96 protein-coding genes and 1 riboswitch (1 of these 97 cut by a window edge) are annotated in these 113,462 nt (G+C 67.5%); of the genes, 50 read left to right on the plus strand and 46 right to left on the minus strand.

What is annotated here, in order from left to right; genetic code table 11:
• Positions 1-258: 258 nt before the first annotated feature.
• Both SSKA14_RS05555 and SSKA14_RS05560 read right to left on the minus strand, forming a co-directional pair.
• Positions 259-1,083: an AraC family transcriptional regulator gene (locus SSKA14_RS05555; RefSeq protein ID WP_008267090.1), complete on the minus strand. Its 825-nt coding sequence runs from the start codon at positions 1,081-1,083 to the stop codon at positions 259-261.
• Positions 1,080-1,784: a VIT family protein gene (locus SSKA14_RS05560; protein ID WP_008264940.1), complete on the minus strand. Its 705-nt coding sequence runs from the start codon at positions 1,782-1,784 to the stop codon at positions 1,080-1,082. Before SSKA14_RS05560 ends, SSKA14_RS05555 begins: the two co-directional genes overlap by 4 nt.
• A gap of 152 nt (positions 1,785-1,936) precedes the next feature.
• Between SSKA14_RS05560 and SSKA14_RS05565 the strand changes: the two genes are divergently transcribed.
• Positions 1,937-3,301, plus strand: a complete 1,365-nt coding sequence (locus SSKA14_RS05565) for a glutamate--cysteine ligase (protein ID WP_008265020.1) — start codon at positions 1,937-1,939, stop codon at positions 3,299-3,301.
• Between the two features lie 123 nt (positions 3,302-3,424).
• Here SSKA14_RS05565 and SSKA14_RS05570 read toward each other — a convergent pair whose 3' ends face one another.
• Positions 3,425-4,483: an NAD(P)-dependent alcohol dehydrogenase gene (locus SSKA14_RS05570; protein ID WP_008265888.1), complete on the minus strand. Its 1,059-nt coding sequence runs from the start codon at positions 4,481-4,483 to the stop codon at positions 3,425-3,427.
• Between the two features lie 107 nt (positions 4,484-4,590).
• Here SSKA14_RS05570 and SSKA14_RS05575 point away from each other — a divergent pair, with 107 nt between their 5' ends.
• Entirely contained in the window at positions 4,591-5,475 is an 885-nt protein-coding gene (locus SSKA14_RS05575) for a LysR family transcriptional regulator (protein WP_008267018.1), read from the plus strand.
• Between the two features lie 43 nt (positions 5,476-5,518).
• Here the strand turns inward: SSKA14_RS05575 and SSKA14_RS05580 are convergent, their stop codons facing one another.
• A complete protein-coding gene (locus tag SSKA14_RS05580) occupies positions 5,519-6,172 on the minus strand; it encodes a TetR/AcrR family transcriptional regulator (RefSeq protein ID WP_008266359.1) in 654 nt (217 codons plus the stop codon).
• A gap of 85 nt (positions 6,173-6,257) precedes the next feature.
• On the opposite strand from SSKA14_RS05580, the gene SSKA14_RS05585 reads away from it, so the two are divergent.
• A complete protein-coding gene (locus SSKA14_RS05585) occupies positions 6,258-6,953 on the plus strand; it encodes a hypothetical protein (RefSeq protein WP_008266216.1) in 696 nt (231 codons plus the stop codon).
• Between the two features lie 12 nt (positions 6,954-6,965).
• Here SSKA14_RS05585 and SSKA14_RS05590 read toward each other — a convergent pair whose 3' ends face one another.
• Positions 6,966-7,382: a VOC family protein gene (locus tag SSKA14_RS05590; protein ID WP_008265417.1), complete on the minus strand. Its 417-nt coding sequence runs from the start codon at positions 7,380-7,382 to the stop codon at positions 6,966-6,968.
• Between the two features lie 98 nt (positions 7,383-7,480).
• Positions 7,481-8,584 carry an alkene reductase gene (locus tag SSKA14_RS05595; RefSeq protein ID WP_008265760.1) on the minus strand — a complete coding sequence of 368 codons (1,104 nt, stop codon included), beginning with the start codon at positions 8,582-8,584 and terminating at the stop codon, positions 7,481-7,483.
• Between the two features lie 131 nt (positions 8,585-8,715).
• Here SSKA14_RS05595 and SSKA14_RS05600 point away from each other — a divergent pair, with 131 nt between their 5' ends.
• The 5 genes from SSKA14_RS05600 to SSKA14_RS05620 all read left to right on the plus strand — a co-directional run bounded on the left by SSKA14_RS05600 (position 8,716) and on the right by SSKA14_RS05620 (position 13,649).
• Complete coding sequence (locus SSKA14_RS05600; RefSeq protein ID WP_008265395.1) at positions 8,716-9,621, plus strand: LysR family transcriptional regulator; 906 nt, start codon at positions 8,716-8,718, stop codon at positions 9,619-9,621.
• Between the two features lie 71 nt (positions 9,622-9,692).
• Positions 9,693-9,968: a formaldehyde-responsive transcriptional repressor FrmR gene (gene frmR, locus SSKA14_RS05605; RefSeq protein WP_008266233.1), complete on the plus strand. Its 276-nt coding sequence runs from the start codon at positions 9,693-9,695 to the stop codon at positions 9,966-9,968.
• A gap of 58 nt (positions 9,969-10,026) precedes the next feature.
• On the plus strand, positions 10,027-11,136 hold the full coding sequence (locus SSKA14_RS05610; RefSeq protein ID WP_008268525.1) for an S-(hydroxymethyl)glutathione dehydrogenase/class III alcohol dehydrogenase: 1,110 nt from the start codon (positions 10,027-10,029) through the stop codon (positions 11,134-11,136).
• A 50-nt stretch (positions 11,137-11,186) separates the two neighbouring features.
• Positions 11,187-12,017 (plus strand): S-formylglutathione hydrolase, encoded by an 831-nt coding sequence (gene fghA, locus SSKA14_RS05615; RefSeq protein ID WP_008266568.1) that lies wholly within the window; start codon positions 11,187-11,189, stop codon positions 12,015-12,017.
• A gap of 186 nt (positions 12,018-12,203) precedes the next feature.
• Positions 12,204-13,649, plus strand: coding sequence for a GGDEF domain-containing protein (locus SSKA14_RS05620; RefSeq protein WP_008265886.1), 1,446 nt, complete (start codon positions 12,204-12,206; stop codon positions 13,647-13,649).
• 75 nt (positions 13,650-13,724) lie between these two features.
• Here the strand turns inward: SSKA14_RS05620 and SSKA14_RS05625 are convergent, their stop codons facing one another.
• Positions 13,725-14,165, minus strand: coding sequence for a universal stress protein (locus SSKA14_RS05625; protein ID WP_040007098.1), 441 nt, complete (start codon positions 14,163-14,165; stop codon positions 13,725-13,727).
• A gap of 141 nt (positions 14,166-14,306) precedes the next feature.
• On the opposite strand from SSKA14_RS05625, the gene SSKA14_RS05630 reads away from it, so the two are divergent.
• From SSKA14_RS05630 to SSKA14_RS05645, 4 genes are all read left to right on the plus strand, one after another.
• Positions 14,307-15,215 carry a LysR family transcriptional regulator gene (locus SSKA14_RS05630; RefSeq protein WP_008265221.1) on the plus strand — a complete coding sequence of 303 codons (909 nt, stop codon included), beginning with the start codon at positions 14,307-14,309 and terminating at the stop codon, positions 15,213-15,215.
• Between the two features lie 176 nt (positions 15,216-15,391).
• A complete protein-coding gene (locus tag SSKA14_RS05635; RefSeq protein ID WP_008266214.1) occupies positions 15,392-16,906 on the plus strand; it encodes an MFS transporter in 1,515 nt (504 codons plus the stop codon).
• A 23-nt stretch (positions 16,907-16,929) separates the two neighbouring features.
• On the plus strand, positions 16,930-18,012 hold the full coding sequence (locus SSKA14_RS05640) for an HlyD family secretion protein (protein WP_008264620.1): 1,083 nt from the start codon (positions 16,930-16,932) through the stop codon (positions 18,010-18,012).
• Positions 18,009-19,421: an efflux transporter outer membrane subunit gene (locus tag SSKA14_RS05645; RefSeq protein ID WP_008265312.1), complete on the plus strand. Its 1,413-nt coding sequence runs from the start codon at positions 18,009-18,011 to the stop codon at positions 19,419-19,421. The genes SSKA14_RS05640 and SSKA14_RS05645 overlap by 4 nt, the downstream gene beginning before the upstream one ends.
• Before the next feature lie 112 nt (positions 19,422-19,533).
• Here the strand turns inward: SSKA14_RS05645 and SSKA14_RS05650 are convergent, their stop codons facing one another.
• The 5 genes from SSKA14_RS05650 to SSKA14_RS05670 form a co-directional block, all read right to left on the minus strand.
• Positions 19,534-19,872, minus strand: a complete 339-nt coding sequence (locus tag SSKA14_RS05650) for a hypothetical protein (protein WP_040007100.1) — start codon at positions 19,870-19,872, stop codon at positions 19,534-19,536.
• Between the two features lie 77 nt (positions 19,873-19,949).
• Positions 19,950-20,891, minus strand: coding sequence for a DegV family protein (locus SSKA14_RS05655; protein WP_008265802.1), 942 nt, complete (start codon positions 20,889-20,891; stop codon positions 19,950-19,952).
• A gap of 95 nt (positions 20,892-20,986) precedes the next feature.
• The gene (locus tag SSKA14_RS05660; protein WP_008264668.1) at positions 20,987-21,619 is read right to left on the minus strand and encodes a 2-hydroxychromene-2-carboxylate isomerase; all 633 of its coding nucleotides are present in this window, start codon (positions 21,617-21,619) and stop codon (positions 20,987-20,989) included.
• A 20-nt stretch (positions 21,620-21,639) separates the two neighbouring features.
• A complete protein-coding gene (locus SSKA14_RS05665; protein WP_040007102.1) occupies positions 21,640-22,923 on the minus strand; it encodes an amidohydrolase family protein in 1,284 nt (427 codons plus the stop codon).
• Positions 22,923-24,332 carry an amidohydrolase gene (locus SSKA14_RS05670; protein WP_008266981.1) on the minus strand — a complete coding sequence of 470 codons (1,410 nt, stop codon included), beginning with the start codon at positions 24,330-24,332 and terminating at the stop codon, positions 22,923-22,925. Before SSKA14_RS05670 ends, SSKA14_RS05665 begins: the two co-directional genes overlap by 1 nt.
• 159 nt (positions 24,333-24,491) lie before the next feature.
• Between SSKA14_RS05670 and SSKA14_RS05675 the strand changes: the two genes are divergently transcribed.
• Together SSKA14_RS05675 and SSKA14_RS05680 are read left to right on the plus strand one after the other, a co-directional pair.
• Complete coding sequence (locus tag SSKA14_RS05675; RefSeq protein WP_005414446.1) at positions 24,492-25,268, plus strand: AMP nucleosidase; 777 nt, start codon at positions 24,492-24,494, stop codon at positions 25,266-25,268.
• Between the two features lie 43 nt (positions 25,269-25,311).
• Positions 25,312-25,851: a DUF924 family protein gene (locus tag SSKA14_RS05680; RefSeq protein WP_008264653.1), complete on the plus strand. Its 540-nt coding sequence runs from the start codon at positions 25,312-25,314 to the stop codon at positions 25,849-25,851.
• Positions 25,852-25,925: 74 nt separating this feature from the next.
• On the opposite strand, the gene grxD is transcribed toward SSKA14_RS05680, so the two are convergent.
• From grxD to SSKA14_RS05695, 3 genes are all read right to left on the minus strand, one after another.
• Positions 25,926-26,852, minus strand: a complete 927-nt coding sequence (grxD, locus tag SSKA14_RS05685; RefSeq protein ID WP_008265709.1) for a Grx4 family monothiol glutaredoxin — start codon at positions 26,850-26,852, stop codon at positions 25,926-25,928.
• 173 nt (positions 26,853-27,025) lie between these two features.
• A complete protein-coding gene (locus SSKA14_RS05690) occupies positions 27,026-27,643 on the minus strand; it encodes an SGNH/GDSL hydrolase family protein (RefSeq protein WP_008265727.1) in 618 nt (205 codons plus the stop codon).
• A gap of 3 nt (positions 27,644-27,646) precedes the next feature.
• Entirely contained in the window at positions 27,647-28,921 is a 1,275-nt protein-coding gene (locus tag SSKA14_RS05695; protein ID WP_008265967.1) for a pyridoxal phosphate-dependent aminotransferase, read from the minus strand.
• Between the two features lie 123 nt (positions 28,922-29,044).
• On the opposite strand from SSKA14_RS05695, the gene rsgA reads away from it, so the two are divergent.
• From rsgA to SSKA14_RS05710, 3 genes are all read left to right on the plus strand, one after another.
• Complete coding sequence (rsgA, locus tag SSKA14_RS05700) at positions 29,045-30,145, plus strand: ribosome small subunit-dependent GTPase A (RefSeq protein WP_230078922.1); 1,101 nt, start codon at positions 29,045-29,047, stop codon at positions 30,143-30,145.
• 144 nt (positions 30,146-30,289) lie between these two features.
• Entirely contained in the window at positions 30,290-31,543 is a 1,254-nt protein-coding gene (locus SSKA14_RS05705) for a flavohemoglobin expression-modulating QEGLA motif protein (protein ID WP_008266350.1), read from the plus strand.
• Positions 31,544-31,698: 155 nt separating this feature from the next.
• Complete coding sequence (locus SSKA14_RS05710; RefSeq protein ID WP_040007106.1) at positions 31,699-34,002, plus strand: TonB-dependent receptor; 2,304 nt, start codon at positions 31,699-31,701, stop codon at positions 34,000-34,002.
• A gap of 215 nt (positions 34,003-34,217) precedes the next feature.
• Here the strand turns inward: SSKA14_RS05710 and SSKA14_RS05715 are convergent, their stop codons facing one another.
• From SSKA14_RS05715 to SSKA14_RS05735, 5 genes are all read right to left on the minus strand, one after another.
• Positions 34,218-34,433, minus strand: a complete 216-nt coding sequence (locus SSKA14_RS05715) for a hypothetical protein (protein ID WP_040007108.1) — start codon at positions 34,431-34,433, stop codon at positions 34,218-34,220.
• Between the two features lie 112 nt (positions 34,434-34,545).
• Positions 34,546-35,082 (minus strand): hypothetical protein, encoded by a 537-nt coding sequence (locus SSKA14_RS05720; protein ID WP_008265481.1) that lies wholly within the window; start codon positions 35,080-35,082, stop codon positions 34,546-34,548.
• A 149-nt stretch (positions 35,083-35,231) separates the two neighbouring features.
• Positions 35,232-35,972, minus strand: a complete 741-nt coding sequence (phbB, locus tag SSKA14_RS05725; RefSeq protein WP_008268200.1) for an acetoacetyl-CoA reductase — start codon at positions 35,970-35,972, stop codon at positions 35,232-35,234.
• 24 nt (positions 35,973-35,996) lie between these two features.
• Complete coding sequence (locus tag SSKA14_RS05730) at positions 35,997-37,325, minus strand: CitMHS family transporter (protein ID WP_040009399.1); 1,329 nt, start codon at positions 37,323-37,325, stop codon at positions 35,997-35,999.
• Positions 37,326-37,400: 75 nt separating this feature from the next.
• Positions 37,401-38,537 carry a porin gene (locus SSKA14_RS05735; RefSeq protein WP_008268165.1) on the minus strand — a complete coding sequence of 379 codons (1,137 nt, stop codon included), beginning with the start codon at positions 38,535-38,537 and terminating at the stop codon, positions 37,401-37,403.
• Between the two features lie 232 nt (positions 38,538-38,769).
• On the opposite strand from SSKA14_RS05735, the gene SSKA14_RS05740 reads away from it, so the two are divergent.
• Genes SSKA14_RS05740 through SSKA14_RS05755 form a run of 4 tightly spaced genes read left to right on the plus strand, consistent with a single transcriptional unit; the run spans position 38,770 to position 42,574 of the window.
• Positions 38,770-39,459, plus strand: a complete 690-nt coding sequence (locus SSKA14_RS05740; protein ID WP_008267961.1) for a response regulator transcription factor — start codon at positions 38,770-38,772, stop codon at positions 39,457-39,459.
• Positions 39,452-40,843: a sensor histidine kinase gene (locus SSKA14_RS05745; RefSeq protein WP_008268360.1), complete on the plus strand. Its 1,392-nt coding sequence runs from the start codon at positions 39,452-39,454 to the stop codon at positions 40,841-40,843. The genes SSKA14_RS05740 and SSKA14_RS05745 overlap by 8 nt, the downstream gene beginning before the upstream one ends.
• Positions 40,840-41,895 carry an ABC transporter substrate-binding protein gene (locus SSKA14_RS05750; protein WP_008266369.1) on the plus strand — a complete coding sequence of 352 codons (1,056 nt, stop codon included), beginning with the start codon at positions 40,840-40,842 and terminating at the stop codon, positions 41,893-41,895. Before SSKA14_RS05745 ends, SSKA14_RS05750 begins: the two co-directional genes overlap by 4 nt.
• A 28-nt stretch (positions 41,896-41,923) precedes the next feature.
• Positions 41,924-42,574 carry a response regulator transcription factor gene (locus SSKA14_RS05755; protein ID WP_008268765.1) on the plus strand — a complete coding sequence of 217 codons (651 nt, stop codon included), beginning with the start codon at positions 41,924-41,926 and terminating at the stop codon, positions 42,572-42,574.
• A gap of 530 nt (positions 42,575-43,104) precedes the next feature.
• Here the strand turns inward: SSKA14_RS05755 and SSKA14_RS05760 are convergent.
• Both SSKA14_RS05760 and SSKA14_RS05765 read right to left on the minus strand, forming a co-directional pair.
• Positions 43,105-45,747: a PAS-domain containing protein gene (locus SSKA14_RS05760; RefSeq protein WP_008265358.1), complete on the minus strand. Its 2,643-nt coding sequence runs from the start codon at positions 45,745-45,747 to the stop codon at positions 43,105-43,107.
• 66 nt (positions 45,748-45,813) lie between these two features.
• On the minus strand, positions 45,814-46,980 hold the full coding sequence (locus tag SSKA14_RS05765; protein ID WP_008268245.1) for a porin: 1,167 nt from the start codon (positions 46,978-46,980) through the stop codon (positions 45,814-45,816).
• Positions 46,981-47,309: 329 nt separating this feature from the next.
• Here SSKA14_RS05765 and SSKA14_RS05770 point away from each other — a divergent pair, with 329 nt between their 5' ends.
• Both SSKA14_RS05770 and SSKA14_RS05775 read left to right on the plus strand, forming a co-directional pair.
• Positions 47,310-48,653, plus strand: coding sequence for a dicarboxylate/amino acid:cation symporter (locus tag SSKA14_RS05770; protein WP_008267073.1), 1,344 nt, complete (start codon positions 47,310-47,312; stop codon positions 48,651-48,653).
• Positions 48,654-48,883: 230 nt separating this feature from the next.
• Positions 48,884-51,175, plus strand: a complete 2,292-nt coding sequence (locus tag SSKA14_RS05775) for an NADP-dependent malic enzyme (RefSeq protein WP_008267111.1) — start codon at positions 48,884-48,886, stop codon at positions 51,173-51,175.
• A gap of 419 nt (positions 51,176-51,594) precedes the next feature.
• On the opposite strand, the gene SSKA14_RS05780 is transcribed toward SSKA14_RS05775, so the two are convergent.
• Positions 51,595-52,338, minus strand: a complete 744-nt coding sequence (locus SSKA14_RS05780) for a basic secretory protein-like protein (protein ID WP_040007111.1) — start codon at positions 52,336-52,338, stop codon at positions 51,595-51,597.
• Positions 52,335-55,679, minus strand: coding sequence for a GH92 family glycosyl hydrolase (locus tag SSKA14_RS05785; RefSeq protein ID WP_008267069.1), 3,345 nt, complete (start codon positions 55,677-55,679; stop codon positions 52,335-52,337). The genes SSKA14_RS05780 and SSKA14_RS05785 overlap by 4 nt, the downstream gene beginning before the upstream one ends.
• 376 nt (positions 55,680-56,055) lie before the next feature.
• Between SSKA14_RS05785 and SSKA14_RS05790 the strand changes: the two genes are divergently transcribed.
• From SSKA14_RS05790 to SSKA14_RS05805, 4 genes are all read left to right on the plus strand, one after another.
• The gene (locus SSKA14_RS05790; RefSeq protein ID WP_005410967.1) at positions 56,056-56,253 is read left to right on the plus strand and encodes a zinc-finger domain-containing protein; all 198 of its coding nucleotides are present in this window, start codon (positions 56,056-56,058) and stop codon (positions 56,251-56,253) included.
• 15 nt (positions 56,254-56,268) lie between these two features.
• A complete protein-coding gene (locus SSKA14_RS05795) occupies positions 56,269-57,384 on the plus strand; it encodes a glycosyltransferase (RefSeq protein WP_008266910.1) in 1,116 nt (371 codons plus the stop codon).
• Positions 57,365-58,696 carry an O-antigen ligase family protein gene (locus SSKA14_RS05800; protein ID WP_040007117.1) on the plus strand — a complete coding sequence of 444 codons (1,332 nt, stop codon included), beginning with the start codon at positions 57,365-57,367 and terminating at the stop codon, positions 58,694-58,696. The genes SSKA14_RS05795 and SSKA14_RS05800 overlap by 20 nt, the downstream gene beginning before the upstream one ends.
• Before the next feature lie 136 nt (positions 58,697-58,832).
• On the plus strand, positions 58,833-59,282 hold the full coding sequence (locus tag SSKA14_RS05805) for a transposase (RefSeq protein WP_040007119.1): 450 nt from the start codon (positions 58,833-58,835) through the stop codon (positions 59,280-59,282).
• A 42-nt stretch (positions 59,283-59,324) separates the two neighbouring features.
• On the opposite strand, the gene SSKA14_RS05810 is transcribed toward SSKA14_RS05805, so the two are convergent.
• Positions 59,325-60,242, minus strand: coding sequence for an LpxL/LpxP family Kdo(2)-lipid IV(A) lauroyl/palmitoleoyl acyltransferase (locus tag SSKA14_RS05810; protein WP_008264987.1), 918 nt, complete (start codon positions 60,240-60,242; stop codon positions 59,325-59,327).
• 60 nt (positions 60,243-60,302) lie between these two features.
• Between SSKA14_RS05810 and waaA the strand changes: the two genes are divergently transcribed.
• Positions 60,303-61,601 carry a lipid IV(A) 3-deoxy-D-manno-octulosonic acid transferase gene (gene waaA / locus SSKA14_RS05815; RefSeq protein WP_008266660.1) on the plus strand — a complete coding sequence of 433 codons (1,299 nt, stop codon included), beginning with the start codon at positions 60,303-60,305 and terminating at the stop codon, positions 61,599-61,601.
• A gap of 241 nt (positions 61,602-61,842) precedes the next feature.
• A complete protein-coding gene (locus SSKA14_RS05820) occupies positions 61,843-63,069 on the plus strand; it encodes a hypothetical protein (protein WP_008266482.1) in 1,227 nt (408 codons plus the stop codon).
• Positions 63,070-63,167: 98 nt separating this feature from the next.
• On the opposite strand, the gene SSKA14_RS05825 is transcribed toward SSKA14_RS05820, so the two are convergent.
• The 3 genes from SSKA14_RS05825 to SSKA14_RS05835 all read right to left on the minus strand — a co-directional run bounded on the left by SSKA14_RS05825 (position 63,168) and on the right by SSKA14_RS05835 (position 66,007).
• Positions 63,168-64,526 (minus strand): TolC family outer membrane protein, encoded by a 1,359-nt coding sequence (locus SSKA14_RS05825; protein WP_008266809.1) that lies wholly within the window; start codon positions 64,524-64,526, stop codon positions 63,168-63,170.
• 16 nt (positions 64,527-64,542) lie between these two features.
• A complete protein-coding gene (locus tag SSKA14_RS05830) occupies positions 64,543-65,190 on the minus strand; it encodes a protein-L-isoaspartate O-methyltransferase (protein WP_006468193.1) in 648 nt (215 codons plus the stop codon).
• A gap of 136 nt (positions 65,191-65,326) precedes the next feature.
• Complete coding sequence (locus tag SSKA14_RS05835) at positions 65,327-66,007, minus strand: TetR/AcrR family transcriptional regulator (RefSeq protein ID WP_008264859.1); 681 nt, start codon at positions 66,005-66,007, stop codon at positions 65,327-65,329.
• A 125-nt stretch (positions 66,008-66,132) separates the two neighbouring features.
• Between SSKA14_RS05835 and SSKA14_RS05840 the strand changes: the two genes are divergently transcribed.
• Positions 66,133-67,260 carry an efflux RND transporter periplasmic adaptor subunit gene (locus SSKA14_RS05840; RefSeq protein WP_040007124.1) on the plus strand — a complete coding sequence of 376 codons (1,128 nt, stop codon included), beginning with the start codon at positions 66,133-66,135 and terminating at the stop codon, positions 67,258-67,260.
• Between the two features lie 4 nt (positions 67,261-67,264).
• Positions 67,265-70,426, plus strand: a complete 3,162-nt coding sequence (locus SSKA14_RS05845) for an efflux RND transporter permease subunit (protein WP_008266241.1) — start codon at positions 67,265-67,267, stop codon at positions 70,424-70,426.
• Between the two features lie 237 nt (positions 70,427-70,663).
• Here SSKA14_RS05845 and SSKA14_RS05850 read toward each other — a convergent pair whose 3' ends face one another.
• Positions 70,664-71,569: a LysR family transcriptional regulator gene (locus SSKA14_RS05850; protein ID WP_008268571.1), complete on the minus strand. Its 906-nt coding sequence runs from the start codon at positions 71,567-71,569 to the stop codon at positions 70,664-70,666.
• A 117-nt stretch (positions 71,570-71,686) separates the two neighbouring features.
• Here SSKA14_RS05850 and SSKA14_RS05855 point away from each other — a divergent pair, with 117 nt between their 5' ends.
• Positions 71,687-72,460 (plus strand): SDR family oxidoreductase, encoded by a 774-nt coding sequence (locus tag SSKA14_RS05855; protein ID WP_008265828.1) that lies wholly within the window; start codon positions 71,687-71,689, stop codon positions 72,458-72,460.
• 245 nt (positions 72,461-72,705) lie between these two features.
• On the opposite strand, the gene leuB is transcribed toward SSKA14_RS05855, so the two are convergent.
• From leuB to ilvC, 9 genes are all read right to left on the minus strand, one after another.
• A complete protein-coding gene (gene leuB, locus SSKA14_RS05860; protein ID WP_008265533.1) occupies positions 72,706-73,767 on the minus strand; it encodes a 3-isopropylmalate dehydrogenase in 1,062 nt (353 codons plus the stop codon).
• Complete coding sequence (gene leuD, locus SSKA14_RS05865) at positions 73,757-74,335, minus strand: 3-isopropylmalate dehydratase small subunit (RefSeq protein WP_008265904.1); 579 nt, start codon at positions 74,333-74,335, stop codon at positions 73,757-73,759. Before leuD ends, leuB begins: the two co-directional genes overlap by 11 nt.
• A complete protein-coding gene (leuC, locus tag SSKA14_RS05870; RefSeq protein WP_008268278.1) occupies positions 74,335-75,753 on the minus strand; it encodes a 3-isopropylmalate dehydratase large subunit in 1,419 nt (472 codons plus the stop codon). The genes leuD and leuC overlap by 1 nt, the downstream gene beginning before the upstream one ends.
• A 60-nt stretch (positions 75,754-75,813) precedes the next feature.
• On the minus strand, positions 75,814-76,593 hold the full coding sequence (locus tag SSKA14_RS05875; RefSeq protein ID WP_008266082.1) for a class I SAM-dependent methyltransferase: 780 nt from the start codon (positions 76,591-76,593) through the stop codon (positions 75,814-75,816).
• A 10-nt stretch (positions 76,594-76,603) separates the two neighbouring features.
• Complete coding sequence (locus tag SSKA14_RS05880) at positions 76,604-78,190, minus strand: 2-isopropylmalate synthase (RefSeq protein ID WP_008268260.1); 1,587 nt, start codon at positions 78,188-78,190, stop codon at positions 76,604-76,606.
• The gene (locus SSKA14_RS05885; protein ID WP_008267685.1) at positions 78,187-79,290 is read right to left on the minus strand and encodes a threonine dehydratase; all 1,104 of its coding nucleotides are present in this window, start codon (positions 79,288-79,290) and stop codon (positions 78,187-78,189) included. Before SSKA14_RS05885 ends, SSKA14_RS05880 begins: the two co-directional genes overlap by 4 nt.
• Positions 79,291-79,386: 96 nt before the next feature.
• Positions 79,387-79,638: an ACT domain-containing protein gene (locus tag SSKA14_RS05890; RefSeq protein ID WP_040007127.1), complete on the minus strand. Its 252-nt coding sequence runs from the start codon at positions 79,636-79,638 to the stop codon at positions 79,387-79,389.
• Positions 79,622-81,358 (minus strand): acetolactate synthase 2 catalytic subunit, encoded by a 1,737-nt coding sequence (gene ilvG / locus SSKA14_RS05895; RefSeq protein WP_008265308.1) that lies wholly within the window; start codon positions 81,356-81,358, stop codon positions 79,622-79,624. Before ilvG ends, SSKA14_RS05890 begins: the two co-directional genes overlap by 17 nt.
• A 39-nt stretch (positions 81,359-81,397) precedes the next feature.
• Complete coding sequence (gene ilvC / locus SSKA14_RS05900; protein WP_008265163.1) at positions 81,398-82,372, minus strand: ketol-acid reductoisomerase; 975 nt, start codon at positions 82,370-82,372, stop codon at positions 81,398-81,400.
• 687 nt (positions 82,373-83,059) lie between these two features.
• On the opposite strand from ilvC, the gene ggt reads away from it, so the two are divergent.
• The gene (ggt, locus tag SSKA14_RS05905; RefSeq protein WP_008266572.1) at positions 83,060-84,778 is read left to right on the plus strand and encodes a gamma-glutamyltransferase; all 1,719 of its coding nucleotides are present in this window, start codon (positions 83,060-83,062) and stop codon (positions 84,776-84,778) included.
• Positions 84,779-85,331: 553 nt separating this feature from the next.
• Here ggt and SSKA14_RS05910 read toward each other — a convergent pair.
• Complete coding sequence (locus SSKA14_RS05910; protein ID WP_008267394.1) at positions 85,332-86,909, minus strand: BCCT family transporter; 1,578 nt, start codon at positions 86,907-86,909, stop codon at positions 85,332-85,334.
• A gap of 246 nt (positions 86,910-87,155) precedes the next feature.
• Positions 87,156-87,257, plus strand: a riboswitch (TPP riboswitch).
• A gap of 82 nt (positions 87,258-87,339) precedes the next feature.
• Here SSKA14_RS05910 and thiC point away from each other — a divergent pair.
• From thiC to SSKA14_RS05940, 6 genes are all read left to right on the plus strand, one after another.
• Complete coding sequence (gene thiC / locus SSKA14_RS05915) at positions 87,340-89,184, plus strand: phosphomethylpyrimidine synthase ThiC (protein ID WP_008267989.1); 1,845 nt, start codon at positions 87,340-87,342, stop codon at positions 89,182-89,184.
• Between the two features lie 94 nt (positions 89,185-89,278).
• Complete coding sequence (locus tag SSKA14_RS05920) at positions 89,279-89,950, plus strand: ion channel (RefSeq protein WP_050413344.1); 672 nt, start codon at positions 89,279-89,281, stop codon at positions 89,948-89,950.
• Between the two features lie 259 nt (positions 89,951-90,209).
• Positions 90,210-92,537 carry a winged helix-turn-helix domain-containing protein gene (locus SSKA14_RS05925; RefSeq protein ID WP_008268593.1) on the plus strand — a complete coding sequence of 776 codons (2,328 nt, stop codon included), beginning with the start codon at positions 90,210-90,212 and terminating at the stop codon, positions 92,535-92,537.
• A gap of 115 nt (positions 92,538-92,652) precedes the next feature.
• Positions 92,653-93,552 carry a helix-turn-helix transcriptional regulator gene (locus tag SSKA14_RS05930; protein WP_006467828.1) on the plus strand — a complete coding sequence of 300 codons (900 nt, stop codon included), beginning with the start codon at positions 92,653-92,655 and terminating at the stop codon, positions 93,550-93,552.
• 49 nt (positions 93,553-93,601) lie between these two features.
• Positions 93,602-96,460, plus strand: coding sequence for a TonB-dependent receptor (locus tag SSKA14_RS05935; RefSeq protein WP_040007131.1), 2,859 nt, complete (start codon positions 93,602-93,604; stop codon positions 96,458-96,460).
• 170 nt (positions 96,461-96,630) lie between these two features.
• On the plus strand, positions 96,631-96,840 hold the full coding sequence (locus SSKA14_RS05940; protein ID WP_010483987.1) for a hypothetical protein: 210 nt from the start codon (positions 96,631-96,633) through the stop codon (positions 96,838-96,840).
• Positions 96,841-96,900: 60 nt separating this feature from the next.
• Here the strand turns inward: SSKA14_RS05940 and SSKA14_RS05945 are convergent, their stop codons facing one another.
• Positions 96,901-98,022 carry an HDOD domain-containing protein gene (locus SSKA14_RS05945; protein WP_008265431.1) on the minus strand — a complete coding sequence of 374 codons (1,122 nt, stop codon included), beginning with the start codon at positions 98,020-98,022 and terminating at the stop codon, positions 96,901-96,903.
• Between the two features lie 151 nt (positions 98,023-98,173).
• Positions 98,174-98,710, minus strand: coding sequence for an inorganic diphosphatase (gene ppa / locus SSKA14_RS05950; protein ID WP_005410935.1), 537 nt, complete (start codon positions 98,708-98,710; stop codon positions 98,174-98,176).
• 184 nt (positions 98,711-98,894) lie between these two features.
• Here ppa and SSKA14_RS05955 point away from each other — a divergent pair, with 184 nt between their 5' ends.
• The 5 genes from SSKA14_RS05955 to SSKA14_RS05975 all read left to right on the plus strand — a co-directional run bounded on the left by SSKA14_RS05955 (position 98,895) and on the right by SSKA14_RS05975 (position 104,582).
• Positions 98,895-99,386: a hypothetical protein gene (locus tag SSKA14_RS05955; RefSeq protein WP_008266529.1), complete on the plus strand. Its 492-nt coding sequence runs from the start codon at positions 98,895-98,897 to the stop codon at positions 99,384-99,386.
• The gene (locus SSKA14_RS05960) at positions 99,386-99,862 is read left to right on the plus strand and encodes a hypothetical protein (protein ID WP_008268367.1); all 477 of its coding nucleotides are present in this window, start codon (positions 99,386-99,388) and stop codon (positions 99,860-99,862) included. Before SSKA14_RS05955 ends, SSKA14_RS05960 begins: the two co-directional genes overlap by 1 nt.
• 85 nt (positions 99,863-99,947) lie before the next feature.
• Positions 99,948-100,448: an RNA polymerase sigma factor gene (locus SSKA14_RS05965; RefSeq protein ID WP_040009402.1), complete on the plus strand. Its 501-nt coding sequence runs from the start codon at positions 99,948-99,950 to the stop codon at positions 100,446-100,448.
• Positions 100,449-100,552: 104 nt separating this feature from the next.
• The gene (locus SSKA14_RS05970; RefSeq protein ID WP_008266419.1) at positions 100,553-101,485 is read left to right on the plus strand and encodes a FecR domain-containing protein; all 933 of its coding nucleotides are present in this window, start codon (positions 100,553-100,555) and stop codon (positions 101,483-101,485) included.
• 178 nt (positions 101,486-101,663) lie between these two features.
• The gene (locus SSKA14_RS05975; RefSeq protein ID WP_008265307.1) at positions 101,664-104,582 is read left to right on the plus strand and encodes a TonB-dependent receptor; all 2,919 of its coding nucleotides are present in this window, start codon (positions 101,664-101,666) and stop codon (positions 104,580-104,582) included.
• Between the two features lie 103 nt (positions 104,583-104,685).
• On the opposite strand, the gene SSKA14_RS05980 is transcribed toward SSKA14_RS05975, so the two are convergent.
• Positions 104,686-104,943, minus strand: a complete 258-nt coding sequence (locus SSKA14_RS05980) for a DUF2789 domain-containing protein (RefSeq protein WP_040007137.1) — start codon at positions 104,941-104,943, stop codon at positions 104,686-104,688.
• A gap of 106 nt (positions 104,944-105,049) precedes the next feature.
• Between SSKA14_RS05980 and SSKA14_RS05985 the strand changes: the two genes are divergently transcribed.
• Genes SSKA14_RS05985 through SSKA14_RS06005 form a run of 5 tightly spaced genes read left to right on the plus strand, consistent with a single transcriptional unit; the run spans position 105,050 to position 108,002 of the window.
• Complete coding sequence (locus SSKA14_RS05985; RefSeq protein WP_008267425.1) at positions 105,050-105,637, plus strand: biliverdin-producing heme oxygenase; 588 nt, start codon at positions 105,050-105,052, stop codon at positions 105,635-105,637.
• Between the two features lie 31 nt (positions 105,638-105,668).
• The gene (locus SSKA14_RS05990; RefSeq protein WP_008264967.1) at positions 105,669-106,136 is read left to right on the plus strand and encodes a YbaN family protein; all 468 of its coding nucleotides are present in this window, start codon (positions 105,669-105,671) and stop codon (positions 106,134-106,136) included.
• Entirely contained in the window at positions 106,123-106,851 is a 729-nt protein-coding gene (gene exbB / locus SSKA14_RS05995; protein ID WP_050413345.1) for a tonB-system energizer ExbB, read from the plus strand. The genes SSKA14_RS05990 and exbB overlap by 14 nt, the downstream gene beginning before the upstream one ends.
• A 9-nt stretch (positions 106,852-106,860) precedes the next feature.
• On the plus strand, positions 106,861-107,286 hold the full coding sequence (exbD, locus tag SSKA14_RS06000; RefSeq protein WP_008265869.1) for a TonB system transport protein ExbD: 426 nt from the start codon (positions 106,861-106,863) through the stop codon (positions 107,284-107,286).
• Entirely contained in the window at positions 107,283-108,002 is a 720-nt protein-coding gene (locus SSKA14_RS06005; protein ID WP_008268723.1) for an energy transducer TonB, read from the plus strand. Before exbD ends, SSKA14_RS06005 begins: the two co-directional genes overlap by 4 nt.
• 40 nt (positions 108,003-108,042) lie before the next feature.
• On the opposite strand, the gene SSKA14_RS06010 is transcribed toward SSKA14_RS06005, so the two are convergent.
• A complete protein-coding gene (locus tag SSKA14_RS06010; RefSeq protein ID WP_008266593.1) occupies positions 108,043-110,070 on the minus strand; it encodes a sodium-translocating pyrophosphatase in 2,028 nt (675 codons plus the stop codon).
• Between the two features lie 279 nt (positions 110,071-110,349).
• Between SSKA14_RS06010 and SSKA14_RS06015 the strand changes: the two genes are divergently transcribed.
• Positions 110,350-110,853: a hypothetical protein gene (locus tag SSKA14_RS06015; RefSeq protein ID WP_008268030.1), complete on the plus strand. Its 504-nt coding sequence runs from the start codon at positions 110,350-110,352 to the stop codon at positions 110,851-110,853.
• A 72-nt stretch (positions 110,854-110,925) separates the two neighbouring features.
• On the opposite strand, the gene SSKA14_RS06020 is transcribed toward SSKA14_RS06015, so the two are convergent.
• From SSKA14_RS06020 to SSKA14_RS06035, 3 genes are all read right to left on the minus strand, one after another.
• Positions 110,926-111,315: a DUF488 family protein gene (locus SSKA14_RS06020; RefSeq protein ID WP_008265827.1), complete on the minus strand. Its 390-nt coding sequence runs from the start codon at positions 111,313-111,315 to the stop codon at positions 110,926-110,928.
• Between the two features lie 71 nt (positions 111,316-111,386).
• A complete protein-coding gene (locus SSKA14_RS06025) occupies positions 111,387-113,246 on the minus strand; it encodes a KUP/HAK/KT family potassium transporter (RefSeq protein WP_040007141.1) in 1,860 nt (619 codons plus the stop codon).
• A 202-nt stretch (positions 113,247-113,448) separates the two neighbouring features.
• Positions 113,449-113,462, minus strand: partial view of a 6-phosphofructokinase gene (locus SSKA14_RS06035; protein ID WP_008267687.1) — the 3' end only. The gene runs 1,243 nt beyond the window's last position; only the last 14 of its 1,257 coding nucleotides appear in the window; its start codon lies beyond the right edge, outside the window; its stop codon occupies positions 113,449-113,451.

The raw sequence follows: 113,462 nt of genomic DNA on the forward strand, positions 1-113,462 counted from the left end.
GGGTGGGCAGGACCGTTGGCGCCATGGATGGCGCCATCGAGCCCCCATGGGTGAGGGCGCTTTGCTTGCGAAGCACTGCTTCGCAAGCGCCCGAACGCCCAGCCGCCAGCGGCTGGGCCGGACCGCGGAGCGGGGTTTACGGCGTGTCCTGCCCACCCACACCGCCCCGCCATCCCACGGAATGCATGGCTTTTGCAGTTGCTTCGGCTGTTGCTTCAACGCTTCGGCAGGTGCAGGGCGCAGCCCTGCCGAACCCCCCTAAATGTCTGTGGGAGCCAAGCCATACTGCTCGGCGAAGCGCTTGCTGAAACTGGCCGCAGACCGGTAACCCGCACGTGCGGCGACGGTCTTCAGCGGCAGGTCGGTGGTGTAGAGCAGCTGCATGCCATGCGCCAACCGCGCCTCGGTCAGCAGCTGGCGCAGGCTGGTGTGCTCGGCGGCAAGGCGGCGACGCAGGGTCGCGCCGCTCAGCGCGAACTGTTCTTCCACATCCCGCGATTGCCAGTCGCGTGCCGGTTCGGCGGCAATGCGGTCGCGGATCTGTTCGCCCAGGCTCGGTGCCTGCGGCAGCAGCAGGTTGCCATGGCCCTGCCGGCACAGGGTCAGCACCAGCGAGGCCAGGGCCAGGCGTGCGTCGCTGTAACGGCCGTCCTGCAGTGATTGCCGCCACTGGCGCAGCACCGCACCGTGTTCGATCAACGGCAATCGGGCCATCGCCGGGCCCGCGCTGGGCAGTTCCTCGTTCCACAGCGTGCGCGCTGCGGCCAGCACTTCGGCGCACAACGGCACAATGGCACTGAGATAGCGGCCACTGCACGGATCGGGGCTGTTGACCACGTCGATGCGGCAGCGCTGGGTCAGCAGCAGGATGTCGCCGGGCACGAACTGCAGCGACTGATGCGCGGTGCGCACCTGCTTGCGGCCCTCCAGCAGGATCGCGAACTGCGGTTGCGGAATTTCCACCGAACTGGCGCCATGCTCGCGGCGTGCGGTGATGCAGGCATAGCCTTCGGCACGTTCGCAGCCGGCCAGGCCGGCCATTTCAGCCAGCAGCGCGGTGGCCGGCGGCAGCATGGCGGTCATGACACGTGGGCACCCAGCAGGCGACCGACAGCGGCGGCGGCGGCCATCGCCAACGCGCCCCAGAACATCACCCGGACAGCGCCGCGCACGGGCGGCGCACCACCGGCCTGCGCCGCCATCGCGCCGGTCAGGCACAGGCCGAGCAGGGTGCTGGCGGTGGTGATCATCGCGACCTTGTCGACCGGAGCGAGCAGGGCGGTCAGCACCGGCAGCGCGGCACCACAGGTGAATGCCCCGGCCGAGGCCAGCGCCGCCTGCAGTGGGCGGGCACGCAGGGTGTCGGTAATGCCCAGTTCGTCGCGGGCGTGCGCGCCCAGCGCGTCGTGGGCGGTGAGCTGCTCGGCGACCTGCCGCGCCAGCGTCGGGTCCAGACCGCGATGGCGGTAGATTGCGCTCAGCTCTTCCAGTTCACTGTGCGGGTCTTCGTGCAGTTCGCGTTTTTCCGCCGCCAGGTCGGCCGCTTCGGTATCGGCCTGGGTCTGTACCGAGACGTACTCGCCGGCGGCCATCGACATTGCGCCGGCTACCGTGCCAGCGACCCCGGTGGCCAGGATGGTGCTGGCCGAGGCGCCGCTTGCGGCCACGCCGACCACCAGGCCGGCCACCGAGACGATGCCGTCGTTGGCGCCCAGTACGGCGGCGCGCAGCCAGCCGACACGCTCGGAGCGGTGCAGTTCGGGGTGTCGTGAATGGCGACTCATGGCCGTGAGTGTACGAGGGTCAAGAGGGCGTCGGTAGGATGCTGAAACCCGTCACCGTCGCATGACGCGGCGGAGTGCCACGCTATAGTGCGCCCTTGCGATGGAAGGCCTCCAGCCCCACATCCCCCGCCACAGTCCAGCGAGTCCTCCCCTTGTCGAGCCCCAGCCACGTCGCCGATACGCCCATTACCGACCGCTCGCAGCTGGTTGCGGAGATCGCCTCCGGCGAGAAGCCCCGTGCGCAGTGGCGCATCGGTACCGAGCACGAGAAGTTCGGGTTCCGCCTGGATGACCTGCGTCCGCCGACCTTCGAAGGCGAGCGCGGCATCGAAGCGCTGCTCAAGGGCCTGGTCCGCTTCGGCTGGCAGCCGGTGCAGGAAAACGGCAACACCATTGCCCTGCTGCGTGACGGTGCCTCGGTGACGCTGGAGCCGGCCGGCCAGCTGGAGCTGTCCGGTGCGGCGCTGGAAACCATCCACCAGACCTGCGTGGAAACCGGCACCCATCTGAACGAAGTGGCGCAGGTGGCCGGCGAACTGCAGCTGGGCTTCCTCGGCATGGGCTTCCAGCCGAAGTGGAAGCGCGATGAAATGCCGTGGATGCCGAAGGGCCGCTACAAGATCATGCGTTCGTACATGCCCAAGGTCGGCTCGCTGGGCCTGGACATGATGACCCGCACCTGCACGGTGCAGGTGAACCTGGATTACGCCAGCGAAGCGGACATGGTGAAGAAGTTCCGCGTGTCGCTGGCGCTGCAGCCGATCGCCACCGCGCTGTTCGCCGATTCGCCGTTCACCGAAGGCCAGCCGAACGGCTACCTGAGCTATCGCTCGCATATCTGGACCGACACCGATGCCGACCGTACCGGCATGCTCGACTTCGTGTTCGAGGAGGGCTTCGGCTACGAGCGCTATGTCGATTACCTGCTCGACGTGCCGATGTACTTCTCCTACCGCGATGGCATCTACCACGACGCCAGCGGGCAGAGCTTCCGCGACTTCATGCAGGGCAAGCTGCCGGTGCTGCCGGGTGCGTTGCCGACCCTGCGCGACTGGTCGGACCACACCACCACCGCGTTCCCGGAGGTGCGCCTGAAGAAGTACCTGGAAATGCGCGGCGCCGACGGTGGCCCGTGGAGCCGCCTGTGTGCGTTGCCGGCGTTCTGGGTCGGCCTGCTGTATGACGACACCGCGCTGGATGCGGCCTGGGATCTGGTGCGTGACTTCAGCCTGGCTGAGCGTCATGCGCTGCGCGACGGCGTGCCGAAGCATGCGATGAACCTGCCGTTCCGCACGGGCACGGTGCGCGACCTGGCCCGCGAAGCAGTGAAGATTTCGGTGGAAGGCCTCAAGCGCCGCGCGGCGCGCAATGCCGACGGCCAGGACGAGAGCAAGTTCCTGGATGTGCTGCAGGAAATCGTTGAATCCGGGCTGACCCCGGCCGAGCGCAAGCTGGCGCTGTTCCATGGCCGCTGGCACGGCGATGTGGATCCGGTGTTCCGCGAGTTCGCTTATTGATCGCCTCGCGGTAGTGCCGGCCGCTGGCCGGCAGATGTACGGGGTTGCCGGCCAGCGGCCGACACTACCCAAACGAAAAACCCCGGAATTGCCGGGGTTTTTCATTCTTGCATCTGCCCTGGATCAGGCGGCGTTCGGCAGCGTCGCCATGTCGATCACGAAGCGGTAGCGCACATCGTTCTTCGCCATGCGCTCCCAGGCCTCGTTGACGTTCTTGATGTCGATCATCTCGACATCGCTGACGATGCCGTGTTCGGCACAGAAGTCCATCATCTCCTGGGTTTCGGCCATGCCGCCGATCGCCGAACCGGTCAGGTGCTTGCGGCCGAAGATCACGCTGCCACCGGTCAGCGGCGGGTCCAGTTCGGTCAGCACGCCGACCAGGCACATGGTCGCCTCGCGCTTGAGCAGGCCCATGTATGGGTTGGTGTCATGGCCGACCGGGATGGTGTTGAGCAGGAAGTCGAAGCTGCCGGCGTGCGCCTTCATCTGCGCAGCATCGCGCGAGACCAGCACTTCGTCGGCACCCAGGCGCTTGGCATCGGCACCCTTTTCCGGGGTGGTGGTGATCATCACCACGTGCGCGCCGAGGGCCTTGGCGAACTTCACGCCCATGTGGCCCAGACCACCGAGGCCGATCACGCCGACCTTCTGGCCCGGGCCGACCTTCCAGTGGCGCAGCGGCGACCAGGTGGTGATGCCGGCGCACAGCAGCGGCGCGGCGGCCTTCAGGTCGAGGCTGTCGGACACCTTCACCACGAAGCGCTGCTCGACCACCACGTGGTCGGAATAGCCGCCGTAGGTCGGTGCGCCGCTCTGGCGTTCACGGCCGTTGTAGGTCCAGGTCGCGCCTTCGGCGCAGTACTGCTCGAGGTCGTGCTCGCAGGCATCGCAGTGACGGCACGAGTCGACCATGCAGCCGACGCCGGCGTGGTCGCCGACCTTGAAGCGGGTGACGTTGCTGCCGACCTCGGTCACGCGGCCGATGATCTCGTGGCCCGGCACCATCGGGTAGATCGAGCCACCCCAGTCGTCGCGGGCCTGGTGCAGGTCGGAGTGGCAGATACCGCTGTAGAGGATCTCGATGCGCACGTCGTCCGGGCCGACCGCGCGGCGTTCGAACTCGTACGGGATCAGCGGGTCGGTATGTGAATGGGCGGCGTAACCACGGGCGAGGGACATGGGGAATCCTTGGCAGGGTTTGTCGAAAGGCGCTTTACAATACGCCCCGTACCCAGCGGCAGAAAGCCCGGATATCGGCATGATTCATCAAGTGAAACTGCACAATCATGGCCACTGACAATCTTTCCCACCTGGCCGCGTTCGCGGCGGTCGCCCGTCACCGCAGCTTTCGCCGTGCCGGCGCCGAGCTGGGGCTTTCGACCTCGGCGGTGAGCTATGCGATCCGCGCGCTGGAGGAAAGGCTGGGGGTGGGCCTGTTCCATCGCACCACTCGCAGCGTGGCCCTGACCGAGGCCGGGCAACGTCTACTGGAGCGATTACAGCCGGCCCTGGGGCAGGTGCATGACGCGCTGGAGGAGATGAACCAGTTCCGCGCCGCGCCGGCCGGCCTGTTGCGCATCAATGCGACCCGCGCGGCGGTGGCGACCCAGCTGGGGCCCCGGTTGGCGCGCTTCCTGCGCGCGCATCCGGACGTGCGGGTGGAGCTGACCGAGAACGACGGCCTGGTCGACATCGTCGCCGAGGGTTACGACGCCGGCGTGCGCCTGCATGAGTTCGTGCCCGAGGACATGGTGGCGGTGCCGATGGGGCCACCGCTGCGCGGGCTGATTGTCGGCTCGCCGGACTACCTGCGGCGGCACCCGGCGCCACAGCATCCGCGCGATCTTGCTGCACACGAATGCATCCGCTTCCGCTTCGCCAGCGGGCATCTGTACAAGTGGCAGTTCGAGCGCGCTGGGCAGGCGCTGGAGATCGACGTGCCCGGACGGCTGACGCTGGGCGAACAGGGCACCGTGGTTGGCGCGGTGCTCGATGGCATTGGCCTGGCTTACGTGCTGGAAGACACTGCGCGGCCGTACATCGACTCGGGGCAGATGGTGGCGGTGCTGAAAGACTGGAGCGAACCGTTCGCCGGCTTTGCGCTGTATTACCCGAAACAGCGGCAGATGCCAGGCGCGCTGCGAGCATTCGTGGACATGTTGCGCGAATGAATCGTGGTGGATCGCATCCACGCCATGCGTGGATGGCGCCAGGCTACGGGCGCTGCAACATCGGCGCCAGCAACACCAGGCAATCACGCAGATGCATCTCCACCGGTGCGTCCTCGGCCACCACGCCGATCACGCGCTCGCGCAGTGGCTCGGCCACGGCCATCGCCAGGATCAGCCTTGCCGTGCACGCGGGGTCTGCATCGCGCAGCAGCCCGCGCTGCTGCTGCCGCGTCAGCCAGTCGGCCAGCAGCGCGCGGCCGCGTTCGATGCCGTTGTGCAGATAGGCCTGCAGCAGCGCGTCCTTGCCGGGGAAGTCGGTGGCGAGCAGGCGGAACACCTGCACCGCCTGCGCCGACAGCGCCTGTGCGCAGACCGCCTGCAGGATCGCGTGCAGCAGCGGCAGCACTTCGTCGGCGTTGCGGGCATCACGCTGCAGCTGCGGCGCGAAGCCGTCGGTCCACTCGCGCACCGCCAACCCCACCAGTTCCTCGCGGTTGCTGGCATGGCGGTACACGGTCTTCTTCGCTACCCCGGCATGCGCTGCCACCGCTTCGATGGTGGTCGCTTCGTAACCCTGTGCCAGCAGCAGTTCCAGGGTGGCCTGCAGTACCGCATGGCGGACTTCGGCTTCCGGTCGCGCGGGGCGACCGCGGCGACGGGGCGGCGTTGTGGGCTCGGGCAGGGTGGTGCTGTTCATTGCGCCCCATCTTACCGCATTCGATTAATTGCGAAACGATAAACGTTTCCGTATTGTCGAGTCTCCCAACCCACAGGAAACGTCGATGGATACCGCTGTGAACGCTCGCGCCTGGCTGGACCACCACGATCTGCTCGATCCGGCGCCGATGCGCCTGGAGACCGGCATACAGCGCCGCGAAGACGGCACCCTGCGGGTGGCCGTCCGTATCGATCTACACGGCTGCAAGGGCCGCATGCTGGACTGGTGGTTCACCTTCTTCGAGACCACCCAGCACATCCGCTGGTGGCATCCGCTCGATCACGTCGAGCATCGCGGCTGGGACGCAGCCTGGCAGCGTGGCCGCAGCTACCATGGCGCCAGCATCCATGCGGTGGAATCGCTGGCCGACATTCCGCCGGTGGCGGCGCGCCTGAAGTTCCATGACCCGCGCACGTTGCTGGTGCCCGAGCGCCTGCAGGTGGCGCAGGATGCCGGTGATGTGTCGGCGGTGATCGCCGCACGCATCGGTTTTGGCGATCACGTGCGCCTGGATGCGCACGGCGACCCCTGCGATGGGCAGATGCTGCACGTCGCGCGCGATACACCGTTCGGCTGCGTGCTGCGCAGCCGCTTCGTGCTCGGCCTGGACAGTGCCGAGCCGCAGCGCGATGCCAGCGATGCGGTCGGACTGGGCCTGCTCAAGCACTGCTATACGGAGTTCAGTTTCCTCTCGCGCCTGCTGCCGTCGTTGTACTACGGCGAGCGCGCCAACGACGAGGCGGTGCCGTTGCCGTGGTGAAAACCGCGCCGGTCAGTCGAGCAGCGCGTCGTAGCCTTCGCCACTGAACTGGATCAGGCAGAAGCCGTGGCCGAACGGATCGGCCAGTACGGCGATGCAGCCCCAGCGACGCTCGCGTATCGCCTGCTCCAGCGTTGCTCCGGCCGCAACCGCACGCGCCAGCGCGGCCTCGATGTCATCCACCACCCAGTCCAGATGCAGCGGCGTCCAATGGCGCTCGTAGTCGCGCACGTCGCCGTCCCCGGTGGCGGCGCTGCCGGCCTCGTTGTGCAGCAGATACAACGCGGTTGGCCCGCCGAGCAGTTCCACGGCGCCCGGGCCGAGGCGGCGGCCGATGCGCAGGCCGAAGGCTGCGGTGTAGAAGGCTTCAGCCGCGGCCAGATCGGGGACGTCGAGATTGACGATGAACGCTGCGGTGGGCGTATCCATAAGCCGGCTCAGTGGATGCGGGCAGGCAGTGTACGCCCGTCATGCAATGCGGCGCACCGATGAGCGGCAGGTGCGCCGCATCCACGCATGGCGTGGATCTACTGGGCGCGCGGGTAATCGAGGTAGCCCGCTTCGCCGCCACCGTAATAGCTGCTGCGGTCGGGAGTGGCCAGTGCGATGTCGTGCTGCAGGCGCTCGACCAGATCCGGGTTGGCGATGAACGGCTGGCCGAACGCGGCCAGATCGATGGTGCCGGCCTCGACCAGCTGCAGCGCGCGTTCGCGGGTCATGCCGCCGGCCAGGATCAGCGTGCCGCCGTAGGCCTGCTTGAACTGCTGCAGGAATGCCTCACCCAGCACCGATGCACCCTGCTGCAGGTTGTCGTTGAGGTGAACATAGGCCAGCCCGCGCTTGCCCAGTTCTTCGGCCAGGTACAGATAAGTGGCTTCGTTGTCGGGGTAGAACGGCATGTCGAAGGTGAGGTTGTTCGGGGCCAGCCGCACGCCGATGCGATGCGCGCCGATGCGTTCGGCCATCGCATCCACCGTTTCCAGGATCAACCGCGCACGGTTCGGCAGCGAGCCACCGTAGCGGTCCTCGCGCTGGTTGATGAGCGGATTGAGGAACTGTTCGAACAGGTAGCCGTTGGCGGCATGCAGTTCGATGCCGTCGAAGCCGGCGGCGATCGCGTTGTCGGCACCGCGCACGAAGTCGTCGACGATGCCGGGAATCTCGGCCGTATCCAGTGCACGCGCCGGGGTGGGATCGGCATGGCCGCGGCTGCCGTCATCCAGGTACACGAACGAGGTGTTCTTCGGCGCACTGGCCACCGGGCGGGTACCGGCGCTGACCGGTTGGCCGCCATCGGGCTGCAGCGAGGCATGCGACATGCGGCCCACGTGCCAGAGCTGGGCGAAGATCGTGCCCTGCGCGGCATGCACCGCCTGGGTGACCTGCTTCCAACCCGCCACCTGTTCGGCCGACCAGATGCCCGGTACGTCGATGTAGCCCTGGCCCTGCGGTGAGACCGGCGTGCCTTCGCTGATGATCAGGCCGGCACTGGCACGCTGCCGGTAGTACCGCGCGGTGAGGTCGTTGGCGACCGATCCGGGGTTGCGGGCACGGGTCATCGGCGCCATCGCGATGCGGTTGCGCAGGGCAGTGCCGGCCAGGTCGAACGGGTGGAACAGGGCAGCGGTCATGTCGGTCATCTCGGTGCGGGGGGAGGGGCGCCAGCGGCGCCATGCACACAGGATGGAGTTGACATGTGGGCGCATAAAGCGCTTCGATTTCCCTTGGTGCGGGACTATCTGTCCCTAATGAGGGGTTGAAGATGTTGCCGCTGGAATCCTTGAATGGCCTGGTCACGTTCGTCACCACGGCCCGCTCGGGCAGCTTCACCGAGGCCGCCGATGCGCTGGGCATTTCGCGCTCGGCCGTGGGCAAGGCCATCGCCCGGCTGGAAGCGCGGCTGGGCGTGCGCCTGTTCCATCGCACCACGCGGCGCATCGCGCTGACCACCGATGGCGAGGCCTATTACGCTTCGTGTGCGGCAGCGCTGGAAGAGATCTCCGCGGCCGAGGCCTGCCTGGGCTCGGCCGGCCTGCCCAGCGGGCGGCTGCGCATCGACATGCCATCCTCGTTCGGGCGGCTGGTGGTGCTGCCGGTGCTGTTGCGCCTGTGCCGGCAATACCCGGACCTGCAGCTGACGATGACCTTCACCGATCACTTCGTCGATCCCGTCGAGGAAGGCATCGACCTGCTGATACGCTTTGGCGGCCTGCACCAGGCCGAGCATCTGGTGGCGCGCCGGCTCGGCCGCCAGCGCCTGGTCACCTGCGCCGCGCCGGCCTACCTGCGGGCGCACGGCACCCCGCAAACGGTGGAGGAACTGGCACAGCAACGCAGCATCGTCGGCTTCCGCCACGGGCAGCCGGTAGCGTGGCGCATCGGCAGTGATGATGCCGAAGGAACCTTCATCCCCAACGCGGCCTACCAGCTCAACGATGGCGATGCGGTGATCGACGGAGCCATTGCCGGGCTGGGCATCTGCCAGATGCCGGAGTCGCTGGTACGCCGTCACCTGCAATCCGGCGCGCTGCAATCGGTGCTGGACGCGCACATGCAGCGCCACATCGACATCCACGCGCTGTGGCCGCCGACCCGCCACCTGCGGCCGAAAGTGCGCTACGTGGTGGACGAACTGACCCGGTTGGCGGGCGAAGGGCTGTTCGATTGAGCGGGCGGGATTGAGCCGTCCGGGGCCCTGTGTATACTATCCCCCAGTATAGTTCCGAGGTGGCCCCCGCCATGCCGCACTCCCCCGAAGAGAAAAAGAAGGTGCTGGCCCGCGTGCGCCGCATCCGCGGCCAGTGCGATGCGCTCGATCGCGCGCTGGAAGCCGGTGCCGACTGCGCGCCGGTGCTGCAGCAGATCGCCGCCATCCGGGGTGCGGTCAACGGCCTGATGTCCGAGGTGATGGAGGCCCATCTGCGCGAGGAGTTCGGCCAGCCTGCGGCTTCCGATGAACAGCGCGCCGAACGTGTGCGCGACATGAGCGCGTTGATCCGCTCGTACCTGAAATAAACGACGGCGCAACAGTGCGCCGCCCATCCTGTCATTGCCTGTCTTTGGAGAAGCCACCATGAAGTCCCGTGCCGCCGTCGCCTTTGGTCCCGGCCAGCCGCTGCAGATCGTCGAAATCGACGTCGCCCCGCCGAAGAAGGGCGAAGTGCTGGTCAGGATCACCCATACCGGTGTCTGCCACACCGATGCGTTCACCCTGTCCGGCGATGATCCGGAAGGCCTGTTCCCGGTGGTGCTGGGCCATGAAGGCGCGGGCATTGTGGTGGAAGTGGGCGAGGGCGTGACCAGCGTCAAGCCGGGTGACCACGTGATTCCGCTGTACACCGCCGAGTGCGGCGAGTGCCTGTTCTGCAAGAGCGGCAAGACCAACCTGTGCGTGTCGGTGCGCGCCACCCAGGGCAAGGGCGTGATGCCCGACGGCACCAGCCGCTTCAGTTACAACGGTGAGCCGCTGTACCACTACATGGGCTGCTCGACCTTCAGCGAGTACACCGTGGTGGCCGAGGTGTCGCTGGCGAAGATCAATCCGGACGCGAACCCGGAACACGTCTGCCTGCTCGGCTGCGGCGTCACCACCGGCATCGGCGCGGTGCACAACACCGCCAAGGTGCAGGAAGGCGACAGCGTGGCGGTGTTCGGCCTCGGCGGCATCGGCCTGGCGGTGATCCAGGGTGCGCGCCAGGCCAAGGCCGGCCGCATCATCGCGGTGGACACCAATCCGTCCAAGTTCGAGCTGGCCCGCGAATTCGGTGCCACCGACTGCATCAACCCGAAAGACCACGACAAGCCCATCCAGCAGGTCATCGTCGAGATGACCACCTGGGGCGTGGACCACAGCTTCGAGTGCATCGGCAACGTCAATGTGATGCGCGCGGCGCTGGAATGCGCGCACCGTGGCTGGGGCCAGAGCGTGGTGATCGGCGTGGCCGGTTCTGGGCAGGAAATCTCCACCCGTCCGTTCCAGCTGGTGACCGGCCGCAAGTGGATGGGCACCGCCTTCGGTGGCGTGAAGGGCCGCAGCCAGCTGCCGGGCATGGTCGAGGATGCAATGAAGGGCGATATCGAACTGGCGCCGTTCGTCACCCACACCATGGACCTGGACAAGATCAACGACGCTTTCGACCTGATGCATGAAGGCAAGTCGATCCGTTCGGTGGTCCACTACTGAGCCGCGCCGGGTGGCAGGCTTGACGGCCTGCCGCCCCTCGGGAGGAACCCATGGAACGCATCGAACACCGCGCCTGCTTCGGTGGCTGGCAGGACGTCTACCGTCATCATTCGACCACGCTGGGCTGCGACATGCAGTTCGCCGTGTACCTGCCGCCACAGGTGGAGACACAGGCGCTGCCAGTGCTGTACTGGTTGAGCGGGCTGACCTGCACCGAGCAGAATTTCATCACCAAAGCCGGCGCACAGCGCTACGCAGCCGAGCACGGCGTGATCATCGTTGCGCCCGATACCAGCCCGCGCGGCGATGACGTGGCCGACGCCGAAGGCTACGACATCGGCAAGGGCGCAGGGTTCTACCTCAATGCCACCCGCACGCCGTGGGCCAAGCACTACCGCATGCACGACTATGTGGCGCAGGAACTGCCGGCGCTGATCGAGGCGAGCTTCCCCGCAACCGGCGCGCGTGCGATCAGTGGCCATTCGATGGGCGGCCACGGTGCGCTGGTGATCGCGCTGCGCAACCCCGGACGCTACCGCAGCGTGTCGGCGTTCTCGCCGATCGTCGCGCCCAGCCACGTGCCGTGGGGGCAGAAGGCCTTCCATGCCTACCTGGGCGACAACCCGGCCGACTGGGCGCAGTGGGATACCTGTGCACTGGTGGCGACGGCCAGCGAGCGCCTGCCCCTGCTGGTCGACCAGGGTGGGGCCGACGAATTCCTGCAGACCCAGCTGCAGCCACAGCGCCTGCAGCAGGCCTGCGATGCGGCCGGCCACCCGCTGACCCTGCGCCTGCAGCCCGGCTACGACCACAGCTACTACTTCATCGCCAGCTTCATCGGCGAGCACATCGCCCACCACGCCCAAGCGCTGCACGGCTGACGGCCTTTCGGTAGTGCCGGCCGCTGGCCGGCAATCCCGGCGAATCACTGCGCTGCAGGTTGCCGGCCAGCGGCCGGCACTACCATGGCGGGCACGCGGCGTGTCGTCTTGCCGCAGTGGATCACGCCATCGTGGCGCGACGCCGCGCTATCGTGCGCGCATACGGCCTTGCGGATCGGGGGAGGCATGCCGGTAGTGCTGGCGCTGCTGTACGTGCTGTGCCATGGCTTGGTCGTGACCCTGTGGCCGGGGGCGACCGGCGTGGGCTCCTTCGTTTTCCTGACCGCAGCACCGCTGTTGGCCGCGGCCGCCTGCCTGTGGCGGGCGCGTCGTGACGGTGCCGCGCTGGGCTGGCGCGCCACGGCGCTGGCGCTGCTGCTGTGGGCCGGCGGCATGGCCTTCAACATGATCGATGCACTCGGCGCCGGTCGCGCCGATATCACGCCGCAGGCCAGCCTGTTCCTGTACGTGCTGTACGGCGTCCCGCTGGTGTTCATCCTGGCCCGCGCGCGCCGTGAGCGCCTGAGCATCAGCCTGATCGACGCCGCGATGGCGGCGCTGCTGGGCGTGCTGTTCTTCGTGCATACGCAATCGTTCGCCGCCCGTATCGATATCGACGATTCGGCGATGGCCAGCATGCAGCGCATGTTCGATATCCAGAACCTGTGCATCGCCGGGTTCGCGGTGGTGCGCTGGCTGGCCGGCGATGTGCCCGAGCGGCGCGGCTTCTTCCGGGTGCTTGCGCTGTACGCGCTGGCGTACCTGCTGGTGGCCTACTACATCAACCACTACACCTCGGGCGATTCCTTCGGTGCCTACAACGATCTGCTGATCGACCTGCCGTTCCTGCTGCTGGCGTTGCTGGCGCTGAGCCGGGCGCCGGTACCAAGCTCGGCGCCGCATCCACGGCTGGCGCGCACCGTGCAGGCTGCGGGGCCGATGATCCTGCCGTTGCTGCTGCTGGTGCTGGGCACGCTGGTGGTCGACCACGCGCGACCGCTGGCGGTCAGTGGCTTCGTGGTGGCCACACTGGGCTTCGGCCTGCGCAGCATCCTGCTGCAGACCGACCTGATGGAACGCCAGGCCGGCCTGGACCAGCTGGCGCGGCAGGATGGCCTGACCGGGGTTGCCAACCGCCGCGAGTTCGACGCGCTGCTGCTGGCGGAGTGGAACCGCGCACGGCGCAGTGGCAGCCCGCTGGGCCTGCTGCTGGTGGACATCGACCACTTCAAGGCCTTCAACGACCAGCACGGCCATCCGGCTGGCGATCGCTGCCTGCAGGCCGTGGCCGCGGTATTGAAGGCCATCGCCGGCCGCGCCGGCGACAGTGTGGCGCGCTATGGCGGCGAGGAATTCGCAGTGATCGTGCCTGGAAGCGCGCTGTCGGGCGTGCTGGCGCTGGCCGAACGGCTGCGTGAGGCGGTGGAGGCCCTGCCGCTGCCGGAAGGGTCAGTCAGTATCAGCATCGGCGTGGGCTACCTGCATCCACCGGCCCTGGCCAGTGCCGACCAGCTGCTGGCCGATGCCGATGCCGGCCTGTATGCCGCCAAGCGGGCCGGTCGCAACCAGGTGGTGCTGCACGCGCATGTGCTGGATGACGAAGGCAACGAGCACGGCCGGATGGACTGTTGAGCGCAACGCGAAACGCGTCCCCGGCGCATCGGGTCAACGCTGCCGCAGCGGAACGGGACGCCATCGTTGCCAGGGCTATGGGTCGCGGGTTTCCACCAGCACGGGACAGGGCGCGTGGTCGATGGTCCATTGCCCGATCGAGGGTTCGAACAAGCGTTGCAGGCGGGACAGGTGGCGGTGACCGATCACGATCAGGTCGCACTTCAGGCGCTTGGCCTGTTCGCTGATGACTTCGCCGGGGTCGCCGGAGGGAATCTGCGCGATGGCATCGACGCCGCGTTCGCGCAGCTCGGCCAGCGCTTCGGCCAGCACCGCTTCGGCGCGTGAGCGCTGGCGCGCGGCTTCCGGGTATTCGATGCGGTCGGCCTCGCTGGCGTCGGCGGCCAGCGCGAACTCGGGGTCCAGCACGCACAGCAGATGCAGGCGGCTGCGAGGGCCGGCGAGGGCCGCCGCCAGATCCAGCACGCGCGCGTGCTGGGGGCCGCCGTCCAGGGCGACCAGCAGGGTAGTGAACATGGATGTCTCCTTGGCAGGCCGGGGATGGTCGCCGATGTCACCGCGCGCACCCATGCCGTGCGGCGCAGGAAATACATGCGTTGGGTGCAATCCAGGTTTCCATTGAGTGTCGTAGAGTCATTCCACCTGTTGGAGACTGCCATGCCCTTGCCCGATCTCAACCTGCTGCTGGCCCTGGATATCCTGCTGGACGAAGGCAGCGTCGCTGGAGCGGCTCGGCGCATGAATCTGAGCGCACCGGCCATGAGCCGCACCCTGGGGCGGATCCGCGACGCGTTGGGCGACCCGGTGCTGGTACGCGCCGGCCGCGGCCTGGCGCCGACCCCGCGCGCGCTGGAACTGCGCGAGCAGGTGCGCGACGTGATCGAGCAGGCCCATCGGGTGTTCAACGAAGGACGCGAGGTAAACATCCAGACCCTGGAACGTACCTTCAGCATCCGCGCCAACGACGTGTTCATCGGCAGCTACGGCGGCCGCCTGCGGGACGTGTTCCGCCAGCAGGCGCCAGGTTGCACGCTGCGGTTCATGCCCGAAGGCGATACCGACGATGACGCGATGGTGCAGGGCCGGATCGATCTGTATGTGAGCACCGCCGGCAAGCACACCCAGGAAACCAAGGTGCAGAACCTGTTCACCACGGCCCTGCTGGGCGCTGCGCGCAAGGATCACCCGCTGTTCGACGGCGATATCACCGCCGAACGGTTTGCCGCCTGCGACCACATCGCCGTCTCGCGGCGCGGCATCGCGCATGGGCCGATCGACGACGAACTGGCACAGCTGGGCCTGCAGCGGCGGGTGGCGATGGTCATCCCCACCTTCCATGGCGCGATCTTTGCTGCAGCCGCCTCGGACCTGGTGCTGCCGCAGATGCCCAGCGTGATGCTCGATCGCATCGCCTACATGGGGCTGCCACTGCGCATGTTCCCGTTGCCGGTGCCAGTACGCACGGTGGCACTGGTGCAGGCCTGGCACCCGCGCATGGACAACGACCCGGCGCACCGCTGGCTGCGCCGTGCGATCAAGAGCATGTGCGACGCCGACGCTGTGTAATCGTGTGCCGACCAACGGTTGGCACCCACCCAAACCCGTGCGTCCAGCGCACGCCTGGCATCGCATCCACGCCATTTTTCGCAGCAGTGGGCCTGCCTAGACTGCGCTCCCCACATTCACGGAGCGCACGCCATGTCGCTTCACCTGCCGTGCGCTGCACGGATCGGCCCGCGCCCATGAGCGCGATCACCCTGCCACAGGCCCCGGCCGCCCCGCTTGCCCCCGCGTTCGATCGCCGCATCGTGGTCGGATTGTGCGGCGTGCTGCTGGTGGTGCTGCTGTCGGGCTTCAACGAGAACGTCACCAAGGTCGCGCTGGCCGACATCCGCGGTGGGATGGGGTTCAGTGCCGATGACGGCAACTGGATCACCGGCATCTACAGTGCCATGTCGGTCAGCGCGATGGCCTTCGCGCCCTGGTGCGCGGCCACCTTCTCGCTGCGCCGCTTCGGCCTGGTGATGATCGCCGCCTTCATGGTGCTGGGGGTGCTGTGCCCGCTGGCGCCGAACCTGCCGACTTTCCTGCTGCTGCGCGCATTGCAGGGCCTGGCCGGCGGTGCGCTGCCGCCGCTGCTGATGAGCGTGGCGCTGCGCTTCCTGCCGCCGGGCATCAAGCTGTATGGCCTGGCGGGCTACGCGCTCACCGCAACGTTCGGGCCGAGCATGGGCACGCCGCTGGCCGCACTGTGGGTCGAGCACGCCGGTTGGCAGTTCGCGTTCTGGCAGATCGTGCCGTTCTGCGTGGCCGGCATGGTGATGGTCGGCTGGGGCCTGCCGCAGGACCCGATGCGCCTGGAGCGCTTTGCCCAGTTCAACGGCGTGGGCCTGGCGCTGGGGTTGCCGGCACTGGTGATGCTGGTGCTGGGCCTGACCCAGGGCGCGCGCCTGAACTGGTTCGATTCGCCGCTGATCACGGTGCTGCTTGGCGGCGGCACCGGCCTGCTGGTGTTGTTCTTCATCAACGAGTGGTTCCACCCGCTGCCGTTCTTCAAGCTGCAACTGCTGGCCCATCGCAATCTCAGCTATTCGCTGGTGACCTGCGTGGGCGTGCTGTTCGTACTGCTGGCGGTCATCTCCATCCCCTCCGGCTTCCTCGCCAGTGTGCAGGGCTACCGCCCGCTGCAGACCGCGCCGATGTTGTTGTGGGTGGCGCTGCCGCAGGCCATTGCGTTGCCGCTGGTGGCTGCGCTGATGAACCAGCGTGCGGTCGACTGCCGCTGGGTGCAGGCGGCCGGGCTGTTGCTGCTGGCGGCGGCGTGCTTCATGGGCGCACATCTGGATGTGCAGTGGAACCGCGACACCTTCCTGTGGGTGCAACTGCTGCAGGTGGTGGCACAGCCGATGGCGGTGCTGCCGTTGCTGCTGCTGGCGACCACCGGCCTGGCGCCGCAGGACGGTCCCTATGCCTCGGCCTGGTTCAACACCGTCAAAGGCTTTTCGGCGGTGTTTGCCGGTGGCGTGCTTGATGCGGTCGGACAGTCACGGCGCCACCTCCATTCCACCGCGCTGATCGATCACCTGGGCAACCAGCCGTGGTTGCCCGCCAGCGCCGATCTGCCCGCGCGCCTGCACGCCCAGGTGCAGGCGCTCACCTCGGCGGACCTGTACTGGCTGGTTGCGCTGGTGGCCCTGGGCTGCCTGCCGCTGCTGCCGTGGGCCACCCGTGTCCATCCGCCACGTGCCGTGGCCTGACCCTCACCCGCAAGGACTCCCCCATGAGCCTCAACAAGACAACCCTCAACACCGGCCTCGTGCTGGGCGTGCTGGCCCTGGCGATCGGCAGCTGGCTGCTGCTGCGCGACGGGCGTTACCAGCGCACCGACAACGCCTACGTCAATGCGGATTTCACCGTGGTCGCACCGAAGGTGGCCGGCTTCGTCAGCAGCGTCGAGGTGGACGACAACCAACCCGTGAAGGCCGGCGACGTGCTGGCCCGCATCGACGACCGCGACTACCAGGTGGCCTTGCAGGCAGCGCGTGCCGACCTGGCCAACGCCCGTGCACAGCTGGCCAATGCACAAGCCGCACTGGCCCAGCAGGGCTCGCTGATCGAACAGGCCAGGGCCAGTGTCGATGTCAGCCGCTCCGAACTGAGCCTGGCCAGCGCCGACCAGCAGCGCTACCGCGAACTGGCCCGCGATGGCGCCGGCACCGTGCAGAACGCGCAGCAGGCGCAGTCGAAGCAGGCGGTGGCCAGTGCCCACCTGCAGCAGGGCCAGGCCGCGCTGTCGACCGCACGCCAGCGCACCGACATCCTGACCGCCGGTGTGCAGGCCGCGCAGGCCGCGGTACAACGCGCCGAAGCTGCGCAGGCGCGCGCCGAACTGGATCTGTCGCACACCGTGCTGCGCGCACCGATCGACGGCATGGTCGGCCGCCGTGCGGTGCGCGCGGGTGCCTACCTGGCCCCGGGAACGCCGGTGGCCGCCGTGGTGCCGTTGAAGCGCGCATTCGTGGTCGCCAACTTCCAGGAAACGCAGATGACCCGCATGCAGGCCGGCCAGCAGGTGGAGCTGAAGGTGGACGTGTTCCCGGGCAAGTCGCTGCGCGGGCACATCGACAGCATCGCGCCGGCCACGGGCGTGACCTTCGCCGCCGTCGCACCGGAGAACGCCACCGGCAACTTCACCAAGGTGGTGCAGCGCATTCCGGTGAAAATCCTGCTGGAGCCGGGCCAGCCACTGCTGGAGCAGCTGCGTGCCGGCATGTCGGTGGAAGCCCGCGTTGACCTGGACAGCCGTGTGCGCGTGCAGAGCGCGCAGCGCGTGCAGGACCGCACGGGCGGGGAGGGCGCATGAGCGTTCGCAGCGTGTTCCAAACCTTCGTTGCGGCCACGCTGTGCACGGGCCTGGCTGCCTGCACGATGGGCCCGGACTTCGTGCGCCCGCAGGCAGAACTGCCCAGCCACTGGCAGGGTGAGGCCGTCGCGCGCAACGCGATCGATCAGGACGCCGCCTGGTGGGCCGGCTTCTACGATCCGCTGCTGGGCCAGCTGGCCAGCCAGGTGCTGGCGGCCAACCTGGACCTTCAGCTGGCCGCCAACCGGGTGCAGCAGAGTCGCGCCGCGCGCGGTGTCAGTGCGGCGGACCGTCTGCCCAGCGTCAGTGCCAGTGCCAGTGGCCTGCGCGCACGCAACAGCGAAGTGGGCTTGAGCGATCCGTCCGGCAACGGCGGTCGTGAAGACTACGGACTGTTCCAGGCCGGCATCGGCCTGAGCTGGGAACTGGACCTGTGGGGGCGTGTGCGCCGCCAGGTGGAAGCGGCCGATGCACGCGTGCAGATGGCCGAAGAGGATGCGCATGCGGTGCGCATCGCGCTGCTGGCGGAAACCGCGCGTGACTATCTGCAGCTGCGCGCGACGCGGCAGTTACGGGCGATCACCGAAGACAATCTGAGCATCGCCCACGACATCAAGCGCCTGACCGAGGCACGCCAGCGCCAGGGCGTGGCCAGCACGCTGCACGTGTCCAGCGCAGCGGCGCAGGTGGCCTCGCTGCAGGCGCGCATCGCGCCCCTGCAGCATCGCGAATCGCAGCTGCGCAATGCGCTGGCATTCCTGCTGGCACAACCGCCGCAGGCCCTCGACGCACAGCTGCAGGACGCGCGCCGTGACTGGCCGGCGTTGCCGGCGGTGGCGGTGGGCGTGCCCAGCGAACTGGCCGAACGTCGCCCGGACATCCGCCGTGCCGAAGCGGCATTGCACGCGGCGACGGCGGGCATCGGCGTGGCCCAGGCCAGTTTCCTGCCGCGTATCACCTTGAATGGCGATGCCGGTTTCCAGGCCAGGCAGCTGGATGACCTGGACGGCTGGAACGCGCACCGTTTCAGCATCGGGCCGTCGATCAGCCTGCCGATCTTCCAGGGCGGGCGGTTGAAGGCCAACCTCGCATTGAGCCGGCTGCAGCAGCAACAATCGGCGTTGCAGTTCCGCCGCACCGTGCTGCAGGCCTGGCATGAAGTGGACGATGCCATCGATGGCTACGCGGCCGAGCAGCAGCGTACCGTGCAGCTGCATGTGGCGGTGGAGGAAAGCGAGATGGCATTGGGTGCGGCGCGCCGGCAGTACCAGGCCGGCGTGGTCGACATGCTGGACGTGCTGACGACCCAGCGTATCGCGCTGGACAACCAGGCTGCGCTGGCCAACAGCCAGGCCACCGCGGCGATTGCACGAGTGGAGCTGTACCGCGCGCTGGGCGGTGGCTGGTAGTGCCGGCCGCTGGCCGGCACCTTCATCGATTCTGCAGTTGCCGGCCAGCGGCCGGCACTACCGTGTGACCCGGTAGTTGCCAACCTTGGTTGGCATCTACCCGAGCCAGGCTTCAACGCACGTCGCGCAGTTCCCAGTGGTGGCCGGCCAGCAGGCGCAGGCGCTGCTTGAACACGTCACTGTCGATGCGGGTGGTGGCGACCAGGTTGATGCGCAGGTCCTTCTGCTCACCGGTCACGGTGGCGTCCGGGTCGGTGACGCCCCACTGCGGTTCCACCGCATCCGGGTCGGGCTGCTTGGCCTTCCAGCGCTCGAACAGCGTGCCGTTGCGCAGGGCATCCTGCAGCTCTTCGGCGAAACCGGCGGCGCCCTGCGAATGGAAGGACAGGTCAGGGTCGTTGCCGCGGGCCTTGGACGGGTCGGGCAGGCTGATGTGGTACTGCGCAGGCATGGAGTTCTCCTTGAAGTGCGGCAAGGCTGGCACAGTCGCGGTGGAATCGATGTGCAGATTCCGGCCGTGGCCAACGCTCATTCGAACCGATGCGGCCCATCGGCAAAGCCCACGGTGACCGCGCCCTTGCCGACGTTGACCATGCCGGTCAGGCTCATCACCGATTCGTATACGGTCACGCCGTGGCTGGCGCAGACCTCTTTCAGCGGTGCATAACCGGGCAGGCTGCGCAGCTCGTCCAGTTCACCGCCGTAGCTGACACACACGGTCGGCGTCATCAGGCCGGCACGCACGCGCTGGCCGACCACCGCGAACAGCTTCTGCACCGCATTGTCGAAGCCCTTGATCTTGGCCACCGGCCCGGTCTCGCCGCGGTAGCCGTGCAGCACCGGCTTGATGTCCAGCGCGCTGCCCAGCGCGGCGCTGAGCAGGCCGACGCTGCGGTCGCCCTTGTGCCGCGCACGTGCACGCATGTAGTACAGGTCGCGGGTGACCATGTAGCCGTGCACGTTGCCGGCCAGTTCCTCCAGCCGCTCGCGGATCTGCTGCACGCTGGCGTTGCTGTCGCGCAGGCGCACCGCTTCCACCGCAGTCACCGCCTGCGCGGCGAACAGGTTCTGGGTATCGAGCACGCGCAGCGCGAACGGCGAGTTGTAGCCCGCGGCCTGCCGTACCGGCTTGTAGTCGTTGAGGATGGCGAAGCTGGCCTGCAGCGCGTTGTCGTGGATCGGGCTGCGGGTCTTGGTGATGGTCATGCAGAACACGTGGTCGTAATCGATCACCAGCTGCTGCAGGAACAGGTCACGGATCTGGTTGACGCTGAACGGGATGGTTTCCGCCTCCGCACCATGCTCGGCCACGTGCGCGTGCAGGAAGCTCAGCGTGGCCTGCTCATCGCGATGATCGGCCAACACGGCTTCGCCGATCCGTACGGTGATCGGCAGCAGCACGATGTTGTGCGCGGCAATGAAGTCCTGCGGCAGGTCGCAGGCCGAGTCGACGACGATTCCGATGCGCATCCGCGGCTCCCCCTCCAGGGCGGTTGTAGGTTCGGAAACGTGAAATCTATCTCAAAACCTGGCGCGGCGCGCGAGGGAAACGCGCCACGCCCTGTTCAGCGGTTGCGCTGCACCGCTATCGGCAGGCTGGCCAGGCGTTGCCATTCGGGCTGCAGCAGCAGGCCTGGGTCGGCCAGCACGGCGGCCATCAGCGGGTGCGCGTCGTTGCCCCAGAACAGCTCGTCGTCGATGGCCAGGGTGGGTACCCCGAACACGCCAGCGGCAATCGCGGCCTCGGTATTGCGCCGCAGCTGCTCCTTGACCGCCGGCTCGGCGATGGCACTGTCGGCATCCTCGATGCCCAGCCGCGCGGCCGGCTCGCGCAGCGCATCGGCACTGTCGGCAGCGTTGCCGTCGCGCCAGATCCAGTCGAACAACACGTCCACCGCCTTCGCGCTGGCACCGTCGGCCAGGCACAGGCGCAGCGCCGACAACGGGTTGAACGGATGGCCCGGCGGGAATCGCAGGGGCGTACCCTCGGCCTGCGCGGTCCACAGCAGCTGGCGGTAGATGAAACGGCGCTTGGCGGGAATCTCGGCCGGCCCGAGGTTGCCCAGGTGGTGCAGCACCGCACCGAAGGCAATCGGCACCGGCTGGATCTGCGCGAACTGCGGCAGCTGCTTCAGCTTCTGCCAGTGCAGGTAGGAATACGGCGAGACGAAGTCGAAGTACCAGCGCAGCGTGGCCATTGGGGTCTCCTGGTGTACGGTCAGGGCTGCGCGTTGCGCTGCAGGTAGCGGTCGCGCAGTTCGGTCTGGCGCGAGCGCATCGGCATCGCGCGGCCGCCCAGCCAGACCTGTTCGGCATAGTGCGCCACATCCAGCGGGTCGCCTTCCCACAGCACCAGGTCGGCGCGCTTGCCGGGCTCGATGCTGCCGATCTGGTCGGCCACGCCGAACGCCTGCGCCGGTACCCGGGTCAGGCCGGCCAGGCCGTCGGCCCAGGGCAGGCCATGGGCGACCGCATTGCCGGCCAGCTGGCGCATCTTGCGGGCGTTGTGGGTGGCGTCGCCGCGCTGTACGAAGGAGACCGCCACGCCCGCGCGCTGCAGGCGTGCCGCATTCTCCAGCGTGGCCCCGATCTGGTCGAAGCTGGCCGGCAGGTTGGCCAGCACATCAACGAACACCGGCACGTGGGCAGCGGCCAGTTCCGGCGCCACCTGCCACGCTTCGCTGGCCCCGGCGATGGCGATCTTCACCTTCTCGCGGGCGGCCCAGCGCAGCAGCTGGCGGATGTCGGCGGCACGATCCACCTCCACCACGATCCGGCCCTGGCCAGCCAGGTAGCGGCTCAACGTGCGGCGGCCGGCCGGGGTCAGCAGCGCATGCGGCGAGTCTGCGGCCACCTGGCCACGCGCCTCGTCGATCATCTGCTGCAGCAGCATCCACTGCGCGGCGCGCGACTGGCCGGTCAGTTCCGAGGCGGCTGCGCCGATGCGCAGGAACAGGGCACGCGGGCCGATCGGGTCGATGCTGCCATCAAGCCGCATCACGCCGCCCTGGCCGGCCACGAAGCCACCGCCGGGGGTTGCCCCCAGTGCGGTGAAGCCGATCCCTTCCAGCCGGGTCACCGGAATCAGCACCGAGGCCGGGTTGTAGGCCAGGGTCACGTCGAACTCGGGCCGCAGCGGCTGCTCGCCGATCTTCAGCGCGCTGTCGACGGTGCTCCTCTCGACCAGCACCTCTTCGATGCCGGTCTCGGTGATGCCGCCGAACAGTGCAGGGGTCAACGGGCGGCCACTGGCCTCGACCACGGTTGCGCCGGCGGGCGCGGACAGGCCGTTGCCCACCGCACGGATGATGCCGCCCTGCACCAGCACGTCGGCGTTCTGCAGGCTGCCGCGTGCGCTGGCGGTGTGCACCGTGGCGTTGCGCACCAGCAGGTCCTGCGCCTGTGCGGATGCGGAGATGCACGCCAGCACCATGGCGGTAGAGCCGAGCCATGCCCGGCTGCCCTTCGTGGCAGAGTGCAGCCACTGCTTGAGGACCCTCATCAGCGTACCTCCTGGCCAAGCTGGAAATCGGAACGCGGCGTCGCCGCCGGCGCACCGCGGTCGTACAGGCGGCGGCCGTCGATGAAGACCTGCTCGGCCAGCGCGTAGGAACTGAAGGGATTGCCGTTCCACACCACCACATCGGCCATCTTGCCGGCCTCCAGGGTGCCGGTCTGGGCCTCGATGCCCAGCGCCTTGGCGGCGTTGGCGGTCATCCAGGTGATGGCGTGCTCGGGTGTGATCTCCGGCATGCGTGCACGTCGCGCCGAGGCCATCACCTTGGCGGCTTCCTGGTTGAGGCGCTGGATGCCTTCGGGGGAGTCGGAATGGACGATGGCACAGCTGTTCTTCGGCCGATCGACCAGCGCGATGTTCTCCGGGATACCGTCGAAGGCCTCCATCTTGAAGCCCCACCAGTCGGCCCACAGCGCGCCGCAGACGCCATCGGCGGCCAGCCGGTCAGCCAGCTTGTAGGCCTCGACGCCGTGGTGGAACGCGGCCACCTTGAAGCCGAATTCCTTGGCCAGGTCGAGCATGGTGGCCATTTCGTCGGCGCGGTAGCAGTGGATGTGCACGCGGATGTCGCCCTGGATGGCGCCGGCCAGCGTGTCCAGCTTGAGGTCGCGCTTGCCGCCGGCATCCCCGGCGCTGTCGCCCTTGTCGCTGCCGAACCAGCCCTTGCGCTTGGCCGGCTTGGGCGTGTTCTTGGCGATGTAATCGGCGGCATCGATGAAGGCTGCGCGATAGCCGGCCACGTTGCCCATGCGCGTGGCCGGGGCCACGCCCTTGCCTTCGCCGTAGACCCGCTTGGGGTTCTCGCCGCAGGCCATTTTCAGGCCCCACGGCGCGCCGGGGAACTTCATCGCCTGGTAGGTCACCGCCGGTACGTTCTTCAGGGTCACGCCGCGGCCACCGACCAGGTTGGCCGAACCGGGCAGCACCTGCATGCTGGTCACGCCGCCGGCCAGTGCCGTGGCGAAGCCCGGGTCCTGCGGCCATACCGAGTGTTCGGCCCAGACGTTGGCGGTGACCGGCGCGGTCATCTCGTTGCCGTCGCTGTGCGCGCCGACGCCCGGGCTGGGGTACACGCCCAGGTGCGAGTGCACGTCGATCAGGCCCGGCGTGACCCACTTGCCCTGGGCATCGATGCGGGTGACGCCGGCGTCGGCCTGCAACTGCTGGCCGACCGCGACGATGCGGCCCTCGCGCAGCAGCACGTCGGCGTTGTCCAGGCGCTGGCCGGTGCCGGTCAGCACGGTGGCGTTCTGGATCAGCACCGGTGCATCGGGATGCGCCTGGTAGGTGCTGGGGTAGGGATCGGCGAGGAAGCGCGAGGCGCCCACCGCCGGTGCCGTGCTCAATGAAAGCAGCGCCAGTGCCACTCCGGCGCGCAACAACGTCGATGCCATGCAGTTCCCCTTGCTTGCGGCTTGGTCCAATCGCCGACGCTAGCCGGGGCGTGGTGGGCTTGCCAAGTGACCTTCTTCACAGGCCGGCCGCTGGCGGCTCGACGGCACCGCCGGTCTGGCCGAAAATAGCCGGTCCCCCGCCGTCCCGGACCCCGGCCCATGAAGAGCAAGCAGGAAATCGTCGACAACTGGCTGCCGCGCTATACCGGCGTGCCCCTGGACCAGTTCGGACAGCACATCCTGCTGACCAACTTCGGCGGCTACCTGCATACCTTTTCCGAGCTGACCGGCGCGCCCGTCATCGGCCTGGACCGGCCGATGGCCAGTGCCACCATCGATGGCATCACCATGATCAACTTCGGCATGGGCAGCCCCAATGCCGCGATCATCATGGACCTGCTGTCGGCGGTGATGCCCAAGGCGGTGCTGTTCCTGGGCAAGTGCGGCGGGCTCAAGCGCAAGAACCAGCTGGGCGACCTGGTGCTGCCGATCGCGGCGATCCGCGGCGAGGGCACCTCGGGCGACTACCTGCCGCCGGAAGTGCCGGCGCTGCCGGCGTTCGCGCTGCAGCGTGCGGTCTCGACCATGATCCGCGACCTCGGCCACGACTACTGGACCGGCACCGTCTACACCACCAACCGCCGGGTCTGGGAACACGACGAGGCCTTCAAGGAGCGGCTGCGGGCGATGCGCTGCATGGCCATCGACATGGAAACGGCCACGGTGTTCGCCGCCGGCTTCGCCAACCACATTCCCAGCGGCGCGCTGCTGCTGGTGTCCGACCAGCCGATGATCCCCGACGGGGTCAAGACCGAGGCCTCCGATGCCAAGGTCAGCTCCCAGTTCGTGGAAAACCATATCCAGATCGGCATCGAGGCGCTTAAGCTTATCCGGCGCAACGGCAAGTCGGTCCGCCACCTGCGCTTCGACGAATGATGATGATGGCCTGGCGCGGCGCGCCGGCCCTGGGGAGTAGGTGATGGACGTTGCCGCGCAAGTGGTGGAATTCTGGAAGGAGGCGGGCCCGGAAAAGTGGTTCGCCCGCGACGATGCGTTCGACGCGCAGTTCCGCCGGTTGTTCCTGGATGAGCATTTTGCTGCGGCGTCGCGCGCGCGCGAGCATTGGCTGGGCAGCGCCGAGGGCGCGCTGGCGCTGATGCTGCTGCTGGACCAGTTCCCGCGCAACTGCTTCCGCGGTACCGCCCATTCCTACGCCACCGATGGCCTGGCCCGGCACTACGCGATGCGCGCGATCGAGGAAGGCCTGGACCTGCAGCTGGTCCCGAAGCTGCGTGCCTTCATCTACCTGCCGTTCGAGCACTCCGAGGATCCACTGGACCAGGACCGTTCGGTGGCGATGTTCGACGCGCTGGGTGACAAGGAATACCTGCAGTACGCCGAACTGCACCGCGACATCATCCGCCGTTTCGGCCGCTTCCCGCATCGCAACGCGGTACTGGGCCGCATTCCGGCGCCGGAAGAGCTGGACTACCTGGCCGAAGGCGGGTTTGCGGGGTAGATCCACGCCCTGCGTGGATGCAAGAAAAACGCCGGCGTTCGCCGGCGTTTTTCGTAGGTTTCAACCGCTGCAGATCAGTACTTCGGCACGCCGTTGTCCACCTCTTCGGACCAGGCGTTGATGCCGCCGGTGACGTTGAACACCTTGGTGAAGCCCAGCGCACGGAACTGCTCGGCGGCCTGCGCGCTGCGGCCGCCGTGGTGGCACATGAACGCCAGTGCGGTGTCCTTCGGCAGGGCTTCCAGCGTGGCGCGGCCGTTGCCGTCGAAGCTCTTGAACGGCACGCCGACGGCGGCGATGGCGCGTTCGTCGGCCGGGCGCACGTCCACCAGGGTGATGTTGCCGGCGCGCACGAGGTCGTCGGCATCGCGAACGCTGATTTCCTGCACCGGCTTGGGCGCGTTCGGGTTGTCGATCGCCAGGCCCTTGCCGCGGATGTCGTCCACCCAGTCGATGGTGATGCCGTTGGCGCGACGGGCGCTGGCCAGGTCGAACTGCACGCGCAGGCCGTTGGACTCGGCGGCGATCGCGCCTTCGTCGTGCGGGGCCAGCTGGAAGTTCGGCTGGAAGCCAGCGTCGATGGTCAGCTGCAGTGCGGCGCCCGGGGCGTCGGCCAGCGCGCCCTTCAGCATTTCCACGGCGGCCGGGGTCACGGTGATGCTCGGCGGGGTGCGGTCCGGCGCGGCCAGGCCCAGCACGCTGCTCAGCTCGCCGCTGGCGGCCATCTGCAGCACGATGTCGCTGCCGCCGACCAGTTCGCCGTCGATGTACAGCTGCGGGATGGTCGGCCAGTCGCCATAGGCCTTGATGCCCTCACGGATTTCCTGGTCGGCCAGCACGTTGACGTGGGCGAACTCGACGCCGAGGTCCTGCAGGGCGCCCACGGCCTTGGCCGAGAAACCGCACTGCGGCATCGACGGCTGGCCCTTCATGAACAGCACGACGCGGTTGTCGTTGAGGATGGATTCGATGCGCGAACGCAGGGCGGGATCGAGGGACATGGACGTCGGGGTTCCGGGAATTCGAATGAACAATTCTACCCCCGGCGGCATCGCGCGGGATGAGCAGGGCAGGAACATTGCGTCGCATCGCCCCCACGGTGCGGTCGGGGCCGCCAGGTCCCGGGTGTCGCAGCCGGCCCTGATCCTGGCCCGGGCCGCCCCGCTGGGGGATGTCAGTCGGTGCGGCCGAGCAGGTGCGCGGCCACCGGCAGCGCCCGTTCGCTCCACAGCGCGTACATCCGTGCCGAAGGATGCAGGCCGTCCTCGGCAATCATCGCCGGGTCGTCGCCCTGGGCGCGGCTGATGTCGGTGATATCGACGAAGGCCACGTTGTGCTGGGTGCTGATCACCTCGGCGGCCGCGTTGAACTCGTCGGTCTCGATCTCGATCCCGGCCAGGTCACGGCCACTGCCAGCGCCGAACGGGGTCGCGCCCCAATCCGGGAAGGACAGCACCAGCACCCGCTCGGCGCGGCCGGCGGCAAAACCGATCGCGCGCTGCAGCAGGGCCTCGAACTGGGCGCGGTACTCGTCCAGCGGGCGCCCGCGGTACTGGTTGTTGACGCCGATCAGCAGGCTGACGAAGTCGAACGGGCCCAGTGGCGAGGCCAGGTCGATAGCGGCGTCCAGTTCATCGGTGGTCCAGCCGGTGGTGGCGATGGTCTGTGGGTCGGCCAGGTCCACGCCCTGCGCGCGCAGCGCGGCGGCCAGCTGGTGCGGCCAACGGCCTTCAACCGCAACCGCTTCGCCGATGGTGTACGAATCGCCCAGCGCCAGATAGGACAGCGCCACCGCTCAGGCCACCGAACGGCGCGGCTTCAGCGGCACGACCTTGGTCGCGTCCTCGGCACGTCGGGCCAGCACGCGGTCGATGCGGGCGAACACATCGCGCATCACCGAGGCTTCCGGCATCAGGGTCACGCGGAAGTGGTGGCGGTAGGGCACGTTGAAGCTGGAACCGGGCACCACCAGCACGCCTTCATTGTTCATCAGGTCCAGCGCGAAGTTATGGTCGTCGAAGCCCTTGGCGGCGGCGCCGACCACGGCCGGGAACGCGTACAGCGCACCGGCCGGCGCGACCAGCGACAGGTGCTCGCTGGCTTCGCAGGCCTCGATCACCGCGCGCCGGGTCTCATACAGGCGGCCACCCGGCGTGCACAGTTCGGAAATGGTGTCCGGGCCGTTCACGGCGGCCTCGATGGCGTACTGGCCGGGCACGTTGGCGCACAGGCGCAGCGCACCCAGCAGGTCCAGTGCTGCCCGGAAGTCGCCCAGCCGGGCATCGTCGCCGCTGAGGTGGGCCCAGCCCACGCGCCAGCCGCAGGCGCGGTGCACCTTGCTCAGGCCGCTGAAGGTCAGGCACGGATGATCGCCGGCCAGCGGAGCGACCGGCTGGAACACCGCGTCGTCGTACAGGATCTGGTCGTAGATCTCATCGACCAGCAGCAGCAGGTTGTGGCGGCGTGCGATCTCCACCACGCGTTCCAGCAGTTCGCGCGGATAGCTGGCGCCGCTGGGATTGTTCGGGTTGATCAGCACGATGGCGCGGGTGCGCGAGGAGACCAGCGTCTCGATCTCGCTCGGGTCCGGCTGGAAGCCGTTCTCCGGCGCGCAGCGGTAGTACACCGGGCGGCCATCGTTGAGGATGGTCGAGGCCGACCACAGCGGGTAGTCGGGCGAGGGCACCAGCACTTCGTCGCCCGGGTTGAGCAGGGCGCGCAGCGAGAGGTCGATCAGTTCGCTGACGCCATTGCCGAGGAAGACGCGGTCCGGGTGCGCATTGGGCGCGCCACGGCGGGCGTAATAGCCAGCGATGGCTTCACGTGCGACCGGCAGGCCCTGCTGGTGGGTGTACGGGTCGGTGCGGCCCATGTCGTCGGCGATCGCGCGCTGCAGGTGCTCGGGCGCACGGAAGCCGAAGGCACCGGGGTTGCCGATGTTGAGCTTGATCAGCTTGCGGCCCTGTGCCTCCAGCTCCCGGGCTCGCCGCGCCAGTTCTCCGCGGATTTCGTAGCGCACTTCGGAAAGGCGCTCGCGGATGGCCAGGGGCTTGGGCGAGGGGGTGGACATGGGGGCTGGGCCGTCAAAAGGCATGGGGTTTCCATCCTACCGGAATTGTTGCAGTGCATGGCAAGGGCCCAGCGCCTGCCGTTGCTGGGCTGGCAAGGCATCGGGCCGGTTAGAATGGCGGCGATGACCCAGACCCCCGATTTCACCGCCCTGCAGACCATCGGCTGGCCCTGGCCAGGCCCGGCGCAGCAGGCCGACTGGCAGGCCGCGATGGCCGCCCATCCGCAGGCCCGCCCGGCGCGGGTGATCGAGCAGCACCGCACCCACTACGTGGTGGCCGATGGCCCGGATGCATCGATCAAGGCCGAGTCGCTGCCGGAATGGCAGCGCCCGCGCTTCCCCAGCCATGAGCGACCGGCGGTGGGCGACTGGGTGCTGCTTGATGGCATCCGCATCGTCGCCCTGCTGCCGCGCCGGACCGCGATCAAGCGCGGTGCGGCCGGCGAGCATTACCACCAGCAGGTGATCGCGGCCAACATCGATACGGTGTTCATCGTCTGCGGCCTGGATGCCGACTTCAATCCACGCCGCATCGAGCGCTACCTGCTGCTGGTCGGCGGCGGTGGTGCCGAGCCGGTGGTGGTACTGACCAAGGCCGACCAGACCGAATACAGCGAAGACGCACTGGCGGTGCTGGAAGAACTGGAGATGCAGGGCATCGCGCTGCATGCGATCAACGGCCTGGATGCCGACAGTGTGGCGGTGCTGCAACCGTGGCTGGGCCCGGGCCGCACGGTGGTGCTGGTCGGTTCTTCCGGTGCCGGCAAGTCCACGTTGACCAACACCCTGCTCGGCGAGCAGCGGATGAAGACCAATGCGGTGCGTGCCAACGACTCGCGTGGCCGCCACACCACCACTCATCGCGCGCTGATGCCGCTGCCGACCGGCGCCTGCCTGATCGACACCCCCGGCATGCGCGAGTTGAAGCCGACCGGCGAAGAAACGCTGTCCGAGGGCGGCTTCGCCGATATCGAAGCACTGGCCGCACAGTGCCGTTTCAACGACTGCAAGCATCAGCAGGAGCCGGGCTGCGCCGTGCGTGCTGCCATCGATGCAGGCGAGATCGAAGAGAGCCGGCTGCTGAACTACTTCAAGCTGAAGGAAGAAGTGGCTGCCGCGGCCGCCAAGCTGGCGGTGCGCCAGGCCGAGACCGCGCAGGAGCGCGGCGGCAGGAAGGGCAAGGGCCAGCAGTTCCGCCCGGCGGGCAAGCCACGCCGGCGCTGACCCCGCGGTGCGGGAAACCTGTTCCTGGCGCGTGCCAACCTTGCTTGGCACGAATGTGTCCGAAGCCCGCCTTTGCCCGCTCATGGTAGGTGCCAACCAAGGTTGGCAGCTACCAACGCGCGGGCTGGGCGTTATAGTCCGCGCATGGAACCGACCGCGACGCTGGACCGTGAGGTGGCCCACCATGCAGCGCTCGATGCGCGCCTGGTCGAGGCCGTGGGTGGCATCCGCCTGCTGGGCCTGACCAGTTGGCCGGCAACGGTACAGGCGCCGTTCCTGGACGGCGTGGCGCGCGGCCAGCCCGTGCTGCCGAAGGTGGACTACCCGCGCTTGGATTTCAGCGAGGAGCGCCGCGCGCTGGCCGCCATCGCGGCCGACTGCGATGACAGCCATCCACTGGGCCACTACGTGCGGCAGTCGGCGCAGAGCTGGGACCTGGCCGCGCAGCTGCTGGAAGGGCTGGGCACCGCCGCCGTCGACACCTGTTCGGTGCAGCTGTTCGGCGCGCCCGAGCAGCCATTACCCGGCAATGGCCCGAGCACACGCGAGGCGGCACGTCACTTCATCCAGATCGCCGCCGAACTGGACCACGAACTGCTGGCGCCGGAAGAGCAGGTGCCGGTCTCGGCCATTGCCCTGCAACTGCAGCTGCAGAACGACCTCGACGCCTTCTTCGAATCGCGCATCATCCAGGTGCAGCTGGATCCGGAGCTGGTCTCCAAGGCCGCCGCCGGCCCGACCCGCATCCGCCTGCGCACCAGTGCGCGCTTCAGCGCCTACGATCGCGCGCAGCTGTTCCACCATGAAGCACTGGTGCATTCGCTGACCGCGTTGAATGGCCGCGAACAGCCTGTGCTGCCGAGCCTGGCATTGTCGTCGCCGCGGGTGACCGCGACCCAGGAAGGGTTGGCCACGTTCGCAGAACAGATCACCGGCAGCATCGACATCGAGCGCCTGAAACGCATCAGCCTGCGCACCGAAGCGATTGCGATGGCACGCGAAGGCGCCGATTTCATCGAAGTATTCCGCTACTTCTGCGATGCCGGGCAGAACACCGAAGAAAGCTTCGCCTCGGCACAGCGCGTGTTCCGCGGCGTACCGCCCAGTGGTGGCCTGGCCTTCACCAAGGACACGGTGTACCTGCGTGGACTGGTGTCGGTGCACACCTTCTTCCGCCATATGCTGGCTGAGGATCGCCTGCAGGTCTGCCGCTGGTTGTTCGCCGGCAAGATGAGCCTGACCGATGCGATTGCGTTCGCGCCGTTGTTCGAGAGTGGGGTGTTGAAACCACCGCGCTGGCTGCCGCACTGGGTGAGCCGGGCGAACGGACTGGCCGGCATGCTGGCGTTCTCGTTGTTCGCCAACCGGATACGGATGGACCAGCTGGCGCCGGAATGAAATGCGTTGGCGGCCTGTGCCACCTTCAATGAGATGCGCACCACGCCCCTGCACCATTCGTTGGTTTTTCGTAAAGAAGGTTTCATGTTCCGTTCGCATAGTGGCCGTGCACCGCGCATGCATGCCGGTGACCACCCCCAATGCAACGGACCACCATGCAGACCCGACACCTGACGATCGCCGTAGCGATCGCGCTCTCCGCCGCCGCCAGCGCACAGGCCGCCACCGTGGCCGATACCGGCGCCACCACCAGCACCGATGCCGCGCTGAGCGCGCAGACGCTGGATACCGTCTCCGTGATCGGCCAGGGCGAGACCCGCCAGGTGCAGCGCATCACCGCGGTCGACAAGCAGGTGCTGCCGCCGGGGACCAGCGGCCAGAAGATCCTCGACCGCCTGCCGGGCGTGTCAGTGCAGTCCAACGATGCCTTCGGCGCCAACGAGGAATCGCAGACGATCAGCCTGCGTGGTTTCGACAAGAGCCGCCTCGGCTACACGCTGGACGGCATCCCGCTGGGCGACAACAGCTACGGCAACTACAACGGCCTGAGCATCGCCCGCGCGATCATCGCCGAGAACCTGGCCGGCGCCGAACTGTCGCAGGGCATCGGCTCGCTGGGCGTGGCCTCGACCAGCAACCTGGGCGGCACCATCCAGTACTTCTCGATGGACCCGTCCACCGAGTTCGGTGGCCGCGCCAGCGTCACCGTGGGTGACAATAACCAGCGCCGCGGCTACCTGCGCGTGGATACCGGCGACATCAACGGCTTCTCGGCCTACGTGTCCGGCGTGCACCAGGACCAGGACATGTGGGCCGCGCCGCACCAGAACCAGACCACCCGCCAGTTCAATGCCAAGGCAGTGTGGAACGTCGGCGATCACCGCTTCGGTGCGTTCGTGGCGACCTCGCGCGCCAGCCAGGCCAACTACGCCTACCTGTCCAAGGACATGCTGGCCCGCGGCCTGGGCTATGACTGGAACATCTATGCCCCGGACTGGGACCGCGCCGTCGCGGCCGCGTACTGCGCACCGGGCACCTACAACAAGGCGCGCTGTGCCTTCAGTGGTGGCGTCAACAGCATCGACGATGCCTACTACCAGAGCCGTGCGCTGCGTGACGACAACCTGTATTCGGTGGATGCCGACCTGCGCCTGGGCGAGCAGGGCCGCCTGAAGCTGCTGGCCTATCACCACGACAACCGTGGCCAGGGCCACTGGTGGGCACCGGGCCAACCGTCCTACCCGGGCACCGACAAGATGCTGCCGATCTCGATCCGCAGCACCAACTACACCATCAACCGCGATGGCCTGACCGCCGCGCTGTCGTGGACGGTGGGCATCCACGAGCTGGAAGCCGGCCTGTGGTACGAGCAGAACGACCATAACGTTTCGCGCAACTTCTACTACATCAGCGGCCCGTTCCTGGACGACCTGTACCTGAAGAACCCGGACCGCCTGCTGTTCAACCAGGACTTCGACATCCGCACGCGCCAGTTCTACGTGCAGGACCGCATGCGCTTCCTGGACCAGCGCCTGACCGTGGACGTCGGCATCAAGAGCCCGAACACGCGCATGCGCGCCACCGCCAAGCCCGGCGTGGAGACCAGCATTGCTTCGGGCACGCTGACCGCCAAGGAATCGGTGCTGCCGCAGGTCGGCCTGGGCTTCAAGCTCAACGCCAACAACGAGCTGTTCGCTTCGTACGCCGAGAACATTGCTGCCTTCGTCGGCGGCGGTAGCGGTGGCCCGCTGCAGGTCTCGCCGGAATCGTTCGCGGCCAGCGCCGGCCTGGAGCCGGAGAAGTCCAAGAGCCTGGAAGCCGGCTTCCGCACCTTCGGCGAGAAATACCAGGCCTCGATTGCCGCGTACAACGTGAAGTTCGACAACCGCCTGCTGTCGCTGAACCCGTGCTCGAGCATCGAAGTGGGCACGCGCCCGGAGTGCGTGACGCGCTTCATCAACGTCGGTTCGGTGAAGAGCCACGGCGCCGAGCTGACCTTCATCCTCAAGCCGATCGACGGCCTGCAGTGGTACAACGCGCTGTCCTGGAACAAGACCACCTACGAGGATGACTACACCTCGGGCGGTGCGATCGTGCCGGTGGCCGGCAAGATCACCGTGGACACGCCGCAGCGCATGGCCTCCAGTGAAATCAGCTGGAACCGCGATGGCTTCTTCGCCAGCCTGCGCGCCAAGTACACCGGCAAGCGCTACTACACCTACACCAACGACCAGTCGGTGCCGGGCGTGACCACCTTCGACGCCGGCGCAGGCTACGACTTCGGCCCGGGCTTCGGCCTGCGCAACGTGCGGGTGTCGCTGAACGCGACGAACCTGACCAACAAGCGCTATGCCGGCCAGCTGAGTTCGTTTGCACCGACCGATCCGAAGGGCACGCGCTATGCGATCCACGCGAGCGCACCGCGGCAGGTGTTCATGACGGTGGCGGCGGAGTTCTGATCGGGTAGGGCGAAGCATCCACGCATGGCGTGGATCTACTTGACCGTGGATCCACGCCGTCGGGGAGGGAGGTGGGCCAGCTATTGGCCGTGGTCAGCCCACCTCGATATGCGTGGCCTTTCCGGCGATGGCATGGCAGCCGCAGCTGAGCAGATGGCCTTCCAGCACGATCGGGAGACCGTCAGCCAGATGCACGCTACGGGCCACGTCCGCGCTCACCGGCAGGGCGAGATCGTCGCTGCCGTGCCCTGCAGGGCCTGTGCGTCAGCGAGGTTGCCCTGCACCAGGCCAACGGCGGTGAGGGTGAAGTCCTCGTTGAATGCATCACGGTAGTCGAGAGACTGGATGAAGACCGACGGTGCGGGTTCCCCTGTACCCCAGCAGATGTCGATCAGTCGATCGGTGCTTGCTGGCCTGACCATCATGTCCATTACAGCGTGCCTCCCTGGCGGATGTTTGGCTCAGGGTGCGATCTGGTGACTGCGGTGGTCTATAGGACTTTTATGAAAAAGCAGCCTCCAGCCGGGCGATGATGCGCGGCGCTCATGGAGCGGGCGCATCCACCGGCTTGATAATCACCTGCGAGACACAACGGTGATCCACGCCGGGGAACAGGTAGCTCATCCAGCGGTCGGCCTCGGCAAAGCTCAGCGTCAGTGCCTGCTCCGGTGCATGGCCGCTGGGAGGCAGCACCCGGTCAGGGCGGCCGAGGCGGTGATTGATCTGCTGTCGGGTTACGCAGGCACCGCCGATGTCCAGGCGCACGGAGTGCACGCGTTGATGATCCGTGTGCAGCGTCACTACGCCCGCGATGACCCGCAGCGGCGGTGAAAACGGCATGGCAGGCAATGTGAGCTGCGGCGGCGTACCGGGCTTTTCGATAAGGGCTGCTGGTACAGGAATCACTGCCTGCAGGTCGGCGAGCCGCGGTGTGCGCGGCAATGGCGCCGCCCAGCGCCGGCTCAGTTCCACCAGCCGGTCAGCCTGCACCTCGTTGGCCATCGGCAGTGCGGCCGGCGCTGCCGCCATGCACGGCGCAGCCAACACGATCGCCGCGATTGTCCACGCCCAGTGCTGCATGCGCGCACTCCCAGTGCCTGGATCGTGGCTGGTATAGCACGGGCGGGGTGCAGGCAGAAAAAAGGGGCCGGATCCCCCTCGCAAGCGAAGGTTCACCGGCCCCGCGCACTCCGTGGGGGAGGCAGTCCACGCGTTGCGTGGAAGAGGGCTCAACCCATGTACAGGCCGCCATTGACCGGGTAATCCGCGCCGGTCACGTACGAGGCCTCGTCGGACGCCAACCAGGCCACCAGGCCTGCCACTTCCTCGGGGCGACCAAGGCGGCGCACCGGCACCGATGCGGCAAGCCGGTCCAGTACATCCGGTGGGAAGCTGCTGATCGCCTGGCTGGCGATGTAGCCCGGCGACAGCGTATTGACGGTGACGCCGCGCGAGGCCACTTCGGCGGCCAGTGCGCGGCTGAAACCATGCATCGCGGCCTTGGCGGTGGCGTAGTTCACCTGGCCGATCTGGCCCTTGTGTGCACTCACCGAGCCGATGTTGATGATGCGGCCCCAGCCACGCGTGGCCATGCCGTCGACCACCTGCTTGGTCAGGTTGAACAGTGAATTGAGGTTGGAAGCGATCACCGCGTTCCAGTCGTCCACCGTCATCTGCCGGAACAGCAGGTCGCGGCTGCCACCGGAATTATTGACCAGCACGTCCACCTCGCCGACGTCCGTGCGCACCTTGGCGAACGCCGCGCTGGTCGAGGCCCAGTCGGTGGCGTTGCCTTCGGACGCGATGAAGTCGAAACCCTGTTCGCGCTGTTCGCGCAGCCAGTTGGCCTTGCGCGGCGAATTCGGCGCGCAACCGGCGACCACGGTGTGGCCGCTGCGAGCCAGGCTCTGGCAGATGGCAGTACCGACACTGCCCATGCCGCTGGTGACGTAAGCGATTCGAAGCGTCATTGCAGAAGGCTCCTTGGTAAGGGGTCAGGCGGCGAGCGGGTACAGGCCGAACAGCAGGCTGCCGACCATCAGCAGCATCGAGATGGCGATGGCCCACTTCAGGGTGAACTTCTGGTGGTCGGCGAACTCGACCTTGGCCAGGCCCACCAGCAGGTAGGTGGACGGCACCAGCGGGCTGAGCAGATGCACCGGCTGGCCGGCCAGCGAGGCGCGTGCCATTTCCACCGGGGTGATGCCGTAGTTGCCGGCGGCCTCGGACAGGATCGGCAGCACGCCGAAGTAGAACGCGTCGTTGGACATGAAGAAGGTGAACGGCATCGACGCCACCGCGGTGATCACCGCCAGGTAGGGGCCCCACGATTCCGGAATCACCGCCAGGAAGCTGTGCGACATCGCTTCGACCATGCCGGTGTTGTTGAGGATGCCGGTGAAGATGCCGGCGGCGAAGATCAGCGACACCACCGACAGCACGTTGCCGGCGTGGTTGACCACGCGGCGGCGCTGCTCGGCCAGGTTCGGGTAGTTGATCACCAGGGCGACGGCGAAGCCGACCATGAACAGTACCGGCATCGGCAGCACGCCGATGATCAGCGCGGTCATCAGTGCCACCGTCAGCGCCAGGTTGACCCACAGCAGCTTCGGACGCTTGATGTCCTCGGCGTCTTCCACGGTCGGCAGCGGGTTGCTGTCGTCGGACACGCTGTTATCCATCCAGCTGCCGCCCTTGGGCAGGGTCACCAAGCCGAGGCGGCGGCGTTCCTTCAGGCCCAGGTACCAGGCCAGCAGCAGCACGCCGGCACAGGCGATCACCATCGACGGGATCAGCGGCACGAACACATCGGCCGGGTCCACGTGCAGCGCAGTGGCCGCGCGTGCGGTCGGGCCGCCCCACGGGGTCAGGTTCATCACGCCGCCGGCAAGGATGGTTACGCAGGTCATGTTCAGCGCGTTCATGCCCAGCCGCTGGTACAGCGGCAGCATCGCCGAGACGGTGATCATGTAGGTGGTCGAGCCATCACCATCAAGCGAGATCAGCATCGCCAGCACCGCGGTGCCGAGCACGATCTTCATCGGATCGCCCTTGACGAAACGCAGGATCACCCGCACCAGCGGATCGAACAGGCCGGCATCGATCATCACGCCGAAGTAGAGGATGGCGAACATCAGCATCACGCCGGTCGGCGCGATCTTCTTGATGCCCTCCAGCATCATTTCGTCGATGTTGGCGCCGAAGCCGCCCAGCAGGGCGAAGATGATCGGGATGGTGATCAGGGCGACGAGCGGCGACAGGCGTTTGCTCATGATCAAGTACATGAACGTAATGACCATGCCAAAGCCGAGGATGCTCAGCATCATCTGCGGACTCCTTGCGAAAACAGGATGTGGGGGAGTGGAAGCGGCCCGGGCGGCATGCCCGGGAATCCGGGCTTAGAAGTCGTACTGCAGGCGGCCGGTGACCGCGCGCGTGCGGTCCACCGTGACCCCGGCCAGGCGGTCGCGGTTGCGGCTTTCGATTACGTTGAGCATGAAGCGCAGGTTGTCGCGCAGGTACCAGTTGCCGCCCAGTGTCCACGCTTCCGTGCTGCCACGGCGCAGGTCGGGTGCACCATCGAGATGCTGCGCGCCCCACATCTGGTCGTAGCGCAGCGCCACCTCGAAGGCACCGGCCTTGTGGCGGATGTCCTTGACCCGCGCGAAGCGGCCGGTCTTGCGGTCGTAGGCGCGGCTTTCGCCAGTGACGAACCAGCTGAGCATGCCGTAGGCGGCCATCACGTCGCCGCGCTGCGCACCGTCATCGAAGGTGGCGCCGCTGAACTCGCCCTGCCACGACAGCGGGCCGCGCACCTGCGCGTACTCCAGCGACCACTTGTTGACGTCGGTATCGCGGCCGGCGGAGAAGTCGACCAGGGTCAGGCGGCTCTCGTCGGACAGATGGCCGGCCGGGCGCGGGCGGATCTTCAGGCCCGGAACGCCGTTGGCACCCGGGTTGTCATAGGCCTCGCGGGCCAGCGACAGGCCCAGGTGCAGCACGTCACCGTCGCGGGGCGAGGGCGCCCAGGTGACCCGGCCGCCGGCGGCGCGGCCCTTCACCTGCCAGGCGTCGATGCTTTCCAGGCTGTAGACGCTGGCCGCCCAGGTGAAATCACCCGGATTGGCCTGCCACGACGCGCCCAGCCGGTACAGCGGTGCCAGCGTGGTGCCGGCGTTGCCGCGCTCCAGGAAGCTGCCGTAGTTGGAGCTGGTGCGGTCATCCAGCGAGAAGTACTGCTTGAACTGGCCGACGGTCAGCTTGCCAGCCTTGCCGAAGCTGCGCGCCAGGTACACGTCCTTGGCCTCGACGCGGTCGCCGGAGAAGTCGGCTTCCAGCTTGTAGTCGACCACGAAGAACTTGCCGGACACGTCGACCCAGGCGCGGCGGATCTCGGTGTCGTCCTTGTTCGGCGTACCGCGGTTGTCGTTGTCGAAGGTGGCGAAGTCCAGGTGCAGGCGGCCACCGAGGGTGGCGGTGACCGGACGGTCGTCTTCGGCGAAGGCCGGCGCCGACAGGGCAGCCAGAGCCATCATGGCGGCAGGACGCCGCCAGGCAAACGTGAATTCCACAAACCCTCCCAGGTGCGCGCCAGGCGCGCGGCAATCGTGGGCACCGGACGGTGCGCGGCCGCAGTCTGGGTCGCCGTAGCTGTCATCGTCCTGTCAACGGTTTGTGCGCTGCAGCGTAAATGGTCACCGGGCAGGGCGCGGCGGGTGCATCCTGCGCCATGCGGTAGCATTCGTTTCCCCTCCCACCCGTGTGCCCATGCGCCTGCTGCTGGTCGAAGACAACCCGGATCTGGCCGATGCGATCATCCGTCGCATGCGTCGTAGCGGCCACGCCGTGGACTGGCAGGCCGACGGGCTGGCCGCGGCCAGCGTGCTGCGTTACCAGAATTTCGACCTGGTGGTGCTGGATATCGGCCTGCCCAAGCTGGATGGCCTGCGTGTGCTGGCCGGCATGCGCGAGCGCGGCGACAGCACGCCGGTGCTGATGCTGACCGCGCGCGACGGCATCGAAGACCGCGTGCAGGCGCTGGATGTGGGGGCCGACGACTACCTGGGCAAGCCGTTCGATTTCCGCGAGTTCGAAGCGCGTTGCCGCGTGCTGCTGCGGCGCGCGCGGGGCCAGGCCAGCGAAGTGGTGCAGATTGGCGGCTTCCAGTTCGACAACGCCGCGCACCGGGTCAGCCTCGACGGCGAGCCGATCGAACTGCCGAACCGCGAGTACCGGCTGCTGGAGATCCTGGTCGGTCGCCTTGGCCAGGTGGTCGGCAAGGACGAGATCGGCAACGGCCTGTTCGGTTTCGATGACGAGGCCGGGCCCAATGCCATCGAGTTGTATGTCGGGCGCCTGAGAAAGAAGCTGGCTGGTGCCCCGCTGCGCATCACCACGGTGCGCGGCGTCGGCTATCTGCTGGAGGCCAGTGACGGCAGTGCCGACGCCGATGGTTGACGCGCGCACTGCGAACGCCGCACCGGGGTCGCTGCGGCGCACGTTGCTGTTGTACCTCGGCGCGTTGCTGGCGGTGTTCGCGGTGGCGCTGCTGTTCGCTGCGCGCGACTACGGTCAACGCGCGGCGAACCGGTCCTACGACCACCTGCTGGTGTCCTCGGCGCTGTCCATCGCCGATTCGGTGGCACTGGTTGACGGCCAATGGCAGGTCGATCTGCCGTATGCGGCGCTGGACCTGCTGGCGATGGCGCCGGAAGACCGCGTGTTCTATCGTGTGGCCGACAACCGCGGCAACCTGATCACCGGCTACGGCGACCTGCCGGCGCCGCCGCGCCGGCCCGGCACGCAGCCGCAGCTGTTCGATGCTCCCTACAGCGGCGAGACCGTGCGTTTCGTGGTGGTCGGCCGCAGCTTCGCCGCGGCCTCGGCGCAGGGCGAAGTGCAGGTGCAGGTGGGCCAGACCCGGCGCGCGCGCGAAGCCGTGGCACAGGACATGGTCAACCGCGCGCTGCTGGCCATTGGCGTGCTGTCCGGGCTGCTGCTGGCGCTGGTGGCGTTCGGCGTGCATCGGGCGTTCCGGCCGCTGGTGCGGGTGGAGCGCGAGCTGTCGCGTCGCGAGCCCTCCGACCTGAAGCCATTGGACGCACGCGTGCCGCGCGAGATGGACCAGATGGTGGCCGCGTTGAACCGCTTCATGGAACGCTTGTCCAGCAGCAACGAGACCCTGCGTGCATTCATGGCCGAGGCCGCACACCAGATGCGCACGCCGCTGGCCGCACTGCGCGCGCAGGCACAGCTGGCGCTGGACGACGACGACCCGGAGGACATGCGGCGCAGCCTGCAGGCGATCGAGCGCAATGCCACGCATATGAGCCGCCTGCTCAACCAGCTGCTCAGCGATGCCAGCGTGATCCACCGTTCCCACCTGCAGCGCTTTGCTGCGGTGGACCTGGCCGAGACCGTGCACCAGGCCCTGCATGAAGCCCTGCCGCAGGCCGGCCCGGCGCCGCGGGTGCAGCTGGCGATGACCGCTGAACCGGTGCTGGTGCATGGGGATGCACTGCTGCTGCGCGAGGCGATCAAGAACCTGGTCGACAACGCACTGAAGTACGGCGGCGACGGTTCATTGCAGATTGCGTTGACCGTGGAGGGCGGGCAGGCGGTGCTGACCATTGCCGATCACGGTGCAGGCATCGCGCCCGCCGATGCCGAACGCGTGTTCGAGCGTTTCGCGCGCGGTGAAGGTGCGCCGTCCGGCGGTGCCGGGCTTGGCCTGGCCATCGTCAAGCGCGTGGTCGACAGCCACGGTGGCCACATCGACCTCAGCAACCGCCCGCAGGGTGGGCTGGTGGCCACCATCCGCCTGCCCCGGAGCAGTTCATGATCCGTCTGTTCGCCACGGCCGTCGCCCTGCTGCTGGCCCTGCCGGTGCTGGCTGCGCCGGGTGACGTGCGCCGTTTCCCTGCGCAGGGAAATGCCACCGCGCAGCTGCGCATCCACGGCACCACCGACATCGAAGTGTTCGCGGTGGTCATCGCCGATTACCAGCGCCTGCATCCCGGCACCGAGGTGGTCTACGAGGACATCATCACCCAGGACCTGTATGCGCGTTACCTGCACGACCGAGCCGGTCCAGCGTCGCCTGACCTGCTGATTTCCAGCGGCATGGACCTGCAGACCAAGCTGGTCAACGATGGCCATGCGCTGCCGCACCGCTCTGCGCAGACCGCTGCGTTGCCAGCGTGGGCGCAGTGGCGCAACGAGGCGTTCGGGATCAGCTACGAACCGGTGGTGATGGTCTACAACACGCGCACGCTGCCGGCCGCGAAGGTGCCGCATACGCGCCGCCAGCTGTTGGACGGGCTGCGTGCAGAAGGTGCGCCGCTGCGCGGCAAGGTCGGCACTTATGACATCGAGCGCAGCAGCGTGGGTTACCTGCTGGCCACCCAGGATGCGCAGCGTGGCAGCATTGCCGGCGCATTGCTGGGCGCTCTCGGCGACAACGACGTGGTGCGCGAAGAGCGCACCGGCGTGCTGCTGGACAAGGTGGCCAGCGGCCAGTTGTCGCTGGTCTACAACGTGCTCGGCTCCTACGCACAGGCGCGCATCGATGCAGGCGCGCCGCTGGCCATCGTCGAGCCCGAGGACTACACGCTGGTGGTGCTGCGTACCGCAGTGATTCCGCGCACCGGCCCGCATCCTGAAGAAGCGCGGCGATTCCTCGACTACCTGCTGTCGCCGCGTGGCCAGCAGGTGCTGTCGCGCGAGGCGCGGCTGATGCCGATCGTGACCGGCAATGCGCGCAGCGATGACGCGCCGGGTCGCAGCCGCCGTCCGATCCAGCTCGGCCCGGGCCTGCTGGTGTACCTGGATGCACTCAAGCGCCGCCAGTTCCTCGACGCCTGGCGCAGCAGCGTGGAGCCGGCAGGGCGCTGACGCGGCGGCGTGCCCGTACAATGGCGGCATGAGCGAATACACCATCCTGATCGCCGACGACCACCCGCTGCTGCGTTCGGCGGTGGTGCAGTCATTGCGGCAGAGCCTGCCGCTGGCACAGGTGCGCGAGGTGGCCAGTGCCGAGGCCCTGGCCGAAGCCCTCGACGCGCACCCGGATGTGGACCTGGTGCTGCTCGACCTGACCATGCCCGGCGCGCACGGTTTCTCCGCGCTGCTTCACGTGCGCGGTTCGCATCCGGACATTCCGGTAGTGATCCTCTCGTCCAACGACCATCCGCGGGTGATCCGCCGCGCCCAGCAGTTCGGCGCCGCCGGCTTCATCCCGAAGTCGGCCCCGGCCGAGACCATCGGCGAGGCGGTGCAGGCCGTGCTCGACGGCGGGCTGTGGTTCCCGGCGATGGCCGCCGAGCGCTCGGAGGCCGACGCGCTGCTGGCCAGCCGCCTGGCCCAGCTGACCCCGCAGCAGTTCCGCGTGCTGCTGTGCCTGGCCGATGGCCTGCTCAACAAGCAGATCGCCTACACGCTGGGGCTGGCCGAGAACACGGTGAAGGTACATGTCACCGCGATTCTGAAAAAACTCGAATGCCACAGCCGCACGCAGGCAGCGGTGCTGGTGAAGGCGCTGGAGCCGGAAGGCGACGCCGGCGCCGGGCTGTAGTTTCCAGCCAACGGCGCAGCCCCTCGTGGGTGGTGTCTGGTTGGTCGCGGAAAGCCGGATTACTGAGGGCTGGCCGGGTGGGTGGGTAGTGCGGGGACGCCGTGAACCCATCCATGGGGGCTTGGCCGCGGCATCCATGCCGCGGACACCCCGCACTACCCACCCACCCGGCCGCTGACAGATTCCGGGTGTTTGCCACCCACGGAAAAGAAAAAGAAGATCAAAAGCAAAAGCAGCCTGGCAGGCCGCCTTTTGTAGAGCCGAGCCCACGCTCGGCTCTACACGAGCAAGCGCAGCGCGCCACCCGCTTTTGATCTTCTTTTTCTTTTCCGTGGGTGCAGGCCACCGAAATCTGTCAGAGGACGGTCGGGTTGGGTGCGCGGGGGTGTCAGCCGCATGGATGCGGCTGCCAAGCCTCCAGGGATGGATTCACGGCGTCCCCCGCGCACCCAACCCGACCGGCCCACCCACGGATCTTGTTTTCCGCGACCCTCCCCCCACCCACGAGGGGCTGCGCCGTTGGCTGGAAACTACCCGCGATGGCGGATCAGCAGCTGGCTCATCAACGCCCGCAGCGCTGGCGGTTTCACCGGCTTGGCCATCATTCCCCAGCCGCGCTCGGCGGCCATCTCGCGCAACCCCGCATCGCGCTCGGCAGTGACCAGCACCACCGGCGGGCGTGCCTGCCACAGTTCCGCCAATGTCTCGTACAGCACCGGGCCGTGGTGATCGCCCATACGCACGTCCAGCAGCACCAGCTCCGGCACGCTTGTGGTACTGGCCAGCTGCAGCGCGGCCTGCGGGCCATCGGCCAGCATCACCTCGCAGCCCCAGCGTTCCAGCAACGCGCGGCTGGCTGCGCAGACGTGGGGATCGTCGTCGATCACCCAGACCCGACGCCCGCGCAGCGGATTATCTGCGGACGGTTCCTGCACCAGCACCGGCGCCGGTGCCGTGGTGGGAATCGCGCTGGCATCGCCGAACGGCACACCCACCGCGAACACGCTGCCCTGGCCTACCTGCGAGCGCAGCCGGATCGGGTGGCCGAGCAGGCGGCCGATGCGGTCGACGATGGCCAGGCCGAGGCCGGCACCGCGCTGCTGGCCGTCGTGCAGGCGGCGGAATTCCTCGAAGATCTCGCCCTGCAGCGCATCGGGAATGCCGGGTCCCTGGTCGTGCACTTCGATCCACAGCAGCCCGTCGCGGCGCCGGCAACCGAGCAGCACGCGGCCGCGTTCGCTGTAGCGCAGCGCATTGGAGAGGAAGTTCTGCAGGATGCGCCGCAGCAGCGCTTCATCGCTGACCACCACCGCATCGGTATCGACCCAGTCCACCACCAGCCCGCGCGACTGTGCGGCGATGCCGAACTCACGCGCCAGCGTCTGCAGCAGCGGCCCCAGCCGGAAGGCCTGCACGCGGGTCGGCAGGCTGCCCGACTCCAGCCGCGCGATATCCAGCAAGCTGTTGAGGATCGCGTCCTGCGCAGCGAGTGCGGCGTCGATGTGGTCGCTGGTCTGCTGCTGTGCCGGATCGCTCAGCTTGCCGCGCAGTACCGAGACGAACATGCGCGCGGCATTGAGCGGCTGCAGCAGGTCGTGCACCGCCGAGGCGACGAAGCGGGTCTTGTAGCGGTTGGCCTGCTCGGCTTCGCGGCGGGCCTCGTCCAGGTCATGGGTACGCTCGGCGATGCGGTGCTCGAGTGCGTCGGCCAGCGAGCGCAGTTCGCGCGCGGCGTTCTTGTAGCTGGTGATGTCGGCATAGCTGGTGACGAAGCCACCGTCGGGCAACGGATTGCCGCGGATCTCCAGCACCGTGCCGTCGTCCTTCTCGCTCTCGCGCATGTGCGGGCGGCCACTGCGCAGGTGGTTGAGGCGACGCTCGATCGCTTCGTCGACCGGGCCGGGGCCAAGCAGGCCGCGACGCGCGTTGAAGCGGAACAGCTCCTCGATGGGCCGCCCCACGCGCACCAGTTCCAGCGGAAAACGGAACAGCTCCAGGTAGCGCGAATTCCACGCGACCAGGCGCAGCTCACGGTCGATCACCACCACGCCCTGTGGCAGGTGTTCCAGGCTGCGGCTGAGGCCACTGTCGGCGTCGGTGGCCGCCTGCAGCAGGCCATCCTGCGCGGTACGCAGCTCCTGCGCGTGCTGCTTGAGCAGGGTTTCCAGTTCGCGGCGGCTGCGCAGGCGGTGCTTGGCCAGGCGCCGGCGCTGCTGCACGAACAGCACCAGAAAGCCCAGTGCGAGCCACGCCGCGCCACCGGTCAGCGCCGCCGCGCGGCCGGCGGCGGTGGCAGCACTGGCATCGTGCAGCAGGTGCAGGTTCCAGCCCTCGGCGGGCAGTGCAAGGCTCTGCCACAGCATCGGTTGTACCAGGGCGGGGTCGAGCAGGCGCACCATGCGGCCACCATCGGCCAGCACGTCCTCGGTGCGCGCACGCAACGGCTGCAGGGCACGGTCGGCGTACTGGCGTGCATCGAGCATTTCGCGGCGCTCATCGGCGCCCAAGGGTCGCAGCAGGCGGTAGCGCCAGTTGTCCCGGTTGGCCAGGAACACCACGTCGTGGTCGTCGCTGGCCAGCACCACGTCTGGGCTGCTCAGCCATTCCTGCTCCAGCGCCGACAGCTCGACCTTGATCACCACCACGCCCAGCCGCTTGCCGTCTTCCTCGATGGCCTGCGACAGGTAGTAGCCGGGTACGCCGGTGGTCATGCCGATGCCGTAGAAACGGCCGCGGCCCTGGGCCAGCGCCTGGCGGTAGTAGGGGCGGTAGCTGTAGTTCTCGCCCACGTTGGTGGTCGGCTGGTCCCAGTTGCTGGCCGCCACGGCCACGCCGTCGTGGCCGACCAGGGTCAGCGTGGAGGCGCGGGTGACCTCGTTGGCACGCTGCAGCTTGAGGTTCAGCCGCTGCCGTTCGGCAGGCGAGGGCGGCACGCGCAGGGCATGCAGCAGATCCGGATCAAGTGCCAGCACCTGTGGCAGCGTGCCAAAGCGGTCGATGCGCTGCTGCAGGCCCTGGCCATACAGCTGCAGCTGGCGTTGCACCTGGCTGCTTTCCTCGCCCAGTGCGCGGCGCCAGGCGTAATGTCCGGCGGCGACCGCGCACAGTACGGTGCCACCGACCATTACCAGGATGGTCAGCAACAGCATCCGATGGCGGCTGAGCCAGTACATGGCGGCAGTCTACGCAGGGCCGGCGGGCGTGGCGTGCACGCCCCCCGGGGTCTGACGTGGAAGGGGTCAGAAGTGCATCTGCGCGCGCAGCTCGAAGATTTCCGGCGTGCTGTGCACGCCACGACGGCTGGCGTCGACCTTCACGTAGTTGGCCTGGAACTTGAAGTGGCTGGTGAGGTACCAGTTCGCACCCAGGGTCAGGTCGTGCTGGCGGCCACCGAGGATGCTGCCGTCGTCGAGGTCCAGGCGGCTGTAACGTGCCACCAGTTCCACCGCGCCGTAGTTGTGCGCGGGCTTGATGTTGGCCACGGCGCCGGCGTTGTACGGGCGCGATTCGCCGGTCAGTACCCAGCTGGCCATCGCGTACTGGCCACTGCCGGTGTAGTCGGGCAGGCCCTTGCGGGTGACGGTGGCCTGCAGGGCTTCGGCCTGCAGCGAGAACGGGCCACGGATCCAGATACCTTCCAGGCCGGTGCGGCGGATCTGGTCGGCGGTGACCAGCGCGCCGGAGTCGACGTAACGGATGTCGGTCAGGCCGGCTTCCGGACGTGCGCGCAGGCGTGCGCTGGCTTCGTGGTGCACATCGCGGCCATCGCTGTAGCCGCGCGGATTCTCCTGCGAATAGGCCACGCCCAGGTGGATCACGTCACCCGGCGCCTTCACCGGCGTCCACACGGCGCGCACCGCCTGGGTGGTGCCGGGGTTGTCACCCTGCAGGTCCTTGCCGCCATAGGCGCCGGCCTGCAGCAGGTACTGCGGGCGCTCCAGCACCCATTCCACGCCGGTACGGCGGCCGGCGTAGAACGCCTGCACCGGCAGCGCGGTCTCCAGGAAGCTGCCGGCACGCGAGGAGGTGTTCGCGTCCAGGCCGACCGGGGTCTTCATGTAGCCGAAGCGGAAACGGCCGACGTCGCGGCCGAAGAACGCCTTGCTCTCGAAGCGCACGAACACGTCCAGCCAGGTGTCGGCCTGGAAGTCGTAGTAGACCATCGCGTCGTAGACGCCCTTCTTCTTCAACGTTGCGCCGAACTCCTTGCGGCGCACGGCATCATCGTCCTCAAGGCCGCTGGCCGAGGAGAAGTCGTTGTAGTCGTAGGCGATGTTGGCGGTGGCGGCCAGCTCGGTGCCATCGCCGAAGGTGTACTTGGTCGGCCAGTTGTCGAAATCCGCTGCCGAAGCGAAGGCGGGAAGGGCGGCCAGCGACAGGGCCAGCAAGGTGGGAATCGGGCGCATGTTGGGTGCGGCTCTCTCAGATTGCGTGTGGACAGGACATCAACGGCCGCAAGGGCCGGAACTTTCGCAAGGACGCGCCCGGCCGTTCAGCCCGGGCCACCGGCCTCCCCGTGATCGGGCGGTGCGGCGCCAGTGTAGGCACCGTGGCCACCTGAACCGGGGGGCTAGTACCAATAGGTTATCTGCGCCGGCGTGCCTGGCGCGTACAAAGGCGTCCATTGGTCGCACCCCTGCGCACGCCGCGCCCGGGCTGCGACCAGATCCCTGGAGACGGTTCCTGCCCCGCAGCGGGCCGTTCGCGTCAGAGCTCGCCCCTTCCGGAGTCCGCCATGCATATTCCCACCGCCCCGACGCTGCCCAGCAGGCCGTTGCCGATCTATCGCCAGCTGTATTTCCAGGTGATCGTGGCGATCGTCCTGGGCGCCATCCTCGGCCACTACGAACCGCTGATCGGCGAGAAGATGAAGCCGCTCGGCGACGCCTTCATCAACCTGGTGAAGATGATCATCGCGCCGGTCATCTTCCTGACCATCGTCACCGGCATCGCCAGCATGACCCACCTGCGCACGGTGGGCCGGGTGTTTGCCAAGGCGATGGCGTACTTCCTGTTCTTCTCCACGCTGGCGCTGATCGTTGGCATGATCGTGGCGCACGTGGTGCAGCCCGGCGCCGGCATGAACATCAACCCGGCCGAGCTGGACCAGACCGCGGTGCACAGCTACGTCGAGAAGTCGCATGACCTGACCCTGGTCGGCTTCCTGATGGACATCATCCCGAAGACGCTGCTCAGCGCCTTCGTCGACGGCAACATCCTGCAGGTGCTGTTCGTGGCCGTGCTGTTCGGCATCGCGCTGGCGATGGTGGGCGAGAAGGGCAAGCCGGTGCTGAACTTCCTGGAGGCGCTGGTCGCCCCGGTGTTCAAGCTGGTGCACATCCTGATGAAGGCCGCCCCGATCGGTGCCTTCGGTGCGATCGCCTTCACCATCGGCAAGTACGGCGTCGGTTCGCTGATCAACCTGGCCTGGCTGGTGGGCTCGTTCTACCTCACTGCGTTCCTGTTCGTCGCGGTGATCCTGGGCCTGGTCTGCCGCCTGTGCGGTTTCTCGGTGTTCAAGCTGGCGCGCTACCTGAAGGCCGAACTGCTGCTGGTGCTGGGCACGTCCTCGTCGGAGTCGGCCCTGCCGTCGCTGATGGAGAAGATGGAACGGGCCGGCTGCAGCAAGTCGGTGGTGGGCCTGGTGGTTCCGACCGGCTACTCGTTCAACCTGGACGGCACCAACATCTACATGACCCTGGCCGCGCTGTTCATCGCCCAGGCCACCAACACCGAACTGACCCTGGGCCACCAGATCGCCCTGCTGCTGGTCGCCATGCTCAGCTCCAAGGGCGCGGCCGGTGTCACCGGTGCCGGCTTCATCACCCTGGCCGCCACCCTGGCCGTGGTGCCGGAAGTGCCGGTGGCCGGCATGGCGCTGATCCTGGGCGTGGACCGCTTCATGAGCGAATGCCGCTCGTTGACCAACTTCATCGGCAATGCCGTGGCCACCGTGGTGGTCTCGCGCTGGGAAGGTGCACTGGACCGCAATCGCCTGCAGCTGGCGCTGGACGGCCGCGAAAGCGAGCTGCCGCCGCCGGTGGACGCGCTGCCCGAGGCGCTGCCGGCCAAGGGCTGATCCAGGTGTGTGGTACCGCGGGGCCGATCACGACAGTGGTACGGCCCCGCGGCGTTTCAAGGCGTCCCACGGCTGTCACGCGAGGCGCCGAAGCTGGTATCAAGGTCCCGTCGCATACGGCACGGAATTGTGCGGTCGCAGCATGCCTGCGACAGGATAGCGACAGGTCCAGACGCTCCAACGGGGGTATCATCCCCTGTCCCTTCTGCCCATTCATGTAACCCACATCGATGTCCAACGAAGATTTCAAACAGGCCGCCCTCGATTACCACCGGATGTCTCCGCCCGGCAAGATCAAGGTTTCCGCTACCAAGCCCATGCTGACCCAGCGCGACCTGTCGCTGGCGTATTCGCCGGGCGTGGCGTACGCCTGTGAAGCGATCAAGGCCGACCCGCAGCAGGCCAGCGAGCTGACCGCGCGCGGCAACCTGGTGGCGGTGATCTCCAACGGCACCGCGGTGCTGGGCCTGGGCAACATCGGCGCGTTGGCCGGCAAGCCGGTGATGGAAGGCAAGGGCGTGCTGTTCCAGAAGTTCGCCGGCATCGACGTGTTCGACATCGAAGTGGATGAAACCGACCCGGATAAGCTGGTCGACATCATCGCCTCGCTGGAGCCGACCTTCGGCGGCATCAACCTGGAAGACATCAAGGCACCGGAGTGCTTCGTGGTCGAGCGCAAGCTGCGCGAGCGCATGAAGATCCCGGTGTTCCATGACGACCAGCACGGCACGGCGATCATCGTCGGCGCGGCGGTGCTCAACGCGATGGCGATCACCGGCAAGAAGATCGAGGACGTGAAGCTGGCGACCACGGGCATGGGCGCGGCCGGCATTTCCTGCGTGAACATGCTGGTGCAGCTGGGCCTGAAGCCGGAGAACATCCTGGCCTTCGACCGCGAGGGTGTGATCCACACCGGCCGTACCGACCTGGACCCGGAAAAGCAGCGCTATGCGCGCGACACCGACAAGCGCAGCCTGGCCGAGATCGTCGATGGCGCCGATATCTTCCTGGGCCTGTCGGCACCGGGCATCCTGACCGCCGAGATGGTCAAGACCATGGCGCCGGACCCGGTGATCTTCGCCCTGGCCAACCCGACCCCGGAAATCATGCCGGAGCTGGCGCGTGCAGCGCGCCCGGACGCAATCATCGGCACTGGCCGTTCGGACTACCCGAACCAGGTCAACAACGTGCTGTGCTTCCCGTACCTGTTCCGCGGTGCGCTGGACGTGGGCGCCACCGCGATCAACGAGGAAATGAAGATCGCCTGCGTGCGTGCCATCGCTGCACTGGCCCGCCGCGCCGCCACCGACATGGGCTCGGCCTATGGCGGCGACACCCCGAGCTTCGGCCGTGAATACCTGATTCCGCGTCCGTTCGACCGCCGCCTGCTGGTGGAGCTGTCGGCGGCCGTGGCCCAGGCCGCGATGGACTCGGGCGTGGCCTCGCGCCCGATCGACGACATGGGCGCCTACCGCGACAAGCTGGCCCAGTTCGTCTACCGCACCAGCCTGATGATGAAGCCGGTCTATGACCGCGCGCGCAGCGACAAGCAGCGCGTGGTGTACGCCGAAGGTGAAGAGGAAGTGGTGCTGCAGGCGGTGCAGAACGTGGTCGATGACGGCCTGGCGCACCCGATCCTGATCGGCCGCCCGGAAGTGATCGAGTCGCGCATCGAGCGCCTCGGCCTGCGCCTGAAGATCGGCGAGAACGTTGAAGTCACCAACATCAACGACGACCCGCGCTTCAACGAGTACTGGCAGTACTACCACGGCCTGACCGGCCGTCGTGGCGTGACCGTGGCCGCAGCGAAGAACCTGATGCGTTCGCGCCCGACCCTGATCGCGGCGGTGATGGTGGCGCGTGGCGAAGCCGACGCGATGCTGACCGGCATCGTCGGCCGCTTCCACAAGAAGCTGGGCTACGTGCGCAGCGTGCTGCCGCTGGAGCCGAAGGTCACCTCGACCTCGGCGATGACCGGCGTGATCAACCAGCAGGGCGTGTTCTTCTTCGTCGATACCCACGTGCAGGAAGACCCGACCGCCGAGCAGCTGTGCGAAGCCACGCTGCAGGCGGCCTACCGCATGAAGCTGTTCGGCATCGAACCGAAGGTGGCGCTGCTGTCGCACTCCAACTTCGGCAGCCATGATTCGAAGGACGCGCTGAAGATGCGCCAGGTGCGCGAGCTGCTGCTCAAGCGCAACCCGCGTCTGAACGTGGACGGCGAAATGCAGGGCGACACCGCGTGGGATGAAGCGCTGCGCCAGAAGCTGCTGCCGGGCTCGACCCTGCAGGGCCGCGCCAACCTGTTCGTGCTGCCGAACCTGGAAGCGGCCAACATCGCCTACAACCTGGTGCGTGTGTTCACCGATGGTGTGGCGATCGGCCCGATCCTGATGGGCGTGAACAAGCCGGTGCACATCCTGACCACCAGCGCCACCTCGCGCCGGATCCTGAACATGACGGCCATCGCGGCGGTCGATGCGCAGATCCGCAAGCAGCTGGAAGCGGAAAAGAAGGCATAAGCCTTCTTTCCGATTCCAGCTGCAGAAGCGCGCCCCACGGGGCGCGTTTCTGTTTCCGCGAAGCGGAAACGGGTAGTGCCGGCCGCTGGCCGGCAAGCGCAATCATGCCCACCACCACTGCAGCCGGCCAGCGGCCGGCTCTACCGCTGGTCCGTGCCACACACGCTACGCAACCCGGTCATTTCCCTGCAACGCCGTTGCGGCCCAATACGCCCACGCGGCCCGGCCGTGGGAAGGGACCGGACCGGCCTTCCCACCCTGGGCCCGACCACCTCCCCATCGGCGAAAGTGTCATGCGCAATCGAGTGACCCGGCGGTACTTCCAGCAGTTGTTCGCACTGTACGCAGGCTTCGTGCGGTCGCGCTGAGGCCATGATGCGATGACGCCGGGCCAGGCCCGGCGCGCGCGTGGCGCCTGATCAGTGCCGCTTGCCGCGGCGTGACGGAGCAGGCGCCGGTGCATCCGAGCGCGGCTTGACGTACTGCGCCCACAGGGCCGGCAATGCCTTGCCGGTCTGCTTCTGCCACAGCGCCGGTGCATAGCGGCCCTCGCGCAGGGCCTTGTCCAGCGCCAGCACCAGGCCGGGATGCTCGGCTTCGGCCCATTTCAGGAACGCTCCGGTCACCCGGTAGCCGCTGTCGAAGTTCTGCCCCTTCTCGACCTTGCCGGGCAGCGCCCAGCCGGCGGCGGCGTTGTCCATGCCGTAGCGGTCGCGTGCATAGTCCGCGATGCCCTCCACCAGCCAGCCGGGTACCCGTGCATCGCCGTAGCCGGGATAACCCTGCACGATGTGCATCGCTTCATGGGTGACCAGGTCGATGTCGTTCGGGTGCTGCGCCAGCCAACCCGGGTTGATGGTGATCGTTGCCGCCTGGTCCTTGTCACCTACGAAGGCGATGCCGGTGTAGGCCGGATCGATCACGATGCGCACCATGGACGGCGCCGCAGGGCGGAAGTCCGCGCGTTCGCGCAGGTAGGCGAAGTAAAACGTATCGATCACCCGCTTGCGCTGCGGCGCGGCCAGGGCGCCACGCACGTCCTGGTAGTTCAGGGTCACACCCTCGCGGGTGAGCTGCGTATCGAACGCCTGGGTCTGGCCGAAGCTGGAAAAGGACAGGGCGGCAAGGACCAGTGGCAGCAGACGGTAGCGCATGAGGCTCATTGCACGGCGCCGGGCGCCAGCAGTTCGATCTCCGCCAGCGGCATCCGGCCCGGCGCCACCAGGCGCAGGCGGTACTCGCTGTAGCGACCGGGCCTGGCGATGCGGAACGGCCGGGTCTGGCGGGCGGACTCGAAGTCTTCGCCGCTGCGCTGGTCGAGCAGCGTCCAGCTGCCACTGCTGCTGCGTGCTTCCAAGGCCCATTCGCCGCCACGGATGCTGCCGTCACCGCTGGTCAGCGTGTACATCGTGGGTGCGCCGTCGGCCAGCCCGGTCAGCGCGATGGTCGCGCCCCCGCCCAGGCCGACCGTGGTGCCGGCATCGTCATCCACCAGCGCTGGCAGGGCGCGGCCATCGGCCAGCGTCGCTTTCGCAGTGTGGCCGAGCAGATCGTGCAGCAGCTGCGGACGCTGGCCACGCGCGGTCAGCGAACGCGGCACGTCGTCCACGCCACTGCCCCAGCGCGACGGCTGCGGGCCCATCACGAAGTCCAGCGTTGCCCCCTTGGCGATCAGTTCGTGCGGCACCCAGGTCCTGGTCCAGGGTTTGCCGTTGATCTTCAGCGACTGCACGTAGACGTTCTCGCGTGAGTTGTTGGCCGCGTTCACGGTCAGCACCGCGCCGCCCTGCAGTTCCACGCGGGCATGGCGGAACGCCGGCGAACCGATCACGTACTCCGGGGCGCCCATGCGCAGCGGGTACAGGCCCAGCGAAGCCAGCACGTACCACGCCGAGGTCTCGCCGTTGTCCTCGTCGCCCGGGTAGCCCTGGCCGATCTCGCTGCCCACGTACAGCCGCGACAGGATCTCGCGCACGTGCTGCTGGGTTTTCCAGGGCTGCCCGGCGTACAGGTACATCCACGGGATGTGATGCGCCGGCTGGTTGCTGTGCGCGTACATGCCCATGCGCACATCGCGTGCTTCGGTCATTTCATGGATGGTGCCGCCGTAGGAACCGGCCAGTGCCGGGTCTGCGGTTTCCGGGGTGGAGAAGAAGGCATCCAGCTTCGCCGCCAGCGTGTCGCGGCCCCCGTACAGCGCGGCCAGGCCCTCACCATCGTGGGCGGCGGTGAAGGCGAAGGTCCAGCCATTGGACTCGGTGTAGTCGTGGCCCCACACGCGCGGGTCGTAGCGGCTGGAATCCACGCGCCAGTGTCCGTCGGCAGTGCGGCCCTGGAAGAAGCCGGCGGCCGGATCGAACATCGTTGCGTAGCTGGCCGCGCGGTAGCGGAAGTAGTCGGCCTCGGTGCTGTAGCGCTCGCGTGCGGCAGGCGTGGTTGCGCGCTTGGCCAGGGCATCGGCCATGTTGGCGACGCCGAAGTCATTGAGCGCGCCTTCCATCGTCCACGACATGCCCTCATGCACGTCCGCACTGGCGTAGCCGCGGAAGGTCGAACGGTCCATGCCCTTGCGGCCGACGTGGCGGTCCGGCGGCACCACGGTCGCGTTTTTCAGCGCGGCGGCATAGGCCTCGGCCGGATCGAAGCCGCCGATACCCTTCAGCCACGCATCGGCGAAGGCCACGTCGGAGCTGGTACCGACCATCAGGTCGGCATAGCCCGGCGACGACCAGCGTGCGATCCAGCCGCCGGCACGGTACTGCTCGATGAAGCCCTGCACCAGCTGCCCGGCATCGTCGGGCGTGAACAGTGCATAGGCCGGCCACGTGGTGCGGAAGGTGTCCCAGAACCCGTTGTTGACGAACACCTTGCCATCGCGCACGGCGGCGAAGGTCCGGGTCGCGCTGCCATCGGTGTTGTCCTCGCTGGCACTGGCCTGGTTGGCGTAGCGCCAGTCCGGTGCGGCCGCGCTGCCCACATTCTCGTGGCCGGAATTGGGATACAGGTACAGCCGGTACAGGCTGGAATACAGCGTGGTCTTCTGGTCGTCGCTGGCATCGCCGATATCGAATCGGGCCAGGCGTGCATCCCAGGCATCCTGCGCGCGGCCGGCCACGCTCTCCAGCGTATCGGCGGCGGCAATCTCCAGCGCCAGATTGTGCCGGGCCTGTTCCACCGAAATCAGCGAGGTGGCGATGCGCATGGTCACCCGTCGCTCGCTGCCGGCATCGAACTTGATGTAGCCGGTGGGGCGGCCGGTGTCGAGGCGGCCGCTGCTGCGCCACGGGGTGTCGAAACTGGCCGCGACGTACATGCGGCTGGCGCCGTTGGACAGGCCGCTGCGGGTATCGGTGTAGCCGTACAGCGTCTGCGTGGCGGCATCCAGGGTCAGCCCGCCGCGCGCATCGACATTGTCGAACAGCAGGTTGGCGTCGCCGTCTTCGGGGAATTCGAAGCGGAACAGCGCCGCATGGTCGGTCGGCGCGATCGACGCTGCGATGCCGTTGTCGAAGCGCACGTCGTAACGGTAGGGGCGCGCGCTCTCGTGGCTGCGATCGAACGACAGCGCGCGCTTGCGGCGGTCGGCGTCGGGTACGCCTCGGCTGGCCGACGGCATCACCTGGAAGGTCTGGCGGTCGCCCATCCACGGACTGGGCTGGTGGCTCAGCGCAAGCGCCTGCAGCTGCGGACGGTTCTGCGCATCGTTCTGTTCGTTCCAGCGGTACAGCCAGTTCAGTGCACCGGCATCGGTCACCGGGGTCCAGAAGTTGAACCCGTGCGGCACCGCCGTGGCCGGGAAATTGTTGCCGCGCGAGAAGGTCCCGTTGGCCTGGGTGCCGCGGGTGGTCAGCACCCAGTCGGAGACCCGCTGTGGCCTGGAATGTGGCTGTGCGTCCAGGCGCACGTCATCGATCCAGCCGGAGACCGGTGCACCGTCGGCACTGGCCACCTCCAGTTCGATCGCCACCACGCGACGCCCCTGCAGCGCGGGTATCTCGCCCAGGCGTATCGCCTTGCGCGCCCACTGCTGCGGATACAGCGTCTTCGACTCGCCCTGCGCGCGCGCGCCGATGGCCACGCCATGCTGGTCGCGAGCAGCGCTGGAGGACACGCGGCTGCCATCGTCCAGCAGCAGGTCCAGCGAGACGTACGTCGAGGCCACGGTGTCCTTGCCGACGATTTCCGGCAGCACCAGCCATGACAGGGTGGTATCGGCCTCGATGGGCAGATCGGTTTTGTACAGCGCGCGCCGCGCGCTGCCGCCTCCGCTGCTGTACCGCAGTGCGTGCAGGCCGCTGTAACCGGCATTGCGCTTGGCGGTATAGGGCGCGGCAGGACCGTTGCCGATCGAAACCTGCAACCCACCCGCCGTCGGGGTCGGGGCCGGCTCGCCCGGCTCAAACGAGGTCTGCAGCCCCTGTGCCAGGGCCGGCGTCGCAGTGGTCGCACAGGCCAGGGCCAGGGCGAGCGGAAGCAAGGCGCGGCGTGGATCGGACAGGGTCATGCAGGGATCTCCCGGAAGGGCTGGCGGCGGGCAGAACCCACATCGGCGGGCACCACGGACAGCATCGCTCCGCCCGCCGGGATGGCAGTGGGAGAGGCGATGCCGGTCCGGTGGGGGCGGGCCATGCGATCGGGTCGAAGAGGGCAGGTCGGGTCGCGACCTGGCCCGATCCTGCAACAGCCGCCGCGAGCTGACAAGTGCCATTTAGTTCGATCCAAATGCGGGAAATAGCGCGGTCGGTGGGTTTTCAGCGCGAACCCGCTGGATCGATTGAAGAAATCGCCCTGCCGATCCGGCCTGCAGGGCGGCGGCGTAATGTCGAGGCGGCCCGGATGCTAGAATCACAGCCCTCGCAACCCGTTCATCGACATCCGCCATGAGCCATACCGCCACCGCGCCCGCCAACGCCGAGAAGCGCTACACCGTGCACCGCAGCGACCTGCCGCTGAGCTGCCCGACCCCGGAAATGGCGCTGTGGAACTCGCATCCGCGCGTGTACCTGCCGATCGAAGACGAACCCAACGGCGAAGCGCAGTGCCCGTACTGCGGGTCCGTGTTCGTGCTGGCCGACTAAGCGGCCGCCCCTTCGATGCGCCGATTGACCGTGGTGCAGTTGCTGCCGGCGCTGCACTCCGGCGGTGTCGAGCGCTCGACCCTGGAAATTGCTGCGGCCCTGGTTGCCGCCGGCCATCGAGCGCTGGTGGTGTCCGCGGGCGGCCGCCTGGTGCAGCCGCTGCTGGACAGCGGTGCCGAGCACCTCACCCTGGACATTGGCCGCAAGTCGCTGCTGACCCTGCGGCACCTGCCGACCCTGCGCCGGCTGTTTGCCGAGGTTGGCGCGGACATCGTGCATGCCCGTTCGCGGCTGCCGGCCTGGCTGGGCCTGTACGCGATCCGCGCCATGCCCGCCGCACAGCGTCCGCACTGGGTCACCACCGTGCACGGGCTGAACTCACCCAGCCGCTACAGCGCAGTGATGACCAGCGGTGAGCGCGTGATCTGTGTATCCAACACGGTACGCGACTACGTGCAACGCCACTACCCGACGGTGCCGGAAGAAAAACTGCAGGTCATTCCCCGCGGTGTCGATGTCGCCCAGTTCCCGCGCGTCGCGCGCGCCGACCGTCGGCCGCGGCTGGCACTGGCCGCCGATTATCCGTGGCTGGGGCAGGTGGACGGCCCGCTGATGCTGCTGCCGGGGCGGGGCACCCGCCTGAAGGGCCACGCCCATGCATTGCAGCTGCTGGCCGACGTGCGCGCGGCCGGTGTGCCGGCCCAGCTGTGGATGCTGGGCACCGATGAACCGGGCCGCGAAGCCTATGTAGCGGATCTGCGCAGGCAGGCGGCGGCGCTGGGCGTGGCCGACGCCGTGCAGATCAGCACGCCGACCGCGCGCATCGCCCAGGCCTACGCGGCCAGCGACCTGGTGCTGCAGTTGTCGGACAAGCCCGAAGCGTTCGGCCGTACCGTGGTCGAAGCGCTGTCGGTCGGCCGCCCGGTACTGGGTTGGGACCATGGCGGTGTGGGTGAACTGCTACGGCAGTTGCAGCCCAGTGGTGCGGTTCCGCTCGGCGATGCGCGCGCACTGAGTGAACGTGCGCTGGCCCTGCTGGCGCAGCCGCCGTCCCTGCCGGCGCGCATCCCGTTTACCCTGCAGGCCATGCAGCGTGACACCCTCCGCCTCTATGCCGACCTTGCCGGCTGACGCCACCGTTGCTCTGCGCGACGACCGCGCCGGGCGCTGGGCACCCTGGTGGGTGCTGGCGTACGTGGCGATGTGGCCGCTGCCGGGCATCGCCGAAACCGTGCTGGGACTGGGTGCGGTCTATGCTGCCGCGCGCATGGTCACGCGCCGGCTGCAGCGCCGCCCGCACCTGTTGAGCACGGCGGCCTGGGCGCTGACCTCGATCCTGTTCCTTGGTTACTGGCTGCCACAGGCGTTCTCGGCCATCGATGCCATCGACCCGTCGGCGTCGTGGACCAAGGCCGCTGCCGGGCTGCGCTACCTGCCCTTCATGTGGCTGGTGGCAATCGCCGTGGCCACGCCGGAACGGCGGCGGCTGACCTTCGGTGGCCTGGCACTGATCACCGGCGCGTGGACGCTGGATGCACTGGTACAGGCCGTCGCCGGTACCAGCCCATGGTTCTGGTCGCTGGAACACCTGAAACTGGCGGTAAGTGGCCGCGCGTTGTGCCCCGCGGACGAAGCCGCGCTGGCTGACCGGCTCAGTGGTGCGCTCGGGCCGTGCAATCTGAAATTCGGCCAGGTGCTGGCCAGCCTGTCACCGTTCCTGTTGCTGCCGGTTGCACGGCGCTTCGGCAATGCGGGCTGGTTGCTGGCGGCCGCCGCGCTTGGCTGCGTGCTGTTGCTGGCAGGGGCGCGTGCCGCGTGGATCACCTTCGTGCTGGTGCTGGCCTACAGCGGCGTGCGTCAGTTCGGCTGGAAGCGTCTGGCGCTGCTGGCGCTGATCGCGGTGCTGGCAGCGGGCGCGTTGACCGCCAGCGTGCCGCAGCTGCGCGAACGCTTCGCGCGGACCGCGATTGCCTGGGAAGGGAGCGACGGCAGTGTCGACCAGGCACTGTCCGGTCGTACGCGGATCTGGCAGGCCGCCGTGTGCATGATTGAAGAACATCCGATCAATGGTGTCGGCGCACGCGGCTTCCGCGATGCCTATCCGGCCTGCGTCGCCGATGAAGGTCCGGCGGTCTGGGGCAATGCCCCTGCGCTGCATGCCCATCAGATCGTGCTGGAAATCCTGGCTGAAACCGGGGGGCTCGGTCTGCTGCTGTGGTTGGCGGCGGTGGCCCAGGCCTGGCGCGCATGGCGCTATGCGCCGGCCAGCGCGCGTGAGCGTGCGCGCCCGGCGATGCTGGCGCTGGCGGTGACGGTGTTTCCGCTGAACACCCACCTGGCGTTCTATTCCGCGTTCTGGGGCGGCCTGACGGTGATGCTGGCCGCGCTGTTCGCCGGCAGCCTGCTGGCGCGCGAGGCAGGGGATTCCCCGCCGGTGAAGTGACCGCGCTTCCGGGTATGGCGTGAATCAGCCAGGGCGCCGATCAGTAGATCCACGCCATGCGTGGATGGGCTTTCCCGACCCAGACATGGCCGGACCTCCAATACCGCTGTCCCGGCACGCCGCGCAAGCTGGACGCATGGCCAGCTCCAGACTCCGCTACGGTCGCTGTTCCCGATCCGGCAACGTGTACTCATTGACCACGGCAACCCTCGGCCGTGAACCGTTGTTCGCCGATGGCGAGAACGTAGCGATCCTGATCGACACTCTGCGCTTCGTAGAGCGCAGGGGCCTCAGCCACAGCCTCACCTGGGTGGTCATGCCGGATCACCTGCACTGGCTGATGGAGCTGCGCAGGGGGACCCTGGCTGATTGCATGGCCCTGCTCAAATCACGCAGCAGCCGCCTGTTGAACCAGCATCTGGGCCGACGCGGCACGCTGTGGCAGCACGGCTACCACGATCACGCCGTACGCAGCGATGAATCCCTTCATGAGAAGGCGATGTACATCCTGGCCAATCCGGTCCGCGCGGGCCTGGCCAGCGCGTTGGGTGAGTACGCGCACGCATGGTGCCGTTGGCCGTTGTAGGTGCCGGTACCCGAATGTGGAGCATCCACGCATGGCGTGGATCTACTTGTAAAAATCGCTCCGGCCGCCCGGCTGGCGCTTGAAACGGCGGTGGATCCACAGGTACTGGTCGGGGGCCTCGCGCACCATGGCTTCGATGGCCTGGTTGACCCGCGTGGTATCGGCTTCCACGTCTTCGCTGGGGAAGTTCTCCAGCGGTGCGCCGATCTTCAGGAAGTACTTCCCGCCTTCGCGGCGGTGGAAGTACGGGATCACCGCGCAGCCGGTCATCCGCGCCAGCTGGTGGGTGGCGGTGATGGTCGAAGCGGTGTGGCCGAAGAACGGCACGAATACGGTGTCCTTGCCGCGCATGTCCTGGTCCGGCGCGTACCAGAGGAAGCCGCCCTTCTTCAGGTGCCGCACAGTGGCGCGGATGTCTTCGTTGGCATACATCGCCTTGGCGTAGCGCAGGCGGCCGAACTTCACCGCCCACTCGTACACCGGGTTCTTGTGCTTTCGGTACATGCCCGACAGGTCGACGTAGTCGCACAGCAGGCGGCCACACATCTCCAGGGTCATGAAGTGGCCGGAGACCAGCAGCACGCCGCGGCCTTCGGCCTGCATCCGCTGCAGATGTTCCAGGCCCTCGATCTGCACCTGCGGGCGGATGCGGTCGATGCTGCCCCACCAGGCACGGATGCACTCAAACACGCCCACGCCCAGCGCGTCGAAACTGTCGCGCACCAGGCGCTGGCGCCAGGCCTCGTCCTTTTCCGGGAAGCACAGCTGCAGGTTGACCTCGGCGGCGCGGCGGCGGCTGCCGAGCAGGCGCCAGCTGATCCAGCCGACGCCCCGGCCCAGCGCGCGCTGCAGCATCCACGGCAGGCGGGCAATGGCGAAGGCGCCGAACATGACGGCGAACATCGGCCAGTTGCGGGGATCGCGCAGCGACGGGCGGACGGCAGTGGAGGCATCGGACATTGCCCCATTCTACCAATCCGGCCGCGTGTCTTTCCCAGGGGGCTCCCGTATCCTTGCCCCATGCGTAAAGACCCTGTCGAATGGATCCTGCGCGGCCTGTATTCAGCCGTGCTGTACCTGCTGCTGCCGATCACCGTGTACCACCTGGTCTGGCGCGGTTTCCGGGTCCGTGAGTACTTCCGGCGCTGGGACGAGCGCTACGCCTCCTACCCACAGCCGACCGGCCAGCCGCGGGTCTGGCTGCATGCGGTGTCGGTGGGCGAGGTCAATGCCGCCGCGCCGCTGGTGAACGCCCTGCGCCAGCAACGCCCGGATATCCGCTGGGTCATCACCACCATCACCCCGACCGGGTCTGAACGTGTGCGCGCGCTGTGGGGCGACGCGCTGGACCACGTCTACCTGCCGTACGACGTGCCGGGCAGCGTCAATCGCTTCCTCGGCCACTTCCGGCCCAGCCTGGCGTTGATCCTGGAGACCGAGCTGTGGCCGAACATGCTGTTCGGCTGCCGCGATCGCCGCATCCCGGTTTACATCCTCAATGCCCGCCTGTCGGCCCGCTCGCTGCGTGGCTACCGGTTGCTGGCAGCGCTGATCCGTCGCGCCCTGCGCACGGTCACCTGCGTCGCCGCCCAGTCGCAGGATGATGCCGAGCGTTTCGTGCAGCTGGGCGCGACCCCCGGGCAGGTGCAGGCGCTGGGCAACCTGAAGTTCGACATCGCCACGCCGGACGTGCAGGACTTCGTCGCGCAGTTCCATGCGCAGGTACCCGCTGGACGCCCGGTGTGGATCGCCGCCAGCACCCATGACGGTGAGGAGCAGGCGGTGATCGACCTGCACCGTCGCCTGCGCCAGCAGCATCCCGATCTGCTGCTGCTGTGGGCGCCGCGGCATCCCGAGCGCTTCCCGAAGGTGGAGGCCTTGGCGCGCGAGCAGGGCTGGAATGTGGCGACCCGGCGTGCGAAGCAGTGGCCGGATGCCGGCACCGATGTGTTCGTCATCGACACCCTGGGCGAGCTGATGCCGTTCTATGCCTGTGCGCAGGTGGCGTTCGTGGGCGGCAGCCTGCAATCGATCGGTGGCCACAATCTGCTGGAACCGGCGGCGATGGGTACCGCCGCGGTGACCGGTCCGCACCTGCACAACTTCTCGGAGATCTCACGACGCATGCGTGAGGCCGGCGCCTTGCTGATCGGCGAGGACGTGCAGGCAGTTGGCGATCTGCTGCAGCACCTGCTTGAAGACGCAGGCGCACGCGAGGACATGGCGCGCGCCGGGTGCACCCTGGTCAGCAACGGTCGCGGCGCGTTGCAGCGTACGCTGGCATTGGTGGCGCCCCACCTGCCTCCTCCGCGCAGCTGAGGGTGTGGCGGGGCCTCCCTCGGCAATGATTCGATCCCTGTGTTGCGGATCGAATGACGTGATCGACTGCATCAATTCTGCTTAGCGGCCAGATTCCTGTCGTTGCAGGACCGGGGGGCGGTCTACCTGCGTGCCAGCGGTCACATTGCGGCGTGCACGCCACGGATTCTGATACCGCCCTTCGCCGCAGGGTGCCAGCCTGCTGTCGAACGCGCTTGGGCGGGCATCAAGGAACCTTGCGATGGATAGCGACAGTGGCCAGGGCGGCGTGCGCGATGCAGGGCCGGGCACGGATCATCTTGCGGTGGTGGCCCTGACCCTGATGCTGGGTGGCAGCGTGATCGCGCTGGTGGGGCAGCACACTGCCGCCCAGGCAGGCCCCGCCATAGTGTTGAGCCTGTTGCTGGCTGCGCTGGGCACAGGACCGCTGCTGTACTGCCTGCACATCCTGGGCCAGCAGCTGCCGGCGGCCGACGGCCTGCATGGTCTGCTGCAGGCCCGCTGGGGCAGCGCCCCGGCCGGCCTGCTCGGCGGCGCGTTGCTGGTGGAGCTGATGGCGACCAGCGCCGGCGTGGCGCAATCCTTGGCCAGTCATGTGCATGCACTGCTGGCCAGCGTTGGCATCGAGGCCGGCAACGCGATGCCGGTCGCGCTGACGGCCACCCTCGGCCTGCTTCTGCTGGGCGTGACCGTGTTGTTGTCACCGAGGCGCGCGGCACTGGTGGCCTGTGCGCTGTTGACGGTGAAACTGGGCACCGGCCTGCTGTTGCTGGCGCTGGCAGCCCGCCACGTGCATTACGCGCTCTGGATTCCGTGGTTGCCGGAAGCCACGGCGCCCTATCGCTTCGGGCCAGGCGGGGTATTGGCGGCCAGCGTGCCGCTGTTTGGCGTGTTTGCCTGCGCCGGTCTGGTGCTGGGATTTCCGGGCATGCGCGGCCAGGCGCGCGCGCGACAGACGCTGCTGCTTGCGGGCGTGCTGCTGCTGGCGATGCTGCTGCTGATCGTGCTGGCTGCGTTGCAGGCCGGCCTGGTCGAGTTCCCGGCATTGGCCGGTACGCGACCGCTGTCGATGGCGTTGCAGCAGCATCCGCAGTTGCAGTGGATGATGCCGCTGCTGCCGCTGGCGGGGGCGGCGGGGTTGGCGGCGTTGCTGCTGGTGCTGCTGCGGGTGGCGGCGCGGCTGGCGGCGCAGCTGTGGACTGCAGTGCGCGATGCAACACCCGGATTTACCACACCGATGATGCGGGTCGTCGTGGTGCTGTCGGCGGCGCTGTTGGCGCTGGCGATGCCGATGGGCACCTTGCCGGTGCTGCCCGGCCCGGCAACCCTGCTGGTGATGGCGGCGCTGTGCCTGGCTGTCCTGCGCACGCAGGTTCCGCTGCCACGCGCCATGCCGGTGCTGGCCCCCCTGGCTGCCGCGCTGTGCCTGCTGGCCGCAGCGGAGCGGATGCATGCCTGGCCCGGCTGACGGCAGGGAGGCGCCCAATGCGGGGAAGTTTCTGTCTGCCCCGCCCACAAAAAAGCCACCCTCGCGGGTGGCTTCTTCGTTGCCGGAAGGGCGATGGCTCAGTGCGTGGTCGTTGCCGGGTTGCCGGCGTCCTGGGTCAGCAGGCGGTTGACGTCCTGCAGCTCGGCCACGTCCAGCGCACCCAGCGACTGGCTCAGGAGCAGGCGGTTCTGCAGGAAGGTGTAGCGGGCGTTGGCGTAATCCAGCTGCGCCGAGAACAGGATGCGCTGGTTCTGGATCACGTCCAGCACGGTACGGGTACCGACTTCCAGGCCAACCTGCGAAGCGTCGTACGCGCTCTGCGCCGAGACCACCGCCAGGCGGCGCGCTTCCACTTCGCTGATGCCCTGCACCAGAGTCTGGTAGGCATTGCGGGTGTTGCGGTCCAGGGCACGCTTCTGCTGCTCGTAGCCGTCCTGGGCGATGTCGCGCTGGGCCAGCGCCTGGCGCACGCCGGACTGGGTGGCACCGCCGGAGAAGATCGGCACGCTCAGGGTCAGGCCGATGCTGTTGGTGCGTGCATCCGGCGACAGCGAGCCGGCACCGGTGCTGTCACCCCAGGTCGCGCTCTTGCCCCAGCTGCCGCCCAGCGACAGCGTCGGGTAATGGCCACCACGGGCGGCCTGCACGCTGGCTTCGGCGGCACTGACCTTCAGCTCCTGCGCCTTCAGCGCCGGATTCTGGTTGGTCGCCTGGTGCACCAGTTCGTCGATGTTGCCGCGGTTGGCCGGCACTTCCGGGCGGAAGTCCGCCGGCAGGCCACGCAGGTTGACCACCGGCTGGCCGGTCAGTTCGGTCAGGGCCTGATAGTTATCGGCCAGGGTGTTCTGCGCAACGATGGTGTTGGCGCGCGCCTGGTCGTACTGGGCGCGTGCTTCGTGCACGTCGGTGATCGGCGCCAGGCCCACTTCCAGGCGCTTGTCGGCGAAGTCGAACTGCTTCTTCGCGGCCGCTTCATTGGTCTGTGCGGCGTTCAGCGATTCGATCGCCACCAGCACGTTGAAGTAGGCCGCCGAGGTGCGCACGATCAGGCTGTCGTTGGCCGAATCGAGGGTAAAGTCCGCCGCCTTGCTCAGCTCGCGCTGCGAACGCAGGTTGTTGATCTGGGTCCAGTTGAACAGCGTCTGGCTGCCGTCGATCGTGTAGTTGCGGCGCTTGCTGGTGATCGTGCCGGAGTTGGCGTCATGGTCCGCCTCGCTGCGCGTGCGGTTCAGCGTGGCCTGGCCGTTGATCTGCGGCAGCAGGGCGGCGCGCGCCTGCACGGCGCCTTCCTTGTCGACCAGCCGGGTCGATTCGGCGGCGGACAGCTGCGGATCGCCGTTGCGCGCCATCTCGTAGACCTGCAGCAGGTCGGCGGCATGGGCGGACAACGGCAGCAGGGCAGTGGCCAGCGCAACAGCGAGGGATCGGCGGATCATTGCGGCTTCCTTGGACTCAGAGGTGGAACTGGGGTGCCGGGGCGGCACCGCGCAGGTAATCGATATCGGTTTCGAACAGCGATTCGGTGCTGCCGTCGGCCTTGACCAGCAGGGCCTCCATCGCCGGCGAGCGGCCCTGGATCACGAACAGGCGGCCACCCGGACGCAGCCACGAGGCGAACTGTGACGGCACCACGTCGACCGCACCAGTGACACAGATCACGTCAAAGCGGCGTTCGGTCTGCCAGGACAGGGCGTCGGCCACTTCGACACGGACATTGGTGCCCAGGCCGGACGCGTCCAGGCGGGCACGCGCGGCGGCGGCCAGTTCCGGGTCGATCTCCAGGCTCAGCACGTCGCGCGCCAGCGCGCCGATGCAGGCGGCCAGGAAGCCGCTGCCGGTGCCGATTTCCAGCACTTCGTCACCCGGCTGCAGGTCCAGTGCCTGCAGGGTACGGCCCTCGATGACCGGCTTCATCATCTTCTGGCCATGGCCGATCGGCAGTTCGACGTCGGCGTAGGCCAGCGCCCGGTGCGCGTCGGCGACAAAGGCCTCGCGCGGCAGGCGGGCGAGGACGTCGAGCACCTTGATGTCCAGCACGTCCCAGGGACGGATCTGCTGTTCCACCATCAGTTCGCGGGCGTGGGCGTAATCAATCGTCATGAGGTTCAAATCCAGCGCAGTGGGCCGGCCATTTTACCGGTGCCGGAGGCCGGCGGCGCGCCCAGAGCATCAGCTGCCGGGTGGCCGGGGTCGCAGTGCCGGAAGTCATCGCGACCTCCGGTTCGTTCAGTTTTGGTTATCCGGCCGTCCCGGCCCCTCGTGGCGCATAGGCGCGCAGGAAGAAGTCGATGCTGGCGGTCACGTGGGTGAGAGGGTCGCACTCCACCGGTGACAGTGGCATGCCGCACATCATATGCATGTGCACTTCGCCCTTCACCAGGGTCAGGAACTGCTGGCCGGCGAGGTAGTAATCGGCAATCTCCAGCTCGCCGCGTTCGCCGCGCGCGCGCAGGAAGTCGGCCAGGGCCGCGCAGGTACGTTCCGGGCCGGCCTGCCAGAACAGCTCGCGCAGGCGTTCATCGGTTTCCGGGGCCATCATCATGCGCTGGATGGAGATTGCCGCATCGGAGGTGATCAGCTCGAAGAAGGCCAGGCCGATGCCGATCAGCTGGTCGCGCAGCGGGCCGTCCGCGTCGGCCACGAACAGGGCGTCGGGCAGCATTTCAATGCATTTGGACTGCACGGCCTCGGAGAACAAGGTCTCCTTGTCGCCGAAATGGCTGTACACGGTCAGCTTCGAGACGCCGGCCTGAGCAGCGATGGCGTCCATGCTCACGCCGGTATAGCCCTGTTCGATGAACAGTGCCTTGGCTGCTTCAAGGATCGCCGCGCGCTTGCCGAGATCCTTGGGGCGCCCGGGTCCGGCGGCCTTGGCAGCAGGCTTGGCCGACGGCTTGCGGGAAGTGGGAGAACTCATCGCAACAATACTAGACCAAGCGGTTCGATATTTATACTATACCGACCGGTTTATTAAATTTATTAAATTGGGCCGGTAGTCGCGGCTCCCCCTTGTTGGACCCTGCGTTTTCAGGACGTTGACCGATGAAGATCGTGCGCTGGATGGGCGGTATGGTGTGGGTGGCTGCGCTGGCAGCCTGTTCGGGACAGGAACAGGCGCCGCAGGCGGCCGTGCCGGTGCTGGTGGTGCATCCCGGTGAGCAGGCCGGGCAGGCACCGGCGGCGTTCCCGGGCACGGTGCGTGCCCGCCAGGAAAGCCCGCTGTCGTTCCGCGTAGGCGGCAATCTGGTCAAGCGTCATGTCGATGCCGGCCAGCGGGTGAAGAAGGGCGACGTGCTGGCCGAGCTGGACGTGGCCGACTTCGCGCTGCAGGCCCGCGCTTCGCAGGCCCAGCTGGCCGCGGCCGAGGCCGACCTGGTGCGCGCCCGCGACGACCTCAAGCGCTATCAGGTGCTGGCCGACCAGCAGCTGGTCAGCCGCTCGCAGCTGGACCAGCAGTCTGCCGCGTTCAAGGCGGCGCAGGGCCAGGCCAATGCGGCGCGTGCCAACCTCGATGTGCTGCGCAACCAGGCCGATTACGCGCAGCTGCGTGCACCGGCCGACGGCGTGATCGCCAGCCGCGAGGCCGAAGCCGGGCAGGTGGTGTCTGCCGGCCAGACCATTTTCAACCTGGCCGCCGACGGTGGCCGCGAAGTGTTGATCGACCTGCCTGAAGCCACCATCCGCGATTACGCGGTCGGCCAGCCGGTGGAGGTGGAGTTGTGGAACCGCCCGGGCCAGCGCCTGCCGGGCACGATCCGCGAGATTGCCGCCGCCGCCGATCCGCAGGCACGCACCTATGCGACCCGGGTCAGCCTGGCGGCCGATGCACTGGCCGATGTGGAGCTGGGCCAGAGCGCACGTGTCTACAGCAGCGCCGGCCGCCACGGCACCCTGCAGCTGCCGCTGGGCGCGCTGCAGCGCGGTGCCAACGGTGCCGCCAGCGTGTGGGTGGTCGATCCGGCCAACAGCACGCTGAAGGCTGCGACGGTCACCACCGGTGCCTACGGCAGCGAGACGGTGCCGGTGCTCACGGGCGTCGGCGCAGGCGACTGGGTGGTCGCCGCCGGTGGCCATCTGCTGCGTGCCGGCCAGCCGGTGATCGCCGTGGACCGGCAGAACCGCCCGGTGTTGAAGCCGGCCGCGCCGGCCGCCGCCAAGGCGAAGGAGTAAGCCGGTGCGCCGCTTCAATCTTTCCGAGTGGGCGCTGGCCAACCGTCCACTGGTGCTGTTTGCGATGCTCGCCTTCGCGCTGATCGGCGCGTGGTCGTACAAGCATCTGGGCCAGTCCGAGGATCCGCCGTTCACCTTCAAGGCGATGGTGGTGCGCACGCTGTGGCCGGGCGCCACCGCCGAGCAGGTCTCGCGGCAGGTGACCGAGCCGATCGAGAAGGCGCTGATGAATACCGGCGAGTACGAGTTCATCCGCTCGTACTCGCGCCCGGGCGAATCGCAGGTGATCTTCATGGCCCGCGACAGCCTGCGTTCCAGGCAGATTCCGGACCTGTGGTACCAGGCGCGCAAGCGCGTGGGCGACATCCGCGCGACGCTGCCGCGCGAGATCGTCGGCCCGTTCTTCAACGACGAGTTCGGCGACACCTACGGCAACATCTACGCGCTGACCGGCAAGGGCTTCGACTACGCCGTGATGCGCGACTACGCCGACCGCATCCAGCTGGAACTGCAGCGCGTGCCGGACGTCGGCAAGATCGACCTGGTCGGCCTGCAGGACGAGAAGGTGTGGATCGAACTGTCCAACACCCGCCTCGCCACGCTGGGCGTGTCGATGCAGCAGGTGCAGCAGGCGCTGGCCGACCAGAACGCGATCACCGGTACCAGCTTCTTCGAGACCGCCACCGATCGCGTGCAGCTGCGCGTGACCGGCCAGTTCAACGATATCGAGGCGATCCGCCAGTTCCCGATCCGGGCCGGCGACCGTACCGTGCACCTGGGTGACATCGCCGAGGTGAAGCGCGGCTTTGCCGACCCGGCGTCGCCGAAGATGCGCTTCATGGGCGAAGAAGCGATCGGCCTGGCGGTGGCAATGAAGGACGGCGGTGACATCCTCAAGCTCGGCGCCAACCTCGATGCCGAGTTCGAGCGCCTGCAGAAGACCCTGCCGGCCGGCATGCAGCTGCGCAAGGTGTCCGACCAGCCGCAGTCGGTGGAAGAGTCGGTGGGCGAGTTCGTGCAGGTGCTGACCGAGGCGGTGGTGATCGTGCTGCTGGTCAGCTTCTTCTCGCTGGGCCTGCGCACCGGCCTGGTGGTGGGCGTGACCATTCCGCTGGTGCTGGCGATGACCTTCTTCGTCATGCACTACTTCGACATCGGCCTGCACAAGATCTCGCTGGGCGCGCTGGTGCTGGCGCTGGGCCTGCTGGTGGATGATGCGATCATCGCGGTGGAGATGATGGCCACCAAGATGGAACAGGGCTACGACCGCCTGCGCGCGGCCAGCTTTGCCTGGGAGTCAACCGCGTTCCCGATGCTGACCGGTACCCTGATCACCGCGGCCGGCTTCCTGCCGATCGCCACGGCGGCATCGAGCACCGGTGAGTACACCCGCTCGCTGTTCCAGGTGGTGACCATCGCGCTGGTGGTGTCGTGGATCGCAGCCGTGCTGTTCATCCCGTACCTGGGCGACAAGATGCTGCCGGACCTGTTCAATCCGCAGCCGCCGAAGCCGGGCAGCCTGTCCGCGCGCTGGCATGCCAGGCGCCAGCAGTGGGCCGATCGCTATCCGGCGCTGGCCAACCTGATCGCACCGCCGCAGCACGGGCACGATCATGACCCGTACCAGCGCCCGTTCTACCGCAGCTTCCGTCGCTTCCTCGACGCCTGCCTGCGCCGTCGCTGGTGGGTGATCGCGGCGACCATCGCCCTGTTCGTGTTCTCGCTGATGATGTTCCGCTTCGTGCCGCAGCAGTTCTTCCCCGATTCGACCCGGCCGGAGCTGATGGTGGACATCGAGCTGGCCGAGGGCGCGTCGCTGCGCTCGACCCAGGCCCAGGCCGAGAAGCTGGAAAAGCTGCTGTCCAGCCGCGACGGCATCGCCAACTACGTGTCCTATGTCGGTACCGGTTCGCCGCGCTTCTACCTGCCGCTGGACCAGCAGCTGCCGGCGACCAACTTCGCCCAGTTCGTGGTGCTGGCCAAGGACATCAAGTCGCGCGAAAGCACCCGCGACTGGCTGCTGCACGAGGTGATCCCGAAGTTCCCGGATGTGCAGATGCGCGTGACCCGGCTGGAGAACGGCCCGCCGGTCGGCTACCCGGTACAGATGCGCATTTCCGGCGAGCACATCGAGAGGGTGCAGGCGATCGCGCGCCAGGTCGAGGCCAAGGTGCGTGAGAACCCGCATGTGATGAACGTCAACCTGGACTGGAGTGAGCCGAGCAAGGTGGTGCGGCTGGTGATCGACCAGGAGCGTGCCCGCGCGCTGGGCGTGAGCAGTGCCCAGGTCAGCCAGTTCCTGTCCAGTTCGCTGGCCGGGCAATCGGTGAGCGTGTACCGCGAAGGCAACCGCCAGATCGAGATGCTGCTGCGCGGCCCGGCCGATGAGCGCAACCAGCTGGAACTGCTGTCGAGCCTGTCGATGCCCACCGCCAACGGCGGCAGCATCACCCTGTCGCAGGTGGCGACGATGGAGTACGGCTTCGAGGACGGCATCATCTGGCATCGCAACCGACTGCCGACGGTGACCGTGCGCGCCGACATCAGCGATGGCATGCAGCCGCTGGACGTGGTGCACCAGATCCTGCCGACGCTGGACGGCATCCGTGCCGAACTGCCCAGCGGCTACCTGCTGGAAACCGGCGGCACGGTGGAGGATTCGGCCCGCGGCCAGAACTCGATCAAGGCCGGCATGCCGCTGTTCCTGGTGGTGGTGGCGACGCTGCTGATGCTGCAGCTGCGCAGCTTCTCGCGCGCAGCGATGGTGCTGGTGACCGCGCCGCTGGGCATCATCGGTGCGACCCTGTTCCTGCTGCTGTTCCGTGCGCCGTTCGGCTTCGTGGCATTGCTGGGAACGATCGCGCTGGCCGGCATGATCATGCGCAACTCGGTGATCCTGATCGACCAGATCCAGCAGGACATCGACGCCGGGCATGACCGCTGGCATTCGATCATCGATGCCACGGTGCGCCGCTTCCGTCCGATCGTGTTGACCGCGCTGGCTGCCGTGCTGGCGATGATTCCGCTGTCGCGCAGCGCGTTCTATGGCTCGATGGCGATCTCGATCATGGGTGGTCTGATCGTGGGTACGGTGCTGACCCTGGTGTTCCTGCCGGCGCTGTACGCGGCCTGGTTCCGGGTAAAGGCGGACGAATCCGGGGCGTGATGCCCCGGGTTTTCCCGGCCTCGGCCTCTGGCAGGTGCCAACTTTGGTTGGCACTGATGCATGCATCCACGCATGGCGTGGATCTACCGCAGCGGGTATTTGCCCGGGTAGGTGCCAACCTTGGTTGGCACTGATGCATGCATCCACGCATGGCGTGGATCTACTGCAGCGGGTGTTTGCCCGGGTAGGTGCCAACCTTGGTTGGCACTGATGCATGCATCCACGCATGGCGTGGATCTACCGCAATTGCAGGCCTGCTCGCAGTACCGGCAACAACCACTCGATGAACACCTGCGTGCGCTGTGCGCGGTGCTGCCGGTGCGGCTGCAGCAGGGTCACCGGCAGTGGCTGCGCGACGTGCTGCGGCAGCACTTCCACCAACGCGCCTGATTGCAGTTCGGCCTGCACGTCGTAGCGCGGAATCTGCAGCAGCCCGAGCCCAGCCACGCAGCAGGCAATCGACGCCTCGGCGCTGTTCACCCGCACCCAGCCTGGCATCGGTAGCATGCGCAGCTGGCTGCCGTCCTGCCACTCCCACGCTTCCACCCGCGCCGTGGTCGGCGAAGCGTAATTCACCGCGCGGTGCTGCTGCAGGTCGGCAGGATGCTGCGGTGCGCCGTGCTCGCGCAGATAGGCCGGTGCGGCAACGTTGACGAAATCGAGCTGGCCCAGGGTGCGGGCCACCAGGCTGGAGTCGCTCAGCTGGCCGACGCGGAGTACGGCATCGCAGCCATCTTCGATCAGGTTCACCGCACGGTCGGTCATGCCCAGGTCCAGCTCCACCTGCGGGTAGCGTGCGAAGAAGTCGGGCAGGGCCGGGGCAAGGATGCGGCGGCCGATGCGGCTGGGCACGTCGATCTTCAGCAGTCCCACCGGCTGCGCGTCGTCCTGGCGGAACAATGACTCGGCGTCCTCGACCTCGGCAATCAGGCGCAGGCAACGGGCATGGAACACGTCACCATCGTGGGTGGTGGAGACCCTGCGGGTCGAGCGCTGCAGCAGACGGGTGCCAAGCCGCTGTTCCAGCTCTGCAATGGCCGCCGATACCGTGGATCGGGGCAGGCCGAGCTGGTCGGCGGCGCGCGTGAAGCTGGCGCACTCCACGACCCGGGTGAAGATGCGGAAGCGATCGATCCGGTCCATTGTTCGCTGGCTCTGGAAAGTTAAGTCAATGTGGCGGGCTTTATCCGCGTTTTCTGCACGATATCGTCGTCAGGGCAGGGTTGCCACCCCGGGCAGCCCCCTCCCGAGACCAACGCCATGACCGACCATTCCCTCAAGGGCAAGACCGTGCTGATTGCCGGTGGCGCCAAGAACCTGGGCGGCCTGCTGGCCCGCGACTTTGCCGCGCAAGGGGCCAGGGCCATCGTCATCCATTACAACAGCGCCGCTACCCAGGCCGATGCAGAAGCCACCGTTGCCGCCGTGCAGGCCGCTGGCAGCAAGGCCGTCGCGCTGCAGGGAGACCTGACCTCGGCCGCAGCGATGGAGCGCTTGTTCGCCGATGCGGTGGCGGCGGTGGGCCGTCCCGACATTGCGATCAACACGGTCGGCAAGGTGCTGAAAAAGCCGCTGCTGGAGATCAGCGAAGCGGAGTACGACGAGATGAGCGCGGTCAATGCCAAGGCTGCTTTCTTCTTCCTGAAGGAGGCCGGTCGCCACGTCAATGATGGCGGCCGCATCTGCACTTTGGTCACGTCGCTGCTGGGTGCGTTCACGCCGTTCTATTCCAGCTATGCCGGGACCAAGGCGCCGGTGGAACACTTCACTCGCGCGGCGTCGAAGGAGTTCGGCGAACGCGGTATCTCGGTGACCGCGATCGGCCCGGGTCCGATGGATACGCCGTTCTTCTACCCGGCCGAGAGTGCCGATGCGCAGGCGTCCCACAAGACCGCAGCGGCGCTTTCGGCGTTCACCCGCACCGGTCTGACCGACATCGCCGACATCGTGCCGTGGATTCGCTTCCTGGTCACCGATGGCTGGTGGATGACCGGGCAGACCATCCTGGTCAATGGTGGGTACACCACCAAGTAAGGAAGCCACGCATGGCGTGGCGCTACCCCTGTGGTGGGTGCCAACCTTGGTTGGCATGGATGGTTGCATCCACGCATGGCGTGGATCTACCGTTGTGGTGGGTGCCAACCTTGGCTGGCACGGATGGTTGCATCCACGCATGGCGTGGATCTACTCGCGGGGTTCGAACCATCCACGCATGGCATGGATCTACAGTAGAGCCACCCCATGGGTGGCTGCGCGCAAAGTCCGAAGGAAAGGCCGGATCAGTTGAGTTTGGCGAGCACCGCGTCGGTGGCCGCTGCGGTGCTCACCGCCTGGCCCTTCGCCGCCAGGTCAGCAGTGAACACACCCTCGTCCAGCACGGCGTGCACGGCGGCTTCCACCGCTGCGGCCTCGGCTTCGAGGCCCAGCGAATGGCGCAGCAGCATCGCCGCGCTGAAGATCGTCGCGTACGGGTTGGCAATGCCCTTGCCGGCGATGTCCGGCGCCGAGCCGTGGATCGGTTCGTAGATGCCGACCGCACCCGGTTCGCCCAGCGACGCCGAAGGCAGCAGGCCCAGCGAGCCGGCCAGCATCGAGGCTTCATCGGTGAGGATGTCGCCGAACATGTTCTCGGTGACGATCACGTCGTACTCGCGCGGCTTGGCCAACAGGTGCATGGCCATCGAATCAACCAGCTGGTGCTCGAGCGCCACGTCCGGGAATTCTTCCCGGCCGATGCGTGCGGACACGTCACGCCACAGGCGCGAGGTTTCCAGCACGTTGGCCTTGTCCACCGAGGTGACCTTGCCGCGGCGCTGCTGGGCCAGGCGGAAGGCACTGCGCAGCACGCGCTCGATCTCGGCCACGGTGTAGCGGCACAGGTCGCTGGCGCTGTCGGCGTCGCGGGTCTTGTCGCCGAAGTAGATGCCGCCGGTCAGTTCGCGCACCACCACGAAGTCCACGCCCTGCAGCAGCTCGGCCTTGATCGGAGAGGCGTGCAGCGCGGCCTCGTGGGTGCGTACCGGGCGCAGGTTGGCATACAGGCCCAGCGCCTTGCGGATCGCCAGCAGGCCCTGTTCCGGGCGCACCTTGGCATTCGGGTCGGACCACTTCGGGCCGCCGACGGCGCCCAGCAGCACCGCGTTGGCAGCCTGGCAGGCGGCCAGGGTGGCGGCCGGCAGCGGCTCGCCGTGACGATCGATGGCGATGCCACCGATGTCGTGTTCGCTGAAAGCAAAGGTGTGGTTGAAGCGTTCGGCGACCGCCTTCAGGACGGCAACTGCCGCGGCGGCCACTTCCGGGCCGATGCCATCACCGGGCAGGACAACAATTTCAGCGTGCATGCTCACTCTCGTAACGTTCGATTTCAGGGACACGGCCCAACAGATACCCCAACTGGTCGACACCTTCCAGCAGGCAGGTCTGCGAGAAGCCATCCAGCGGGAAGGAATAGACGCGGCCGTCCGGAGTGCGCAGTTCGCGCGTGGCCACGTCGATGGTCAGTTCATCGTCCGGACGCTGCATCAGCGCCTGCACGTCGGCCTCGTCCAGCACGATCGGCAGCAGGCCGTTCTTCAGCGAGTTGCCACGGAAGATGTCGGCGATCTCGCTGCTGACGATGGCGCGCAGGCCGAGGTCGGTCAGCGCCCAGGGTGCGTGCTCGCGCGAGGAACCGCAGCCGAAGTTGCGGCCCGCCAGCAGGATGCTGCGGCCGGCGTTGTGTGGCTGGTTGAAGGCGAAGTCGGCCACCGGTGAACCATCGGCCTGCCAGCGCCAGTCATTGAACGCATTGCGGCCCAGCCCGGCACGTTCGGTGGTGGACAGGAACCGCGCCGGAATGATCTGGTCGGTGTCGATGTTGGTCTGGCGCAGCAACACGCTGGCCGAGCTCAGGGTGCGGAAACCGGCCATCACGCCACCTCCTGTGCGAACAATTCGCGGGTATCGGCCACCTGGCCCTTCACCGCGGCCCATGCCGCGCTCATCGGCGAGGCCAGCAGGGTGCGCGAACCGGGGCCCTGGCGGCCCTCGAAGTTGCGGTTGCTGGTGCTCACCGCCAGCTGGCCGGGGGCGACCAGGTCACCGTTCATGGCGATGCACATCGAGCAGCCCGGCTCGCGCCACTCGGCACCGGCCGCGCGCACGATCTCATGGATGCCTTCGGCCTCGGCCTCGCGCTTGACGATCTCAGAGCCTGGCACCACCAGCATGCGCACGCCGTCGGCAACGCGGCGTCCGCGCAGCACCTGCGCCACTTCGCGCATGTCACTCAGGCGACCATTGGTGCACGAACCAACGAACACCACGTCCACCGGAGTACCCGCCAGCGCCTTGCCCGCTTGGAAGTGCATGTAGTCCAGGCCCTTCTGGGCGGCCGCATCGTTGGCGGCCGGAATCGGCGCATCCACCGCGATGGCGGTGCCCGGGTGAGTACCCCAGGTCAGGGTCGGTCGGATCTCGGCGGCGTCGATGTGCACTTCGCTGTCGAAGCGTGCGCCGTCATCGCTGCGCAGCTGCTGCCAGCGCGCCACGGCGGCGTCGAAATCGGCGCCCTTGGGGCCGCGCGGGGTGCCCGCGACGAAGTCGAAGGTGACCTGGTCCGGCGCCACCATGCCGGCACGGGCGCCGGCCTCGATCGACATGTTGCACAGGGTCATGCGCTGTTCCATGTCCATTGCCTCGATGGTGCTGCCGCGGAACTCGATCACGTGGCCGGTACCGCCGTTGACGCCGATCACGCCGATGATGTGCAGGACCACGTCCTTGGCGCCGACGCCGGGTGCCAGCGGGCCATCCACGGTGATCGCAAAGGTCTTGGCCTTGCGCTGCAGCAGGCACTGCGTGGCCAGCACATGACCGACTTCGCTGGTGCCGATGCCGAACGCTAGCGAGCCGAACGCACCGTGGGTGGAGGTGTGGCTGTCACCGCAGACGATGGTCATGCCGGGCTGGGTGAAGCCCTGTTCCGGGGCGATCACGTGAACGATGCCGCGATTGTCCGAGGCCATGTCGAACAGCTCGATGCCGTGCTCGGCGCAGTTGCGTGCCAGCGTGGCGACCTGCGCCTCGGAGGCGGCGCTGGCATAGGGCAGCGTGCCGTCGGCGGCGGCCGGCAGAGTCGGCGTGGAATGGTCCATCGTCGCCTTGGTGCGGTCCGGACGGCGGGGAGACAGGCCGCGCTCGCGCAGCTCGGTGAACGCCTGCGGTGATGTCACCTCGTGGATCAGGTGCAGGTCGATGTACAGCACGGCGGGCGCGCTGTCGGATTCGGGAACCACCACGTGGGCGTCCCACAGTTTGTCGTACAGGGTGCGGGGTGCGGAAGTCATGCGTGTGCCTGGCAGAAGTACGAAGGTGCGGACATCGGGAAAGATAACGAACGGATCATGTCAGCGGCGACGGGCGAGTACCCGCAGCCGCACGTAGTCGGCCAACGGCTGGCCGGCGGCGTTGCGCGGCAGATCGGCCAGCAGTGCGGTGGCGGCCTCGCGCACGGTGGCGCGGGCCTCGGCGGGCAGATCGTCCAGCAGCGGTGCAGCGAATACCCGCAACCAGCCGGCGATACCGGTTGGCAGCGCAGTCGGGCGCGGCGTGCACTCGATCAGCTGCACCTGGAAGCCATGCTGGCGCAGGCGGTCGGCGTAGGCGTCGGCACTGGGGAAGTACCACTGGAAGGCGCTGTCACCGTGGCCATGGGCCACGCGCGCCGCCTGCACCGCCGCGATGATCGTGGCGACGTTGCCATGGCCACCGAACTCGGCGACGAAGCGGCCACCGGGGCGCAGCGCGCGGCGCACGCCTTCCAGAACGCGGTCCGGGGTGCCCATCCAATGCAGTGCCGCGTTGCTGAACACCGCATCGAACTCAGCGTTGAAGGTCAGCGCGTGGCCATCCATCACCTGCGCATCGACACCGCGCGCACGGGCCGCGATCACCAGTTCCGGCGACGCGTCCACGCCGTGGATGCGTGCGCCGCTCAGGGCCAGTTCGGTGCTGAGCACGCCATCGCCACAGCCCAGGTCGAGGATGCGTTCACCGGCGCGCGGGTCGAGCAGGCGCGATACTGCGCCGCCGAGCAACGGCACGAAGCCGGCGTCGATCGCATAGTCCTGGGCGTTCCACTGCTGGCCAGCGGCGCTGGCCGGGGTGGGGGTGTCGAAGGCGCTCATGGCGGGTTCCTCAGGCGGTGGCGGGGGTGGGAATGTCGGTGCTGCTGTGGGCGGCGGCCTGGCGCTGGCGCAGCAGGCGGTTGGCAACATCCAGCCAGGCCAGCGCGGAGGCTTCGATGATGTCCTTGCTGGTGCCGGTGCCGTCGTACTCCACGCCCTCGTGGCGCACGCTCAGGTTGGCCTCGCCGCGCGCATCGGCGCCGATGCCGACGCTGTGCACGTGGTAGCTGTCCAGCATCAGCTGCACGCCGGTGGCGGCCGACAGTGCGCCGAACAAGGCATCGACCGGGCCGTCGCCCTGCGCGGTCTCGGCCACGCGGTTGCCGTCCGGATCGGACAGTTCGACCAGCGCGTTGGCGCGGCTGCCGACATCGCTGATGGTCATCGAGGCCAGGCGGTAGCCCTGTGCATTGGAGCCGCCCTGCATCAGCGTCTGCAGGTCGGCATCGGTAACCACGCGCTGCTGTTCGCACAGGCCTTTGAACTGCTCGAACACCAGCTTCAGTTCGTCTTCGTCCAGCCAGAAGCCCAGCGCACGCAGGCGCGCCTCGACGGCGGCGCGGCCACTGTGGCGGCCCAGCACCATCTGCGAGTCTTCCCAGCCCACATCTTCCGGGCGCATGATTTCGTAGGTGCCACGGTGGCGCAGCATGCCGTGCTGGTGGATGCCCGATTCGTGTGCGAAGGCATTGGCACCGACGATGGCCTTGTTGCGCTGAACCGGCATGCCGACCAGCCGCTGCAACAGCTGCGAAGTGCCGACGATGCGCGGGGTGTTGATCGCGCTGTCCTGCTCGTAGAAGGCCTGGCGCACCTTCAGCACCATCGCGATCTCTTCCAGCGAGCAGTTGCCGGCGCGCTCGCCGATGCCATTGATGGTGCATTCGACCTGGCGCGCGCCACCCTCGATGGCGGCCAGCGAGTTGGCCACGGCCAGGCCCAGGTCGTTGTGGCAGTGCGCGCTGAAGATCACGTTGGCGGCATTGGGAACGTCGGCGACGCCGGCGATGACCTGCTGGAACATCGCGCGGATCTCTTCCGGCGTGGTGAAGCCGACGGTGTCGGGCAGGTTGATGGTGGTGGCGCCGGCGGCGATGGCCACGCGCGAGACTTCGATCAGGTAATCCAGCTCGGTGCGGGTGGCATCCTCGGCCGAGAATTCGACATCGTCGATGTACGAGCGTGCCAGTGATACGTGCTTGCGTACCGACTCCAATACCTGCTCGCGGGTCATGCGCAGCTTGTGCTCGCGGTGCAGCGGGCTGGTCGACAGGAACACGTGCAGGCGCGGGTTGGCAGCCGCTTCCAGTGCGCGTGCCGAGGTTTCGATGTCGGCCTGCAGGCAGCGCGACAGCACCGCCAGGCTCAGGCTCGGGCGGCGCAGTTCGCGGCCGATCAGGGACATCGCCTCACGGTCGGACTGCGAGCTGGCCGGGAAGCCGGTCTCGATGATGTCCACGCCCAGTTCGTCCAGCGCACGCGCCATCACCAGCTTCTGCGGCGGGCTCATGCTGCAGCCGGGGGACTGCTCGCCGTCACGCAGGGTGGTGTCGAAGATGCGGATGCGCGGGGTGGTAATTCGTTCAATGGTGGTCACAGGGAAATCTCCTCGACAGCGGGTGCGACGGCTTGCAGGTGGGAAGGGGAAGAGGCAGGAGATGCGGGGGCGCTGGCCTTGCTGGGGGAGCGCGGTGGTGTGCGGTTGATTTCACTGCGCCGTCGCCGTGGCTTGCGCGGCGGGCGCGGACGGATGTCGGTGAGCAGGCCGGCCAGGACACCGGCATCGATGTTGCCGCCGGAGACCACCGCGCACTTGCGGCGGCCGGCGACGCGGCGGCCGGCGGCCAGTGCCAGCGCACCGGCGCCCTCGGCGATGATGTGTTCTTCCAGCGCCAGCCGGACCAGGGTTTCGCGCAGTTCGGCTTCGCGCACGATCACCACGTCGTCCAGCAGCGAGGTGCACAGCCGGCGGGTCAGGAAGCCGGGAATCTTCACCCGAACGCCATCGGCCAGCGAGGCCACGGGGGCGATCTCGCGCACGTCGCCACGGATCGCGCGCGCCATCGAATCGACGCCTTCAACCTGTGCGCCCACCACGCGCACGCCCTGCGATTTCAGTGCCAGCGCAACGCCGGAGGCCAGGCCGCCACCGCCGATCGGCACGATCACCACATCCGGTGCGTGTGCGGCCAGTTCGATGCCGACCGTGCCCTGGCCGGCGATCACGTCGGCATCGTCGAACGCGGACAGGAAGCGGTAGCCGTGGCGCTGCGCCAGTTCGACCGCAAAGGCATAGGCCTCGTCGTAGCTGTTGCCATGCTGGCGCACGGTGGCGCCCCAGTGGGCGACGCCGGCGATCTTGGTTGCCGGAGCGCCGTGCGGCATCACGGTGATGGCGGGCACGTCCAGGCGGTAGGCGGCCCACGCCACGCCCTGGGCGTGGTTGCCGGCCGAGGCGCAGATCACCGGCCGGGTGTCGCCGCGCTCGCGGCCGGCCAGCAGCGCGTTCAATGCGCCGCGTACCTTGTAGGAACCGGTGCGCTGCAGGTTCTCCAGCTTCAGCCAGGTACCGAAGCGCTCTGCATGGTGCAGCGGCGTGGGTGGCAGGAAGCGGCGCAGGCGGGCCTGCGCGGCCAGTACGTCGGCGACGCTTACGTCGCCGACATCGCTTTCCTGGCTGGCATCAGCGGCCGGCATGGGCCACCAGCGGGGTGCGGTCGACCGCCGCCTGCGGGCACGGGCGGCGAAGAAGACGCCTCCGTACCGGCACCGTGGTCGCTACGGTACGGGTGTTCATACGGATGCTCCTTCCACGGCGGTGATCTGCACGGACACGCAGTCGTAGATCTTCTCGATCTGCCGGCACAGCGTTTCCGCCGGGCGCTGGCCATCCACCACCAGTTGCAGGTGCCAGCGGCCATCGTCGGCCGCCACCGGCGCGCCGCTGATCGCACGCGGCGCGAAGCCACGGCGTTCGGCCATGCCGATCACGCGCAGCAGCGCGCCTTCGGCCGGGTGCAGCACCAGGTCAAGCCGGTATTGCATTGGGGGTCTCCTGGCGGGCGTGGGCGGGATTGCTTTCCAGCATGGTGCTGTTGGCGGTGTTCGGCGGCACCAGCGGCCACACGTTGGCGCGTGCATCGATGGCCACGTGCAGCAGGGCCGGGCCCGGCTCGGCCAGCAGCGCGGCCAGCCCGCCTTCGACGTCATCACGTGCATCGATGCGGGTCGCGGCGATGCCGAACACCTGCGCCAGCGCCACGAAGTCCGGGTTGTCGGACAGGTCGATCTCGCTGTAGCGCTCGGCGAAGAACAGCTCCTGCCACTGCCGCACCATGCCCAGCGAACTGTTGTCCAGCAGCACGATCTTCACCGGCAGCCGGCAACGCGCGATGGTCGCCAGCTCCTGCACGTTCATCATGAAGCTGCCGTCGCCGGACACCAGTACCACCGTGCGCTCGGGGCAGGCGAACTGCGCACCCATCGCTGCCGGCAGGCCGAAGCCCATGGTGCCCAGCGCGCCACTGGTGAGGTGGTTGCGCGGGTGGTTGAAGCGGCAATGCTGCGCCACCCACATCTGGTGCTGGCCGACATCGCAGGCGATCACCGCATCGGCCGGTGCCAGCTCGCTCAGGCGCTTCAGCAGGGCCGGGGCGTAGATGTGCTGGCCCGGTGCGTCATAGCGCGCGGCGAATCGATCACGATGCTGCGCACAGCGCCTGCGCCATGCGTCCTGGTGAGCCTTGGGGGAGGGGAAGGCCGCACGCAGGGCGCGGATGGCATGGCGGACATTGCCGGGTACAGCGACGTCGGCACTGCGCAGCTTGGAGATCTCGTAGGCGTCGGCATCGATGTGGACGACGCGGGCGAACGGCGCGAACTCGGCCAGCTTGCCGGTGGCACGGTCATCGAAACGTGCCCCCAGCACCAGCAGCAGATCGCTTTCCTGCACCGCCATGTTGGCCGCGCGGGTGCCGTGCATGCCCAGCATGCCCAGCGACTGCGGATGGCTGGCCGGCAGGGCGCCCAGCCCGCGCAGCGTCATCACGGTGGGGATGGCGCTGGCTTCGACGAAGTCACGCAGGTCCTGCACCGCATCGCCGAGCGCGATGCCGCCGCCGGCGTAGACCACCGGCTTCTCGGCCGCTGCCAGCGCGGCGATGGCCTCGGCGATGGCAGCCTCGGCCGGGGCCGGCGGCGGCTCGACGCTGCTCGGCACGTGCGCCGGCAGATGGCTGGCATCGGCCAGCTGCACGTCCTTGGGCAGGTCGATCAGCACCGGGCCAGGCCGGCCCTCGCGGGCGATACGGAACGCATCGGTGACCACGCGCGGCAGGTCGTCAACACTGCGCACCAGCCAGCTGTGCTTGACGATCGGCATTGTCAGGCCGAACACATCCAGCTCCTGGAAGGCGTCGGTACCCAGCAGCGGCGTGGCGACCTGGCCGGTGATGCAGACCATCGGCACCGAATCCAGCATTGCATCGGCGATGCCGGTAACCAGGTTCGAGGCGCCTGGCCCGGAGGTGGCCACGCAGACGCCGACCTGGCCGCTGGCGCGGGCGAAGCCATTGGCGGCCAGCGCAGCGCCCTGCTCATGGCGTACCAGGATGTGCTTCAGCGACGAATCCACCAGCGCGTCGTAGAACGGCATGATGGTGCCGCCGGGATAGCCGAACAGCGTGCGGACGCCCTCGGCCTCCAGCGCCTGGGTCAGCCAGCGCGCGCCGTTGGGCGGCGCGCTGCGATGTGTGGAAGAGTTCATGGGGGAACCTTGCAAAGCGGGTGGGGGAGGGCCGCGCGGTTACGCGGCCTGTCCTTGCAACCAGACCATCTTGGCGCGCAGTTCCTTGCCCACCTTTTCGATCGGGTGCTCCAGGTCGGCCTGCTTGAACTTGTTGTAGTTCGGCAGGCCCGCTTCGTACTCGGCCACCCAGTTCTTGGTGAAGGTGCCGTCCTGGATATCCTTCAGCACTTCCTTCATGCGCGCCTTGGTGCCGGCGTCGATCACGCGCGGGCCGCTGACGTAGTCGCCGTACTGCGCGGTCTCGGAAATGAATTCCAGCATGCGCGAGATGCCGCCTTCGTAGAACAGGTCGACGATCAGCTTCAGTTCGTGCAGCACTTCGTAGTAGGCGATCTCCGGCTGGTAACCGGCTTCGACCAGGGTCTCGAAACCGGCCTGCACCAGCGCCGAGGCACCGCCGCACAGCACCGCCTGCTCGCCGAACAGATCGGTTTCGGTTTCCTCCTTGAAGGTGGTCTGGATCAGGTTGGCGCGGGCGCCGCCCAGGCCACCGGCATAGGCCAGTGCGTAGTCGGCGGCCTTGCCGCTCTTGTCCTGGTAGACCGCCCAGATGCACGGCACGCCGCGGCCGATTTCATACTCGCGGCGCACCAGCGCGCCCGGGCCCTTCGGCGCGACCAGCACCACGTCCAGATCCTCGCGCGGCTTGATCATGTCGAAGTGAACGTTCAGGCCATGCGCGAACAACAGAACCGCGCCCTGTTTCATGTTCGGCGCCAGCACGTCGTCATAGAGTTTCTTCTGCACCATGTCCGGGGTCAGCACGGCGACCAGGTCGGCGTCCTTCACCGCTTCGGCCGGTGCTTTCACGGTGAAACCGTCGGCCTGTGCCTTGACCTCGGTCGGGCCGCCCGGACGCAGGCCTACCACCACGTCGAAGCCGGATTCGCGCAGGTTCAGTGCGTGGGCGCGGCCCTGGCTGCCGTAGCCGATGACGGCGATCTTGGTCTGGGGCAGGTCGTTGGTGCTCATGGGGGAGGTTCCTTGCGGTGGGAAGAAAAAAGAACGGCCGGTCGTCGAGGTGACGTGCCGGCCGGTCAGGGGAAAGCGGTGGAGGTGGTGCCGCGCATCGCACAGGCACAGCCACCACGAGGCGTCGTGGTGGTGCGGGTCCTGGTTTTGAAGGTGGCGTTGTTCATGGTGGTTGCGTCTGAAACCAGGTCCTGAAATGAAAAAACCCGCACCGGGGCGGGTGCGGGTTTTTGATGAGTTCCGGTGTGTTTGTTGCTTACACGCTGGCTCGTCCCGCACCTGTGGGTTGGGTAATAAGTACGAGCACAAGAATCGAACGCAGCGATGCGGCGCCAGTGTCGGCGGCTTCGATGTGGGTTCGCGGTGGTGTGTTGTGATGCAACATGTGATCGAGAGAAACACAGCCGTTTTGGCGATGTCAACCCTCGCGACAGAATTTTTTTCGGTTTCCGCTGCATCCAGCGCAATCGCTTGTGGCACAACGATGGTTGCCGCTGAAAGTGTTTCGGTGAACCCGAATTCACTCTTTTCGTTGAGGTTTTTGCGCGGATTCCGGGTTGTATACGCCGTGGGGGGCGCATCTTGGTCTGCACCCACCGAAAGACCATCGCCCATGACCTCTGCCCGATACCGCGTGAAGGCCGCAGCGGCGAAGATCGGGGACCACCCTTCCATCGGAACCCGACCGTGTCCCGACGTCTTGCTCGTTCCCTGCTGGCCGCCGCCGTGCTGGCCGCCGTGCCCGCACTGTCCTCTGGCGCCGACCGCATCACCGGCCACACCTTCGCCACCCGTTCGGAAGTGATCGCGCCCCACGCCATGGCGGCCACCTCGCAGCCGCTGGCCACCCAGATCGCACTCGATGTGATGAAGGGCGGTGGCTCGGCGGTGGACGCGGCAATCGCCGCCAACGCTGCACTCGGCCTGATGGAGCCCACCGGCAACGGCATCGGCGGAGACCTGTTCGCCATCGTCTGGGACCCGAAGACGCAGAAGCTGTACGGCTACAACGGTTCGGGCCGCTCGCCGAAGTCACTGACCCTGGCCGAGTTCCAGCGCCGTGGCCTGAAGGACATCCCGGCCACCGGCCCCCTGCCGGTCTCCGTGCCCGGCGCAGTCGACGGCTGGTTCGCGCTGCACGACCGCTTTGGCCGCAAGCCGATGGCCGACAACCTGGCCCCAGCCATCCGCTACGCCCGCGCGGGCCATCCGGTGGCCGAAGTGATCGCCTACTACTGGGATCGCTCGGTACCCAAGTTGTCGCAGTATCCGGGCTTCAAGGAGCAGTTCACGATCAACGGCCAGGCCCCGCGCAAGGGCGAGATGTGGAAGAACCCGAACCTGGCCAGCACCCTGCAGAAGATCGCCGATGGCGGGCGCGACGCCTTCTACAAGGGCGATATCGCCCGCACCATCGGCGACTACTTCAAGGCCAATGGTGGCTACCTGAGCTACCAGGACATGGCCGACCACCATGGGGAGTGGGTCGAGCCGGTCAGCAGCAACTACCGCGGCTACGACGTATGGGAACTGCCGCCGAACAGCCAGGGCATCGCCGCACTGCAGATCCTCAACGTGCTGGAGGGCTACGATTTCTCGAAGATTCCGTTCGGATCACCGGAGCACGTGCACCTGTTCGTGGAAGCGAAGAAGCTGGCCTTTGCCGACCGTGCGCGCTTCTATGCCGACATGGCGTTCCAGCCGGCGCCGGTGCAGAAGTTGATTTCCAAGGAGTACGCCGCGCAGCGACGTGCGCTGATTTCGATGGACAAGGCGCTGAAGGAAGTGCAGCCCGGCACGCCGAAGCAGCTGGAAGAGGGCGACACCATCTACATGACCGTGGCCGACGCCGACGGCATGATGGTGTCGCTGATCCAGTCCAACTACCGCGGCATGGGCAGCGGCATGGCGCCGCCGGGGCTGGGCTTCATCCTGCAGGATCGCGGCGAGATGTTCGTCCTGCAGAAGAACCATCCCAACGGCTACGCGCCGGGCAAGCGCCCGTTCCAGACCATCATCCCGGCCTTCATCACCAAGGGCGGCAAGCCGTATGCCAGCTTCGGCGTCATGGGCGGCGCGATGCAGCCGCAGGGCCACGCGCAGATCGTGATGAACCTGGTGGACTTCGGCATGAACCTGCAGGAAGCCGGTGATGCGCCGCGCATCCAGCACGAGGGCTCGACCGAACCCACCGGGCAGGCCACGGCGATGACCGATGGCGGTGAGGTCAACCTGGAAACCGGATTCCCGTATGAGACGGTGCGTGCGCTGATGCGCAAGGGGCATCGCATTGTGTTCGCCGACGGCCCGTATGGCGGGTACCAGGCCATCATGCGTGATCCGGACACCGGGGTTTACTACGGTGCGTCGGAGAGCCGCAAGGATGGGCAGGCGGCGGGGTACTGAGGTTTCCCGGCCAACGGGCTGAGCCCCCTCTGCGGTGATGGTTCGTGGAAGCGGAATCATGTGATTGGGCCGGGCGGGTGGGCTGGTCGGGGGACGCCGTGAATCCGTCCCTGGAGGCTTGGCAGCCGCATCCATGCGGCTGACACCCCCGCCCAGCCCACCTGCCCGGCCACGGACAGTTTCCGTGGCCATCACCGCAGGAAAAGAAAAAAGAAGAGCAAGAGCAACAGCAACAGCCGCGCGCTTTGGGTTGGGGTCGGATCCGTTTTCCGCAGGAAAACGGATCCGACCCCTTCTTGTTTTCCGATACACCTCATCCACGCATGGCGTGGAAAACCAACCGTCACACGGAAACTGTCGGGGGTGGGGCGGTGTGGGTGTGCAGGACCGTTGGCGCCATGGATGGCGCCATCGAGCCCCCAGGGACGGGTTTATGGCGTGTCCTGCCCACCCACACCGCCCCGCCAAACCAGCAGTAATCCAGAGCCGCTTTTGAATTTGACCTGGGCCGTTGCTTGAAAAAAGCGGTGCAGCCGCAGGCTGCAAAACACCCTCAATCCGAATCCTGCGCGCGTGCCGCCTCCGCCTGCGTCTCTTCCTGCGCCGCCATCTCGCGCGCGATCCACGCATCGATCATGTGTCGCTGGCGCTGCGCCTGCCGCCGCTCGCGCGTGTACTCCTGGTCCAGCACCCGGTACAGCGACACCATCACCAGCACCATCAGCAGCGCGAATGGCAACGCTGCGATCGTGATCATGCCCTGCAGCGCATCCAGGCCGCCCGCCAGCAGCAGCGCCGCTGCGATCAATGCCACCGCGATGCCCCAGGCCAGCTTGCGCTTCAGCGGCGGATCGCCCGCTTCGTCAGTGGACATGCTGGCCAGCACCAGCACCGCCGAATCGGCCGATGTCACGAAGAAGATCATCAGCAGCACCAGCGCGATGCAGGAAAGCAGCAAGGGCAGCGGCATGCTGTCAAACAGGGTGAACAGTACCGTTTCATAGCCGTTGCCCAGCGCCTGCACCAGATCGGCGTGGCCGAAGATCTGCGCCCACAGCGCAGTGCCACCAAACACGGCGAACCAGAAGAAGCCCAGCACCGTCGGTGCCAGCACCACGCCGATGACGAACTCGCGGACACTGCGCCCGCGCGAGATGCGCGCGATGAACGAGCCGACGAACGGAGCCCAGGAAATCCACCACGCCCAGTAGAAGATGGTCCAGTCCGCCACCCACGTGCTGCCCGAGAACGGCGACATGCGCAGGCTCATGGTCACCAGCTGGTTGAGGTACGAGCCCAGGGTGGTGGTGAACGTATCGAAGATGAATCCGGTCGGGCCCAGCACCAGCACGGTGGCGGCCAGCAGCGCGGCCAGCGCAAGGTTGAAGTTGGACAACCACTTCACCCCGCGCTCCACGCCACTGGCGGTGGACGCCATGTACAGCACGAACGCGATGGCGATGATGGTCAGTTGCAGGGGCACGCCCGCATGCAGGCCGAACACGCGCTCCATGCCCGCGGCGATCTGGATGGTGCCGAACCCCAGTGTGGTGGCCACGCCAATCGCGGTGGCAACGACTGCTGCAATGTTGACCACACGCCCGATCCAGCCGCGATGGTGGCGGCCGATGATCGGTTGCAGCATGTCGCTGACCAGGCCGCGGCCGTTGCGGTTGAACTGGAACCAGGCCATCGCCAGGCCGATCAACGCGTAGATCGCCCAAGGATGCAGGCCCCAATGGAAGAACGCATAGCGCATCGAAGCCCGCGCCGCGTCCATGCTCTGCGGTGCCAGGCCTTCCGGCGGCTTGGTGAAGTGGGAAATCGGCTCGGCGGCACCCCAGAACACCAGGCCGATGCCCATGCCCGCGGCGAACAGCATCGACATCCAGCTGGCGCGCGAGAACTCCGGTTCGGCATCTTCACCGCCGATACGCAGGTTGCCGAAGCGACCGAAGGCCAGGTACATCAAGAAGGTCAGCGCCAGGAACACGACCAGAAGATAGAGCCAGCCGACACTGCGGATGACATCGGCGAGTACCGATTGGACAACGGTATTGAACGGGCCGGGCGCGAAGCCGGCCAGCAGCACCAGGACGAGCACCAGTGCGATGGAAATGCGAAACACCATGAAGGAGCTTCTCCGATCAAGGGATTGAGGGGAGCGAGCAGAGCTTGCAGCGAGGGGCCGGCGGCGTGCAGTGCGAACCGGGCAGGGGCCGCGTCGGCGGCGAAGGAAGCATCGGTCGCTGGAATGCGACGGACGTGCACGTTACTGAACGCGATGTCACGGTTCTGTTAATACAGAAACAACGGATCCACGCGATGCGCGGCTGCAACGGCCATGAGCTGCAGTGTTTTCTATGCTCTAATGCGCAGCAAGAAGCGGGGGTACCGCGGCCTTGTGGCCACGGTTGAGACAGTCCCTTGGAACCTGATCCGGCTCATACCGGCGTAGGGAAGCTTTGCAATGCAGCCGTGCCCGGACTCCGCCCAAGGACCGTCCGTGCGCGGCGGCAGTGCGCCGCCGCTTCGTCCCTGACCTTCCTGGACGATGCCCGATGAACGCACAGCTCTCCGCCCTGCAGCAACAGGCCCAGCAACTCTCCGAATCCGTGACCCGGCCCATTCCCGGCTCGCGCAAGATCCACGTGTCCGGCTCGCGCCCGGGCCTGCAGGTGCCGATGCGCGAGATCGCGCTGACCCGCACGCCGACGCTGTTCGGTGGCGAAGAGAATGCACCGGTCACGGTCTACGACACGTCGGGCCCGTATACCGATCCGGAAGTGCGCATCGATCTGTCCGCTGGCTTGCCAGCGCTGCGTCGCGGCTGGGTGGAAGAGCGCGGCGACACCGAGCAGCTCGAAAGCCTGAGTTCTTCCTTCGGCCGCGATCGCGAGCATGACCCGAAGCTCGATGCGGTGCGCTTCCCCGCACGCAGCCTGCCGCGCCGTGCACGTGCCGGCGCCAACGTCACCCAGATGCATTACGCACGCCGCGGCATCATCACGCCGGAAATGGAATTCGTCGCCATCCGCGAGAACCAGCGGCTGGATGCGATCCGCGATGCAGGCCTGCTGCAGCAGCACCCCGGCGAGGCGTTCGGTGCGTCGATCCAGAAGATCATCACGCCGGAATTCGTGCGCGACGAGATCGCCCGCGGTCGTGCGGTGCTGCCCAACAACATCAACCATCCGGAAAGCGAGCCGATGATCATCGGCCGCAACTTCCTCACCAAGATCAACGCCAACATCGGCAACAGCGCTGTGTCCTCCGGTATCGCCGAGGAAGTGGAGAAGCTGGTGTGGGCGATCCGCTGGGGCGGCGATACGGTGATGGACCTGTCCACCGGCAAGCACATCCACGAAACCCGCGAGTGGATCATCCGCAATTCGCCGGTGGCGATCGGCACCGTGCCGATCTACCAGGCCCTGGAGAAAGTCGACGGCCGCGCCGAGGCGCTCACCTGGGAGATCTTCCGCGATACGTTGATCGAACAGGCCGAGCAGGGGGTGGACTACTTCACCATCCATGCCGGCGTGCTGCTGCGCTATGTGCCGCTCACCGCCAAGCGGGTGACCGGCATCGTCAGCCGTGGCGGTTCGATCATGGCCAAGTGGTGCCTGGCGCATCACAGGGAGAACTTCCTTTACACGCATTTCGAAGAGATCTGCGAGATCATGAAGGCCTACGACGTGACCTTCTCGCTGGGCGACGGCCTGCGCCCGGGCTGCATCGCCGATGCCAACGATGCAGCGCAGTTCGGCGAACTGGAAACGCTGGGCGAGCTGACGAAGATTGCCTGGAAGCACGACGTGCAGACCATGATCGAAGGCCCCGGCCACGTGCCGATGCAGCTGATCAAGGAGAACATGGACAAGCAGCTGCGCGAGTGCGGCGAAGCGCCGTTCTACACGCTGGGGCCACTGACCACCGACATCGCACCCGGCTACGACCACATCACCAGTGCGATCGGCGCGGCGATGATCGGCTGGTTCGGCACGGCGATGCTCTGCTACGTGACGCCGAAGGAGCACCTGGGCCTGCCCAACCGCCAGGACGTACGCGACGGCATCATGGCCTACCGCATCGCCGCGCATGCGGCCGACCTGGCCAAGGGCCACCCAGGTGCGCAGGTGCGCGACAACGCGCTGAGCAAGGCGCGCTTCGAATTCCGCTGGGAGGATCAGTTCCACCTTGGCCTGGATCCGGAGAAGGCCAAGGAGTTCCATGATGAGACCCTGCCGAAGGACGCGCACAAGCTGGCCCACTTCTGTTCGATGTGCGGTCCGCACTTCTGCTCGATGAAGATCACCCAGGACGTGCGCGACTACGCCGAGGCCGGCATGAAGGAGAAGTCGGAGCAATTCCGCGCCGCCGGTGCCGAGGTGTACCGCCAGGGGTGATGCGCGAGGGGGCGTGCCGGCCAGCAGCCGGCACGACCGCTCATCACGCCGTGTCCAGCTATCCTCCGCCCATCGCCCCGGGGGAAAGGACGCCATGCCTGTTGCCATGACCACCCGCTGGCTGGCCATTGCCCGCCGCCATCCCTCGGCCTGGCTGCTCGGTGCACAACTGCTGGCGGTGCTGCTGTATCCCGCGCTGGATGACACCGCCGCCGGCCGCGCGGCGCTGGGCATGTTCGGGATGGCGGTGCTTGGCCTTGCCCTGTGGGTGGTGCAGCGCAGCCCGCTGGGCACCTGGCTGGCGCTGCTGCTGGCGATCCCCTCGGTGGTGTTCTCGCTGGCCGGCGCCCTGCTGGACCGCAGCGCGCTGCTGACCACGGCGCAGCTGCTGGAGAGCCTGCTGTACTTCTACACGGCCGGTGCGCTGATCGCCTACATGCTGCAGGACCATAAAGTCACCCGCGATGAGTTGTTTGCCGCCGGTGCGACCTTCACCCTGCTGGCCTGGGCGTTCGCGTTTGCGTTCGCGGTGTGCCAACAGTGGTACCCGGGCAGTTTCCAGGGCACGGGCGGGGGGCCGCAGCGCAGCTGGATGGAATTGCTTTATCTGAGCTTCAGCTTGTTGTCCGGGGTCGGATTGAGCGATGTGGTGCCGCTGCATCCGCAGGCGCGGGCATTGGTCATGCTCGAACAGTTCGCAGGCGTCATGTATGTCGCGCTGGTGGTCTCGCGACTGGTCGGATTGACGATGCTTCGGCGCATGTGAAAATGAACGCCAGATAAAAATTTCGCGCCCGCTAGGGCGCGAATGATGATGCAGATTATGTGAATGCGTCGGCGAGAGAGAGCCTGAGTGTCGACCCCGTCATAGGCGGGGTAACCGGCTTAGGCTAATATCGGTCCGCGTAATTGTTTTTGCGGTATGCGCCGATGCTTTGTGCGGAATCTGGCTTTTTGTTGTCCCTGCATGGGGACGGTATCGCTGGTGAAACCTGCCCAGGCCCGTCCCTACTGTATATCGGAAAATGAACAGCAGCGAAACCCAGCCGCCCGAGGCCGACCGCATCCAGGTTGGCGAATGCGTCGTCACTTTGTCCTCGCGAGAGGTCGAAGTTGCGGGTGCGCGTCGTCCACGCCGGCTGACACCGAAGGCGCTGGGTGTGCTGCGCGTGCTGCTGCGCCAGCCCGGCCGGGTGGTCACCCGCGAGGAGCTGTTTGCCGAAGTGTGGCCTGACACGCTGCCGACCAACGACGTGTTGACCCAGGCGGTCACGCAGCTGCGCAAGGCGTTTGCCAACGATGACGACAACGGCCAGGCCTATATCGAGACCATCGCCAAGAGCGGCTACCGCCTGCTGGTACCGGTCCAGGTGCTGGAAGCGCCCGAGCCTGCGGTGGAGATCGGCGAGATTGCCGATCCGCCGCTGACGCTGGCAGGCGCCGCGGGCGTGGTTCCTGTCGGCATCCCGTTGCCGGCACCGGGCCTGCGCCGGACCTGGCGCCAGGTCCGGCGCAAGGTACTGCTGGCGGCAGGCTTGTTGATGCTGGCGGCGGTGATCGTGCTGACGATGCTGTTGCTGCGGCGGCCCTCGGTGGCGAGCTCACCGGTGGATGCGGCTGTCGAGAACGGTGTCCGCGTGATCGGCAGCCCGCAGCGGCCCTACCGGCTGATTACCGCGACCAGTGGTTTTGAGACCTATCCAACCCTCTCCCCCGATGGTTCCCAGGTCGCCTACGAAGGTGCCAACGAGGACGGCAAGGGCGGCGGAGCGATCAAGGTGCAGACCTCGGGCAATGCGCCCGCGCGCCAGTTGCTCGCTCCCCCGGTGGGCGCCAGCGATCGTTTTCCCAGCTGGTCGCCGGATGGCCGCGAGATCGCATTTGCACGGTTCAGTGCCGAAGGCGGCTGCCAGGTACTGATTGCCAGCGCTACCGGCGGCGCGCTGCGCCAGGCAACGCGCTGTGACGGCACCGAACTGCTCAGTTTCGACTGGACCCCGGACGGCCGTGGGCTGGTATTCGGCAGCATGGTTGGGCGCTATGCGCACCGCGGCATCCGCGTGCTCGACCTGGCCAGTGGTCAGTGGAATGCCGTGGATTACAGCGTCGATGCGGACGACTTCGACTATGCGCCGCGCTACTCGCCGGACGGCAAGTGGCTGGTGTTCGTGCGCAATCCGCAGATGGGCGACCTGTGGCGGATGCCGGCCAGTGGCGGCGTCCCGGAGCAGCTGACCAACGAAGCGGCCGAGCAGCGGGGGTGGGCGTGGGTCGATGATGGCCGCACCATTGTGTTCGGGCGGCGTGTCGACAGCGAAGTGCGCCTGTACTACCTCGATGTTGAACGCCGCACGCTGCGTGATGCCGGTCTGGACGATGCGCAGTGGCCTGCGGTGTCGCGGCATGGCGGGGTGCTGGCGTTCGTTCACCGCCGTGCCCAGTTCGGTGTATTCAAGGTGCCGACCGATGGCGGCAGCGCGCAGCGCCTGTTCGCTTCCAGTGGCCGCGATGGCCAACCGATGGCGGCGCCCGATGGCCGGCAGCTGGTTTTCACCTCCGATCGTTCCGGCAGTTTCGCCCTGTGGTGGGCCGACATGCAGCGGCCGGACTCGTTGCGGCCGATCGAGGGCCTGCGGCCAGAGGGGCGGCAGGCACCGGACTGGTCCGCCGACAGCCGCCACCTGCTGGTGGTGGGGCGAGATGAACACGGGCGCACGGTGATCTACGAGATCTCACCGCGAGATGAGCGCCTGCAGGCGTTGCCGGTGCCAGCGGAGCAGCCGCTGCAGGCCCTGTACGGTGCAACCGAGGACCAGCTGCTGGTGGTTGAACGCGATGCGGACCAGCGCACCCGGTTGAGCCTGTTCGATCGCAGTACCCAGCCCTGGCGCCGGCTGGCCAGCATCGACGGGGTATCGCAGGCCCGTTTCGATCGTGGCAGCGGGCGGGTGCTGTTCACGCGCCTGGCGGCTGGCGGGCTGTGGTCGGTCGATCCGGCGCTGTCGTCGGCCAGCGTGCGCCAGATCAGCGAGGACAGGCCGAGCCGCTGGCGCTATCGCACCTGGACCGTCGCCGGCAGTGGCGCTATCGGCTACCTGGGAACTTCTACCCGGTGTGGTACGACCCTGATCCGCATCGAGGCCGGTGTCGAGGCCCCGGAGCGTTGCCTGGATGCGCTACGGCTCAGCGCGGGTAACGGGATCAGCGCCAGCGCCGATGGTCGTGATCTGTACGTGGCCCTGGCCGTGAGCGATGGTGCCGACATCGGCGTCATGCAGCTGCCTCAGCCGGCACCGACGTTGTTCCCGGCGTTCTCCAGGTTTTTGATTTTCAAGAAGAATTTCTCTTCGTAATTTTTTCGTGCCGTTCTCGCCACGAATTCGTGGCGATCTCGGCAGACTTTCCTGACGCGCTGCCGCCTGATTGGGCAAAACGGAGACCTGTACTAGGCAAATCCGTGGTGCCCACATGCGTCAACTCTCACTGGCCGATCGCGGCCAAACCGTCTCTCTCGACAAGTCCCTCGATGAAGGCACGCCCACCTGCCTCGGCGTCGCCCGGCTGGGCAGCCTGCAGACGGCGGGAAGCAGCTTCACGGTGTGGATGCAGGTGCGTGGGAGTTCCTGGGTCGAAGCCAAGGAAGGGCGCTTCCGGCTGCGCCAGGGCGAGTGGATCGCATTCGAGAAGGAGTCCCGGCCGCTGGTGCAGGCGGGCCGCAACGGGTTGTGCGTGGGCCTGAACCTGAACGTGGAAGCGCTGCGGGTACTGACCGAGATGGCCGACTGTGGCCTGTATGCCGGTCGCGGCCGCTTGAGCCGCAGCGACGCCCGGGTGGGCCTGCGGTTGTGGCGCGATGCGCTGGCCAGTGGCCAGCCGGCCCATGCACTGAGGCCGCTGCTGCTGCATCTGGCGAGCCTGCAGCGGGGCCTGGCCGAGAACGTGCAGCGCTGCCCGGGGCGCTCGCGCAGCCGCAAGCGGCAGGTGTTCGGGCGCATGCAGCGCGCAAGGCTGTACCTGGAGGGCAACAGCCATCGCGTGGTGCGCATCGGTGAGTTGGCCGAACTGACCAACTTCTCCAGCTGGTATCTCTCCAAGACCTTCCAGAGCCTCTACGAAGAGAGTCCTCAGTCGCTTTCGGCACGGTTGCGCCTGGAACGGGCCGCCGATCTGCTGCGTGACACCGACATGATGGTGGGTGAGGTCGCCGCAGCCAGCGGATTCGACAACTGCTGCAGCTTCGCCCGCGCCTTCCGCGCCCGCTACGGCCAATCGGCATCGCGCTTCCGCGAAAACGGCGGGGTTCTGCCGCCACATTCTGCAAAGTCTCTGGTTGGGTCGCGCAAATACAGCGTCGCAACGCAATCGTAACGTGCTGGGGTGTTTTAACACGCTGCTAACACGTACCTTGGAGAGATTGATGAACGTTTGTAATCCCGCAGTGCGGCTCGGCCTGCTGCCCGCCGGCATCGCGCTGGCGCTGGCGCCGGCCTTTGCTTCCGCCCAGGAAGCGAAGGCCACGACCGACCTGGACCGCATTTCGGTCACCGGCTCGCGCATCCGCCAGGCGAGCATGGAAACCGCGCAGCCCGTGATCGCGCTGCAGCGCGCCGACATCGAGAAGCAGGGCTTCACCAGCGTCGGCGACATCGTGCAGAACCTGTCGGCGACCGGTTCGCCGGCCATCAGCCGTGCCGACGCCCTGACCTCGGGCGAAGAAGTGGGCGGCCAGTACGTCGACCTGCGCGGCCTGGGCCCGGAGCGCACCCTGGTGCTGCTGGACGGCAAGCGCATGGGCGTCAGCACCGGCGGCTACACCGACCTGGCTGCCATCCCGACCTCGGTGGTCGAGCGCATTGAAGTGCTGACCGACGGCGCCTCGGCGATCTACGGCTCCGACGCCATCGCCGGCGTGATCAACATCATCACCCGCAAGAACTTCGACGGCCTGGAAGCCAGCGTCTACGGCGGCCAGTACGGCCAGGGCGACGGCGAGAAGCAGGTCTACAACTTCGTCTACGGCCAGACCGGTGAGCGCGGTTCGATCACCTTCGGTGCCGAGTACAGCAAGGAAGATCCGGTCTGGGCGAAGGATCGTTCCTTCAGCCGCTACCCGAACGGTCGCTTCCACCCGAACCCGACCGATACGGATGCCAACGGCTGGTCGCCGGCGTCCAACCACGGCGTGCTGATCGACAGCAACGACAACTGGTACACCCGCGCCAACAATGGCACGGGCAACACCATGGCGGACTTCCGCGAGTTCGGCCCGGCTGACTACACCAATGCCAGCCAGGAAATGTGGCTGCAGAACAAGCTGACCCGTCGTTCGGTGTTCGCCAATGGCAACTACGACCTGACCGACAACATCCGCGCCACCGCGAACGTGCTGTACACCAAGCGTACGGCCACCCAGCAGATCGCCGGCTACCCGTACCAGTCCGAGGTCTATGAGACCCCGCTGTCGGGCAACAGCATCTACAACCCGCTGGGCACGGATGCGAACTTCATCCGTCGTACCTCGGAAATGCCGCGCCAGACCGAGTCGGAGCAGGAAACCTTCCGCTTCTCGGCCGGCCTGGAAGGTTCGTTCGAGTTCGGTGACAAGTTCTGGGACTGGGACGTGGGCTACGTCTACAACCAGAACAAGGGCGTGAAGACCGGCACCGGCAACCTGTTCATCCCGAACGTGCAGAATGCCGTCGGCCCGTCCTTCATGGACGGCGACGTTGCCCGTTGCGGCACCCCGGGCCACGTCATCGCCGGCTGCACCCCGTGGAACCCGCTGGCACCGTACGGCTCCACCGGCAACGGCTCGCTGGCCGATCCGGCCCTGCAGGCTTACCTGTTCCTGCCGAGCCACGATACCTACACCAACACCACCAAGGCCTACAGCGCCAACATCGGTGGCTCGCTGTTCTCGCTGCCGGCCGGTGAGCTGGCCATCGCGGCCGGTTACGAGCACCGCGAAGAAAGCGGCGAGTACAACCCGGATGCGCTGCTGCAGTCGGGCCTGAGCACCGACCTGGCCGGCAAGCCGACCAAGGGCAGCTACAAGCTCGACGAGTTCTACGTCGAACTGAACGTGCCGGTGCTGGCCGACATGCCGTTCGCCAAGGAGCTGTCGCTCGACATGGCCGGCCGCTACTCGGACTACAACACCTTCGGTGACACCATCAACAGCAAGTTCGGCCTGAAGTGGAAGCCGATCGACGACCTGCTGGTGCGTGCGACCTACTCGACCGGCTTCCGCGCCCCGAGCATCTCCAACATGTACGGTGGCACGTCGCAGACCTTCGACGCCTACACCGATCCGTGCGACAGCAGCTTCGGCTCGGCGGCGCGCAACCCGTCGGTGGCCGCAGCCTGCCAGGCGGGCGGCGTTCCGGCCAACTTCCGCCAGATCACCTCCGGCGGTGCGCAGTCGACCGGCCCGGGCACCCAGTCCTACAGCGCCTTCGAGTCGGGTTCCAACCCGGAACTGAAGCCGGAAACCTCCAAGACCTGGACTGCCGGCCTGGTGTACAGCCCGAACTTCGTGCAGGGCCTGGACGTCAGCCTCGACTGGTGGAAGATCCGCATCAACAACGTGATCGCCGCCGAGTCGGTGACCTCGATCCTCAACCAGTGCTACGTGCTGGGCGTGGCGTCGGCGTGTGAGCGTTTCGAACGCGGCACCGATGGCCGTGCTGTCAACCAGGTGGTCGACGTCACCCGCACCCTGATCAACGGTGGCTACCAGGAAACCGCAGGTTACGACCTGGGCGTCAAGTACCGCCTGCCGGAGTTCTCCTTCGGCAAGTTCGTCATCGACTGGAAGACCACCTACGTCGATTACCTCGAGTACAAGCGTGACAACGAAGCCGAAACCCCGGTCGAGCAGCACACCAGCTGGGCGACCGGCGATTGGGGTGCCAACTTCCGCGTCCGTTCGAACCTCAATGTCGACTGGACCCTGGGCAACCTGGGCGTGAACTGGGGCGTGCGTTACTACTCGGGCATGAAGGAGCCGTGCTCCTACGATACCGAGTGCAACCTGCCTGACTTCAACTCGGCCTACACCCTGGGCCAGCCGACCCGCAAGGTCGGTTCGAACACCTTCCACGACGTGCAGGTGCGTTACAACCTGCCGTGGCAGGCCACTGTCTCGCTCGGTGCCAACAACGTGTTCAACCACGAAGGCCCGGTCATGTACAGCCAGCCGAATTCGAGCTTCTCCTACTACGGTGGCTTCGATATCGGTCGCTTCTACTACATGAAGTACACCCAGCGCTTCTGATCGATCGAAGCGCGACAGCAGCAAGGGGAGGGCGGGCCGCAAGGCCCGCCCTCTTTTTTTGTAGGGGAATTCCGAAACATGTTGGAAGGTGAGCGAAGTCACGTTCCTGCAGTGTCGTAATCAACACAGTTGACGGGTCCACTTGCGGACACTTGCACATGGAGAGAGCGATGAAGAGCACGCTGTTGCACAAACTGTCTGCTGCTGCACTGATCTATGCAACATTGGTGGGTGCGGTGTTCGCCCAGACCGGTGGCGTCTGTGGGGGCGGGCTGTACTGCGAGGAGCTTCGCCAGGAATGCCTGGCTGCGGGCAAGTCGAAGGTGCTGTGCGATCTGCAATATCGTCACTGCGTGCAGGATGCCTGCGGCGCGCGCTGATGCAGGAAAGGGCGCGCCGTCAGGCGCGCCCCTTGAGTTTCGCTGGATGCAGTGGTGGGCTCAGACGTCGCTGGGAACCAGCCCCATCAACGCATTGGCATGCTCGCGCCATTGCGGCAGCTTGTTGAGCACGCCCGCGCGCTGCAGGTAGTCCTCGTCCACCGGATCGCCGTTGACCAGGGCCAATGCCACGTGCACCGCACCGGTCACCCAGAAGCTGCGTGTATTGGCGCGCTGTGGCTGCAGGTGGAAGGCCACTGCTTCGATGATCGGCATCGGCAGGCCCCACAGGCCCAGCAGGTAGGCGCCTGCCTCGGCGTGACCGGGACGCGTATCTCCCGCCAGCGACGGCTCGGAACGTTCGTTGCGCACACCGGGCAGCAGCAGGCCGATGTCGGCCAGCAGCGCGGCGGTCGCGCCCAGTTCGGCGCTGGATTCGGGCAGCAGGCGTGCGGCCAGCCGTGAGGCGAGCAGGGCGCGCTGCTGCAGCGAATTGCGTTCGGCGGTCGATAGCGTCGGCGCCGAAAACACTTCGCTGGCCAGCACCAGGTCGCGCAGCGTGGCCAGGCCCAGCCGGGTCACCGCGGTGCGCAGATCGGAGATCGTGCGGCCCTGGCTGAAGAACGCCGAGTTCGACAACTGCAGTACCTTGGCAGCGATGGCCGGATCGGCGGCGACCAGCTTGGCGACGTCAGCGCTGTCGGCATCGTCGTCGTGCTCCAGCGCCTGGGTCAGGCTCAGGTACAGGTGCGGCGGCGACGGCAGCTTCTCGATGCGGCCGATGGCATCGCGCAGGCGCGGGCTGTCCAGCACCTCGCGCAGCTCTTCCAGGCTGGTCAGCGCCTCCAGCAGCACTTCCGGTGCCAGCGGCAACGGCAGGAAGCGATGGGCAACGCCGATCAGGCGCGCCGGTGGCGGCCGGTTGCCATGCAGGGCATCCACCAGCGCGATGCGGATGGTTTCCGGGCGCAGGGTCCGGATCTGGCCCAGCAGCGTGGTGGCATTGAGGTCCGGCAGCTGCGGGCAGACGATCACCGCATCCACGCCCTGCGTGGCGACCGCGGTCATCGCAGCCTGGCCATCGGAGGCGGTCAACGGTTGCCAGTCTTCCCCAAGATCGGCAATGAATTCGGTCAGCTCGGCCGGCAGGCTGGCTGCATCCCCAACAAGCAGAATACGCACGACACATTCCCCTGGCTGTCTCGACGATGGATGTCGACGACGTGTGAAGTGACGCAATTTACCTAATACGACAGCAACAGTGATGTGCCGTCGTCGTGAAACGTGACCCGCATCGCTCCGGCAGGGCATGCCGGAGCGATCCGGTTCAGGCTCAGGCCTTGCTGTCGAGGTGGCGCTGGTGCGCTTCGATCAGGATCTGCTTGGCCTCGGCGGCGCCGCCCCAGCCGTCGAGCTTGACCCACTTGCCCTTTTCCAGGTCCTTGTAGTGCTCGAAGAAGTGGCCGATGCGCTCCAGCCAGTGGCTGGACACCTGGGCGATGTCTTCAACGTGGGCGTAGCCGCTGAAGATCTTCGAGACCGGCACGGCCAGGATCTTCTCGTCGCTGCCTGCCTCGTCGCTCATCTTCAGCACGCCGACCGGACGGCAGCGCACCACCGAGCCCGGCACCAGCGGCAGCGGCAGCACCACCAGCACGTCGGCCGGGTCGCCATCGCCGCACAGGGTGCTCGGCACGTAGCCGTAGTTGCACGGGTAGCGCATCGGGGTGGACAGGATGCGGTCGACGAAGATCGCGCCGGTCTCCTTGTCCACTTCGTACTTCACCGGCTCCGAGTCCTTCGGGATCTCGATGATGACGTTGATTTCTTCCGGCGGGTTCTTGCCGGGCGAGACGAGTTCCAGACCCATGGTGTGCTCCAGGTGGGGGTGTAGACGGATAGCTGACCATTTTATGCCTTTGCCGGGCGCTGTGCAGGGGAGGGCGCCCCACGGCACGACGCGGGGCGGTCCTACGCTGTGCCCGGGGGTTGGCTGATGGGGAACGAAGCGCGGGCGGCGCAGGCTGGACCTCCATTTCCAAGGAGTGCTGCTCATGTCCTGGTACGCCCGATTCACTGCCGTCGCGCTGCTGCTGGTGTCCCTGCCAGTGGCGGCCCGAGGCCTGCATGTCGATCTGATCGACTATCCGCGGCCTGAGGCCAACTGGGAGCGCGCCTACGGGCTGGAGGCGGCGCTGGCGGGGGAGTTCGACGCACGCTGCGCTGATACCTGGTGCGAAGGCGGGTACAGCAACTATCGGGTGATGGAGTTCCGTTGTGCCGTGCTGGCCCACCTCGGCACGGTGCAGCGCTGCGCCTGGGTCATCGCCGCCAGTGAGCTGACGGTACAGTCGGACAGTGGAGAGATACGCGTCGACAACGGTCGTTGGACCTGTCCGGTGGAGCTGCATCCGGGCATACCGGTCGACGCTTTCCATGCCTCGCTGGACGCACCGGGTGGCTTGGCGGGCCCCCTGCCGGGGCTCGATCACGGCCTGTTCGATGTGCTGCCCGACTGCATCCGGAATGCGCGGAGGGTCGGCTGATGGGCGGGTTTGCGGCACCGTGGCTGGCCTGCGGGCTGTTGATGGCGGCGGCCGCGCAGGCCGCCCCGCTCTACGTGGATGCCCGTGACTACCCCGCGCCGGGCGCCGGGCACGCGCGTTTCCTGGCCGCCGAGCGGCAGCTGGTGCGCGGCTTTGACGACGTGTGTGGCGATACCTTCTGCGAAGGGGAGTATTACAACCTCAGGGCGATGCGCCTGCGCTGCTCGGTACAACAGTCCACCGGCGTGGTCGGCAGCTGTATCTGGACCTTCGCAGGCAGCTCTACCCGCGTGCACCCGATCGGCCGGATCGACGCGGATCATGGCACCTACACCTGCGTACTGCCCTTGGCAGAGGGCACCCGCCTGGAGGAGCTGCTGGCCGTGTGGGAAACCGGAAACGGCTACGACGCCCTGTATGCAACGTTGCCGGGCACCCGGACCCACGTCTACGAGGGGCTGACCGAGTGCATGTGACCCCGTGAAGGATGCAAACGTGACTGATTCGCATTAACGGAGTAGCATGCGCGGCGCCTTCCTGTCCGTGATACCGGTTCCGCGCATGTCCTCCAATGCCGCCACCCTCACCGAACTGCTGATCCGCGAGCGGTCGGCGCTGCTGCGCCGCGTTCAACGCATCCTGGGGGGCGACAACGGCGCCGAGGACGTGATCCAGGCGGTCTGGTTCAAGGCGCGCGGGGTCGATGACAACCAGTCCATCGACAACCCCCGCGCCTACCTGTACCGGCTGGCGGCCAATCTGGCCACCGATCATGGCCGCGAGTCGACGCGCCGCAACCGCCTGCTGGCCGACCACTACCTGTGGGGCCCGGACGAGGTGATCTCGACCGAGGAGCAGGCCATGGCGCAGGACGAACTGCAGCGCGTGCTGGATGCGGCAGGCCACCTGCCGGAGCCGACGCGAACGATCTTCCGTCTCAATCGCCTGCAGGGCCTGACCCAGGCCGAGATCGCGCGCCGCCTCGGCGTGTCGGTCACCACCGTCGAGAACCATGTACGCACCGCGCTGCAACGCCTGGCCTGGGCGCGCAGCGGTCGATGACCGTCCGATCTTGGGGTTGCCCTTCGCTGGAACGTCTTGATCACTGGACCGTGGATGCGGTCTAGTTCCCCTGCCCGCGCTTGAATGCGCCTGTCCGCCAGCCGATGAGCCCGCCGAACACGCTGCCCGCCGCCAATGACGATGCCCTGGCCGAACAGGCCCGGGGCTGGATCGCGTGGCTGGCGTCGGGCGACGTCGGTGAGGCGCGGATGCACGAGTTCGAGCGCTGGCTGGCCCAGCCGGAGCACCGCCGGGCCTTCGAACACGAGCGCGCGCTGTGGCGCAGCATCGGGCCGCGTCCGCAGGCCGCGCCGGTGGAGCAGCGTCGGCCGCGGCGACTGCGCTGGGCGATGGCTGCTGCGGCGGCACTGGCGATGCTGGTGGCCTGGCCGGAAGCCTGGCTGCGCCTGCAGGCCGATCATCGCAGCACGCACGTGGTGCAGAACGTGCAACTGCCCGATGGCAGCCGCGTAGTGCTGGATGCGGACAGCGCGATCGCCGTGCGCTTCGACGCGCATGCGCGCCAGGTCGAGCTGCTGCGTGGACGCGCCTGGTTCGACGTCACGCCAGACGCAGAGCGGCGTTTCAGCGTGCGTGCGGGCAATGGCGTGGTCGAGGACATCTCGACCGCGTTCACGGTCGCGCGTGGCGATGACCAGGTGGAAACCCAGGTTGGGCAGGGCAGGGTACGGGTGGCCAGCCCTGCCGACGGTGGCTGGACCTACCTGCAGGTGGGCCAGCGCGCGGTCTACGGTGAGCGCAGCGGTGTGACGCGCCTGGACGACGTAGCTGCGGACAGCGTCGGAGCCTGGCGCCAGGGTGAACTGCTGCTGGAGCAGGCCAGTGTCGCCGACGCCGTGCAATGGGTGGGACGCTATCGTGCCGGGCCGACCTTCGTGCGCGGTGATCTTTCGCGGCTGCCGGCAGTAAGTGCAGCCTTGCGCATCGATCGCCCGGAACAGGCACTGGATGCGCTGGCCGCGACGGCCGGTTTGAAGGTCACCCGTCTTCCCTTCGGCGTTGCCATCGTCCAGTAGATCCACGTCATGCGTGGATGCCTTCATCCGTCATCTTCCGCAAATCTCCCTTGGGGTCGTCGCGCTCCCATCCGTCTTACTCCGCGAACGTACCCGCCGCCGCCACGTACGTCGCCGTGTCCGCCTGTGTTGCGGATGACGCCGCGCCCGCGGCACCGATTACCTGACAGGTTCCCCCATGTTCGACTCCCATCGTCCGGGCCGCGCGCTGCGCCCGTCCCGCCTGTGCATTGCATTGCTGGCCGCAGGCCTCGCCGGCGCCGCGCCGTCCGTGTTGGCGCAGAGCGCCTCCGGCGAACACGTTGCGGTGCAGCGCTTCGACATTCCGGCGCAGCCGCTGGACGAAGCACTGCGCAGCTACATGCGCCAGTCCGGCATCCAGGTCGTCTATCCGGCCACGCTGGCCCAGGGCGTGACCTCGCGTGCGGTCAGTGGCAGCCTGTCGGCCAACGCCGCGCTGCAGCAACTGTTGCAGGGCAGTGGCCTGGCGGTGCGCCGGGTCAGCGCCGATGCGGTCACGCTGGAAGCGGCGACGTCGGCGCAGGCCGGGGACGGCGTGATTGTCACCGACACGCTGAGCGTGGCCGGCGACCGGGTCGATGCAGGTGCGACCAGCGACGAAGCCCGCCTGCTCGACAGCTACCGCAGCGTCGGCTCCACCACCACGCTCAACCGCACGCACCTGGAGCGCTTCCGCGGTACCTCCAACGGCGACATCGTCAAGGGTGTGGCCGGTGTCACTGCGGGTGACCCACGCGTGGGCAACGGCTTCGACGTCAACATCCGCGGCATCCAGGGCCAGGGCCGCGTGCCGGTGATCATCGATGGTGGCCAGTCCAGCATCGACACCTACCGCGGCTATGCAGGCCAGTCGCAGCGCACCTACCTGGACCCGGACCTGATCTCCAGCCTGACCATCACCAAGGGCCCCAGCCTGCAGGCCAACGCCTCTGGCGGCATCGGCGGCGTGGTCGAGATGGAAACGCTGAAGATCGGTGACGTGCTGCGCGAAGGCCGCGATTTTGGCGTGCGCGTGCGTGGTGGCCTGGCCAACGCCAGCGCCAACAACCTGCCAGCGTACAGCGCCGTGCCGCGTACCGACCGCAGCGCCACCGGCAACCAGTTCTTCAACGTTGCCGCTGCCGGTCATTGGGACCGCTTCGACCTGGTGGCTGCCTACGCCTACCGCGATACGGGAAACTACTTCTCGGGCAAGCATGGCTACGATGACTTCCCGCAGACCCGGCGCACGCTGGCCCCGCTGAACCCGCCGCGCACCGAGGTGTTCAACACATCCTCGCGCTCGAAATCGGCACTGCTCAAGGGCACCTGGCGCATCGACGACGCGCAGACGCTTGAGGCGGGCTACCGCCGTTACGAGGGCACCGCCGGCGAGATCATGGCCTCGCAGATCATCCGCGTTGATCGTGACCGCATCCCGCAGTGGGATCCGGGCCACGTCGACATGGACAGCTACACCCTGCGCTACCGCTTCAACCCGGACAGCGACCTGGTCGACCTCCGCGTCAATGCCACCTACACCGATACCGACAGCGTGATGTACAACAGCCTGACCGGCATCACACCGTGGTATTTCGACCGCCGTACCGAGTGGTATGACGCGCCCAGCTTCAGTGGCGACCCCGGCTACAAGGATGCCTACCGCAATCCACTTCGGCAGAAGCGCTTCGGCCTGGACGCCAGCAACACCTCGACGTTCGATACCCACGCGGGCGCGTTCACGCTCGACTACGGCCTGTCCTACAGCGATGAAGACATCGCGCCGGGCAGCTCCGGGCCGGTCATGCACGACGATCTGGTCAACAACCGCTTCCTGCGCAACGCCGAGCGCAAGGAATACAGCGCCGTGGCCTCGCTGAAGTGGCAGCCTGACGAGCATTGGGAGCTGCTGGCCGGTGGCCGCTGGAACCGCGTGGATGTGCATGACCGCAACCGCCTGGCCACGCCCGACGCTTACGAGGTGCAGGGCCAGTACCGCTATACCGAGCTGCTGAACGGCAACCCGGCGCTGCCGTCGTGGCGGGCCAAGCGTATCGCGCTGCTGAACTGGTATCCGGATGCCAACGGCAACTTCACCCAGGAATCGCTGCTGGCCTCGCCGTACAAGAAGGGCACGGTGGCCGACATCGGTGGCTGGAACTTCTACGACGCGGGCAAGGCGCAGGACCTGGAAGTGCCGGTCAGCTGGAGCTGGTCGCAGCCGATCCGCCGCCGCGACAGCGCGTTCTCGCCGACTGCCAGCGTGGCCTACCGCTTCAGCGAAGACACCATGGTCTACGTGAAGTACGCCGAAGGCACCAAGCTGCCAAGCCTGTTCGAGACCACGCTGGGCCTGTTCACCGCCGCCAAGCCGGTGGGCGAACTGAAGCCGGAACGTGCGCGCAGCTGGGAAATCGGTGCCAGCACCATCCGCTACGACCTGTTCACCGCCGGCGACCGCCTGGCGCTGAAGCTGGCCTACTTCGATACCCGCATCGACGACCTGATCACCCGCGATTACCGCACGCTGTCGGCCGGCCTGATCCGCAACGTCGACCGGTTCAAGGTGTCGGGCATGGAGTTCCAGTCCAGCTATGACAGCGGCAAGCTGTTCGCCGATCTGTCCGCGCACTACTACTTCAAGGCCAAGACCTGTGCGCCGGACATCGCTGCTGAGCGCCGCGCCTACGGCGTGCAGCGCAAGAACGCGGAGCTGGCCGGCACGCCGGACTGCGTCGATGGCGGCTTCGAGGGCTCGTACACCAACACGCAGAATCCGCCGCGCTACATGGTCAACCTGACCCTGGGTTCGCGCCTGTTCGACGAGCGCCTGACCTTCGGCACCCGCGTGGTGCACAACGCCGGCCCGATCAGCAAGCTGGACAAGGAGTGGAATGTCGGCCTGTCGGCGATCCAGCAGCTGTACCGTCCGAACACGCTGGTCGACCTGTTCGCCAGCTGGAGCTTCAACGACCAGCTGTCGGTGGAAGCGGGCGTGGACAACCTGACCGACCGCTACTACCTGGACCCGCTGGCGTTGGGCGTGATGCCGGCACCGGGCCGCACCGCGCGCCTGGCATTGACCTGGAAGTACTGATCGCCAGCGCAGTGCGCCTTCGGTGGGTGCGGACCCTGGTCCGCACCGCTCCTGCGCTGTAACGGGTAGCGCCGGGCCATGTCCGGCGCTGCCCATCGCGCGCTTACAGACCGGTCGCGGCCTTCACCGCATCCTCGTGCAGCGATTCGTTCAGCTCATCCACCACCGTGCTCCACGCCGCGTCTGCCTGCAGCGATTCGGACAGGAACTGGCGCTGGGCGTCGTTCCAGTACGGCGCCTCGACCACTTCCACATCGGCGGCCAGCTGGTGCTCGCGGATGAAACGGGCGATGCCCTCGGCGCTGGCCTCCAGGCCGAGCTGCAGGAACAGGTTGGTCATGCGCGGTTCGGTGGTGATCATCATCGGTTCCTGCTGGAGGTAGGGATGGTCCATTATCGGTGCACACGGCCTTGGGGAAAGCCCTGCGGCGAACGTCTACAGCATGACGACCCCCTTGGCATCCCCCATGAACGCACACATCGCCCCTGAAGACAGCCGCAGCCTGCGGCTCAAGGCCGCCACCCGCGACAGCCATGGCGCGCTGGACAAGCGCATCATGGCCGGCGACATCTTCGCCGACCGCAGCAACTTCGCCCGCTTCCTGCGCGTGCAGTACCGCTTCCACCGCAGCATCGACGCGCTGTATGCCAATCCTGCGCTGGACGCACTGCTGCCGGACCTCGGCGAGCGCCGTCGCCTGAAGCAGGTGTCACGCGACCTGCAGGACCTGGAACAGACCCTGCCGGGTGCGGATATCGCCGCGCTGCCGGCCGACCTGCCGCTGCCGGCGGCGCTGGGCTGGCTGTACGTGGCCGAAGGCTCCAACCTCGGCGGCACCATCTTGTACAAGATGGCGGCCAAGCTGGGACTGGATCGCGACTTCGGTGCCCGCCACCTGGCCGCCCACCCGGATGGCGCCGCCCGCCATTGGCGGGAGTTCACCGCCGCACTGGACGCGGTACCGCTGAGCGCCGAACAGGAGCAGCAGGTGATCGATGCGGCCGATGCCGCGTTCCGCAGCGTGCATGGCCACGTCGAAGTGGAATTCGCCTGATGTACGCCGGCCGCCTGCGGGCACCGCGCTGATGCGCTGGCTCTGGTTCGCGCTGGGTTGGGTGATGGTCGGCCTCGGGGTGATCGGCGCGCTGCTGCCGGTGATGCCGACCACCATCTTCCTGATCCTGGCGGTGGGCTGCTTCGCGCGCAGTTCGCCGAAGTTCGAGCAGCGCCTGCTGGCGCATCCGCGCTATGGCCCGTCGCTGCGGTTGTGGCGCGAGCAGGGCGCGGTCTCGCGCAAGGGCAAGGCCTTTGCCAGCGCCGGCATGGCAGTGGGCTTCGCCCTGTTCTGCTGGGGGGCACACCCGTCGTGGCGCCTGCTGCTGGGCGTGGGCCTGTTCTTCGCGTTGAGCGCCGGTTACGTGCTCAGCCGCCCGGCACCGCGGCTGGACCCCAATCCGGTCGTGGAAGTCGACGATGCCAATGATCCGCGCGCGGCCCGCCGCCGTGCCGCGACCCCCGATGCTGATGGAAACCGAGACGATGCTGCCTGCTGACCTGGCCCCCGTGGCTGCCCCTGCACTGACGCCCTGGGGCATGTACCTGGCCGCCGACGTGGTGGTGAAGGGCGTGATGATCGCGCTTGCGCTGGCATCGCTGGCTACCTGGACCGTGCTGCTGGCCAAGGGTTGGGAGCTGGCCCGGCAGGCCCGCCAGCTGCGTGCGGCGCGCGCGCTGTTGCTGCAGGCGCCGAGCCTGCCAGCGGAAAGTGCGGAGGCCAGCGCGCAGCAGGGTACCGCGCTGGCCATGCTGGAGGCCGCACGCACCGAACTGCGGCTGTCGCAGGACCTGGACAGCCGCGACGGCATCAAGGAACGCGTCGCGTCGCGCCTGGACCGCATCGAACTGGAGACCGCGCGCCTGCAGCGACGGGGCATCGGCGTGCTCGCCAGCATCGGCGCGGTGGCGCCGTTCGTGGGCCTGTTCGGCACGGTGTGGGGCATCATGAACAGCTTCATCGGCATCGCCCACAGCAACACCACCAACCTGGCGGTGGTCGCGCCGGGCATCGCCGAGGCCTTGCTGGCCACCGCGCTCGGCCTGGTCGCGGCGATTCCCGCGGTGCTGGTCTACAACCATTTCAGCCGCGTGCTGGCCAGCCTGCGCGGCCTGCTCGGTGATCTGTCCGCGGCCGTGCAGCAGCTGGTGTCGCGCGATCTTGACCGCGCCGTGCCGCGTACCGCAGCGACACCGCTGCGTGCGGTGCACTGAGGCGCGGCGATGGCGATCAGGACCGCATCCGACCGCGACGATGCGCCGGAAGAAGCGCACGAGATCAATGTCACGCCCTTCATCGACGTGATGCTGGTGCTGTTGATCATCTTCATGGTGGCCGCGCCGCTGGCCACCGTGTCGGTGCCGGTGCAGCTGCCGGCCAGCAGCGCCAGCGCAACGCCGCCGGAACAGGCGCCGGTGTATGTGACCGTGCAGGCAGACCTGTCGCTGCGCGTGGGCGAACAACCGGTCGCACGCGATGCGCTGGCGGCTGCATTGAAGGCCGCCACCCACGACGACAGCGGACAGCGCATCTTCCTGCGCGCCGATACCCGCGTGCCCTATGGCGAACTGATGGCGACCCTGGATGCGCTGCGCGCAGCCGGCTACCTGAAGGTGGCGCTGGTGGGGCTGGAGCAGGGCGCACGATGAGCGGACTGCGGCGCTGGGCGACCAGCCTGGCGATCGTGCTGCTGGTGCATGCGCTGCTGATCGGCGCGGCCTGCTGGTGGGCCGCGCGTGCGCCGATGCTGGCGGCTGCCGCTCCGCCTGCAGCGCTGATGCTGGAGCTTGCGCCGATGGCGCAGGCTCCGCCGGTGCCCCCGCGCGAGGTAGCCACGGGGCCGCTGCAGCAGCAACAGCAGCGTCAGGCGCCGACGCCGGCCGTGCGCGAGCAGCCAAAGGCACCCGTGCAGCCGCAGGGCGACCTGCCTCCGCCCAAGGCACCGGAACCCACGCCCTCGCCGGATGGCGCCGACGCCAACGTCGCGCAGACCAGTGCACCGCCGCAGGTGGCCGCTGACGCCGCCACGCGCTATACCGCACCGCAGACCACCGCCGGTGAGCGCAGCCGCGCGGAGGCGACCTGGGAAGGTCGCCTGCTCGGGCACCTGCAGAAGCACCGCCGCTATCCGCGCCAGGCCGAGCGCCTGCGCCAGCAGGGCGTGGTTTATGTGCGTTTCGCGGTCGCCCGCGATGGCGCGGTGTCGGGCCTGAAGCTGGGCCGCAGCAGTGGCTTCGAACTGCTGGACCAGGAGACGCTCGATACCGTGCAGCGCGCCAGCCCGGTACCGGCGCCGCCGGCCGAAGTGGCCGGCGACCCGGTGGAAGTGATGGTGCCGGTGTCGTTCTTCCTGCGCGGGCGCTGACCCGCATCGGTGGCCGTCATCCACGTGTGACGCGGATCATCTACAGCAGCGGCACCAGCAGCAGCGCCACGATGTTGATGATCTTGATCAGCGGATTGATCGCCGGGCCGGCGGTGTCCTTGTAGGGATCGCCGACGGTATCGCCGGTCACCGCGGCCTTGTGCGCCTCGCTGCCCTTGCCGCCGAAGTGTCCGTCCTCGATGTACTTCTTGGCGTTGTCCCAGGCGCCGCCGCCGGTGGTCATCGAGATGGCCACGAACAGGCCGGTCACGATCGTGCCGATCAGCAGCCCGCCCAGCGCACGTGGCCCCAGCAGCAGGCCGACCACCACCGGTACCGCCACCGGCAGCAGCGACGGCACGATCATTTCGCGGATGGCCGAGCGGGTCAGCATGTCCACCGCCCGGTCGTACTGCGGCTTGCCGGTGCCCTGCATGATGCCGGGAATCTCGCGGAACTGGCGGCGTACTTCTTCCACCACCGCACCGGCCGCGCGGCCGACCGCTTCCATTGCCATCGCGCCGAACAGATACGGGATCAGGCCACCGATCAGCAGGCCGATGATCACCGTGTGGTCGCTGAGATCGAAGCGGAACTCCTGCCCGGGATGCGCGGCCTGCAGGTTGTGGGTGTAGTCGGCGAACAGCACCAGTGCGGCCAACGCCGCCGAACCGATGGCGTAGCCCTTGGTCACCGCCTTGGTGGTATTGCCCACCGCATCCAGCGGATCGGTGATGTCGCGGATCTCCGAAGGCAGCTCGGCCATCTCGGCGATGCCACCGGCGTTGTCGGTGATCGGGCCGTAGGCATCCAGGGCCACGATCATGCCGGCCATCGACAGCATCGCGGTAGCAGCGATGGCGATGCCGTACAGGCCGCCCAGCGCGAACGCGCCCCAGATCGCCGCGCACACCGCCACCACCGGCAGCGCGGTGGATTTCATCGAGATGCCGAGGCCGGCGATGATGTTGGTGCCATGGCCGGTGGTCGAGGCCTGTGCCACGTGCTGCACCGGCTTGTACTGGGTGCCGGTGTAGTACTCGGTGATCCACACGATCAGGCCGGTCAGCACCAGCCCGATCAGCGCGCAGCCGTACAGCGCCATCGGCCCGTGCACGTTGTCACCCATCAGCCCGGTAGTGATCGGGTAGAACGCGATGGCGGCCAGTACGCCCGAGACGATCACGCCCTTGTACAGCGCGCCCATGATCGAACCGCCCGGCTTCACCTTGACGAACAGCGCACCGATGATCGAGGCGATGATCGACACGCCGCCCAGTACCAGCGGATACAACACCGCATTGGCGCCCGCCTCGGCCAGCATCAGGCTGCCCAGCAGCATGGTGGCGATGACGGTCACCGCATAGGTTTCGAACAGGTCGGCGGCCATGCCGGCGCAGTCGCCGACGTTGTCACCGACGTTGTCGGCAATCACCGCCGGGTTGCGCGGGTCGTCTTCGGGGATGCCGGCTTCCACCTTGCCGACCAGATCGGCGCCGACGTCGGCGCCCTTGGTGAAGATGCCGCCGCCCAAGCGCGCGAAGATCGAGATCAGCGAGGAGCCGAAGGCCAGCCCGACCAGGGCGTGCAGCGCCTGCTCCATCGGCAGGCCCATGCGCAGCAGCAGTGCGTAGTAGCCGGCCACGCCCAGCAGGCCCAGCCCGACCACCAGCATGCCGGTGATCGCACCGCCGCGGAAGGCGACGTCCATCGCCGCGCTGATGCCGTGGCGTGCGGCCTCGGCGGTGCGCACGTTGGCGCGCACCGACACGTTCATGCCGATGTAGCCCGCCGCGCCGGACAGGACCGCGCCCACTGCGAATCCAATGGCGGTGTACCAGCTGAGGAAGATGCCGACCAGCACGAACAGCACCACGCCGGCGATGCCGATGGTCAGGTACTGGCGGTTGAGGTAGGCACGTGCGCCTTCCTGGATCGCGGTGGCGATCGCGATCATGCGTTCATTGCCGGTGGGTTGGCGCAGGATCCAGCGCGCCGAGACGATTCCGAACAGGATCGCGAGAATGGCGCAGCCCAGCGCCAGTGACAGCCCGTGACGTTCCAGCATTAGACCCCTCCGCAGAATGGATGGACAAGCATCCAGTGGCGATGAACGCACCACGAGGGGGACGACGGGCTGCAGCCTGGAACCAACCCGTACCGACCTTGGCGGTCGTCCGACGTATGGCGGTGTTCAGCATTCCCTGGTGCCCGCAGTATGCGTTCGACGCACGGTAGAGTCGAGCCGCGCTCGACTGGCCTTTGCCGGCATGTCCGGTCGACCGGCCTTTGCACCCCGTTAAGCCATGCTCTGCAAGCCTGCGCACAGTCCCGAAGGAGATCCCCCATGCGCCTGTCCCTGCTGATGCTTGCTGCCCTGGTGCCTGCCGCCCCGGCATTCGCCGCGGAAACCCCGGAACTGCAGCGTGCGGTGGGTGCCCCGCAGGCGGTGGGCGCAGCGCATACGCTGCGCCAGATCCCCGAGGCCTGCGCGCGGCTGGAGGGTGTGTTCACCGGCGATGCGGCAGAGCCGTACCGCTTCTCCGCCGTGCGTACCAGCGAGCAGTGCCAGCCACGCGCGCGCTTCGTCGATTACGCCAAGGCACAGCCGAGTGCCGACAAGGGCTGGAAGCTCAACGATGTGATCCGCGTGCCCAACGCCACGTGCCCGGCGCAGCAGGCGGTGGTGCGGGTGTGGCGCCTGCCGTCGAGCAACAAGGTCGAGCTGGATGGGCAGGGCCAGTCGCGCATCTACCTGGAAGAGGCAAAGAAGCAGGCTGCAGCCGGCCAGATTCCGCAGGTGACGATGTTCGCCGCGCAGCTGCAGATGGAAGGCAAGGCCTGCAATTGAGGTGGTCCGGCAGCGCGAATCCACGCAAGGCGTCGCGTGAGGTAGTGCCGGCCGCTGGCCGGCAACCGTGCATCACCCGGCCAACGTCGCTCCCCGCGCAACCAGCAGCTCGCGCAATGCCTTGCGGTGGCAATGTGCCTCATCCTCGCAGTAGCACCCCACGCTGATGTCGCTGTGCTGCGACAGCGCGGCCAGCAGGTCCAGCGCGTGGGCGGCATCGGGCGCCTTCATCTCGGCCTTGTAGTGGCGGAAGAACGCATTCCAGTCGGCCGCGGTTTTCGCCGCGTGCGCCTGCTTCACCAGCTCGGCGCTGGGTGACAGCGTCGGGAACCAGACGTCGTACCAGTCCTGGCGGGCGAACTCGCTGCGCGGCACGCCACGCGGCGGTCGCCGCACCGTGCCGATGCGCAGTCCTTCGCCAGGTTGGCGCGGGCTGCCGAGACGCACCACATGCAGGGCCATGTTGTTCTCCTCGTGGGTGTTGCCATCTTCGTGCCAACGGCCTGCGGCAGGTGCGAACAGTGCCGTCGTGCTCAGACCGATACCTGGCGTCCGATCAGCACCACGTTGTCTTTCGGCAGCTGCAGGAAATCGGCGGTGTGAAGTGAATTGCGTGCCATGAAGGCGAACAGTCCCTTCTGCCAGCGTGGCGGGCCATCGCGGGATTCGCTGGGCACCACTTCCAGATAACCGATGTAGTAGGTGGCGTCGGCCAGGGCCAGCTCCGGCGCCTGTGCGGCAGCCTGCTGCAGAGCGGCGGGCACATCGGGCTTTTCCATGAAGCCGAAGCGGGCTGTCGCGTGCCAGTAGCCCGGGCGCAGCTGTTGCAGCCGCAGACGGTGGTGGTCACTGATCCACGGGATGGATTCGTTGACGACGTTGACCACCAGCAGGTGCTGGTGCAGCGCGCCGTTGTGGCGCACATGCCATGCCATCACCGGCGGCACGCCTTCATCGCTGCGCGATAGGAACACTCCGGTGCCCGGCACGCGCGGGATGGACTGTGCCTGCAGCTCCTGCATGAACGCATCCAGGTCGGTGGCCTGCTCGCGCACACGTGCCAGCACCGTGGCCGCACCGCGATGCCAGACCCGCATCAGGCAGAACACTGCCGCCGCCAACAGCAGCGGTATGTACCCGCCATCGACGAGCTTGTCGAAGTTGGCCAGGAAGAAGGCCAGGTCGATGCACAGGAAGAAGCCGGCCACCAGCGTGGTACGCAGCCGGCCCCAACCCCAGATCTCGCGCATGGCCACGGCCAGCAGGCTGGAGGTCAGCAGCATGGTAGTGGCCACGGCCAGGCCATAGGCCGAGGCCAGGTTGTCCGACTTCTGGAACACCAGGATCAGGGTGACGGTCACCGCCATCAGCAGCCAGTTGACCACGCCGATGTAGATCTGGCCGTGGCCCTGCGCCGAGGTCTGCTTCACCCGCAGCCGCGGCAGCCAACCCAGCTGCATCGCCTGCCGCGTCATTGAGAAGGCGCCGGTAATGATCGACTGGCTGGCGATGATGGTGGCCAGCGTCGCCAGCCCCACGAACGGCACCAGCAGCATGTCCGGGCACAGCCGGAAGAAGATGTTGTCGGTGGTGGGCGTGCCGGTCACCACCAGCGCGGTCTGCCCGGCATAATTGAGCAGCAGGCTGGGCAGCACCACTGCCGACCAGGCGACGCGGATCGGCCCGGCGCCGAAATGTCCCATGTCCGCATACAGCGCTTCTGCACCGGTGACGCAGAGGAAGACGCCGCCGAGGATCAGGAAGCCGGTATAGCCGTTGGAGAACAGGTACTGCAGGCCGAGTAATGGGTTGAGTGCCTGCAGCACCTGCGGGTGGCGGAGGATGCCCGCGATGCCGAGCACGGCCATGGTCAGGAACCACAGCAGCATGATCGGCCCGAACGCACGGCCGATCTTCGCGGTGCCCAGCGGCTGGATCGCGAACAGGCCGACCAGCACGGCCGTGGCGGCCGGCAACACGTAGGGCTCGACGTCGGCGGTAACCAGCTTCAGGCCTTCCAGCGCCGACAATACCGAGATCGCCGGCGTGATCGCGCCATCGCCGTAGATCAGCGCGGCGCCGAACAGGCCCAGCGCCACGATGACTGGCCGCTTGTGCTTCTTGATGCCCAGCAACGACATCAGTGCGAGGATGCCGCCCTCGCCGTCGTTCGTAACGCGCATGGCCAGGGTCACGTACTTCACCGAGGTGATGACGATCAGCGTCCACACGATCAGCGACAACACACCGAGCGCGACCGTCCCGGTGGCTGCGCCGGACGTGTGGCTCATGCCGAGGATGGTCTTGAGGGTGTACAGGGGGCTGGTGCCGATGTCGCCAAAAACGACACCGAGCGCGGCCAGACCCGAGGCCGACAGGCCCGCGCCGCGCAGCCGGGAGCCGGATGGGGCGGGCGATGGGGTAACGGAACGGCTCAGGGGCTACCTCGCCCGCGGCGGGCTGTACAGGAGGACCGGTCGCCAGGCCCACTGGCCCGTGCGCGACGCGCCCGGAGCGGAGACCGGCATGCGCATGGAGCTTCATGCGCGTGCCGTGGTGATGCGGTGAAACCCCGCAGATACGCGGCGCCGGGAGTCAGCCCTCGAAGG

The sequence above is a fragment of the Stenotrophomonas sp. SKA14 genome (assembly GCF_000158575.1).
Taxonomy (GTDB): Bacteria; Pseudomonadota; Gammaproteobacteria; order Xanthomonadales; family Xanthomonadaceae; genus Stenotrophomonas; species Stenotrophomonas forensis.

Excerpts from the sequence above, each read along its gene's own strand:
- SSKA14_RS06020 (WP_008265827.1), bottom strand. The coding sequence starts at position 111,315 with ATGGCCCTGCATGTGGTGCGTCTCGGCAGCCCGCGCCAACCTGGCGAA.
- SSKA14_RS05765 (WP_008268245.1), bottom strand. The coding sequence starts at position 46,980 with ATGCGCCCGATTCCCACCTTGCTGGCCCTGTCGCTGGCCGCCCTTCCC.
- SSKA14_RS05755 (WP_008268765.1), top strand. The coding sequence starts at position 41,924 with ATGAGCGAATACACCATCCTGATCGCCGACGACCACCCGCTGCTGCGT.
- SSKA14_RS05575 (WP_008267018.1), top strand. The coding sequence starts at position 4,591 with ATGGCCACTGACAATCTTTCCCACCTGGCCGCGTTCGCGGCGGTCGCC.
- SSKA14_RS05590 (WP_008265417.1), bottom strand. The coding sequence starts at position 7,382 with ATGGATACGCCCACCGCAGCGTTCATCGTCAATCTCGACGTCCCCGAT.
- leuD (WP_008265904.1), bottom strand. The coding sequence starts at position 74,335 with ATGGCCGGTTTCCGCACCCTGAGCTCGGCCAGCGTGTTGCTGCGCCAG.
- SSKA14_RS05890 (WP_040007127.1), bottom strand. The coding sequence starts at position 79,638 with ATGCAATACCGGCTTGACCTGGTGCTGCACCCGGCCGAAGGCGCGCTG.
- SSKA14_RS05715 (WP_040007108.1), bottom strand. The coding sequence starts at position 34,433 with ATGGACATGATGGTCAGGCCAGCAAGCACCGATCGACTGATCGACATC.
- SSKA14_RS05695 (WP_008265967.1), bottom strand. The coding sequence starts at position 28,921 with ATGTCCACCCCCTCGCCCAAGCCCCTGGCCATCCGCGAGCGCCTTTCC.
- exbB (WP_050413345.1), top strand. The coding sequence starts at position 106,123 with ATGCTGCCTGCTGACCTGGCCCCCGTGGCTGCCCCTGCACTGACGCCC.
- SSKA14_RS05980 (WP_040007137.1), bottom strand. The coding sequence starts at position 104,943 with ATGATCACCACCGAACCGCGCATGACCAACCTGTTCCTGCAGCTCGGC.
- SSKA14_RS05810 (WP_008264987.1), bottom strand. The coding sequence starts at position 60,242 with ATGTCCGATGCCTCCACTGCCGTCCGCCCGTCGCTGCGCGATCCCCGC.
- SSKA14_RS05610 (WP_008268525.1), top strand. The coding sequence starts at position 10,027 with ATGAAGTCCCGTGCCGCCGTCGCCTTTGGTCCCGGCCAGCCGCTGCAG.
- SSKA14_RS05630 (WP_008265221.1), top strand. The coding sequence starts at position 14,307 with ATGCCCTTGCCCGATCTCAACCTGCTGCTGGCCCTGGATATCCTGCTG.
- SSKA14_RS05855 (WP_008265828.1), top strand. The coding sequence starts at position 71,687 with ATGACCGACCATTCCCTCAAGGGCAAGACCGTGCTGATTGCCGGTGGC.
- waaA (WP_008266660.1), top strand. The coding sequence starts at position 60,303 with ATGCGTAAAGACCCTGTCGAATGGATCCTGCGCGGCCTGTATTCAGCC.
- SSKA14_RS05620 (WP_008265886.1), top strand. The coding sequence starts at position 12,204 with ATGCCGGTAGTGCTGGCGCTGCTGTACGTGCTGTGCCATGGCTTGGTC.
- leuB (WP_008265533.1), bottom strand. The coding sequence starts at position 73,767 with ATGCACGCTGAAATTGTTGTCCTGCCCGGTGATGGCATCGGCCCGGAA.
- SSKA14_RS05780 (WP_040007111.1), bottom strand. The coding sequence starts at position 52,338 with ATGAGCCTCATGCGCTACCGTCTGCTGCCACTGGTCCTTGCCGCCCTG.
- SSKA14_RS05625 (WP_040007098.1), bottom strand. The coding sequence starts at position 14,165 with ATGTTCACTACCCTGCTGGTCGCCCTGGACGGCGGCCCCCAGCACGCG.
- SSKA14_RS05645 (WP_008265312.1), top strand. The coding sequence starts at position 18,009 with ATGAGCGTTCGCAGCGTGTTCCAAACCTTCGTTGCGGCCACGCTGTGC.
- ilvG (WP_008265308.1), bottom strand. The coding sequence starts at position 81,358 with ATGAACTCTTCCACACATCGCAGCGCGCCGCCCAACGGCGCGCGCTGG.
- SSKA14_RS06015 (WP_008268030.1), top strand. The coding sequence starts at position 110,350 with ATGCGCCTGTCCCTGCTGATGCTTGCTGCCCTGGTGCCTGCCGCCCCG.
- SSKA14_RS05785 (WP_008267069.1), bottom strand. The coding sequence starts at position 55,679 with ATGACCCTGTCCGATCCACGCCGCGCCTTGCTTCCGCTCGCCCTGGCC.
- SSKA14_RS05940 (WP_010483987.1), top strand. The coding sequence starts at position 96,631 with ATGAAGAGCACGCTGTTGCACAAACTGTCTGCTGCTGCACTGATCTAT.
- SSKA14_RS05655 (WP_008265802.1), bottom strand. The coding sequence starts at position 20,891 with ATGCGCATCGGAATCGTCGTCGACTCGGCCTGCGACCTGCCGCAGGAC.
- SSKA14_RS05760 (WP_008265358.1), bottom strand. The coding sequence starts at position 45,747 with ATGTACTGGCTCAGCCGCCATCGGATGCTGTTGCTGACCATCCTGGTA.
- SSKA14_RS05775 (WP_008267111.1), top strand. The coding sequence starts at position 48,884 with ATGTCCAACGAAGATTTCAAACAGGCCGCCCTCGATTACCACCGGATG.
- SSKA14_RS05635 (WP_008266214.1), top strand. The coding sequence starts at position 15,392 with ATGAGCGCGATCACCCTGCCACAGGCCCCGGCCGCCCCGCTTGCCCCC.
- SSKA14_RS05960 (WP_008268367.1), top strand. The coding sequence starts at position 99,386 with ATGGGCGGGTTTGCGGCACCGTGGCTGGCCTGCGGGCTGTTGATGGCG.
- SSKA14_RS05555 (WP_008267090.1), bottom strand. The coding sequence starts at position 1,083 with ATGACCGCCATGCTGCCGCCGGCCACCGCGCTGCTGGCTGAAATGGCC.
- SSKA14_RS05885 (WP_008267685.1), bottom strand. The coding sequence starts at position 79,290 with ATGCCGGCCGCTGATGCCAGCCAGGAAAGCGATGTCGGCGACGTAAGC.
- SSKA14_RS05745 (WP_008268360.1), top strand. The coding sequence starts at position 39,452 with ATGGTTGACGCGCGCACTGCGAACGCCGCACCGGGGTCGCTGCGGCGC.
- SSKA14_RS05570 (WP_008265888.1), bottom strand. The coding sequence starts at position 4,483 with ATGTCCCTCGCCCGTGGTTACGCCGCCCATTCACATACCGACCCGCTG.
- SSKA14_RS05740 (WP_008267961.1), top strand. The coding sequence starts at position 38,770 with ATGCGCCTGCTGCTGGTCGAAGACAACCCGGATCTGGCCGATGCGATC.
- SSKA14_RS05660 (WP_008264668.1), bottom strand. The coding sequence starts at position 21,619 with ATGGCCACGCTGCGCTGGTACTTCGACTTCGTCTCGCCGTATTCCTAC.
- SSKA14_RS05600 (WP_008265395.1), top strand. The coding sequence starts at position 8,716 with ATGTTGCCGCTGGAATCCTTGAATGGCCTGGTCACGTTCGTCACCACG.
- leuC (WP_008268278.1), bottom strand. The coding sequence starts at position 75,753 with ATGACTTCCGCACCCCGCACCCTGTACGACAAACTGTGGGACGCCCAC.
- SSKA14_RS05805 (WP_040007119.1), top strand. The coding sequence starts at position 58,833 with ATGGCCAGCTCCAGACTCCGCTACGGTCGCTGTTCCCGATCCGGCAAC.
- SSKA14_RS05970 (WP_008266419.1), top strand. The coding sequence starts at position 100,553 with ATGAGCCCGCCGAACACGCTGCCCGCCGCCAATGACGATGCCCTGGCC.
- thiC (WP_008267989.1), top strand. The coding sequence starts at position 87,340 with ATGAACGCACAGCTCTCCGCCCTGCAGCAACAGGCCCAGCAACTCTCC.
- ppa (WP_005410935.1), bottom strand. The coding sequence starts at position 98,710 with ATGGGTCTGGAACTCGTCTCGCCCGGCAAGAACCCGCCGGAAGAAATC.
- SSKA14_RS05795 (WP_008266910.1), top strand. The coding sequence starts at position 56,269 with ATGCGCCGATTGACCGTGGTGCAGTTGCTGCCGGCGCTGCACTCCGGC.
- SSKA14_RS05710 (WP_040007106.1), top strand. The coding sequence starts at position 31,699 with ATGCAGACCCGACACCTGACGATCGCCGTAGCGATCGCGCTCTCCGCC.
- rsgA (WP_230078922.1), top strand. The coding sequence starts at position 29,045 with ATGACCCAGACCCCCGATTTCACCGCCCTGCAGACCATCGGCTGGCCC.
- SSKA14_RS05595 (WP_008265760.1), bottom strand. The coding sequence starts at position 8,584 with ATGACCGCTGCCCTGTTCCACCCGTTCGACCTGGCCGGCACTGCCCTG.
- SSKA14_RS05790 (WP_005410967.1), top strand. The coding sequence starts at position 56,056 with ATGAGCCATACCGCCACCGCGCCCGCCAACGCCGAGAAGCGCTACACC.
- SSKA14_RS05990 (WP_008264967.1), top strand. The coding sequence starts at position 105,669 with ATGCGCTGGCTCTGGTTCGCGCTGGGTTGGGTGATGGTCGGCCTCGGG.
- SSKA14_RS05830 (WP_006468193.1), bottom strand. The coding sequence starts at position 65,190 with ATGACGATTGATTACGCCCACGCCCGCGAACTGATGGTGGAACAGCAG.
- SSKA14_RS05800 (WP_040007117.1), top strand. The coding sequence starts at position 57,365 with ATGCCGACCTTGCCGGCTGACGCCACCGTTGCTCTGCGCGACGACCGC.
- SSKA14_RS06005 (WP_008268723.1), top strand. The coding sequence starts at position 107,283 with ATGAGCGGACTGCGGCGCTGGGCGACCAGCCTGGCGATCGTGCTGCTG.
- SSKA14_RS05965 (WP_040009402.1), top strand. The coding sequence starts at position 99,948 with ATGTCCTCCAATGCCGCCACCCTCACCGAACTGCTGATCCGCGAGCGG.
- SSKA14_RS05835 (WP_008264859.1), bottom strand. The coding sequence starts at position 66,007 with ATGAGTTCTCCCACTTCCCGCAAGCCGTCGGCCAAGCCTGCTGCCAAG.
- SSKA14_RS05670 (WP_008266981.1), bottom strand. The coding sequence starts at position 24,332 with ATGGCATCGACGTTGTTGCGCGCCGGAGTGGCACTGGCGCTGCTTTCA.
- SSKA14_RS05730 (WP_040009399.1), bottom strand. The coding sequence starts at position 37,325 with ATGCTGAGCATCCTCGGCTTTGGCATGGTCATTACGTTCATGTACTTG.
- SSKA14_RS05705 (WP_008266350.1), top strand. The coding sequence starts at position 30,290 with ATGGAACCGACCGCGACGCTGGACCGTGAGGTGGCCCACCATGCAGCG.
- fghA (WP_008266568.1), top strand. The coding sequence starts at position 11,187 with ATGGAACGCATCGAACACCGCGCCTGCTTCGGTGGCTGGCAGGACGTC.
- SSKA14_RS05910 (WP_008267394.1), bottom strand. The coding sequence starts at position 86,909 with ATGGTGTTTCGCATTTCCATCGCACTGGTGCTCGTCCTGGTGCTGCTG.
- SSKA14_RS05930 (WP_006467828.1), top strand. The coding sequence starts at position 92,653 with ATGCGTCAACTCTCACTGGCCGATCGCGGCCAAACCGTCTCTCTCGAC.
- SSKA14_RS05935 (WP_040007131.1), top strand. The coding sequence starts at position 93,602 with ATGAACGTTTGTAATCCCGCAGTGCGGCTCGGCCTGCTGCCCGCCGGC.
- exbD (WP_008265869.1), top strand. The coding sequence starts at position 106,861 with ATGGCGATCAGGACCGCATCCGACCGCGACGATGCGCCGGAAGAAGCG.
- SSKA14_RS05650 (WP_040007100.1), bottom strand. The coding sequence starts at position 19,872 with ATGCCTGCGCAGTACCACATCAGCCTGCCCGACCCGTCCAAGGCCCGC.
- SSKA14_RS05770 (WP_008267073.1), top strand. The coding sequence starts at position 47,310 with ATGCATATTCCCACCGCCCCGACGCTGCCCAGCAGGCCGTTGCCGATC.
- ilvC (WP_008265163.1), bottom strand. The coding sequence starts at position 82,372 with ATGAGCACCAACGACCTGCCCCAGACCAAGATCGCCGTCATCGGCTAC.
- grxD (WP_008265709.1), bottom strand. The coding sequence starts at position 26,852 with ATGTCCCTCGATCCCGCCCTGCGTTCGCGCATCGAATCCATCCTCAAC.
- SSKA14_RS05680 (WP_008264653.1), top strand. The coding sequence starts at position 25,312 with ATGGACGTTGCCGCGCAAGTGGTGGAATTCTGGAAGGAGGCGGGCCCG.
- SSKA14_RS05850 (WP_008268571.1), bottom strand. The coding sequence starts at position 71,569 with ATGGACCGGATCGATCGCTTCCGCATCTTCACCCGGGTCGTGGAGTGC.
- SSKA14_RS05875 (WP_008266082.1), bottom strand. The coding sequence starts at position 76,593 with ATGAGCGCCTTCGACACCCCCACCCCGGCCAGCGCCGCTGGCCAGCAG.
- SSKA14_RS05925 (WP_008268593.1), top strand. The coding sequence starts at position 90,210 with ATGAACAGCAGCGAAACCCAGCCGCCCGAGGCCGACCGCATCCAGGTT.
- SSKA14_RS05640 (WP_008264620.1), top strand. The coding sequence starts at position 16,930 with ATGAGCCTCAACAAGACAACCCTCAACACCGGCCTCGTGCTGGGCGTG.
- phbB (WP_008268200.1), bottom strand. The coding sequence starts at position 35,972 with ATGACGCTTCGAATCGCTTACGTCACCAGCGGCATGGGCAGTGTCGGT.
- SSKA14_RS05975 (WP_008265307.1), top strand. The coding sequence starts at position 101,664 with ATGTTCGACTCCCATCGTCCGGGCCGCGCGCTGCGCCCGTCCCGCCTG.
- SSKA14_RS05750 (WP_008266369.1), top strand. The coding sequence starts at position 40,840 with ATGATCCGTCTGTTCGCCACGGCCGTCGCCCTGCTGCTGGCCCTGCCG.
- SSKA14_RS05585 (WP_008266216.1), top strand. The coding sequence starts at position 6,258 with ATGGATACCGCTGTGAACGCTCGCGCCTGGCTGGACCACCACGATCTG.
- frmR (WP_008266233.1), top strand. The coding sequence starts at position 9,693 with ATGCCGCACTCCCCCGAAGAGAAAAAGAAGGTGCTGGCCCGCGTGCGC.
- SSKA14_RS05820 (WP_008266482.1), top strand. The coding sequence starts at position 61,843 with ATGGATAGCGACAGTGGCCAGGGCGGCGTGCGCGATGCAGGGCCGGGC.
- SSKA14_RS05840 (WP_040007124.1), top strand. The coding sequence starts at position 66,133 with ATGAAGATCGTGCGCTGGATGGGCGGTATGGTGTGGGTGGCTGCGCTG.
- SSKA14_RS05735 (WP_008268165.1), bottom strand. The coding sequence starts at position 38,537 with ATGATGGCTCTGGCTGCCCTGTCGGCGCCGGCCTTCGCCGAAGACGAC.
- SSKA14_RS05720 (WP_008265481.1), bottom strand. The coding sequence starts at position 35,082 with ATGCAGCACTGGGCGTGGACAATCGCGGCGATCGTGTTGGCTGCGCCG.
- SSKA14_RS05955 (WP_008266529.1), top strand. The coding sequence starts at position 98,895 with ATGTCCTGGTACGCCCGATTCACTGCCGTCGCGCTGCTGCTGGTGTCC.
- SSKA14_RS05825 (WP_008266809.1), bottom strand. The coding sequence starts at position 64,526 with ATGATCCGCCGATCCCTCGCTGTTGCGCTGGCCACTGCCCTGCTGCCG.
- SSKA14_RS05920 (WP_050413344.1), top strand. The coding sequence starts at position 89,279 with ATGCCTGTTGCCATGACCACCCGCTGGCTGGCCATTGCCCGCCGCCAT.
- SSKA14_RS05665 (WP_040007102.1), bottom strand. The coding sequence starts at position 22,923 with ATGAGGGTCCTCAAGCAGTGGCTGCACTCTGCCACGAAGGGCAGCCGG.
- SSKA14_RS05580 (WP_008266359.1), bottom strand. The coding sequence starts at position 6,172 with ATGAACAGCACCACCCTGCCCGAGCCCACAACGCCGCCCCGTCGCCGC.
- SSKA14_RS06010 (WP_008266593.1), bottom strand. The coding sequence starts at position 110,070 with ATGCTGGAACGTCACGGGCTGTCACTGGCGCTGGGCTGCGCCATTCTC.
- SSKA14_RS05675 (WP_005414446.1), top strand. The coding sequence starts at position 24,492 with ATGAAGAGCAAGCAGGAAATCGTCGACAACTGGCTGCCGCGCTATACC.
- SSKA14_RS05985 (WP_008267425.1), top strand. The coding sequence starts at position 105,050 with ATGAACGCACACATCGCCCCTGAAGACAGCCGCAGCCTGCGGCTCAAG.
- SSKA14_RS05560 (WP_008264940.1), bottom strand. The coding sequence starts at position 1,784 with ATGAGTCGCCATTCACGACACCCCGAACTGCACCGCTCCGAGCGTGTC.